This is a genomic window from Pollutimonas sp. M17, from assembly GCF_025836975.1.
Taxonomy (GTDB): Bacteria; Pseudomonadota; Gammaproteobacteria; order Burkholderiales; family Burkholderiaceae_B.
Map to the genome: position 1 here is coordinate 115,064 of NZ_CP107548.1, position 111,445 is coordinate 226,508.

110 protein-coding genes and 1 tRNA gene (1 of these 111 only partly in view) are annotated in these 111,445 nt (G+C 62.9%); 52 read left to right on the forward strand and 59 right to left on the reverse strand.

Translation table 11 applies throughout. From position 1 onward, the window contains the following. Positions 1-14 precede the first annotated feature (14 nt). Genes OEG81_RS00490 through OEG81_RS00500 form a run of 3 tightly spaced genes read left to right on the forward strand, consistent with a single transcriptional unit; the run spans position 15 to position 2,145 of the window. Positions 15-626: a LemA family protein gene (locus tag OEG81_RS00490; RefSeq protein ID WP_264130728.1), complete on the forward strand. Its 612-nt coding sequence runs from the start codon at positions 15-17 to the stop codon at positions 624-626. Between the two features lie 53 nt (positions 627-679). Further along, positions 680-1,591 carry a TPM domain-containing protein gene (locus OEG81_RS00495; protein ID WP_264130729.1) on the forward strand — a complete coding sequence of 304 codons (912 nt, stop codon included), beginning with the start codon at positions 680-682 and terminating at the stop codon, positions 1,589-1,591. Positions 1,592-1,638: 47 nt separating this feature from the next. Next, entirely contained in the window at positions 1,639-2,145 is a 507-nt protein-coding gene (locus OEG81_RS00500) for a TPM domain-containing protein (RefSeq protein ID WP_264130730.1), read from the forward strand. A 12-nt stretch (positions 2,146-2,157) separates the two neighbouring features. On the opposite strand, the gene OEG81_RS00505 is transcribed toward OEG81_RS00500, so the two are convergent. From OEG81_RS00505 to argE, 9 genes are all read right to left on the reverse strand, one after another. After that, positions 2,158-3,615 carry a GTPase/DUF3482 domain-containing protein gene (locus OEG81_RS00505; RefSeq protein WP_264130731.1) on the reverse strand — a complete coding sequence of 486 codons (1,458 nt, stop codon included), beginning with the start codon at positions 3,613-3,615 and terminating at the stop codon, positions 2,158-2,160. After that, positions 3,602-5,059 (reverse strand): DUF2868 domain-containing protein, encoded by a 1,458-nt coding sequence (locus tag OEG81_RS00510; protein WP_264130732.1) that lies wholly within the window; start codon positions 5,057-5,059, stop codon positions 3,602-3,604. The genes OEG81_RS00505 and OEG81_RS00510 overlap by 14 nt, the downstream gene beginning before the upstream one ends. Further along, positions 5,052-5,420, reverse strand: a complete 369-nt coding sequence (locus OEG81_RS00515) for a YkvA family protein (protein ID WP_264130733.1) — start codon at positions 5,418-5,420, stop codon at positions 5,052-5,054. The genes OEG81_RS00510 and OEG81_RS00515 overlap by 8 nt, the downstream gene beginning before the upstream one ends. 185 nt (positions 5,421-5,605) lie before the next feature. Next, entirely contained in the window at positions 5,606-5,854 is a 249-nt protein-coding gene (locus OEG81_RS00520) for a GlsB/YeaQ/YmgE family stress response membrane protein (protein ID WP_264130734.1), read from the reverse strand. A gap of 146 nt (positions 5,855-6,000) precedes the next feature. Then, on the reverse strand, positions 6,001-7,755 hold the full coding sequence (locus tag OEG81_RS00525) for a dipeptide ABC transporter ATP-binding protein (RefSeq protein WP_264130735.1): 1,755 nt from the start codon (positions 7,753-7,755) through the stop codon (positions 6,001-6,003). A 9-nt stretch (positions 7,756-7,764) separates the two neighbouring features. Beyond that, on the reverse strand, positions 7,765-8,682 hold the full coding sequence (locus OEG81_RS00530) for an ABC transporter permease (RefSeq protein ID WP_264130736.1): 918 nt from the start codon (positions 8,680-8,682) through the stop codon (positions 7,765-7,767). Positions 8,683-8,694: 12 nt separating this feature from the next. Then, the gene (locus tag OEG81_RS00535) at positions 8,695-9,666 is read right to left on the reverse strand and encodes an ABC transporter permease (protein WP_264130737.1); all 972 of its coding nucleotides are present in this window, start codon (positions 9,664-9,666) and stop codon (positions 8,695-8,697) included. A gap of 6 nt (positions 9,667-9,672) precedes the next feature. Continuing rightward, on the reverse strand, positions 9,673-11,277 hold the full coding sequence (locus tag OEG81_RS00540) for an ABC transporter substrate-binding protein (RefSeq protein ID WP_264130738.1): 1,605 nt from the start codon (positions 11,275-11,277) through the stop codon (positions 9,673-9,675). 94 nt (positions 11,278-11,371) lie between these two features. Further along, complete coding sequence (gene argE / locus OEG81_RS00545) at positions 11,372-12,520, reverse strand: acetylornithine deacetylase (protein WP_264130739.1); 1,149 nt, start codon at positions 12,518-12,520, stop codon at positions 11,372-11,374. 241 nt (positions 12,521-12,761) lie between these two features. Between argE and cobN the strand changes: the two genes are divergently transcribed. The 6 genes from cobN to OEG81_RS00575 all read left to right on the forward strand — a co-directional run bounded on the left by cobN (position 12,762) and on the right by OEG81_RS00575 (position 19,191). Further along, positions 12,762-16,748, forward strand: a complete 3,987-nt coding sequence (gene cobN, locus OEG81_RS00550) for a cobaltochelatase subunit CobN (RefSeq protein ID WP_264130740.1) — start codon at positions 12,762-12,764, stop codon at positions 16,746-16,748. Positions 16,749-16,785: 37 nt separating this feature from the next. Continuing rightward, the gene (locus tag OEG81_RS00555; protein ID WP_264130741.1) at positions 16,786-17,316 is read left to right on the forward strand and encodes a MotA/TolQ/ExbB proton channel family protein; all 531 of its coding nucleotides are present in this window, start codon (positions 16,786-16,788) and stop codon (positions 17,314-17,316) included. After that, positions 17,313-17,636, forward strand: a complete 324-nt coding sequence (locus OEG81_RS00560; RefSeq protein WP_264130742.1) for a DUF2149 domain-containing protein — start codon at positions 17,313-17,315, stop codon at positions 17,634-17,636. The genes OEG81_RS00555 and OEG81_RS00560 overlap by 4 nt, the downstream gene beginning before the upstream one ends. Before the next feature lie 49 nt (positions 17,637-17,685). Further along, a complete protein-coding gene (gene thpR, locus OEG81_RS00565; protein ID WP_264130743.1) occupies positions 17,686-18,276 on the forward strand; it encodes an RNA 2',3'-cyclic phosphodiesterase in 591 nt (196 codons plus the stop codon). A 70-nt stretch (positions 18,277-18,346) separates the two neighbouring features. Then, positions 18,347-18,835, forward strand: coding sequence for a GFA family protein (locus OEG81_RS00570; protein WP_264130744.1), 489 nt, complete (start codon positions 18,347-18,349; stop codon positions 18,833-18,835). Between the two features lie 41 nt (positions 18,836-18,876). Beyond that, complete coding sequence (locus OEG81_RS00575) at positions 18,877-19,191, forward strand: MatE family transporter (RefSeq protein WP_264130745.1); 315 nt, start codon at positions 18,877-18,879, stop codon at positions 19,189-19,191. A 116-nt stretch (positions 19,192-19,307) separates the two neighbouring features. On the opposite strand, the gene OEG81_RS00580 is transcribed toward OEG81_RS00575, so the two are convergent. The 4 genes from OEG81_RS00580 to OEG81_RS00595 all read right to left on the reverse strand — a co-directional run bounded on the left by OEG81_RS00580 (position 19,308) and on the right by OEG81_RS00595 (position 23,591). Then, a complete protein-coding gene (locus tag OEG81_RS00580; RefSeq protein ID WP_264130746.1) occupies positions 19,308-20,276 on the reverse strand; it encodes a Bug family tripartite tricarboxylate transporter substrate binding protein in 969 nt (322 codons plus the stop codon). 37 nt (positions 20,277-20,313) lie between these two features. Then, positions 20,314-21,321, reverse strand: a complete 1,008-nt coding sequence (locus OEG81_RS00585; protein ID WP_264130747.1) for a hydroxymethylglutaryl-CoA lyase — start codon at positions 21,319-21,321, stop codon at positions 20,314-20,316. Beyond that, positions 21,321-22,514, reverse strand: a complete 1,194-nt coding sequence (locus OEG81_RS00590; RefSeq protein ID WP_264130748.1) for a CaiB/BaiF CoA transferase family protein — start codon at positions 22,512-22,514, stop codon at positions 21,321-21,323. Before OEG81_RS00590 ends, OEG81_RS00585 begins: the two co-directional genes overlap by 1 nt. Positions 22,515-22,688: 174 nt before the next feature. Beyond that, entirely contained in the window at positions 22,689-23,591 is a 903-nt protein-coding gene (locus tag OEG81_RS00595; protein WP_264130749.1) for a LysR substrate-binding domain-containing protein, read from the reverse strand. A 63-nt stretch (positions 23,592-23,654) separates the two neighbouring features. On the opposite strand from OEG81_RS00595, the gene OEG81_RS00600 reads away from it, so the two are divergent. The 7 genes from OEG81_RS00600 to OEG81_RS00630 all read left to right on the forward strand — a co-directional run bounded on the left by OEG81_RS00600 (position 23,655) and on the right by OEG81_RS00630 (position 30,740). Next, a complete protein-coding gene (locus OEG81_RS00600) occupies positions 23,655-24,764 on the forward strand; it encodes a LysR family transcriptional regulator (RefSeq protein WP_264130750.1) in 1,110 nt (369 codons plus the stop codon). A 175-nt stretch (positions 24,765-24,939) separates the two neighbouring features. Beyond that, the gene (locus OEG81_RS00605) at positions 24,940-26,343 is read left to right on the forward strand and encodes an amidase (protein ID WP_264130751.1); all 1,404 of its coding nucleotides are present in this window, start codon (positions 24,940-24,942) and stop codon (positions 26,341-26,343) included. 68 nt (positions 26,344-26,411) lie between these two features. Next, complete coding sequence (locus tag OEG81_RS00610; RefSeq protein WP_264130752.1) at positions 26,412-27,287, forward strand: polysaccharide deacetylase family protein; 876 nt, start codon at positions 26,412-26,414, stop codon at positions 27,285-27,287. 81 nt (positions 27,288-27,368) lie between these two features. Further along, positions 27,369-28,355 carry a Bug family tripartite tricarboxylate transporter substrate binding protein gene (locus OEG81_RS00615; RefSeq protein ID WP_264130753.1) on the forward strand — a complete coding sequence of 329 codons (987 nt, stop codon included), beginning with the start codon at positions 27,369-27,371 and terminating at the stop codon, positions 28,353-28,355. 113 nt (positions 28,356-28,468) lie between these two features. After that, complete coding sequence (locus OEG81_RS00620; protein WP_264130754.1) at positions 28,469-28,654, forward strand: hypothetical protein; 186 nt, start codon at positions 28,469-28,471, stop codon at positions 28,652-28,654. 222 nt (positions 28,655-28,876) lie between these two features. Next, positions 28,877-29,635, forward strand: coding sequence for a VOC family protein (locus OEG81_RS00625; RefSeq protein ID WP_264130755.1), 759 nt, complete (start codon positions 28,877-28,879; stop codon positions 29,633-29,635). A gap of 115 nt (positions 29,636-29,750) precedes the next feature. Continuing rightward, positions 29,751-30,740, forward strand: a complete 990-nt coding sequence (locus OEG81_RS00630; RefSeq protein ID WP_412034092.1) for a Bug family tripartite tricarboxylate transporter substrate binding protein — start codon at positions 29,751-29,753, stop codon at positions 30,738-30,740. Positions 30,741-30,876: 136 nt separating this feature from the next. Here OEG81_RS00630 and OEG81_RS00635 read toward each other — a convergent pair. Further along, positions 30,877-30,952 (reverse strand) — tRNA-Thr (locus tag OEG81_RS00635). A 112-nt stretch (positions 30,953-31,064) separates the two neighbouring features. Between OEG81_RS00635 and OEG81_RS00640 the strand changes: the two genes are divergently transcribed. Together OEG81_RS00640 and OEG81_RS00645 are read left to right on the forward strand one after the other, a co-directional pair. Further along, positions 31,065-31,202 (forward strand): hypothetical protein, encoded by a 138-nt coding sequence (locus tag OEG81_RS00640; RefSeq protein WP_264130756.1) that lies wholly within the window; start codon positions 31,065-31,067, stop codon positions 31,200-31,202. A 46-nt stretch (positions 31,203-31,248) separates the two neighbouring features. After that, complete coding sequence (locus tag OEG81_RS00645; protein ID WP_264130757.1) at positions 31,249-32,013, forward strand: aldolase/citrate lyase family protein; 765 nt, start codon at positions 31,249-31,251, stop codon at positions 32,011-32,013. Between the two features lie 95 nt (positions 32,014-32,108). Here the strand turns inward: OEG81_RS00645 and OEG81_RS00650 are convergent, their stop codons facing one another. The 5 genes from OEG81_RS00650 to petA form a co-directional block, all read right to left on the reverse strand. Continuing rightward, entirely contained in the window at positions 32,109-32,552 is a 444-nt protein-coding gene (locus OEG81_RS00650) for a ClpXP protease specificity-enhancing factor (RefSeq protein WP_264130758.1), read from the reverse strand. A 6-nt stretch (positions 32,553-32,558) separates the two neighbouring features. Then, a complete protein-coding gene (locus tag OEG81_RS00655; RefSeq protein ID WP_264130759.1) occupies positions 32,559-33,167 on the reverse strand; it encodes a glutathione S-transferase N-terminal domain-containing protein in 609 nt (202 codons plus the stop codon). 143 nt (positions 33,168-33,310) lie between these two features. After that, positions 33,311-34,159 (reverse strand): cytochrome c1, encoded by an 849-nt coding sequence (locus tag OEG81_RS00660; protein WP_264130761.1) that lies wholly within the window; start codon positions 34,157-34,159, stop codon positions 33,311-33,313. 26 nt (positions 34,160-34,185) lie between these two features. Beyond that, the gene (locus OEG81_RS00665) at positions 34,186-35,574 is read right to left on the reverse strand and encodes a cytochrome b (RefSeq protein ID WP_264130762.1); all 1,389 of its coding nucleotides are present in this window, start codon (positions 35,572-35,574) and stop codon (positions 34,186-34,188) included. Between the two features lie 80 nt (positions 35,575-35,654). Further along, complete coding sequence (petA, locus tag OEG81_RS00670; protein ID WP_264130763.1) at positions 35,655-36,299, reverse strand: ubiquinol-cytochrome c reductase iron-sulfur subunit; 645 nt, start codon at positions 36,297-36,299, stop codon at positions 35,655-35,657. A 125-nt stretch (positions 36,300-36,424) separates the two neighbouring features. Between petA and mscL the strand changes: the two genes are divergently transcribed. Then, complete coding sequence (gene mscL, locus OEG81_RS00675) at positions 36,425-36,886, forward strand: large conductance mechanosensitive channel protein MscL (RefSeq protein WP_264130764.1); 462 nt, start codon at positions 36,425-36,427, stop codon at positions 36,884-36,886. 8 nt (positions 36,887-36,894) lie between these two features. Here mscL and OEG81_RS00680 read toward each other — a convergent pair whose 3' ends face one another. Continuing rightward, on the reverse strand, positions 36,895-37,671 hold the full coding sequence (locus tag OEG81_RS00680; RefSeq protein WP_264130765.1) for a Nif3-like dinuclear metal center hexameric protein: 777 nt from the start codon (positions 37,669-37,671) through the stop codon (positions 36,895-36,897). A 24-nt stretch (positions 37,672-37,695) separates the two neighbouring features. Here OEG81_RS00680 and OEG81_RS00685 point away from each other — a divergent pair, with 24 nt between their 5' ends. After that, a complete protein-coding gene (locus OEG81_RS00685; RefSeq protein ID WP_264130766.1) occupies positions 37,696-38,823 on the forward strand; it encodes a S1C family serine protease in 1,128 nt (375 codons plus the stop codon). A gap of 114 nt (positions 38,824-38,937) precedes the next feature. On the opposite strand, the gene tatC is transcribed toward OEG81_RS00685, so the two are convergent. From tatC to OEG81_RS00825, 28 genes are all read right to left on the reverse strand, one after another. After that, complete coding sequence (gene tatC, locus OEG81_RS00690) at positions 38,938-39,738, reverse strand: twin-arginine translocase subunit TatC (protein WP_264130767.1); 801 nt, start codon at positions 39,736-39,738, stop codon at positions 38,938-38,940. After that, the gene (tatB, locus tag OEG81_RS00695; protein WP_264130768.1) at positions 39,735-40,205 is read right to left on the reverse strand and encodes a Sec-independent protein translocase protein TatB; all 471 of its coding nucleotides are present in this window, start codon (positions 40,203-40,205) and stop codon (positions 39,735-39,737) included. The genes tatC and tatB overlap by 4 nt, the downstream gene beginning before the upstream one ends. A gap of 54 nt (positions 40,206-40,259) precedes the next feature. Then, positions 40,260-40,487 (reverse strand): Sec-independent protein translocase subunit TatA, encoded by a 228-nt coding sequence (tatA, locus tag OEG81_RS00700; protein ID WP_264130769.1) that lies wholly within the window; start codon positions 40,485-40,487, stop codon positions 40,260-40,262. A gap of 13 nt (positions 40,488-40,500) precedes the next feature. Next, positions 40,501-40,869 (reverse strand): histidine triad nucleotide-binding protein, encoded by a 369-nt coding sequence (locus OEG81_RS00705; RefSeq protein WP_264130770.1) that lies wholly within the window; start codon positions 40,867-40,869, stop codon positions 40,501-40,503. Between the two features lie 21 nt (positions 40,870-40,890). Further along, the gene (locus OEG81_RS00710) at positions 40,891-41,235 is read right to left on the reverse strand and encodes a phosphoribosyl-ATP diphosphatase (RefSeq protein WP_264130771.1); all 345 of its coding nucleotides are present in this window, start codon (positions 41,233-41,235) and stop codon (positions 40,891-40,893) included. Next, on the reverse strand, positions 41,232-41,636 hold the full coding sequence (hisI, locus tag OEG81_RS00715; RefSeq protein ID WP_264130772.1) for a phosphoribosyl-AMP cyclohydrolase: 405 nt from the start codon (positions 41,634-41,636) through the stop codon (positions 41,232-41,234). Before hisI ends, OEG81_RS00710 begins: the two co-directional genes overlap by 4 nt. Beyond that, positions 41,633-42,442 carry an imidazole glycerol phosphate synthase subunit HisF gene (gene hisF, locus OEG81_RS00720; protein WP_264130773.1) on the reverse strand — a complete coding sequence of 270 codons (810 nt, stop codon included), beginning with the start codon at positions 42,440-42,442 and terminating at the stop codon, positions 41,633-41,635. The genes hisI and hisF overlap by 4 nt, the downstream gene beginning before the upstream one ends. Further along, positions 42,439-43,182: a 1-(5-phosphoribosyl)-5-[(5-phosphoribosylamino)methylideneamino]imidazole-4-carboxamide isomerase gene (gene hisA, locus OEG81_RS00725; protein WP_264130774.1), complete on the reverse strand. Its 744-nt coding sequence runs from the start codon at positions 43,180-43,182 to the stop codon at positions 42,439-42,441. Before hisA ends, hisF begins: the two co-directional genes overlap by 4 nt. A 4-nt stretch (positions 43,183-43,186) precedes the next feature. After that, positions 43,187-43,843 carry an imidazole glycerol phosphate synthase subunit HisH gene (hisH, locus tag OEG81_RS00730; protein ID WP_264130775.1) on the reverse strand — a complete coding sequence of 219 codons (657 nt, stop codon included), beginning with the start codon at positions 43,841-43,843 and terminating at the stop codon, positions 43,187-43,189. A gap of 36 nt (positions 43,844-43,879) precedes the next feature. Next, positions 43,880-44,467, reverse strand: coding sequence for an imidazoleglycerol-phosphate dehydratase HisB (gene hisB, locus OEG81_RS00735; protein ID WP_264130776.1), 588 nt, complete (start codon positions 44,465-44,467; stop codon positions 43,880-43,882). Between the two features lie 2 nt (positions 44,468-44,469). Continuing rightward, a complete protein-coding gene (hisD, locus tag OEG81_RS00740; protein WP_264130777.1) occupies positions 44,470-45,786 on the reverse strand; it encodes a histidinol dehydrogenase in 1,317 nt (438 codons plus the stop codon). Positions 45,787-45,879: 93 nt separating this feature from the next. Further along, entirely contained in the window at positions 45,880-46,569 is a 690-nt protein-coding gene (gene hisG, locus OEG81_RS00745; protein WP_264130778.1) for an ATP phosphoribosyltransferase, read from the reverse strand. Then, positions 46,566-47,831, reverse strand: a complete 1,266-nt coding sequence (gene murA, locus OEG81_RS00750; protein WP_264130779.1) for a UDP-N-acetylglucosamine 1-carboxyvinyltransferase — start codon at positions 47,829-47,831, stop codon at positions 46,566-46,568. The genes hisG and murA overlap by 4 nt, the downstream gene beginning before the upstream one ends. After that, positions 47,824-48,072 carry a BolA family protein gene (locus OEG81_RS00755; protein WP_264130780.1) on the reverse strand — a complete coding sequence of 83 codons (249 nt, stop codon included), beginning with the start codon at positions 48,070-48,072 and terminating at the stop codon, positions 47,824-47,826. Before OEG81_RS00755 ends, murA begins: the two co-directional genes overlap by 8 nt. 5 nt (positions 48,073-48,077) lie before the next feature. Next, positions 48,078-48,872 carry an ABC transporter permease gene (locus tag OEG81_RS00760; RefSeq protein ID WP_264130781.1) on the reverse strand — a complete coding sequence of 265 codons (795 nt, stop codon included), beginning with the start codon at positions 48,870-48,872 and terminating at the stop codon, positions 48,078-48,080. Continuing rightward, the gene (locus OEG81_RS00765; RefSeq protein ID WP_264130782.1) at positions 48,869-49,660 is read right to left on the reverse strand and encodes an ABC transporter ATP-binding protein; all 792 of its coding nucleotides are present in this window, start codon (positions 49,658-49,660) and stop codon (positions 48,869-48,871) included. The genes OEG81_RS00760 and OEG81_RS00765 overlap by 4 nt, the downstream gene beginning before the upstream one ends. Before the next feature lie 94 nt (positions 49,661-49,754). Beyond that, positions 49,755-50,411, reverse strand: coding sequence for a phospholipid-binding protein MlaC (locus OEG81_RS00770; protein WP_264130783.1), 657 nt, complete (start codon positions 50,409-50,411; stop codon positions 49,755-49,757). 11 nt (positions 50,412-50,422) lie between these two features. Then, positions 50,423-51,271, reverse strand: a complete 849-nt coding sequence (locus OEG81_RS00775; protein ID WP_264130784.1) for a VacJ family lipoprotein — start codon at positions 51,269-51,271, stop codon at positions 50,423-50,425. 52 nt (positions 51,272-51,323) lie between these two features. Beyond that, positions 51,324-51,821: an outer membrane lipid asymmetry maintenance protein MlaD gene (gene mlaD / locus OEG81_RS00780; RefSeq protein ID WP_264130785.1), complete on the reverse strand. Its 498-nt coding sequence runs from the start codon at positions 51,819-51,821 to the stop codon at positions 51,324-51,326. A 19-nt stretch (positions 51,822-51,840) separates the two neighbouring features. Then, positions 51,841-52,629, reverse strand: coding sequence for a lipid asymmetry maintenance ABC transporter permease subunit MlaE (gene mlaE, locus OEG81_RS00785; protein ID WP_264130786.1), 789 nt, complete (start codon positions 52,627-52,629; stop codon positions 51,841-51,843). Next, a complete protein-coding gene (locus OEG81_RS00790; RefSeq protein ID WP_264130787.1) occupies positions 52,626-53,453 on the reverse strand; it encodes an ABC transporter ATP-binding protein in 828 nt (275 codons plus the stop codon). The genes mlaE and OEG81_RS00790 overlap by 4 nt, the downstream gene beginning before the upstream one ends. 103 nt (positions 53,454-53,556) lie before the next feature. Continuing rightward, positions 53,557-54,084: a chromate transporter gene (locus tag OEG81_RS00795; RefSeq protein ID WP_264130788.1), complete on the reverse strand. Its 528-nt coding sequence runs from the start codon at positions 54,082-54,084 to the stop codon at positions 53,557-53,559. A gap of 39 nt (positions 54,085-54,123) precedes the next feature. After that, a complete protein-coding gene (locus OEG81_RS00800) occupies positions 54,124-54,705 on the reverse strand; it encodes a chromate transporter (protein ID WP_264130789.1) in 582 nt (193 codons plus the stop codon). Positions 54,706-54,851: 146 nt separating this feature from the next. After that, entirely contained in the window at positions 54,852-55,670 is an 819-nt protein-coding gene (locus tag OEG81_RS00805) for an enoyl-CoA hydratase (protein ID WP_264130790.1), read from the reverse strand. 12 nt (positions 55,671-55,682) lie between these two features. After that, positions 55,683-57,182, reverse strand: coding sequence for an aldehyde dehydrogenase family protein (locus OEG81_RS00810; RefSeq protein WP_264130791.1), 1,500 nt, complete (start codon positions 57,180-57,182; stop codon positions 55,683-55,685). Continuing rightward, positions 57,104-57,874, reverse strand: a complete 771-nt coding sequence (locus OEG81_RS00815; RefSeq protein WP_264130792.1) for an enoyl-CoA hydratase/isomerase family protein — start codon at positions 57,872-57,874, stop codon at positions 57,104-57,106. The genes OEG81_RS00810 and OEG81_RS00815 overlap by 79 nt, the downstream gene beginning before the upstream one ends. Then, the gene (locus OEG81_RS00820) at positions 57,871-60,039 is read right to left on the reverse strand and encodes an acetate--CoA ligase family protein (RefSeq protein ID WP_264130793.1); all 2,169 of its coding nucleotides are present in this window, start codon (positions 60,037-60,039) and stop codon (positions 57,871-57,873) included. Before OEG81_RS00820 ends, OEG81_RS00815 begins: the two co-directional genes overlap by 4 nt. After that, positions 59,997-60,983 (reverse strand): Bug family tripartite tricarboxylate transporter substrate binding protein, encoded by a 987-nt coding sequence (locus tag OEG81_RS00825; RefSeq protein ID WP_264130794.1) that lies wholly within the window; start codon positions 60,981-60,983, stop codon positions 59,997-59,999. The genes OEG81_RS00820 and OEG81_RS00825 overlap by 43 nt, the downstream gene beginning before the upstream one ends. Positions 60,984-61,108: 125 nt before the next feature. Here OEG81_RS00825 and OEG81_RS00830 point away from each other — a divergent pair, with 125 nt between their 5' ends. Next, the gene (locus tag OEG81_RS00830; protein ID WP_264130795.1) at positions 61,109-62,011 is read left to right on the forward strand and encodes a LysR family transcriptional regulator; all 903 of its coding nucleotides are present in this window, start codon (positions 61,109-61,111) and stop codon (positions 62,009-62,011) included. Here OEG81_RS00830 and OEG81_RS00835 read toward each other — a convergent pair. From OEG81_RS00835 to OEG81_RS00845, 3 genes are all read right to left on the reverse strand, one after another. Continuing rightward, positions 62,008-63,471 carry a glutamate synthase subunit beta gene (locus OEG81_RS00835; protein WP_264130796.1) on the reverse strand — a complete coding sequence of 488 codons (1,464 nt, stop codon included), beginning with the start codon at positions 63,469-63,471 and terminating at the stop codon, positions 62,008-62,010. The two genes, OEG81_RS00830 and OEG81_RS00835, sit on opposite strands and share 4 nt — an antisense overlap. Before the next feature lie 9 nt (positions 63,472-63,480). Further along, complete coding sequence (locus OEG81_RS00840; RefSeq protein ID WP_264130797.1) at positions 63,481-68,229, reverse strand: glutamate synthase-related protein; 4,749 nt, start codon at positions 68,227-68,229, stop codon at positions 63,481-63,483. A 335-nt stretch (positions 68,230-68,564) separates the two neighbouring features. Next, positions 68,565-69,269: a hypothetical protein gene (locus tag OEG81_RS00845; RefSeq protein WP_264130798.1), complete on the reverse strand. Its 705-nt coding sequence runs from the start codon at positions 69,267-69,269 to the stop codon at positions 68,565-68,567. 109 nt (positions 69,270-69,378) lie between these two features. Between OEG81_RS00845 and OEG81_RS00850 the strand changes: the two genes are divergently transcribed. Together OEG81_RS00850 and OEG81_RS00855 are read left to right on the forward strand one after the other, a co-directional pair. Beyond that, positions 69,379-71,787, forward strand: a complete 2,409-nt coding sequence (locus OEG81_RS00850; protein WP_264130799.1) for a 3-hydroxyacyl-CoA dehydrogenase/enoyl-CoA hydratase family protein — start codon at positions 69,379-69,381, stop codon at positions 71,785-71,787. A gap of 17 nt (positions 71,788-71,804) precedes the next feature. Further along, positions 71,805-73,031 (forward strand): acetyl-CoA C-acyltransferase, encoded by a 1,227-nt coding sequence (locus OEG81_RS00855; protein WP_264130800.1) that lies wholly within the window; start codon positions 71,805-71,807, stop codon positions 73,029-73,031. A gap of 22 nt (positions 73,032-73,053) precedes the next feature. Here OEG81_RS00855 and OEG81_RS00860 read toward each other — a convergent pair whose 3' ends face one another. Further along, entirely contained in the window at positions 73,054-73,932 is an 879-nt protein-coding gene (locus OEG81_RS00860) for a DMT family transporter (RefSeq protein ID WP_264130801.1), read from the reverse strand. A 114-nt stretch (positions 73,933-74,046) separates the two neighbouring features. Between OEG81_RS00860 and rfbC the strand changes: the two genes are divergently transcribed. Next, positions 74,047-74,655: a dTDP-4-dehydrorhamnose 3,5-epimerase gene (rfbC, locus tag OEG81_RS00865; protein WP_264130802.1), complete on the forward strand. Its 609-nt coding sequence runs from the start codon at positions 74,047-74,049 to the stop codon at positions 74,653-74,655. A gap of 1 nt (position 74,656) precedes the next feature. Beyond that, positions 74,657-75,529, forward strand: a complete 873-nt coding sequence (rfbD, locus tag OEG81_RS00870) for a dTDP-4-dehydrorhamnose reductase (RefSeq protein WP_264130803.1) — start codon at positions 74,657-74,659, stop codon at positions 75,527-75,529. Here the strand turns inward: rfbD and pgi are convergent. Further along, a complete protein-coding gene (pgi, locus tag OEG81_RS00875; protein ID WP_412034154.1) occupies positions 75,522-77,102 on the reverse strand; it encodes a glucose-6-phosphate isomerase in 1,581 nt (526 codons plus the stop codon). The genes rfbD and pgi overlap by 8 nt on opposite strands. 142 nt (positions 77,103-77,244) lie before the next feature. Continuing rightward, positions 77,245-77,502 carry a translation initiation factor IF-1 gene (gene infA / locus OEG81_RS00880; RefSeq protein WP_264130804.1) on the reverse strand — a complete coding sequence of 86 codons (258 nt, stop codon included), beginning with the start codon at positions 77,500-77,502 and terminating at the stop codon, positions 77,245-77,247. Positions 77,503-78,023: 521 nt separating this feature from the next. Here infA and OEG81_RS00885 point away from each other — a divergent pair. From OEG81_RS00885 to galE, 11 genes are all read left to right on the forward strand, one after another. Next, positions 78,024-79,226 (forward strand): ABC transporter substrate-binding protein, encoded by a 1,203-nt coding sequence (locus tag OEG81_RS00885; RefSeq protein WP_264132662.1) that lies wholly within the window; start codon positions 78,024-78,026, stop codon positions 79,224-79,226. A 90-nt stretch (positions 79,227-79,316) separates the two neighbouring features. Continuing rightward, the gene (locus OEG81_RS00890; protein WP_264130805.1) at positions 79,317-79,832 is read left to right on the forward strand and encodes a thiamine pyrophosphate-binding protein; all 516 of its coding nucleotides are present in this window, start codon (positions 79,317-79,319) and stop codon (positions 79,830-79,832) included. 8 nt (positions 79,833-79,840) lie between these two features. After that, the gene (locus tag OEG81_RS00895) at positions 79,841-80,446 is read left to right on the forward strand and encodes a thiamine pyrophosphate-dependent enzyme (protein WP_264130806.1); all 606 of its coding nucleotides are present in this window, start codon (positions 79,841-79,843) and stop codon (positions 80,444-80,446) included. A 43-nt stretch (positions 80,447-80,489) separates the two neighbouring features. Then, entirely contained in the window at positions 80,490-81,923 is a 1,434-nt protein-coding gene (locus tag OEG81_RS00900; RefSeq protein WP_264130807.1) for an aldehyde dehydrogenase family protein, read from the forward strand. Between the two features lie 4 nt (positions 81,924-81,927). Further along, positions 81,928-82,884 carry an NAD(P)-dependent oxidoreductase gene (locus OEG81_RS00905; RefSeq protein ID WP_264132663.1) on the forward strand — a complete coding sequence of 319 codons (957 nt, stop codon included), beginning with the start codon at positions 81,928-81,930 and terminating at the stop codon, positions 82,882-82,884. A 77-nt stretch (positions 82,885-82,961) separates the two neighbouring features. Then, positions 82,962-84,440 carry an aldehyde dehydrogenase gene (locus tag OEG81_RS00910; protein ID WP_264130808.1) on the forward strand — a complete coding sequence of 493 codons (1,479 nt, stop codon included), beginning with the start codon at positions 82,962-82,964 and terminating at the stop codon, positions 84,438-84,440. Positions 84,441-84,666: 226 nt separating this feature from the next. Next, positions 84,667-85,440, forward strand: a complete 774-nt coding sequence (locus tag OEG81_RS00915; RefSeq protein WP_264130809.1) for an ABC transporter ATP-binding protein — start codon at positions 84,667-84,669, stop codon at positions 85,438-85,440. Next, positions 85,437-86,150, forward strand: coding sequence for an ABC transporter ATP-binding protein (locus tag OEG81_RS00920; RefSeq protein WP_264130810.1), 714 nt, complete (start codon positions 85,437-85,439; stop codon positions 86,148-86,150). The genes OEG81_RS00915 and OEG81_RS00920 overlap by 4 nt, the downstream gene beginning before the upstream one ends. Positions 86,151-86,245: 95 nt before the next feature. Next, positions 86,246-87,133 (forward strand): branched-chain amino acid ABC transporter permease, encoded by an 888-nt coding sequence (locus tag OEG81_RS00925; protein WP_264130812.1) that lies wholly within the window; start codon positions 86,246-86,248, stop codon positions 87,131-87,133. Continuing rightward, positions 87,130-88,095, forward strand: coding sequence for a branched-chain amino acid ABC transporter permease (locus OEG81_RS00930; RefSeq protein ID WP_264130813.1), 966 nt, complete (start codon positions 87,130-87,132; stop codon positions 88,093-88,095). Before OEG81_RS00925 ends, OEG81_RS00930 begins: the two co-directional genes overlap by 4 nt. A gap of 68 nt (positions 88,096-88,163) precedes the next feature. Next, complete coding sequence (gene galE, locus OEG81_RS00935) at positions 88,164-89,186, forward strand: UDP-glucose 4-epimerase GalE (RefSeq protein WP_264130814.1); 1,023 nt, start codon at positions 88,164-88,166, stop codon at positions 89,184-89,186. Positions 89,187-89,201: 15 nt separating this feature from the next. Here galE and OEG81_RS00940 read toward each other — a convergent pair whose 3' ends face one another. Next, on the reverse strand, positions 89,202-89,714 hold the full coding sequence (locus tag OEG81_RS00940; RefSeq protein WP_264130815.1) for an Lrp/AsnC family transcriptional regulator: 513 nt from the start codon (positions 89,712-89,714) through the stop codon (positions 89,202-89,204). Between the two features lie 134 nt (positions 89,715-89,848). Between OEG81_RS00940 and mdeB the strand changes: the two genes are divergently transcribed. The 7 genes from mdeB (at position 89,849) to nusG (ending at position 98,151) form a co-directional block, all read left to right on the forward strand. Beyond that, entirely contained in the window at positions 89,849-92,539 is a 2,691-nt protein-coding gene (gene mdeB / locus OEG81_RS00945) for an alpha-ketoglutarate dehydrogenase (protein ID WP_264130816.1), read from the forward strand. A 39-nt stretch (positions 92,540-92,578) separates the two neighbouring features. Next, positions 92,579-93,499, forward strand: coding sequence for a DMT family transporter (locus OEG81_RS00950; RefSeq protein ID WP_264130817.1), 921 nt, complete (start codon positions 92,579-92,581; stop codon positions 93,497-93,499). After that, positions 93,496-94,479: an isoaspartyl peptidase/L-asparaginase family protein gene (locus OEG81_RS00955; RefSeq protein WP_264130818.1), complete on the forward strand. Its 984-nt coding sequence runs from the start codon at positions 93,496-93,498 to the stop codon at positions 94,477-94,479. The genes OEG81_RS00950 and OEG81_RS00955 overlap by 4 nt, the downstream gene beginning before the upstream one ends. 199 nt (positions 94,480-94,678) lie before the next feature. Continuing rightward, on the forward strand, positions 94,679-95,740 hold the full coding sequence (gene rffG / locus OEG81_RS00960; RefSeq protein WP_264130819.1) for a dTDP-glucose 4,6-dehydratase: 1,062 nt from the start codon (positions 94,679-94,681) through the stop codon (positions 95,738-95,740). Between the two features lie 71 nt (positions 95,741-95,811). Continuing rightward, a complete protein-coding gene (locus OEG81_RS00965; RefSeq protein WP_264130820.1) occupies positions 95,812-96,405 on the forward strand; it encodes a hypothetical protein in 594 nt (197 codons plus the stop codon). A 4-nt stretch (positions 96,406-96,409) separates the two neighbouring features. Continuing rightward, positions 96,410-97,528 (forward strand): helix-turn-helix domain-containing protein, encoded by a 1,119-nt coding sequence (locus OEG81_RS00970; protein ID WP_264130821.1) that lies wholly within the window; start codon positions 96,410-96,412, stop codon positions 97,526-97,528. Between the two features lie 80 nt (positions 97,529-97,608). Then, the gene (gene nusG / locus OEG81_RS00975) at positions 97,609-98,151 is read left to right on the forward strand and encodes a transcription termination/antitermination protein NusG (RefSeq protein ID WP_264130822.1); all 543 of its coding nucleotides are present in this window, start codon (positions 97,609-97,611) and stop codon (positions 98,149-98,151) included. On the opposite strand, the gene OEG81_RS00980 is transcribed toward nusG, so the two are convergent. After that, positions 98,148-99,038 carry a LysR family transcriptional regulator gene (locus tag OEG81_RS00980; RefSeq protein ID WP_264130824.1) on the reverse strand — a complete coding sequence of 297 codons (891 nt, stop codon included), beginning with the start codon at positions 99,036-99,038 and terminating at the stop codon, positions 98,148-98,150. The genes nusG and OEG81_RS00980 overlap by 4 nt on opposite strands. 142 nt (positions 99,039-99,180) lie before the next feature. On the opposite strand from OEG81_RS00980, the gene OEG81_RS00985 reads away from it, so the two are divergent. The 3 genes from OEG81_RS00985 (at position 99,181) to OEG81_RS00995 (ending at position 102,527) form a co-directional block, all read left to right on the forward strand. Further along, positions 99,181-100,170: a Bug family tripartite tricarboxylate transporter substrate binding protein gene (locus tag OEG81_RS00985; protein ID WP_264130825.1), complete on the forward strand. Its 990-nt coding sequence runs from the start codon at positions 99,181-99,183 to the stop codon at positions 100,168-100,170. Further along, the gene (locus OEG81_RS00990) at positions 100,167-101,462 is read left to right on the forward strand and encodes an amidase (protein ID WP_264130826.1); all 1,296 of its coding nucleotides are present in this window, start codon (positions 100,167-100,169) and stop codon (positions 101,460-101,462) included. The genes OEG81_RS00985 and OEG81_RS00990 overlap by 4 nt, the downstream gene beginning before the upstream one ends. A 99-nt stretch (positions 101,463-101,561) precedes the next feature. Then, complete coding sequence (locus tag OEG81_RS00995) at positions 101,562-102,527, forward strand: Bug family tripartite tricarboxylate transporter substrate binding protein (RefSeq protein ID WP_264130827.1); 966 nt, start codon at positions 101,562-101,564, stop codon at positions 102,525-102,527. Between the two features lie 131 nt (positions 102,528-102,658). Here the strand turns inward: OEG81_RS00995 and OEG81_RS01000 are convergent, their stop codons facing one another. From OEG81_RS01000 to gcvA, 3 genes are all read right to left on the reverse strand, one after another. Next, a complete protein-coding gene (locus OEG81_RS01000) occupies positions 102,659-103,798 on the reverse strand; it encodes an alpha-hydroxy acid oxidase (protein ID WP_264130828.1) in 1,140 nt (379 codons plus the stop codon). Positions 103,799-103,832: 34 nt separating this feature from the next. Continuing rightward, positions 103,833-105,020, reverse strand: coding sequence for a fumarylacetoacetate hydrolase family protein (locus OEG81_RS01005; protein WP_264130829.1), 1,188 nt, complete (start codon positions 105,018-105,020; stop codon positions 103,833-103,835). 314 nt (positions 105,021-105,334) lie between these two features. Then, a complete protein-coding gene (gcvA, locus tag OEG81_RS01010) occupies positions 105,335-106,258 on the reverse strand; it encodes a transcriptional regulator GcvA (RefSeq protein WP_264130830.1) in 924 nt (307 codons plus the stop codon). Between the two features lie 226 nt (positions 106,259-106,484). Between gcvA and OEG81_RS01015 the strand changes: the two genes are divergently transcribed. From OEG81_RS01015 to OEG81_RS01040, 6 genes are all read left to right on the forward strand, one after another. Then, positions 106,485-106,751 (forward strand): BrnT family toxin, encoded by a 267-nt coding sequence (locus OEG81_RS01015; RefSeq protein WP_264130831.1) that lies wholly within the window; start codon positions 106,485-106,487, stop codon positions 106,749-106,751. Next, a complete protein-coding gene (locus OEG81_RS01020) occupies positions 106,738-107,076 on the forward strand; it encodes a BrnA antitoxin family protein (RefSeq protein ID WP_264130832.1) in 339 nt (112 codons plus the stop codon). The genes OEG81_RS01015 and OEG81_RS01020 overlap by 14 nt, the downstream gene beginning before the upstream one ends. A 265-nt stretch (positions 107,077-107,341) precedes the next feature. After that, entirely contained in the window at positions 107,342-108,631 is a 1,290-nt protein-coding gene (locus OEG81_RS01025; protein ID WP_264130833.1) for a hypothetical protein, read from the forward strand. A gap of 27 nt (positions 108,632-108,658) precedes the next feature. Beyond that, the gene (locus OEG81_RS01030; protein ID WP_264130835.1) at positions 108,659-109,582 is read left to right on the forward strand and encodes a hypothetical protein; all 924 of its coding nucleotides are present in this window, start codon (positions 108,659-108,661) and stop codon (positions 109,580-109,582) included. A gap of 267 nt (positions 109,583-109,849) precedes the next feature. Next, positions 109,850-110,815: a Bug family tripartite tricarboxylate transporter substrate binding protein gene (locus OEG81_RS01035; RefSeq protein WP_264130836.1), complete on the forward strand. Its 966-nt coding sequence runs from the start codon at positions 109,850-109,852 to the stop codon at positions 110,813-110,815. Between the two features lie 8 nt (positions 110,816-110,823). Beyond that, a protein-coding gene (locus OEG81_RS01040) for a GntR family transcriptional regulator (RefSeq protein ID WP_264130837.1) crosses the window boundary here: on the forward strand, positions 110,824-111,445 show its 5' portion. It continues 158 nt past the right edge of the window; only the first 622 of its 780 coding nucleotides appear in the window; its start codon is at positions 110,824-110,826; its stop codon lies off the right edge, out of view.

Genomic DNA, 111,445 nt, shown 5'->3' on the forward strand with positions numbered 1-111,445 from the left:
CCCGGAAAGCGCCAATGAAAAGACTCTTCCTGCTTGTAGTGCTGCCTTGCCTGTCGGTGCTGCTGGCCGGCTGCGGCTACAACGACATCCAGCGCCTGGACGAGCAGGTCAAGACGGCCTGGTCGCAAACCTTGAATCAATACGAGCGCCGCGCCGAACTGGTGCCCAAGCTGGTCAATTCGGTCAATGCCTATATGGTCAACGAGCGCGCGGTGCTGACGCAGGTCACCGAGGCCCGCGCCAAGGTGGGCTCGGTGCAGATCAGCGCGAACGACCTGGAGAATCCCGAACTGATGGCGCGCTTCGAGCAGGCGCAGGGCCAGTTGTCCTCGGCCCTGTCCCGGCTGATCGCCGTATCGGAAAACTACCCGCAGCTGAAAAGCGATGGCTTGTTCCGCGACCTGATGACCCAGCTGGAAGGCACTGAAAACCGCATCGCCACCGAGCGACGGCGCTATGTCCAGGCCGTGCAGGACTACAACCTGATCGTGCGGCAGTTCCCCACGCTGATCACCGCCAAGATTTTCGGCTACCAGGTCAAGGAGAACTACGGTGTTTCGAAGCAGGATGAAATCACCCGGGATCCCGAGGTCAAGTTCAGCCTGCCGGAGCCGGGCAAGCCCTAGCCCGGATGCCTGTCCTGGCTTCGGCGGATGCCGGAACAACCCAAGGAGATTGAATGATCGCCGTGCCGCGGAGCGTGCTGCCATTATTGCTGCTGTTGTTGTCGCTGGTCTGCTGGCCCGCCGCGCATGCGGCGCAAGTTCCTGTGCCCGAAATCAGCGCCTGGGTTACCGATCAGACCGGCACGCTCGATTCCAACACCAGAACGCATCTGAATACCGTGCTGGCCGATCTGGAAAAGCGCAAGGGCGCCCAGATTGCCGTCCTGCTGGTTCCCACCAGCGGCGAGGACACCATTGAAGACTATGCGCGCCGGGTTTTCGATAAATGGCGCATCGGCCGCGCCAAGGTCGACGACGGCATTCTTTTCGTGGTGGCCAAGGATGACCGCCGCTTGCGTATCGAAGTCGGCTATGGGCTGGAAGGCGCCGTCCCCGATCTGCTGGCCGGACGCATCATCCGGGAACAGGTCACGCCCCGATTCAAGCAGGGCGATTATTCAGGCGGCGTGGTAGCCGGCGTCGACAGCCTGGTGGCGCTGGTCGAGGGCGAGGCGCTGCCGCCGCCTGCCGCGACAGCCGGCGCTGCGGAACCGGATGACGAATCGCCCTTCGTCATGCTGGCGCCGCTGGCGGCAATGAGCTTTTTCATGCCGGCGGGGTTCGCGGCGTTCGCGGCCGGCATCTTCGTTTTCCTGATGTTCGAAAGCGTGCTCATGGGCGTGCTGGGCGCGCTTGCCGCATTCATCCTTAGCCGCATAGGACGCAAGTTCGGCGCCGGAGGCCGAGGCAGCTCGGCGCGCGCTTCGCGGCGCGGCGGCGTGGTGGGCGGGCTCGGCGGTTTCGGCGGTGGTTTTGGTGGCGGCTTTGGCGGCGGAGGCGGTTTCGGTGGCGGGGGAGGCTTCGGCGGCGGAGGTGGCGGCGGCGGGGGCGGCAGCGGTGGAGGCGGCGCCTCGGGCAGCTGGTAGCCGCGCCGGCCCGCATCCGGGCCGGATCAACTCACATGGGAGCAGCAGTGCATCAACGTTCCGGTAAATGGAAGGAAGCAACAGGCTGGGCCGCCCTGGAAGGACACTGGCTGCGCCGCAGGCATTTCACGTCCGAGGTGCTGGGGCGCATTGCGGAGCGCATCGCGGAAGGCGAACTGGACCATACCGGCGAACTCATGGTGGCCATAGAAGCGGTCAGCCCCGTGCATGAGCCCGATAGCCTCCAGAGGGCGCTCGAGGTGTTCGGCCGCCTGCGGGTATGGGATACCCCCTTGAATACCGGCGTCTTGCTGTACCTGGCGCTCGACAAGCACCGCATGCACATCATCGCCGATCGCGGCATTGCCGCGCCCGACGATCTCTGGCAACAGGTATGCGAACGTCTGCAGGGCCGTTTCCAGCAAAAAAATTACGTCGAAGGCATGCTTGCGGCGATCGATGAGATCGAGTCCATACTTCGCACGTGCAGCGCCGCGCTGCCCGATGGGGCGGGGCGCACCAACGATTTGCCTGATCGGCCGATACTGCTTTAGGATCCGTCGGCGCTAAAACGAAAGCCCGCCGGGGGGCGCGGCGCTCGAACCCATCGGGCCCGGACGGCCGACGGCCAGCTTGCGCGTCAACGCTTGCACGACATCGCGATGCCGGGCGCTGGCCTGATAGTTATCGGCCAAGGTCGACCACTGAGGCTGGCTGCGCGCCTCCAGCAGTTCGTCGGGCAGCTTCCCGCTGCGCCAGCCGTCGGGGTCCGCCTGCTCTTGCGGCGTCAGCGCGGGGCTGCCGGCTATCTCTATCGGCGCCTGCGCGGCATGCCCGCGCGCTTCGAGGGCTTCAAGAAGCGCCAGCTGGCGCAAGGCCAGCAAACGCAGCACGGCATCGTCCACGCTGACTTCCTGGTAGCCCTTCAGCTTGCCCAGCACGCGCTTGCCCAGCTTGTCGGCGCCTTGCCATAAGCCGCCCGCCGCCGCGCCCAGCAAGGTGGCGGCGCCCAGGCTCAAGCCCGCCGTGAACGCGTCCAGGGTCGCGCCCGCCATGGCGCCCGCGGCCATGCCTTTGCCCACATGTATGCCGACGTCTTTCAGCGCTTGCGGATGGAACAGATCCATGCCCCAGCGCTCGCCTTCCAGCGGCAGCGTATGAGCGGGAAAGTCATGGCTGCGAAAGTTGTAGCGCTTGAGCAGCGCCGCGACGCAAGCGGCCTCGCGCTCGCGTATGGACCGGCGCAGCGCTGCGGTGGCGGCTTGCACGGCATCGTGGTCGGGCGGACAGCTCAGGCGAAGCGCCGCGGCGTCGACCAGCAGTTCGGCGATCAGCCGCAAGGCATCGGCATGGCGGTCTGCGCGCTGCCGGATCACGTCGTTCTTCAGGGCCATCAGGGGCGCGGCATGCCTGTCCAGCAGCAGGGCCAGCTTATCGTAAAGCTGTGCCTCCCCATCCAGCGCGGGAGCAATGGTGTCGAACTCCACGATGGCATGCAGGCCAAGGCGACCCAGCGCTTCGCGCCAGGACGTCAGGCGCTGCTCGGGGCTGCGGGTGAAGTTCAGCACCGGCAGCAGCGGATGGCCGCAGCCGGCCAGTATGGCCAGCTCATCCTTGTGCTTGCCCAGCACCGGATCGCGGACGTCGACCACGTACAGCCCCGCGTCGCACTCCAGCAGCTTGTGCAGCACTCTGGCTTCCTGCTCGAAGCGGCGGCGGCTTTCGGGGCTGTCCAGGAAGCGGCGTATGCGCTCGGGGCCATCCGTGCGTGTCCCCGGCGCGGCGAGTTGGTCCAGGTAGTCCAGCAGGGCAATGCCGTCTTCCATGCCGGGGGTGTCGTAAAGCTCGACGGCGGCCTGGCCGTCCACCAGCAGGCGGGCGCCTTCGACGTGACGCGTGGTGCCGGGGTTGTCGTCCACCTGGCCGAACCGCGGGTTGCGGGTCAGCGTGCGCAGCAGGGACGTCTTGCCGGTGTTGGTGTGGCCGACGACGGCCAGCTTCAGTGCCTGCTTAGGGTCCGGCATGCGCATTCCTTGCCTCGCGGCCCTGGGCGGGCGTGCCGGCCAGCCAGTCCAGCGCGGGAGCCAGGTCCGTGTGGATCTGCTCGGGGGCGAAGCCGGCGGCCAGCAGCCTGTCTTGCCAGGTCGATGCCCGTGCCGCATTGGATGGGCCCAGGCCGAGCAGGGCCACATGGCCGCGTCCCGCCAGCCCCGCCAGATCGGCCAGCAGGGCGATTACGCCGCGGTCGGGCGTCTGCTGGGCATCGCAGGCCATCAGCATTCTTTCGGGAGGCCGCGCCTGAAGGTGGTCGAGCAGTCTCTTGCGTTGCGGGCGGCTGTCCACGACGCCCAGGTCGGCCACGGCCGCGGGCAGGTCCATGGGCGGCCACGGCCGGTCGGAAGGAAGTTCGATGCCCACGAGCAGGGGCTGGTCCCCCAGCGGAAAGGCATGTTCCGCTGGCTGGATGTGCGCCTGGAAAGCGGGCCCCGAAGGGGCGTCGATGCCGGCGTTTTCGCTGGCGGGCGACAGCCGGTCGCGCAATTCGGCATAGCCGGGCAGGCCGGGATCGAGTTCGATGGCGGCAAGCCTGCTTTTCACGATCAGCAGGCTGAGGATCGTACCGGCCAGGCGCGGCAGCAGTCCATAGACCACCACGCAGGCGATGAGCCAGCCGGACCACAGGGCCTGGGCCGATTCGGGCAACTGCTGCAGCCCGTCGCTGGCGCGTATGATGGCTTCGGACGGCATGGCGAACCCCAGTTTTGCGGGCAGCCAGCCCAGCGCCGTGGTGATCGTGACGAAGGCATCCGGCGAGAGCAGCGTGGTTTCCCAATTGAAGCTGTAGCGTCGGGCCGACAATATGCCCAACAGGGCCAGAACGAGGCTGCCCAAGGCAATGGACCAAAGGGCATGGCTGATCCCGCCCAGCAGCCAGCGCAGGGCGCCGGCCCGGCTAAGCACTTCCATGAGTGCGCGCGGCACCAGGGCGGCATCGGGGCCGCGGGCCAGCTTGCGGGTCAGCCAAAGCCAGCATGTGCCGAGCCAGGTGGCGCTGGCGGGAGTCCGTGCCGCAAAGCTCAGCAGCCAGAACAGGAAGGACAGGACGTTGAGGCCCAGCAGCGCCGCGAGAGCCAGCAACAGATTCACCGGCCGGCTGCCATCGCCCAGCGCGCCCAGCGCCGCGCCGGCCCCGGCCAGCAAGGCGATCAGGCACAGGCCGGTCAGGGCCAGACGCGAACCCTGCATCCATTGCTGAATAAGCTGATCCAGCTTCTCGCGCCGCCCCAGGTGACGGGCGCGCGCGAGCACGCGTTGCGCGAATTCCCCGCCTTCGGCGCGGGCGCGCCTGACTTCCATGGCGTCTTCCAGCGGTCCCCACAGCGCTTCGCGCAGCCTCAGGGTTTCCGCCATCCAGTAGGCGCGCAGGCTTGGCGAGCGCAGCGCCCCGGATGCGCCGGCGTCAGGCATCCGTATATGCGCCGGCGGCCGGATCGCCGAACCAGGTTCCCAGCTTTTGCCGCGCTTGAGCCTTGACTTCGGGGGTGATGTAAAGGGCCACGGTCGCCAGCGCGGCGGTCATGACGCTCAGGTCGTCGGTATAGCCGATGAGCGGCGCGAGATCGGGAATGGCGTCCAGGGGGAAAATAAAGTAGCCCAGCGCGCCATAGATGACGCGCTTGGCCCATTTCGGCGTGTGCTCATTCTGTACCGCATAGTACAGGTACAGCGCTTTTTCCAGCGCGCCCCGGCCGATGGACCGGGCGCGGGGGCCCAGCTTCTTCCAGAAGCGGCTTGTCGAATAAGCGCTCCGGTAGCGGAAAGTGTTCATAATGCCTCCAGAGGGCGCCAGGACCCATTGCGGGAACAGGCCGTGGCCGATTGCCTATTGTATCGGCCGCCACGCCTTTGCGTCGGCGCCGGCGGCAGGGAGCCCGCGTCAAAATGAAAGGCGCCCGGAATGCACCGGGCGCCCGCCGCGCCGTATTGCCCCCACTGCGGGGGCGGCTGAACGCCTCAGCTTTTCCTGGCGATCAGGCCGTAGATGAACAGAACGATGATGGCGCCCACGATGGAGCCTATCCAGCCCGCGCCTTCGCCGGGCTGGTAGATGCCCATCGCGCCGCCCAGGTAGCCGGCGACGACCGAGCCGATGATACCCAGGATGATGGTCAGGATGATGCCCAGCTTCTGGTCGCCCGGCATAATGGCCCGGGCAAGCAGGCCGACGATAAAGCCAACGATGATCATGCTGATAATACCCATGGCAATCCTTTGAAGTGGAAAACGGTTGGACAGCAACGCTACTGCCTGCCGCTTATCATAGAGACGCCAGGATTTCGAGTCCAGCGCGCCGGGCCCATTTTGGTATCCAGACGTTAAATCATTGAAGGAGAGCGCAGCCTGCGGCGCTACATGGCCTGCTGTGCCGCCGCGTCTTCCAGGTCCAGGCCCTCGCGCGACAGGAAATCAAGGCCCGGCATCAGGGAAAGCAGATGCTTGGTGTAGTCGTGCCTGGGATCGGAAAACAGCGTTTCGGTCTCGGCCACTTCCAGAAGTTCGCCGTGGCGCATGACGCCGACCCGGTCGCACATCTGCCGGATGACGGGCAGGTCGTGGCTGATGAACAGTATCGTCAGCCCCAGGCTTTCCTGCAGGTCTTTCAGCAGATTGAGGATCTGCGCCTGTATCGATACGTCCAGCGCCGAGGTGGGCTCGTCGCAGATCAGGAAGCGTGGCCGCGTCGCCAGCGCCCGCGCGATGCAGATGCGCTGGCGCTGGCCGCCCGAGAACTCGTGCGGGAAGCGCGCCAGCGCCTGGTCGCTCAGGCCGACATAATCGAGCAGCCCGCTGACGATCTGGCGGGTAAGCGCCTCGGTGTTGGCCAGCTTGTGAAAGCGTATGGGCTCGGCAACGATGTCCAGGATGCGCATGCGGGGGTTCAGCGACGAAAACGGATCCTGGAAAACCATCTGGATCTGGCGCCGGAAGGAATTGAGCATCTTCTTGTCGTCAAGCTGCGTGACATTGACGTTGTTGAAGTGCACGGAACCGTAGCTGGTCTGGTACAGGCCGGCAATCAGGCGGGCGATGGTCGACTTGCCCGACCCGGATTCGCCGACCAGGCCGAAGACCTCGCCCTCCTTGATGGAGAAGCTGACGCCCTTGACGGCGTCCAGCGTAATGCGGTTCTTCTTGAGAAATGAATTGCGCAGGACGAAGCGCATGCCCAGGTCCGATACCTGGACCAGGGGCTTGTCCGACTTGCCGCCGAAGTTTCGCTGCTGCCCCATCCAGCGCGTTGCGGTGGCCAGGTTGTCTTTCCTGACGTTTTCCTGGACGCCCTCGATATACGTCACCATGGGGAATCGGCGCAGCTTGATGTCCGAGCGCGGCACCGCCGAAATCAGGCTTTTTGTGTACAGGTGCTCGGGGCTGCCCAGTACCTGGCGCGTCGGCCCTTCCTCGACCAGCTTGCCGCGGTACAGCACGGCAACCCGGTCCGTGATCTCGGCAATGACGCCCATGTCGTGGGTGATGATGATCATGCCGACCTGCTTTTCCTTGCACAAGGCGCGCAGCAGGTCCAGTATCTGCGCCTGGATGGAGACGTCCAGCGCCGTGGTGGGTTCGTCGGCGATGATGACTTCGGGTTCGCAGCACAAGGCCAGGGCGATCACCACCCGCTGGCGCATGCCCCCCGAAAATTGATGCGGGTACTGGTCGAGCCGCAGCTCGGGCTGCTCGATGCCGACGCTGGTCAGAAGCTCGACGGCGCGCTTGCGGGCCTGGTGCTGGCCGATGCGCAGGTGAACTTGCATGCTTTCGATCAATTGATCGCCGACGGTCTGCAAGGGGTCCAGCGACGTCAGCGGATCCTGGAAGATCATGCCGATGCGTCGCCCGCGGACCTCGCGAAACGCATGAGGGGGAAGCTGGTCGATGCGCTGGCCGTTCAGCAGCACCGTGCCCCGGGTCATCTTTCCGGGCGGCTCCAGCAGCCCGATGACGGCATTGCCGATGGTGGACTTGCCGGCTCCGGACTCGCCCACCACACCCAGGATCTCGCCTTTCTCCAGCGACAGGCTGACGTCCTGAATGGCCACCACATTGCCGTGGCGGCTCGAAAATTCGATGTGCAGGTTCTCGATGTCCAGTAATGCCATGCGTACGACTCAGCGAAGCTTGGGATTGAGCGCGTCGCGCAGCCAATCGCCCAGCAAATTGACCGATAAGGCAAGCAGCACCAGCGCAATGCCCGGGAAGATGGAGATCCACCAGTCTCCGGAAAACAGATAGCTGTTTCCGATGCGTATCAGGGTGCCCAGCGAAGGGGTGGTCGGCGGGATGCCGACGCCGAGAAACGACAGGGTCGCCTCGGTGATGATGGCCACGGCCAGGTGTATGGTGGCGATGACAAGCACGGGTCCGAGCACGTTGGGCAGGATATGGCGCCGCAGGATGGTGAAGGGCCGCATGCCGATCAGGCGCGCGGCCTGCACGTACTCTTTGTTGCGCTCGACCATGGTGGCGCCGCGCACCGTGCGGGCATACTGAACCCAGCCCGAGATGCCGATGGCGAAAATAAGCACGTACAGCGAAAGGCTGTCATGCAGGTGGCGCGGCAGCAGGCCGCGGGCAATGCCGTCGATGAGCAGTGCGATAAGGATGGCGGGGAAGGACAGCTGCACGTCGGCGATGCGCATGATGACGCTGTCGACGCGGCCGCCGGCATAGCCGCTGATCAGGCCCAGCGAGACGCCGACCACCAGCGAGAACAGGACCGACGCCAGGCCCACCAGCAAGGAGATGCGCGATCCGTACAGGATGGCGGACAGCATGTCGCGCCCCTGATCGTCGGTGCCCAGCAGGAAGCGCGAATCGCCGTCGGCGGACCAGATGGGCGGAATATTGGCGTCCAGCAGGTCCAGGGTGGCCAGGTCGAAGGGGTTGTGCGGCGAAACCAGGGGTGCGAACAGGGCGCCCAGGCAGATCAGCAGCGCCACGACCGCCGAAACGATGGCCGTGGGCGAATGGCTGAAGCTGTAGAAAATGTCGCTGTTATAGGCGCGTGACAATACATTCCGGGTCATTGTTCTGGCCTTCTAGCTTTTTTGCACGCGCAGGCGCGGGTCGACGGCAAAGTACAGCAGGTCGACGATAAGATTGATGATCACGAAAAAGAAAGCGATCAGCAACAGATAGGCGGCCATGACAGGGATGTCGACCGAGCCGATGGACTGGATGAACAGCAGGCCCATGCCCGGCCACTGGAACACCGTTTCCGTGATGATGGAGAATGCAATGATGGAACCCAGCTGCAGGCCGGTGATGGTAATGACGGGAACCAGCGTGTTCTTCAGGGCATGGCGGAAATTGATCATGCGCTCGGGCAGGCCGCGGGCCCGGGCGAACTTGATGAAGTCCGTTTGCAGGACCTCGAGCATTTCGGCGCGCACCAGCCGCATGATCAGGGTCATCTGGAACAGCGCCAGCGTAAAGGCCGGCATGATCAGCGATTGCCAGCCGCTTTTCGTAAGAAAACCCGTGGACCACCAGCCCAGGTCGACGACGTCGCCCCGGCCGAAACTGGGCAGCCAGCGCAGCATCACCCCGAAGAACAAAATCATGAGTATGCCGATCAGGAAGGTCGGCAGCGAGATTCCGATCAGCGACAGGGTCATGAAGCTGCGCGACAGCACGCCGTCGCGCCGCAGCGCGGTGTAGATGCCCATGGGTATGCCCAGGAACAGCGCGATCACGGCCGACGCGAAGGACAATTCCAGCGTCGCCGGCATGCGGCTCTCGATGAGCTCGCTGACCGGCCGGCGCTGGCGGTAGGACATGCCGAAATCGCCCTGGGCCGCATTGCCGATGAAGCGGAAGTACTGGATCAGGAAGGGATCGTCCAGGCCCAGCTGCCTGCGCAGTTCGGCGCGCTGCTCCAGCGTGGTGTCTTGCCCGACCATGTTGTTGATCGGGTCACCCACGTAGCGGAACATGGCAAACGCAATGAAGCCGACGGCGAGCATCACGAAGATGGACTGGAATACCCGCCGTGCAATGAAGTTGAGCATCGGCGTTTACGGCATGACCACGTTGCGGATGTCGAGCACGTCGTCGGCACGCTGCGCCACCTTGATGCCCTTGCGCACGCCCCAGGACATGGGTTGCTGGTGCAGGGGCAGGTAGCCGTAATCGTTGTGGAGCATGGTGAATGCTTCCTTGATCATGGCGTTGCGCTTGGCCTGGTCGGTTTCGACGTCGATCTTGGCGATCAACGCGTCGATCTCTTTGTTGCAATAGCCGCCCAGGTTGAACTGCCCCGCCGCCGTCTTGGAATCGCGGCAGGCCACCAGGTTGGTCAGCGAATTGGCCGCGTCGATGGAGCTGGGCGTCCAGCCCAGCAGATACATGCTGGTGTTGTTGCCGGCCTGCAGCAGGACCTTGGCGAAGTACTTGGACTTGGTCTGCGCCAGCAGGTCGATCTTGATGCCTATGCGCGCCAGCATGCTTGCCACCGCCTGGCAGACCTTTTCGTCATTGACGTAGCGGTCGTTGGGGCAGTCCAGCTGAACGGTGAAGCCGTCGGGGTAGCCCGCGTCGGCCAGCAGCTTCTTGGCTTTTTCGATGTCGGTCTTGTACGGCGCGCCGAAGGATTCGTCGTAGCCGTTGATCTTGTCGGCGATGAGCGTGCCCAGCGGCTTGGCCGCGCCGCGCATGATCTTCTGGTTGATGACCTTGGTATCGACGGTCAGGTCTATGGCCTGGCGGACGCGCTTGTCCTTGAACGGGTTCTTGCCCTTTATATTGGAGAACAGCAGTTCGTCGCGGTGCTGGTCCATGCCGATGAAGATGGCGCGGGCTTCGGGTTCGTTCAGGACCTGCACGTTGGGTTCGCTTTCAAGGCGCGGCCAGTCTTGCACGGGAACCGGCATGACCAGATCCATCTCGCCCGAGATCAGCGCGGCCACGCGGGTGGATTCCTGCGAGATGGGCTGGAAGGTGATCTCGGTGACGTTGGTGGCGATATCCTTGTTCCAGTAGCCGTCGAAGCGCTTGAGCGTGGTTTTGACGTCGGGCTGGCGGTCCACGATCATGAAGGGGCCGGTGCCGTTCTCGTGCAGGTTGGCGTAGTTGCTTTCGCCGCCTTTCACGTTGGTGGCTTCGGTGGTCTTGTTCTTTTCGGCCCATGATTTGCTCATGATGTACAGGAAAGTCCAGTCACGGGGCAGGATGGGGTTGGGCGTGGGCGTGGTGACTTCCACCGTGTGGTCGTCGATCTTCTTGATGTCGGCGGCTTTCGCGCCATAGCCCTTCATGTCGGAGCCCTGGGTCAGGCTGCGCTTCCAGGAGAAAATGACGTCATCGGCCGTGAACGGGCTGCCGTCGTGGAACTTCACGCCCTTGCGCAAATGGAATATCCACTTGGTGGGCTCGGGGTTTTCCCACTTTTCGGCCAGTTGCGGAACCAGCTTCAGGTCTTTGTCGTAGGCGGCCAGGGTTTCATAGAACCAGCCCTGGAAGCCCAAGGTAAAGGTTTCGTTCAGCGACATGGGGTCCAGCGACATCATGTCGCCCTGGTAGGCCCAGCGCAGCGTCTTGGCATCGACCGATTGGCCAAGGCCTACGCTAAGCGCCAGCGTGGCGGCTATGGCGGTGTGCTTGAAAAATTTTGATAGCTTCATTCCTTGTCTCCTGCCCTTGATGATTTACTGTTGGGACACGTAAGTTGTAGCGGCAAGCTGAAGGCCGCCGCGGCGGCCTTCGGGACCGGACGAATCAGCTTGCCAGTTGATCCGTCAGTTTTTCCAGGAAATGCTCGCAAGCGGTCACTTGCGATACATCGATATATTCATTCGGCTGGTGGGCCTGGTCAATGGAGCCGGGCCCGCAAAGCACGACGGAAAACCCGCGCTCCTGGAACTGGCCGGCTTCGGCGGCGTAGGGCACGACGTCGCCGTGCGCATGGCCGCAAAGGCCGAACACCAGGTCCTGGGCGATGCCGCCCCGGTCTTGCAGCGGCGGCGCGTCGGCCAGGATTTCAGTGCTGATCGATGCGGCGGGGGCGATGGCCTTCATGGCCGGCAGCAGGCTGTCGGCATAGGCCTGGAAGCGCTCCAGGTAGCGGCGCCAATCGTCGCCCGGCAAGCTGCGGATGTCCCACGTGAATGTGCATTCGCGCGAAATGATGTTTAGCGCCGTGCCGCCATGCACCACGCCTACGTGCAAGGTGGTGTAGGGCGGCTCGAAGCGGCAGGCGGGATCGGTGGCGGCCTTGTTCTCGGCCATCATGCCGTCGATGAAGGCAATCAGCTTGGCCGCGGTCATGACGGCGCTGACGCCGCGCTGGACTTGGCTGGAATGGGCCTCGTGGCCGATGACGGTGGTGCGCAGGGCGGCGATGCCCTTGTGGGCCACGATGGGCCGCATGCTGGTGGGCTCGCCCACGATGACGGCGCTGGGTTTGGCGATATCGGTCAGCAGCCTGTCTATCATCGACGGGGCGCCGAAACAGCCGATTTCCTCGTCATAGCTGAGGGCGAAATGGATGGGGCGCCTCAAGCCTTTCTTGATCAGGTCCGGGACCATGGCCAGCGCAATGGCGGAAAAGGCCTTCATGTCGCAGGTGCCGCGGCCATACAGCCGCCCGTCTTTTTGCACCACGGTGAAGGGGTCGGTATCCCAGGGCTGGCCATCGACCGGAACCACGTCGGTGTGTCCGGAGAGGACGATGCCGCCTTCCACGTCGGGCCCCACCGTGGCGAACAGATTGGCTTTGGTCTGTTCGGCATTGGCCACCAGGTGGCTTTCCACGCCGTGCCCGGCAAGATAATCGCGAATGTAATGGATCAGTTCGAGATTGGAATTGCGCGACACGGTATCAAAACCGATAAGCGCGGTAATCATGTCGAGCGACTGGGGCTTCACAGCGCGTATTCTCCAGGTTCAGCGATTCAGGGGCAGCAGCCGACCGATGTTAGCGAAGTCATGCTTTAAACGTCAATGATTCGGAGCTTGGGGTATGCCCTCACATCGCCGCTTTTGCGCCGGCTGCCCGGCTGCCTTTACTTGAACTTCGAAATACATTTGATAATCATTCTCATTGTTATAAAATGCCGTGCCCGACTCGCTGGCGGCGGGCATCCCATAATAACGAGGCGTATTGGAAATGAAATCCGGATCAGGGCGCGGCTGGCTCGCGTTATTTATCTTCATGGCGGGCATGCTGGGCCTGCTGCCCGCCGCGCATGCCGCATCCGCCCTTTTCATTACGACCGGCAACGTTCCGCCGGGAAAGTTCAAGGCGCTGGAAAGCATTGCCTTGAAGCATGGTCTGCAAATCGATGTGCGCTATCTGGATGAGCTGCCCGCCGACGTGGATGCGGGCCTGTTCGAGGGGCGCGACATCGTATTTGTGGACACCTACCAGCAAGACGCCGTGCGGGCCAAGCTGGTGCGCGCCTTGCCCGGCCTGCGCATTCCCCTGGCCTGGGTGTACGACAAGGCGCCCGGCGGCATCAATATGCCCGACGACCTCGCGCGGCGGCTGGCGTCCTACTATTCGAATGGCGGGCAGGAGAACTTCTCCGGCTTCTTTGCGACCGCCGCCGCCTTCCTGGCGGGCAAGCCCGCCGTCGGCGTGGCGGATCCGGTGGAGTTTCCCGAGGCCGCCGTCTACCATCCGGACGCGCCGGGCACATTGTTTTCCGACCCCCTGGAATACATGAAATGGAAGGGGGTGGATCCGGCGGACCCTCAGCGCCCCCCGGTCATCGGCATCGCATTTCATCAGCAGTACGTGTCGGCCATGCAGACCCGCCTGATCGACGCGCTGATAGAGCGCGTGGAGAAAGCGGGCGCCGTGCCGCTGGCCTATTACCATTCCACCTCGGACGCCACGGCCAATCTGCGCATGCTGGCGCCGGGCGGATTGCGCCTGGCCGATGCAATGATCAACACCCGCATCATGCTGAGCACGGAAGGCCCGCGCAAGGAATTCGAACAGCTGGGCATTCCGGTCGTGCAGGCGACGCCCTACCGCCGAGGCGACGAAGCCCAGTGGCGCGCGGATCCCCAGGGCGTGCAACTGATGGATGTGCCGTTCTATCTGGCGCAGTCCGAGTTCACCGGCATCATCGATGCGCAGATCGCATCCGCCTTCGGGAAAGAGGAAGGGCAGCTTCTACCCATCGCCGGGCAGTTGCAGGCAGTGGTCGACAAGGCCCTGCGCCTGGTCGCGCTTCAGCGCAAGCGCAATGCCGACAAGGCCGTCACGGTCTTCTTCTGGAATTACCCGCCGGGCGAAAAAAACCTGTCGGCGTCCTTTCTGAACGTTCCGGAAAGCATGACGGGCGTCCTGCAGGCCATGAAAGAGGCCGGCTACGATACGGACGTGCCGCAAGAGTCGGAGCTGGTTGAAAAATTGCAGCGCCTGCTGGCGCCCCTATATCGCGATGCCAAGCTGCAGGACCTGCTGGACGACGGCTTGGCCGACCGGCTGCCAGTGGACGACTACCGGAAATGGCTGGAGAGCCAGCCGGATGACGTGCGCCGGGCCATGCTGGACCGATGGGGCGATCCGGCCGACTCGTCCATGGCGATACGCGAAGGCGGGCAGGCCTGGTTCGTGATTCCGCGGCTGCTGCTGGGCAAGGTGGCCATCATGCCGCAGCCGCCGCGCAGCGAGAAGTCGGAAGACCGGGAAAAGGCCCTGTATCACTCCACCACGGCGCTGCCCACCCACTTCTATCTGGCTGCCTATCTGTGGGCGCGCGAGCGGCGGCATTCGGATGCCTTCATCCATTTCGGCACGCATGGTTCTCAGGAATGGATGCCGGGCAAGGAGCGCGGCCTGTCCGTGCACGACTACCCCATGCTGGCGGTGGGCGACGTTCCGGTGGTGTACCCCTATATCGCCGACAACATCGGCGAAGCGCAGCAGGCTCGGCGCAGGGGGCGGGCGGTGATCGTCAGCCACCAGACGCCGCCGTTCCAGCCGGCCGGCATGCACGATGCGCTGACCGCCATGCACGATCTGCTGCACCAGTGGCTCGCCCAGGGCGAGGGCGCGGTAAAGGAGCAGATCAAGGCCGACCTGCTGGGCCGCGCGCGCACGGAGCGCATCATTCTGGACCTGGGCTGGACCGACGAGCGCGCCGCCGCCGAATTTCCGGCCTTCATCGACCTGCTGCACAGCCATCTACACGAACTCGCCCATTTGGCGCAGCCCCTGGGCCTGCATACGCTGGGCCAGGCGCCCCGGATCGATCACCGCCTGGCCACGGTGCTGCTGATGCTGGGCCAGCCGTTCTGGGATGCGGCCGCCAGCCATGCCGGCGTGGCGCAGGACCAGCTGGACGAGGTCCTGGCCGTCGATTACGAAAAACTGGACAGCTCCATTCCCTACGAACTGCTCAAGCGCGTGGTGGTGGATGGACAGGATCCGGGTCCGATGCCCGATGGATTGAAGTCCATGCTGGAGCAGGCGCGTGGCTGGTACGCCGACATCGGCGCGGAGCACGAACTGCCCGCCGTCCTGGATGCGCTGGCCGGACGCTATATACCGACTTCCTACGGCGGCGACCCCATCAAGAATCCCGACGCCTACCCCACGGGGCGGAATCTTTACGGCTTCGACCCGTCGCGGGTGCCCACGCAGCAGGCCTGGGCGGCGGGTAAGGAAGCCGCGGAGCAATTGCTGGCGGCGCACAAGGAACAGTCGGGCCAGACTCCCCGCAAGCTGGCTTTCTCGCTGTGGTCGGTCGAGACCATGAGGCACCAGGGCCTGCTGGAAGCCCAGGCGCTATGGCTGATGGGCGTGGAGCCCGTCTGGGACAAGGGAGGCCGCGTCGTCGATGTGAAGCGGGTGGAGCGCGAGGCGCTGGGCCGCCCCCGCGTGGACGTGGTGCTGTCCGCCACCGGACTGTACCGCGATCATTTCCCCAATGTGTTGAAGCAGCTGGCGCGCGCCGCCCAATTGGCCGCGCAGGCCGAGGAAGCCGACAATCCCGTCGCCGCCAACGCCCAGGCCATCGCCCAGCGTCTGCTCCAGCAGGGGGCCACCGCCCAAGAGGCGAATCTGGCGGGACAGACGCGCATCTTCTCATCCGCTTCGGGGCAGTACGGCACGGGGCTGGACGATGCCACGCTGGCGACCGACAGCTGGACGGGCAAGGAAGAGGGCGACAGGAAGCTGGCCGCACTGTACTTGTCGAAGATGCAGTTCGCCTATGGACCCGATGAGTCCAAATGGGGCTCCGCCGGCGCCGCGGGCGGCAGCGCCGTGAACCTGTATGCGGAGCAGTTGAAAGGTACGGAAGGGGCTGTGCTGTCGCGCACGTCCAATACCTACGGCATGCTGACCACCGACGATCCCTTCCAGTACCTGGGCGGCCTGAGCCTGGCCGTTCGGGCGCTGGACGGCAAGCCGCCCGAACTCTATATCTCCAACCTGCGGGGCGGCGGTTCGGGCAAGGTGGAGGGCGCGGCCGGTTTCCTGTCCAAGGAGCTGGCAACGCGCCAGTTCCATCCTGGCTATATCAAGGCGCTGATGGAAGAGGGCTATTCCGGCACGCTCAGCGTGCTGGACGCCACCAACAACCTGTGGGGCTGGACCGCCGTGGCCCGCGAGATCGTGCGCGACGACCAATGGGAGGAAATGGCCAACGTCTATGTGCGCGACAAGTACGAACTGGGCCTGGAGGAGTGGTTCGAGAAGGAAAACCCTCATGCCCTGGCACAGACGATAGAGCGGATGCTGGAAGCGGCGCGGCAGGAATACTGGAACGCCGATCCAGCCACGGTCAGCGAGCTGAAGGCCCGCTACCAGGACCTGGCCGCGCGCTTCGATGTCCATAGCGACAATCCGAAGTTCCTGGAGTATGTGGCCACCGGCACGCCGGCGGCACCCGTCGAACTGCCGCCGGCGCGGCAGGACGCCGCAGCCGAGCCGAGCGCCGCGCCGCCCAGCCAGGTTCCCGACGCGTCGACGCCGCCGGAGCAGGTCGAGCAGGTGACGGGCATGCAGCTGGAGAAAGTCGAGCCGGGCCAGGCGCCGGACGATTATTCGCTTCACCTGGTGCTGGCCCTGCTTCTGCTGGTGTTCGCATCGGGCGCCTTGCGCCAGGCCTGGCCGGCGCGGGCAAGGTATTCATAACGCAGTCAAACGAAAAAATTGAAAAGGTAAATCAAGCATGAGCCAGTTGTTGGAGCAATTGATGTATCAGGTCGGACAGGTCTTCCTGATTCCCACCCTGGTGGCGATCTCGGTCCTGTTTCTGTATTCGCTGTATGCGCTGGGGGCGTTCGCCGTCGCGTACTTCCAGCGCAGGGGGCATGTCATCGGCGCGCAGTCCCATGCCTTGCGCAGCTACGAACTGCTGCGCTGGGCGCGGGCCCATCCCGGTTCGTCGGACGACGATCTGGATGTCGCGGCCCATCGCCTGCTTGAAGTGCCCCGCGTGACGACCCGGGTCACGCCCATGCTGGGCCTGGTGGCGACGATGATCCCCATGGGGCCCGCGCTGAAGGCCTTGTCGGATGGCAATCTGGCGTCCGTTTCCGAAAACCTGGCCATTGCCTTCTCGGCCGTGATACTGGCCTTGATCGCCGCGTCCATCACCTATTGGATCGTATCCATCAAGCGCCGCTGGCTGGCCGAGGAACTGGCCTGGCTCCAGGCGGCCCAGGCCGCGGCCGCAGGCCCGGATGGGAAGCTGGCATGAAATTCCTGGACGAAACCGAGTCCGACGATCCCATTCTGTCCGTCGTCAATCTGATCGACATTTTTCTGGTGATCATTGCCGCGCTATTGATCACGATCGCGCAGAATCCGCTGCTGGACCCTTTCACCAAAAAAGACGTTACGATAATCACCGATCCCGGCCAGGACAGCATGGAGATGATCGTCAAGAAAGGCGAAAAGATCGAACGCTTCAAGGCCAACGGCCAAACCGGCCAGGGAGAAGGATCCAAGGCCGGCGTGGCCTATCGCATGAAAGACGGTACCGTGGTGTACGTGCCCGAGCCGGGGGCGGCCGACTAGTTCCGGCGCCGGCGCGGGCCCGCCTCGATGCCGCAGGCAAGGAGCCCATATGGAGCAAGCCCGGATGGCGGCGCCCCCGGACGCCGAGGCGGACGAGCGCGCGCCGCAGCGTATTTTTTTCGGCCTGTGGCCTTCCGCCGACGTGGCGGCGCGGATCATGGAATGGGCGCGCGAGGCCCACGCCGTGTGCGGCGGCCGCATCATGCGTCCCGAAAACCTGCATCTGACCCTGGCATTCCTGGGCGGCACCCCGGCCGGGCGGGTGGCCGAACTGGTCCGCGCCGCGCCGCACTGGCCGGTACGGACGGGAGCCGTGGGCTTGAGCCGCTTCGGGCGCTTTACGGGGCCGCGCATCGTGTGGGCCGGGCCCGACCGCGCGGACGTCCGGCCCGCGGATTGGCTGGACGCCCTGCACGACGACCTCTGGACCCGCCTGGAAGGCATGGGCTGGACACGCCCCGTCATGGCCTTCCGGCCTCATGTCTCCTTGCTGCGCAAGGCGGGCGCCGGCGATGTGCAAAGCCTGCGGCGCCCGCCCATCGTCTGGACGCCGGAACGCTGCGTCCTGGTGGCGTCTTCGCCCGGCCCGGAAGGCTCCAGCTACCGCGAGCTGGCGCGTTTGCCCATGCGCCCGGACTAGGCCGCCCGGGCCGCCGGCCCGCTAGGCATCAATATTGCTGACCGTCGGCTATTGCTCAGGAGGCCCAGTCATGCAGCTACAAGGATCTTGCCATTGCGGTGCCGTTCAGTTCACCGTATCCAGCGTCAACCCCTACCCTTATCAACGGTGTTACTGCTCCATCTGCCGCAAAACGCAAGGCGGAGGCGGTTACTCCATCAATCTTTCGGCCGATGCGCGGTCCATGAAGGTAAGCGGCGCCGACCAGATAACGGTGTATCACGCCATGTTGCCCGGCGCCGGCGACAGCCGCCACGCCAGTGCCGCCGAGCGCCATTTTTGCAGCCGCTGCGGCAGCGGCTTGTGGCTCTTCAGCCCCGAGTGGCCGGAGCTCATCCATCCCTTCGCCTCGGCCATCGACAGCAATCTTCCGATTCCTCCGGAGCATACGCATTTGTTTCTCGATTCGAAGGCGTCCTGGGTGGAGATGGAAATGCATCCCGGGGACAAGATGTTTGGCAGCTATCCAGAGGAATCGATAGCGGACTGGCATGAGCGGCTGGGCCTGGGCGCGGGCTGAGCGCCGGCCGGTACGCCCATTCATTGCACAAGGAGAAAATCATGGCATCGCGCAAAGACGATCCCGACACCCTGCCGTCGACCAGGGATAGAGAGTTTGAAGAAGAGGCCAGCCTGCTGAAAACCGGCAGGACCGAGCCGGCCCTGGGACCCAGCGATTCGTCGGATTCGGGCAACGACCTGCCGGCCAGCATGCCCGATACCGACAGCGACCGCCAGAATACGGGCGAGCGGCCTCAGGTGGAGAACACGGGAGAAGGGCCGCTGGAAGAAGATGTGGAGCCCGACAAGATCGTTCCCGCGGACGCTGCGGGATTGGCCACGTCGCCGCCGGATCCGGAGCGCAACGGAGGCTAGCCCCAGCGGGTTTCGGAAGGCATGAAAAAAGCCGGCGCCTGCAGAGGCAGGCGCCGGCCGCGTCGCGAAGGCCGATCGGCAAAGGCGGCTTGCCGCCTTTGCCGGCCCAGGCGAGCTTACTCGATCTTGATGCCGGCGTCGTCGACGACTTTCTGAATCGAAATCGTGTCTTCGCGGATCTGCTTGGCGAAGTCGGCGGGGGATCCGCCGCCTGCTTCGGCGCCCTTGTCGGCCAGGACTTTCTTGACCTCCGGAATCTGCAGGATCTGGTTGATGTTTTCATTCAGCTTCTGGGCGATCTCGGGCGGCATACCCTTGGGGCCCACGACACCGAACCATTGCCCCATGGTGACATCCGGATAGCCCGATTCTTTCATTGTGGGCACGTCGGGCAGCAGGGGAATGCGTTTGGGGCTGACGACGGCGATGCCCACCAGCTTGCCGGCCTTGATATTGGGCACCATCAGCGGCGGGGAGTCGACGTTCATGTCCACTTCACCCGAGAGCAGGTCGTTCAGTGCCTGGGCGCTGCCCTTGTAGGGAATATGCAGCAGCTCGATGTTGGCGGCCTTGCCGAATTGCGCGGCGGCCAGGTGCTGAGAGCTGCCGACGCCCGACGATGCATAACGCAAGCTTTTCTTCTTGGCCAATGTCATGAACTCGTCCATGTTCTTCACGCCCAGCTTGGGCGTGACCGTCAGGATCAGGGGCGTGCTGGCGACCATGGCCACCGGCGTGAAGTCCTTGTTCACGTCGTAGGGCAGGTCTTTGTACAGGGCCGGCGCGGTGGCATTCGAATTGGAGTGCGCCAACAGCAGGGTATAGCCGTCGGGTGCCGACTTGGCGACCATGTTCGCGGCAATGGTACCCGCGGCGCCCGGTTTGTTCTCGACCACGAAAGTCTGGCCCAGGCGCTGTTCCAGGTGCCGGGAAAGCAGGCGCGCAACCACGTCGGTGAAGCCGCCGGGGCTGAAGCCCACGATCACGGTGACGGGTTTGTCCGGATAGGCGGCTGCCTGGGCGGTGGCGCCCACTGTTGCCATCAGGGCAACGGCAAGTGCGCCGGCAATACGATTTTTGATCATGTCTTCTCCTTATGTTTTTGAACTACGGGTAATGAAACTATAAGTCAGTGCGGGCCAGCGCGCGCTCACGGGTTTGGTCCAGGTCGGGCGGCGGCGGGAATCGCCGGTCCCACTTGCCTGCCTTCATGACCTGGCCGGGCACGTCGTGCCCCACCATGTCCGCCATCTGGCGGGCGCAGGCGATAAGCCTGTCCAGGTCGGTTCCGGTATTCAGGCCCATGCTGTGCAGCATGTGGACCAGGTCTTCAGTGCTGATGTTGCCGGTCGCGCCGGGCGCATACGGACAGCCGCCCAGGCCCGCCAGCGAGCTGTCGTAGCGGTCTATGCCGGTGGCCAGGCCCGCCAGCACATTGGCCAGGCCCATGCCGCGCGTATTGTGAAAATGCAGTGTCAGTTCCAGCATGCTCCAGCGCTGCGCCAACCCTCGGCACAGCGATTCGACCTGCGCGGGATTGGCCATGCCGGTCGTGTCGCAGATGGTGATGCCCTGCGCACCGCGCTCGGCGAAGAAGTCGCCCAGGCGCAGGACTTCGTCGGCCGGAACATCGCCCTCCATGGGACAGCCGAAGGCCGTGGAGATGGAGATGTTGACGTCGACCTGGCCCGACATCTCGTCGATGATCTGCGCCAGCACCGCCGCCGACTGCTTGCGCGTCATGCGGGTATTGGCAAGGTTGTGGGTCTCGCTGGCGGACATGACCAGGTTGATTTCATCGACGCCGCATTCCAGCGCCCGCTGCGCGCCGCGCATATTGGGCGCGAGGCATACATACTTGACCCCGGCCGTGCGCTCTATGCCTTGCATCACCAGTTCGGCATCGCGCAGCGCGGGGATCGCCTTGGGCGACGTGAAGGAAGTGGCCTCGATCTTGGACACTCCGCTGCGGCTGATCGCATTGAGCATCGCGATCTTTTCTTCCGTGGGAACGAAGACCGGCTCGATCTGAAGGCCGTCGCGCATCGATACGTCATGGATGTGGATGCGGCGTGGCGCGTTTTCCAGGATGGACGCGCCGTTCTGAGCGTTGGCGTGCAGCGTCGTCATCAGATGACCTCCAATTGCTTGAGTTGCGCGATCTGGTCTTCGCTGAAGCCCGATTCCCGCAGCACCTGTTCGGTGTGCTGGCCGAGCTGGGGTCCGCCCCCTTCGAATCGGCCCGGCGTGGCGCTCAATTTCGGCACGACGCCCGGTACCTTCAGGGCCGAGCCGTCGTCCAGCGTCACCTCGCGGATCATTTCGCGGGCCAGGTAGTGCTCGTCTTCGACGATATCCTTGATGGTGAATATCCGGCCCGCGGGAACACCGGCCCTGGCCAGGTCGTCGAGCGCCTCGTCGATGCTTCGCTGGCTGCTCCATTGCCCGATGGCCTCGTCGATCCGGGCCATGTTGGCCACCCGTCCGGGGTTCCGGGCCAGGGCGGGTTCCTTGGCCAGGTCTTCACGCCCGATCAAGTCCATGAGCCTGGGGAAGATGCTGTCGCCGTTGCCGGCGATAAGGAAATAGCTGCCGTCCTTGCTGGGGTAGGCGTTGGTGGGGGCGATGCCCTGCAGGGCGCTGCCGGCCGGCTCGCGCGTGACGCCCAGCCGGTCGTATTCGGGCACGGCGCCCTCCATCATGTTGAAAACCGATTCATACAGGGCCACGTCGATGACCTGGCCCTTGCCGGAATTGGCCAGGCGGTTGTACAGCGCCATCATGATGCCGATGACCCCATGCAGCGCCGAGAGCGAATCGCCGATGCTGATGCCCGGACGCACCGGCCGCTGGCCCGGCTCGCCCGTGATGTAGCGGAATCCGCCCATGGCTTCGGCGACGACGCCGTAGCCGGTGCGGTCGCGCAAGGGGCCGGTCTGGCCGTAGCCCGAGATGCGCAGCATGATCAGGCCGGGGTTCTCGCGGGAAAGCGACTCGTAGCCCAGGCCCCATTTCTCCATGGTGCCCGGCCGGAAGTTTTCGATGACGACGTCGGCTTCCAGGATCAGTTTGCGGACGATTTCCTGGCCTTCCTTCTGGCGCAGGTCGATCGCCACGGATTTCTTGTTCCGGGCCTGCACATGCCACCACATCGAGGTCTTGCCGTCCTCGGTGCGCCATGAGCGCAAGGGATCGCCCTGGCGGGGCGGCTCTATCTTGATGACGTCGGCGCCGAAGTCGCCCAGTGTTTTTCCCGCAAAAGGGCCGGCAATGAGGCTCCCCATTTCGATGACGCGTATGCCATCCAGAGGTCGTTGATTCATGCTGTGTGTTCCGCAAACTTGATGGATCTGGTGAAGAGGGATGCGTCCCATCATAAGAAGCGCCGCCCGCCCTGTGAAGCGATACTTTATCAAGTCAGCCATCTCTTGTGGAGATGGCTAAAGCATTCTTCCAGAGGGAAGCAGGCTGGCGGGCCGGCATGCAAGGCGATCAGATTAGGGTTTTCCGCGATGGCTGGCGCCGGCCAGATGCTCGCGCAGCAGGCGGGCCAGCAAGGGCAGGAACTCGACCGGTTTGCTGATCAGCGTCAGGCGTCGGCGCGCCCAGGGCTCGGCCAACGGGCGGGCCACCAGCCCTTCGGTGTGCAGAAAGGGATCCACGCTGCCTTTGGGCAGTATGCCGATACCCAGGTTTTGCGCCACCATGCGGCGCAGGCCGTCGAAGCTGGTCGCCTGTATGCGCAGGCGCAAGGGCATGTCCGACTGCTTTGCCGAAGCGACCAGCGTTTCGCACAGGGACGAGCCGCGCGGCAAGGCCACGTGGTCGTACTCCAGGGTTTCCGAAAACCGTACGCTGTCCTTGAGCGCCAGCGGGTGGCCCGGGGGCATGATGAGCATGAGCTCATCGATGCGATACAGGCAGGTGTCCAGTCCTTCCAGCGGGCGCTGCGGGACGAGGATGCCCAGGTCCGCCTCGCCGCCGGCCACCAGTTTGTGGACGGTCTCGCTGGTGTGTTCTTCCAGGTCTATCTTGACGGTGGGGTGCATCTTCAGGAAATCGGACAGGTCCTGGGGAAGGAACTGGACGATGGTCGACGTATTGGCCACCAGCCTGACCTGGCCCTTGACGCCGTTTGAATAATTGCTCATGGCGCTGTCCATGGCGCTCAGGTCCGCCAGCACGCGGCTGGCATGCTGCAACAGCTCCACCCCCGCCTGGGTCAGCTTCACCCCGCGGCGGTGGCGATAGAACAGGTCGGCGCCTATGGATTTTTCCAGTTCCGATATCCGTTTGCTGATGGCCGATGCCACGGTGTGCTCCTTCGCCGCCGCCTTGGCGATGGATCCCTCCTGGGAAACCGTCACGAATACCTTGAGCGTCTGGATGTCGTATTTCATAGGGCGGAAGGGGGCGGCAGGGATGGCGCTGTTTTGGGTTGGCTGGTTGCGGCCGGAAGGCCGGTGAGCGGTGGCAACAGCCGATTTTACCGGCCATTGCGGTTCTGGCCGGCAGAGGCGGCGCGCGTTCGCCGGAAATCCGTTTTCAACAAAATACGATTTCTGTTAGATTGGCTCGTTTGCCATAGACATGCATTGGGCGCGGCCCGGGGCGCGAAGCCTTGGGCGCCGACATGCAGTCAGCGCTGGAGCCCCGTTTTGGACATAAAGGAACTAAAAAGTTTTTGCATGGTGGTCAAGCTGGGAAGCTTCTCGAAAGCATCCAAAGCCCTGGTCCTTGGGCAGCCGGCGGTTTCCAAGCACATCCAGCGGCTCGAGGCCGAACTGGGCCGGCCGCTGCTGGAAAGGGGCGCGCGGCCCCTCAAGCTGACCGCGGCGGGCAGCAATCTGTACCGGATGGCCGAACCGTTCGTGGAAGGCCTTGCCACCCTGGACAGCCGCTCGCCGCTGGCCATGTCCTCGCCCATTACCGTTGCCGTGCCGCATGGCTTCATTGGCTATGTATTGCCGGAGGCGGCCCGCGATTTGCGCGATACGGTCCCGTCGGCCAGGATACGCGTCCTGTCCGGCACCAAGGAAGAGGTCTTTGAGCTGGTGCAGACCGGCGGCGCCGACTTTGCCGTCGCTCCGGACCCGGGCGCATCGCGACGCTTTGACTTTACGCCGCTGTACCCTTCCGAACGCGTACTCATCACGCCGGGCGATCATCCTCTTCTTGCGCAGCGGCCCACCTCTTTGAAGGACGTCGCCAAGTATCCGCTCATTCTGCCCCGTTTCCAGACGCAGACCCGGGCCTTGCTCGAAAGCGAATTCCGCAGGCTCCGGATTTCCTACGATATTGCCGTGGAATTGGACAGCATCGAGCTGCTCGAACGCTACGTGGAGCTGGGATTGGGTCTGGGAGTCGGCTTGCGCGGCGCGGCCGGCATGGAGTCCTGGGTCCGCCTGGGCATCGTCAGCCTCGCTCCCTTTCTGCCCTCCGAGATGATAGGCGTGGTGCGCAGCCGGGCGTTGCCGCTTTCGCAGCCCGCCACCGCGCTGATTGCCCGGATCCAGGACCTGGCCCGCGCCATGCCGGCCGCCACCCCGGCGTCTCGAGGGCGCCGCCGCTAGATCGCCCGCCGATCGGCCTGAAGGCCTTGCAAGCCGGCGGGCGCCGCCGGGGGATGGGCCGCGCCTGTAATCCTCCCTTATCATGCCGGGCGGTTTTGGATTGGAATATTTGTTGACATTTAATTCCAGTATGGAATAGGATGGGCTTGCTTCCACTTCCAAGTCGAGTCTTGCAATGGCTGACCTCTCCGGTCTCTCGCTAGCGTGCGCCGCGATGCTGCTGCGGACGAAAAAACTGTCGCCGCTCGAGTACGCCGCTGCTTGCCTGGACCGCATCCACCGATACGATGCGGGCCTGAATGCGTTTATCGGCACCGACGATGAAGGCGCGTTGCAGGCGGCGCGGGAAGCCGAGAGCGAGATCGCCCGGGGAAACTGGCGCGGCCCGCTGCACGGCATTCCTGTTGCGCTGAAGGACTTGTTCGACGTGGCCGGGCAGCGCACTTCGGCGCACTCCAGGCTGCGCATGGACCATGTCGCGAGCGCCGACGCCTCGGTGGTGGCCCGGCTACGCGCCGCGGGCGCCATCATCATCGGCAAGACGGCCCTGCATGAATTCGCGACGGGCGGGCCTTCCTTCGACCTGCCATGGCCGCCTGCGCGCAACCCCTGGAAGCGCACGCATCATCCCGGGGGATCCTCGAGCGGTTCCGGCGTGGCGGTTGCGGCGGGGTTTGTTCCCGTGGCGATCGGCACCGATACGGGCGGATCGGTGCGCAATCCCGCCACAGCCTGCGGCATAAGCGGAATGAAGCCCACCTATGGCGCCGTAAGCCGGACTGGCGTCTTCCCTTTGGCGTTCTCGCTCGATCATGTGGGTGTGCTGTCCCGCAATGTCCGGGACAACGCCCTTGTGCTGGAGGCGCTGCTGGGACGCGACCCAGGCGATCCTTCCAGCGTCGAACACCCGGCGCCCAAGGTTGGTGCCTCGCTGGACGGCGGCGTCAAGGGATTGCGTATCGGCGTCATCGACGAGTTCTGCGCCAACGCCAATAAAGAGATCCTGGACGCCTTTGCGCAAGCATGCCGGGTGCTCGAGCAACTGGGCGCCGAGCTGGTGCCGCTGCGTCTTTCGCCGCTCGCTGATTATGTGGACTGCGGCCGCCTGATTCTTCAGGCCGAGGCATTCGCCGTGCATGAGGCCTGGCTCCGGACGCGGATCGGCGATTACAGCCAGCGCGGGCGGACCCGCCTTTTGCCCGGCGCGTTCCTGAGTGCCGGCGACTATATCCGCGCCCAGCAGCTGCGCACCGTCCTCGTCCGGGAATACGCCGCGGCCATGGCGACTGTCGATGCGGCCGTGTGCGTTTCCAGCCTGGAACTGCCCTGCGCCATCGATGACGAAGCCGAGGTCGATCGAACCTACGATCGCCAGGCACGCACACCCTTCAACCTGACCGGAACGCCGGCCATTTCGGTGCCAATGGGGTTTGCGCAAAACGGGCTCCCCATCGGCCTCCAGGTGCTGGGCAAGGGATTCGACGAGGCCATGGTTTATCGGGTCGCCCAATCGTATGAGGCGGCCACCGATTGGCATTTGCGCCGTCCCGACCTGGACGCCGCGGCGCCGGCCGCATGAGTCCGGCGGGCTCCGCGCACCGGATGCGCCGATCCCAAAGTTTTATTGCTTCATAAAGAGAGTTCCCCATGCACCCACGTCAACGTATCGAATACAGCTCCCCCTTTAACAGGCCATCACTGAAGACAGATGATGGAACCAGGCTGATCATCTGGCCAGTGGTCAATATCGAGGAATGGGAAATCGAACGGCCCATGCCGCGCCATGCTTCACCCCCGCCCGGTGGCATTTCTTCCGACGTTCCCGACATGCCCAATTGGACATGGCACGAGTACGGCATGCGCGTCGGCTTCTGGCGCTTGCTGGAGGCTTTCCAGCAACGGGGGATACGGCCGACGATGTCGATCAATGCCAAGGTGTGCGAGACCAGCCCCGAGGTGGCCATGGCGGCGCGCGACGCGCAATGGGAGTTCATGGCGCATTGCTACGTGCAGATGTCCATACACAAGGTCCAGGACCAGGCAGCCATGATCGGCCAGTCGCTCGACGCGCTGGAGAAATTTCTTGGCCATCGGCCGCGCGGCTGGCTCGGACCCGGACGAACGCAGAAGCTCGATACGCTGGACCATATAGCGGCCGCGGGTTGCGACTGGTTCGGAGACTGGATACTGGACGATCAGCCGCTTTGGGTGAAGACCCAGTCGCGGCCTCTGGTCTCCATTCCCTACACCGTCGAAATCAACGACATCACCGTCATGGTCAGCGGCCAGCACGAGTCCGATGCCTTGCTGCGCCGGGCCAGCGACGCGTTTGAGCGTCTTTATGCCGAAAGCGAGGATTCCGTCCGCATCATGGCCTTTGGCGTGCATCCCTACGTCTCGGGCGCCGCGCACCGGATCCGCTACTTTGAAGAAATGCTGGATCTCTTTGCCGGGCGTGAAGGCGTTGCTTTCTGGAACGGCAACCAGATTTGCGACTGGTTCAAGGCGCAACAGCCGCTTTGAGGCGCTGGCTTGAGCTCAGGCCGGCATCCAAGCGTTTAGAAATCACTGATGTTTCGCTCACCCACCTCAAGGATACACACCATGAAAGAATACCTGCACACCATCCTGAAGGGCGCTTGCGCTTTTTCCATTTCCGTCCTTGCCGTCGGCGCCGCATATGCCCAGGAATATCCCAATCGTCCGATAAACATGATCGTGCCCTTCCCCGCCGGAAGCGCCACAGACACCGTCGCCCGCCTGATCGGGGGCAAGATGGCCGACAGCCTGAAGCAGACCGTGGTGATGGAGAACATCCCGGGCGCCAGCGGCACCATTGCGGCCGCTCGTGCGGCCCGTGCGAAGCCCGACGGCTACACCATCATGATCCATACCACCATCGCGCTATCGGCCTCGCTCTACAAGAACCTGTCCTACGATACGGCGACGGCCTTCGAGCCGATAGGCCTGGTGAATTCGGGACCCTATGTGATTGCGGCGAATGCGGACTATCCCGTCAAGGACGCCAAAGAGCTGATCGCCACGCTCAAGAAGGACGGCGATAAAGTCACAGTGTCCAACGCGGGCGTGGGCACCGGCTCCCACTTGTGCGCCATCATGTTGTCGCAAGCGCTTGACGTCAAGCCGACACTGGTCCCATACAAGAGCACCAACCTGGCTCTGCAGGATGTGATGGCCGGCCACGTCGACCTGCTGTGCGATCAGACCACCAACGCGTTCCCGCATCTGAACGGTGGCAAGATCAAGGCCTATGCCATTACCTCGCCGCAGCGCCATGAAAGCATCCCCGACATACCGACCACGCGTGAATTGGGCATCCCGGAGGTGGATATCTCGGTCTGGCACGGCGTCTATGCGCCCAAGGGTACGCCTGCTGAAATCGTCGACAAGCTGAACGCCGCGCTGCAAGTCGCGCTAGGCGACGCAGAGGTGCAAAAGCGGCTGGACTCCATGGGAACCTATCTGTTTCCCGCCGACCAGCGCAGCCCCCAGGCACATGGCAAACACTTGGCCAACGAACTCGATCGCTTCGGCAAGCTGGTCAAAGACGCGGATCTCCAATTGAATTGATGAGGAATCGCGCCGCGGATAGCCGGATCCCGCGGCGCGGCCGCCACAGGCGCCAAGCTGGCAATGCCGGCAAGGCGCCCGTTTGATCCGGCCCGGAATCAGGAGGTACGGCCATGACATCGGAATCCACAAACGAGGATATGGAAGCCAAGTTGCGGCAATTGGGCATTGCCGTTGTCCGGGAAGACATCCCATTCTTGCAGCGCTCATTCCTGCGGCAGCGGGAGCTTCTGCGCCGCCATGCAGAGCGGCTCAGCCCTGAAACAGAGCCCGCGCATGTCTTCAGGCCTTCGCCCTGAGGGTGGCCGGGCCATCCAGTGGCGCTCTTGGCATGCTGATGTATACGGTTTGATCTGCTGCGGCAGTGCAAGCCGGTTGGGTTGCGATGCATCCTTGGCGGCACCCCTCCTTTCGCAATACACTTTCCCCTATCCAAAGTCATTTTTCGACGCGCTGAGCGTCCGACCCGGCGCCGGCCGGGCGTCGCGCATGCCGACGCCGCCGAATATCCTGGAGTGCCGATGAACGCCTCGCTGCCGTTTGATCACCTGGTTCTGATGCTGCGCGATCGGCTGGTGGAGCAAGCGCCCGCCTTCGAAGCCGACGGCTATACGCTGACTGAATTATCCGTGCACAACCTTGGCTCGATGAATCGTCTGATAACGCTCGATAGCGCTTACATCGAATTGCTTGGCTGGCCGGCAGGGCAGCCGCCCGCCCGCAAGGAAATCGCCGACTCTCCAATGGGTCCCGAAGCGCTTGTGTTCCGGACGCCGGATGCACACGCAACGCATCGCCGGCTTCAGGAACTGGGCTTCAAGGTGAATCCGGTCGTCAGCCTCCAGCGGCCCATCAACGTCAACGGGCAGGCTCATACCGCTCGCTTCGAAACCGTCCGCTTTGCCGAACAGCCGATTGAAGGGTTTCGAGTATATTTTTGCCAGCACCTGACACCTGAACTGGTCTGGAATCCGGAATCGACCCGGCACGCGAACGGCGCCGTGGCGCTCGACAGGATCGTGCTGTGTTCCGCTCATGCCGGCCAGGCAGCGGGAGTCCTGGCTCGACTGGTCGACGCACCGCTGTCCGGAGCCGGGCCGGCTGCGTTCAAGATCACTTTGGATAATGTGGTTTTGGAAGTACGGCAACGCGTCGGCGCCACGGTGGCCACCATAGAGAGTGTTGCCCTGCGGCGACATGATGGCGAGGTCTGCGCTTTCGAAACCCATGTGCGGCCGCCTGAATCGGTGCTTGAATCGGTGAAAACGGCCCCGCTGTAGTCCCTCCCGCCCTTCATCCGATCAGGCGGCCGCATTTGCTTATGAAAAATATTTATTAAGTGCTTTCCGCTTATTAAATAAACTTTAAGCAACAATCGATATAAGGGAAACAGAAATGCGCAAATTTCATAATAAGTGGCTCTCTGCATTGGGCGCGGTCTGCGCCGCCGGCATGGTCGCTTTGTCCATGGGCGGCACCGCAGCCGCGGCAGACGACCATCCGCTGCGCCTGGTGCTTCCTTTCCCGCCTGGCGGCAGTACCGATATCGCGTCACGCATCATTCAGCCGAAACTGGCCGAGATTCTGGGGCTAACGGTTATTGTCGATAACCGGCCCGGCGCGGCCAGCCAGGTAGCGACGCAGCATGTTGCACGTTCGCGGCCCGATGGCAACACCTTGTTGATCAGTTTTGACAACCACTCCATCAATCCGATCATCAAGAAAGAGCTGCCCTACGATACCTTCAAGGACTTCCGGGGAATCACGTTCGCGCTTCGCTTCCCGCTCGTGATCGTGGCTTCCAAGAAAACCCCCGGCGACAACCTGAAGGAATTCATCTCCGCGGTCAAGAAAGACCCGCAGAAGTACAGTTATGCCTCGACCGGCTTGGGGTCATTGAACCACCTGGCGCCTGAAGACTTGAAGCGCAGGGCGGGCATCGAGAGCTTGCTCCACGTCCCGTATAGCGGCGGTGGACCGGCCGTTCAGTCATTGCTCAGCGAAATCAGCAGCGTGACCTTCCTTAGCTACGCCGCGCTGAAGTCGCACATCGCGGCCGGCACCTTGAAGGCGTTGGCCGTCACGGGCGAGAAGCGCCTGCCCGAGCTGCCCAATACGCCGACAGTCGCGGAATCGGGTTTCCCCGGCTTTGAGGCCTATTCCTGGATCGGCGTCTTCGCGCCCGCCGGAACGCCCGACGACGTGGCGAACAAATTGACCGACGCATTTCAAAAAGCGCTGAACGATCCGGGCGTCAAGAAGCAGCTGACCGGCCTGGGTTTCGAGGTCATGGCCACCGATGGTCCCACCGTTGAAAAATACGCGGTACAACAATACGAGCGGTGGGCGCAATTTGTGAAAGAGACCGGTCTGAAGCTGGAGTAAGAGGCCTGGCCCGTGGCCGATTGAAGCGGCTCTGTGTAGCGGGCTTGATGAATGCAGCATCCCCCGAAATGGGGGACTGCAAAAAAAATGGCCTCCGATGCAGGAGGCCATTTTTGCGGAAGTCCGCAGGAAAATCTGGTGCCGGTTAGAAGAGTCGAACTCCTGACCTTCGCATTACAAGTGCGCTGCTCTACCAACTGAGCTAAACCGGCGAACGCATAATTCTACAGGAATTTCATCGCGGCGTTTTCATTTCAGATCGAGGCCGGGGCGCCGGCCAGGGCGCGACGGAAGCGGCCGCTGTGCGTGGCCCCCGAAATGGGCTTGGCCCGCAACGAGGCCGGCCGCGCGATCTTCGTGGCCGATGGTAAGATCGTCGGGCAGGCGCCGCCCGAGCAATCTTTCAGCAAACCACGGCAAGAAAAAACCCGCAACCTCATGGGCCGGATTCCAGCGTCCTGAACCGGCTCCGATGGGCGCGGGGCCGTCTCTACAGGAAAACAGATCTATGAAGGTTCCCGTCAATCGCTTCAAGCAGGCCATCCGCGCGGGGCAGCACCAGCTGGGCCTATGGGTGTCGCTGGCGCATCCCTACAGCGCCGAGGTGGTCGCCGGCGCCGGATTCGACTGGCTGGTGTTCGACACCGAGCATTCGCCCAACGACGTGCAGACGGTGCTGGGGCAGTTGCAGGCCGCGGCGCCTTATCCCGTTTCCACCATGGTGCGGCCCAGCTGGAACGATCCCATTCAGCAGAAGCGCTATCTGGACATCGGCGCGCAGACCTTGCTGCTTCCCTACGTGCAAAATGCCCAGGAGGCCGAGCAGGCGGTGGCCGGCATGCGCTACCCCCCAGGGGGAATGCGGGGCGTGGGCGGTACCATGCGTGCCAGCGCATTCGGACGCAACGCCGATTACGTCCGCGAATGCCATGACGAACTCTGTCTTCTCGTGCAGGTCGAGACACAAGAAGGCCTGGACAATCTGGAAGCCATCGCTTCGGTCGACGGGGTGGATGGCGTGTTCATCGGCCCGGCCGATTTGTCGGCCAGCATGGGCTACCCCGGCGAACTGGCCCATCCCGAAGTGAAATCGGCGATCGAAGACGCCATACGCCGCGTCAGAGCCTGCGGCAAAGCGCCGGGCGTGCTGACCATCGACGAGGCCCTGGCGCGGCGCTATATGGATGCGGGCTCGCTGTTCACCGCGGTGGGCATGGATTTGTCCATACTTGCGCGCGAGGCGGACAAGCTGGCCGCCCGCTTCAGAACCTGACGCGGCTTGCGGCCAAAGCAAAAATCCCGTTGCGATGGCAACGGGATTTTTGCGTGGCAATGCCGGCTGGCTTGCCTACTGACGGCAGGAGCCCTCTATTTGACGATGGTCAGCCGCGGCGGTTTGGGATCGCCGGGCGCCGGGCCCGGTTTGCCTTCTGTGGCCTCGCTGTCGACAACCGCCTTGGGCGCGGCGCCGGATGGCTCTCCCGCCGGATGCGGCTGCGATTCCACGACGTCGAACCCCATGCCCGCACCGGTTTCGCGCGCATAGATGGCGGACACGGCGGCCACGGGCACATAGATCTGTTCGGTGACGCCGCCGAAGCGGGTCTGGAACTCGATGTAGTCATTGCCCAGCGTCAGGCGGTTGGTGGCCAGAGTGCCGATATTCAGCGTGATCTGGCCATCGTGGATATGCGCCGGGGGCACGACGGTATTGGCGTCGACCGTAACGACGATGTGAGGGGTGTAGCCGTTATCGGTGCACCACTCGTGCAGCGCGCGTATCAGGTAGGGCTTGGTAGAGGACTCTTGCATGGCTTGTCAGCGGCGCATGACCTTTTCGGAAGGCGTCAGCGCTTCAATATAGGCCGGGCGCGAGAAGATACGCTCGGCGTACTTCTGGATGGGGGCCGCGTTCTTGGGCAGTTCGATGCCGTAGTGGTCCAGGCGCCAAAGCAAAGGCGCGACGGCCACGTCCAGCATGGAAAATTCCTCGCCCAGCATGTACTTGTTTTTTAACAGCAGCGGAGCCAGTTGCGCAAGACGGTCGCGGATGTTCTGGCGGGCGACGTCCTGGGCGCGGGTGTCGGTGGAGCTGCGGTCTTCGAGCACGGAAACGTGTACGAACAGCTCTTTCTCGAAGTTGTACAGGAACAGGCGGGTGCGGGCGCGCATGACCGGATCGGCCGGCATGAGCTGCGGGTGCGGGAAGCGCTCGTCGATGTACTCGTTGATGATGTTGGACTCGTACAGGACCAGGTCGCGCTCGACCAGGATGGGCACCTGGCCGTAGGGATTCATGACCGCGATGTCTTCGGGCTTGTTGTACAGGTCGATGTCGCGGATTTCAAAATCCATGCCTTTTTCAAACAGCACAAAGCGGCAGCGTTGGGAGAACGGGCAAGTCGTTCCGGAATAGAGCACCATCATGTCGCGGATTCCAATCGTAGAAATAAGAACAAGAGCACGCACCGGAATGCGGCTCCGAAAAGGGAAATAGGCGTATCAAACTACGCCTATTTCTTGACCGGTAGCTGACACGCGGCGCCTGCCGGCGCTACCGGCTGTCAGCTTTACTTGACGTTCTTCCAGTAGGCGGCGTTCAGGCGCCAGGCCACCAGCAGGAAGAAGGACAGGAACAACAGGATCCAGACACCCATTTGCTTGCGTTGCAGCTGCATGGGTTCGGCCATCCAGCCCAGGAAGTTGCTGAGGTCGGCCACATTATTGTCGAAGGCGGCGATCTGCTTGGGGTCGGGCGAGGACAGCACCGCCTTGTCGACGCTCGAGCCTTCGTAATCCTTCAGGACTTCGGTCTTGATTTCGGAAAAACCCTGGGCATCGTACTTGGCGGTGTGGCGTTCCCATTGCGAGCTGCCATCGGCCTGGGCGACGTCATGGACGGTGACGTGTTCCAGCGAACGGGGGCCCTGCAGCTGCCACAGCACATTGGGCATGCCCACGCTGGGGAAGACCAGATTGTTCCAGCCCGTGGCCTTGGAGGTATCGCGGTAGAAGGTGCGCAGGAAGGTGTAGACGTAGTCGACGCCCGAGGGGCCCATGGTGGTGGACTTGGCGCGTGCAATGACCGACAGGTCGGGGGGGGCGGCGCCGAACCACTTCTTGGCGTCTTGGGGCGTCATGGCGATATGCATCAGGTCGCCCACCTTTTCGCCGGTGAACAGCAGGTTCTTCTTGATCTGTTCGTCGGTCAGGCCGATTTCGGCAAGCTTGTTGTAGCGCATGGACGAGGCGCTATGGCAGCCCAGGCAATAGTTGACGAACAGCTTGGCGCCGTTCTGCAGCGACGCCATGTCGTTGATGCGATCCGGCGCGTGATCGAGCTTGTAACCACCCCCTGCGGCGACCGAGACCCCGCAGACCAGTGATAACGCGATGGTACCTAGCAGCTTTTTAATCATGATTGTTCCGTAACGTATTGGTGGCCTTAGTGAGCATGAAACGTGACGCGGTCGGGTACTTGCTTGAAGGTACCCAGACGGCTCCAGATGGGCATCAGGAAGAAGAAGCCCAGGTAGATCACGGTTCCGATTTGGCTCATGAGGTTGAAGGTTGGATTAGGCGCTTGCGTGCCCAAATAACCCAACACCAGGAAGTTGACGATGAAAATAGCGTACAGGTACTTGTGCCAGGTGGGACGATAGCGGATCGACTTGACAGGCGAGTGGTCCAGCCATGGCAGGAAGAACAGGATGACCACGGCGCCGCCCATGGCGACCACGCCCCAGAACTTGGCGTCGATGGCGCGCAGCAGCACGGCGACCAGCAGCAGGACGACGGGCACCGCAATGCGCATGATGCCCTTCAGGTTGCCCTTCAGGAACAGCGCGATGGCCGCGATGACGGCGCCGGCGACCAGCACCCAGGTGAAGTCGGCCGTGGTGGCGCGCAGCATGGAATAGAAGGGCGTGAAGTACCAGACCGGCGCGATGTGCGGAGGCGTCTTCAGCGGATCGGCGGGAATGAAGTTGTTGTACTCCAGGAAGTATCCGCCCATTTCGGGGCCGAAGAAGATGATGGCGGCAAAGACGATGAGGAAGCCGGCCACGCCCATGATGTCATGCACCGAATAGTAGGGGTGGAACGGAATGCCGTCCACGGGATGGCCGTTGCGATCTTTGGGGCCTTGCTTGATTTCGACGCCGTCGGGGTTGTTGGAGCCCACTTCATGCAATGCAATGATGTGCGCGACCACCAGGCCGATGAGAACCAGCGGGATGGCGATGACGTGGAAGGCGAAGAAGCGGTTCAGCGTGGCATCGGATACCACGTAGTCGCCGCGGATCCAGATGGCCAGTTCGGGGCCGATGAACGGAATGGCCGAGAACAGGTTCACGATGACCTGGGCGCCCCAGTAGGACATCTGGCCCCAGGGCAGCAGGTAGCCGAAGAAGGCTTCGCCCATGAGACAGAGGAAGATGGCGACGCCGAAGATCCAGACCAGTTCGCGAGGCTTGCGGTACGAGCCGTAGAACAGGCCGCGCAGCATGTGCAGGTAGACGACCACGAAGAACATGGAGGCGCCGGTGGAGTGCATGTAGCGTATCAGCCAGCCCCATGGCACTTCGCGCATGATGTACTCGACCGATTCGAACGCCAGCTTGGCATCGGGCTTGTAGTTCATGACCAGGAAAATGCCGGTCACGATCTGGATGACCAGCACCAGCATTGCCAGCGACCCAAAGAAATACCAGAAATTGAAATTCTTGGGCGCATAGTATTCCGACATATGGTCTTTGAACAGACTGGTAAGCGGAAAACGCCTATCTATCCAGCCTAAAAGTCCTGTCGTCTCGACGGTTTTCTCGCCAGCCATGAAACGGCTCCTTATCTTATCTTACGGCGTATAACGGATTTCGGTTCGCGGGGCGCCCGGCAGGCGCCCGGTTCGGTGCATCAGGCCTTGTTGTTCTCGTCGACACCGATGGTGATATGGGTGCCATCGGCCGAGAACGTGTAGGGCGGCACTTCGAGGTTGTCGGGTGCGGGCTTGTTGCTGAACACCCGGCCGGCCAGGTCGAAGGTGGAGCCGTGGCAAGGGCAGTTGAAGCCGCCTTCCCAGTTGGCGGGAAGGCCTGGCTGGGGGCCGGGGGTGAAAGCCGGCGAGGGCGAGCAGCCCAGGTGCGTGCAGATGCCCACGCAGACGAAGAGCTCGGGCTTGCGCGAACGATACTCGTTTTTGGCGTATTCGGGAGTGAAGCCGGGGCGGTCGGAATTGGGATCGGCCAGTTCGGGGTCGTTGTCTTTCAGGTGCTCGAGCTGGCTGGGAGTGCGGTGCATGATCCAGACCGGCTTGCCCCGCCATTCGACCGTGATCATCTGGCCGGGTGCAATATTGGACACATCGACTTCGACCGGCGCTCCGGCGGCGCGCGCCTTCTCGGACGGCGCAAAGGAGCCCACGAAGGGAACGGCGGTGGCAACACCGGCCACACCGCCCACGGCACAGGCCGAAGCCACCCAGAAACGGCGTGAAGGATCGGGTGGAAGGTTGGGATCAACCGCGGCGGAATCGTCGAGCTGTGTCGTAATCTGGCTCATTCTAGTATCCTTATTCATGCCCGGGCGGGGCATACCAATTCACTGTTTTTTGGCTATGTACTATCTTATCAACCGCGTATTATAGCGTTAGCCCGCAGCCGGGTGTAACGGGAAAGGAAGAAGACATGAGCAAAGCACGGGGTTTCCTGCAAGAATTCCAAGAGTTCGCCGTCAGGGGCAACATGATCGATCTGGCTGTCGGCGTCATAATCGGCGCGGCATTCGGGAAAATCATCGATTCGCTGGTCAAAGACATCATCATGCCGCTCGTTGCCTTCATCGTGGGCGGCGAGGTCGATTTCACCAATCAGTTCTGGATATTGCGCGCGCCCGAAAACTATTCCGGTCCTGAAACCTACGATGCATTGACCAAGGCGGGGGCCGTCGTGCTGTCGTGGGGCAATTTCCTGACCATTTTCATCAATTTCATCTTGCTGGCCTTCGTGGTGTTCTGCCTGGTCAAGCTGGTGAATGCCGCGCGCAAGCGGGTGGCGCATCAGGAAGAGGCCGCCGTCGAAGCCGCTCCCGCTCCGCCTCCCGAAGATGTCGCGCTGCTGCGCGAGATCCGCGACCTGCTTAAAAAATAGCCGTCCGTTCAGATCGGGTTGTCGATGTCCACGAATTCCACCTTGATGCCGAACTCGTCGGCAACGGCCTGGCCAAGCGCCTGCACGCCATAGCGTTCGGTCGCATGGTGGCCCGCCCCGATGAAGGCCGTGCCCGTTTCCCGGGCAAGGTGGAAAGTGGGCTCGGAGGCCTCGCCGGTCAGATAGGCGTCGGCGCCCGCGTCCACCGCGGCTTGCATCATGCTTTGCGCGCCGCCCGTGCACCAGGCGATGCGGCGTATGGCCTGTTGTGTATTTCCCACAAGCAAGGGCCGGCGTTGTAAGGCATTGCAAATGCTGTTTCCAAGTTCATCCAGCGTCTTCGCCGGTTCGCAGCGGCCCAGCCACACCAGGCCGTCGGGTCCGCAGGTCACGGGATTTCCGTGTTCGTCGCGCTCGGGCTGAAAGCCCAGAACGCGCGCCAGCTGTGCGTTATTGCCCAGTACGGGGTGGGCATCCAGGGGCAGGTGGTAGGCGAAAATGTTCAGGTCGTGGCGCAGCGCAAGCGACAGCCGCTTGCGCTTGGGACCGCGCACACAAGGGTCCTCGTTCTTCCAAAACCAGCCGTGATGCACCAGGATCGCATCCGCCCCGCGCTCGATCGCGGTTTCCAGTAACGCCTGCGTAGCCGTAACTCCGGTGATAATGTGACGGACGGCGGACTTGCCTTCGACCTGCAATCCATTGGGGCAGTAATCCCTGAAACGCTGGGCTTGCAGGGTGGCATCGAGCCAGTCGGCCAATTGTTGCGTAGATACCTGATTCATCGCTGTCTTTTCCCTTATTGCCTTATGCGTCGATTGTGGTTGCTATTCGCCCAAACGGTAACAGTATGCCTGGGTATTTTATTCATCGTTGCAACCTTGCGCCCGGACTGGCTGCATTCGTCGCCGCCCGCGCCCCCGGCGGCTGTCGCGCCTCCATTGCAGGCGTCGTTCGCGGCCGCGGTGGCGCAGGCTACCCCGTCGGTGGTGAACGTCTATACCAGCAAGCATATCAATGTGCCGCTGGTGCCGTTGCCTTCCGACCCCGAGCTTGAACGCCTGTTCCGCGACATCCCCGGCTTCAGCCGGCGCAAGGAATCCACCAACCTGGGTTCGGGCGTCATTGTGCGCGCCGACGGCTATATATTGACCAACTACCACGTCATCGAAGCGGCCGACGCCATCGAGGTGGCGCTGAGCGACGGACGTCAGACGCGCGCCGAGCTGGTGGGCGCGGATCCCGAAAGCGACCTTGCCGTGCTGAAGATCGACCTTCCCGACCTGCGGGCCATCGGATTCAACGGCGAACATCAGGTCCGCACGGGCGACGTGGTGCTGGCCATCGGCAACCCCTTCGGGGTCGGGCAGACCACCACCATGGGCATCGTGTCGGCGCTGGGACGCAATCGCCTGGGCATCAATATCTACGAGAACTTCATCCAGACGGATGCCGCCATCAATCCCGGCAACTCGGGGGGAGCCCTGATCGACACCACGGGCCGGCTGGTGGGCATCAACACGGCGATCTATTCCGAAACCGGCGGATCGCTGGGCATAGGATTCGCCATCCCGGCGCGGGCCGCGCACAACATCATGGACCAGATCATCAAGACGGGCACGGTGACCCGCGGCTGGCTGGGCATAGAGCCCCAGGACATCACGCCGGATCTGGCCAGGGCCTTCAACCTGAAGCAGAGCGACGGCGTGATCATCGCCAGCGTCCTGCGCAACGGTCCCGCCTGGCGCGCCGGCATCCGGGTGGGCGACATCGTGCTGAAGCTGAACGACCAGACGGTCTACGATTCCATCGGATTCCTGAATCAGATCGCGCCGCTGCCCCCGCGCCAGACGATTACGCTGACCATCGTGCGCGAGGGCAAGAAACGGGATCTGGACGTTCAGGTCGGCATGCGGCCGCGCATCCGCAAGCCCTGACGGGGTACGGGCAGCGCGGAACCCGGCATCGAGCCGGTTCCAAAAAACGGCAAGGCCCCGGGGTAAGCGGGGCCTTGCCGTTTTTGGCCGGACCGGAAGGTTCCGGGCCAGGCGTCAGTCGTTGCGCGGCGCGATTTCGTCGGTATCCAGGTCTTCGTCGGATTCGTCGTCGTCCCGCGCCTGTGCTTCCTGCTTCTTGAGGCTGCTGGCCACCAGCACGCCCAGCTCGAACAGCAGGCACAGGGGCACGGCCAGCATGAACTGGCTGACCACGTCGGGCGGCGTCACGACCGCGGCGATGATGAAGGCGCCGACGATGACGTAGCCGCGCGCGGACCGCAGCTTCTGCACGGTGACGATGCCGCTTTTCACCAGCAGGATGACCGCGATGGGCACTTCGAAGGTCACGCCGAAGGCAATGAACATGGTCATGACGAAGCTGAGATAGGCTTCGATGTCCGGCGCGGGGGTAATCGATTCGGGCGCGAAGTTGGCAATGAAGTGAAAGACCGTGCCGAACACCACGAAATAGCAGAACGCCATGCCCATCAGGAAGAGCAGCGTGCTGGATGCGATCAGCGGCAGCGCCAGCCTTTGCTCGTGCCGGTACAGGCCGGGCGCGACGAAGGCCCAGGCCTGGTACAGGACCACGGGCAGCGCCAGCACGAAGGATGCCAGCAGGGTGACCTTGACGGGCACCATGAACGGGGTGATCACGCCGGTGGCGATCATGCGCGTGCCCTCGGGAAGCGAGGCCAGCATGGGCTGGGCCAGCATGTCGTAGATGGCGGACGGCCCGGGGTAGATGAACAGGACCACGAAAACGGCCAGCACGGCCACCACGGCCCGCAGCAGGCGGGTGCGCAGTTCGACAAGGTGGGAAATGAACGTGTCTTGGGAAGCGTCTTGTGTCACGTGGGCGCCCCTGGTTTGGTCTTGCCGGTGTCGGTGCTGTCGGTGTTTTCGGTGAAGCCGGGCAGGGGAAGCGACGTAGCCGCCTCGTCCCGCGGCTGGTCGGCGCCGGCGGGCGCGGGCGCCTGGTCCGTTTCCGCCTTGGCGGTGTCGACCAGGGTTTCGACCGACGCCGAGGCGTCCTTGAGCGCCTGCTGGGCTTCGTCCAGCGGCTTGCGCAGGCTGTCGGTGGCGTCGCGCATGGAAGACTTGACCGAATTGGCGGCTTCTTCCATCTGGCCCTTCAGGTTGTTCAGCTCGTCCAGATCCATTTCGCGCTGGATGTCGGTCTTGACGTCGCTGACGTAGCGCTGGGCGCGCCCGACCAGGTGCCCGATGGTGCGGGCGACCTTGGGCAGGCGCTGGGGCCCGATGACGATCAGCGCGATGACGCCGATCAGCATAAGCTCACTAAAGCTGACGTCGAACATGAGTAAGGAATCCGATTAAAGAGAAGAGGTCATGGGGAAATGCAGCCCTCTTTCTCAGACGTCGGTCTTCTCTTTGGCCTGGACGTCGATTGTTTCGTCGTCTTGAACGCGCTGGGTGACGGATTCGGGCTTCTTTTCCTCGGATGCGTCGCGCATGCCTTTCTTGAAGCCCTTCACGGCGCCGCCCAGGTCTTCACCCATGTTGCGGATTTTCTTGGTGCCGAACACCAAAGCGACAATGACCAGGACGATAAGCCAGTGCCAAATGCTGAAACTACCCATGATACGGTCTCCGTTAGGCGGCGGGTGCCGCGCGTTTGTCCCAGGGGCGCGGGCCCCCGATAATATGAAAATGCAGGTGGGCGATTTCCTGCCCGCCTTCGACGCCTGTATTGACGACTAGCCTGAAACCGCCATCCGGCCCCGGTGTGCAGCCATTATCGTGCGCCAATTTGGGTGCCAGGGCCATCATTCTACCCAACCATTGGGCATCTTGCGGGCCAATATCCTGCATGGATACAACATGGCGTTTCGGTATCAATAGCAAGTGTACGGGAGCGGCGGGGTTTATGTCGTGAAAAGCGAAGAAATCCTCGTCTTCGTACACTTTCTTCGAGGGTATCTCGCCCTTGGCTATTTTGCAGAACAGGCAGTTGTCGCTCATGAAAGCCTCGTCAATGGTGTTTCAGGATTCGGACCGGCTGGCTTTCTCGGCCAGGCCGGACACGCCTTCGCGGCGCGCCAGTTCCGCCAGCACCTGCTCGGGCCGCAGCCCGTAATGGGCCAGCGCCACCATGCAGTGGAACCAGAGATCGGCGGTTTCCGCCACGATGCGCTCGGGCGTGTTGTCCTTGGCGGCCATGACCAGTTCCGTGGCCTCTTCGCCGATCTTCTTCAGGAAGGCGTCGGGGCCGCGCGCCAGCAGCTTGGCGGTGTATGAACCTGCAGGGTCGCCGCCGTTCGCCGGCAGGCGCGATTCCAGCGTATCGGCCAGCCGGGCCAGGATGGTGCACGTGTCTTGCGGATTCATTTGTATATCAGCTCGGGGTCTTTCAGGACGGGGTCGACGGCCGTCCATACGGCCTCCCCGGCCGCCCCGTCCAGGCGCCGGAAGAAGCAGCTTGCGCGGCCGGTATGGCAGGCGATGCCGCCCTCTTGCCTGACCTTGAGCAGGATGACGTCGCCGTCGCAGTCCAGGCGTATTTCATGCACCACCTGCACATGGCCGGACTCTTCGCCCTTGCGCCACAGGCGCCCGCGCGAACGCGACCAGTACACGGCGCGCCCGGTGGCGATGGTCTCTTCCAGCGACTCGGCGTTCATCCAGGCCACCATGAGGATGTTGCCCGTATCGTAGTCCTGGGCGATGGCCGGCAGCAGGCCGCTTTCGTCGAAATGGATGGCGTCCAGCCAGGTGGTTTCTTGCGTCATGCCGTCAATCGTACCTTAATGCCCTGGCCCGCCATGAATTCCTTGGCCTGCCGGACCGTGTACTCGCCGTAATGGAAGATGCTGGCCGCCAGGACCGCGCTGGCGCGGCCGGTCGTGACGCCGTCGGCCAGGTGCTGAAGATTGCCCACGCCGCCCGAGGCGATGACAGGAACCGCGACGGCGTCGGACACCGCGCGCGTCAGCTCAAGGTCGAAGCCCGACTTGGTGCCGTCGCGGTCCATGCTGGTCAGCAGCAGTTCGCCGGCGCCGTATTCGGCCATCCTGCGGGCCCATTCCACGGCGTCGATGCCGGTGGCCTTGCGCCCGCCATGGGTGAAGATCTCCCACCGGGCGGGTTCGCCCGCTACGGACACGCGGCGCGCGTCGATGGCCACGACGATGCATTGCGAACCGTGGTAGTCGGCTGCCTGGCGAACCAGATCGGGGTTGGCCACGGCCGCGCTGTTCATGGAAACCTTGTCGGCGCCGGCGTTGAGCAGGCGCTGCACGTCGGATACCTGGCGCACGCCTCCGCCCACGGTCAGCGGGATGAAGACCTGCCTGGCCACCGATTCGATGATGGGCAGGATCAGGTCGCGCTCGTCGCTGGTGGCCGTGATGTCCAGAAAGGTGAGCTCGTCGGCGCCTTGTTCGTTGTAGCGCTGGGCGATCTCGACCGGATCGCCGGCATCGACCAGGTCGACGAAGTTGATGCCCTTGACCACACGGCCGGCCGTGACATCCAGGCAGGGGATGATGCGGCGCGTCAGTTCGGTGTCGGCCAGTGCCGCGGGGTTTTGCGTCATGTCGTTCCGAGCTCGTCGGCCATGTCTTGCGCGGCGGCGAAGTCCAGGGTGCCTTCATACAGGCTGCGGCCCAGGATGGCGCCTTCAACGCCTTCGTCCTCGACGGCGCACAGCGCTTCGATGTCGCGCAGGTCGGTCACGCCGCCCGAGGCGATGATGGGGATGTTGACGTGCTGCGCCAGCTTGACGGTGGCTTCTATGTTGACGCCGGACAGCATGCCGTCGCGGCCGATGTCGGTATAGACGATGGCTTCGCAGCCGTAATCCTCGAATTTGCGGGCCAGGTCCAGCACATCGTGGCGCGTGAGTTTGCTCCAGCCGTCGGTGGCGACCTTGCCGTCGCGCGCGTCCAGGCCGACGATGATGTTGCCGGGAAAGGCGCTGCAGGCGTCGCGCAGGAAACCGGGATCCTTGACCGCCGCCGTGCCGATGATGACATAGGATATGCCTGCGTCCAGATAGCGTTCGATGGTGTCCAGATCGCGTATGCCGCCGCCTATCTGTACCGGGATGTCGTCGGCCACCGCCTTGATGATGGACTTGATGGCCGCTTCGTTCTTGGGTTTGCCGGCTACGGCGCCATTCAGGTCGACCAGGTGCAGGCGCCGGGCTCCCTGTTCGAGCCACTGCGTGGCCATGGCCGCGGGGTCGTCGGAAAAAATGGTGGCGTCGTCCAGATCGCCCTGGCGCAGGCGCACGCAACGCCCGTCTTTGAGATCGATGGCGGGGATGAGTAGCATGATGTTATGGATTCCAATCAACAAAATTCCGATACAGTCGCAAACCATGGTCGGCGCTTTTCTCGGGATGGAACTGTACTGCGAAAATGTTAGCCGCTGCCACGGCACAGGTAAAGCTCGCTCCGTAGTGGCTTACCCCAACAGTGAGCGCCGGATCGGCCGGTTCGGCATAGTAGCTGTGCACAAAGTAGAAATGCGCCTGATCGGGTATGCCTTGCCATAATGCGTGGCTGCGCGTCTGTTGCACGCGGTTCCAGCCCATGTGGGGAACCTTCAGCCGCTCCTGTCCGGCGATGTCCTGCGCGGCGCTGCCCGCATACTGCGGGCCCGCGAAGCGCTTCACGCGGCCGGGGAAGATGTCCAGGCAGGGCACATGGCCTTCTTCGCTTTCGGTAAACAGCATCTGTTCGCCCACGCAAACGCCCAGCAGGGGCTTGTTGCGGGCGGCACGGACAACGGCTTCGCGCAGTCCCGACTTGTTCAGCGTGCGCATGCAGTCGGGCATGGCGCCCTGCCCGGGAAACACCACGCGCGAGGCGCGGTCGACGTCTTGCGCCTCGCGGCAGATTCGGATGTCGGCGTCGGGCGCGGCCGCTTGCAGCGCGCGCGCCACGGAATGGAAATTGCCCATGCCGTAGTCAACGATGGCGATAGTATTCACGGTAATCAGCCGTTGAGGGTTGTGTGGATATGCGGTTTAAAGCACGCCTTTGGTCGATGGCACGACGCCGGCATTGCGCGGATCGTGTTCGGTGGCCATGCGCAGCGCTCGGCCGAAGGCCTTGAAGACGGTCTCGCACTGGTGGTGCGAGTTCTCGCCGCGCAGGTTGTCGATGTGCAGCGTGACCAGGGCATGGTTGACGAAGCCCTGGAAAAACTCGCGCGCCAGGTCGACGTCGAAGCGGCCGATGTGCGAGCGCGTGAAGGGAATGTGATAGTACAGCCCCGGGCGCCCTGAGAAATCGACGACGACGCGCGACAGCGCTTCGTCCAGCGGCACGTAGGAATGGCCGTAGCGGCGCAGGCCGGCCTTGTCGCCCACGGCGGCGGCAAAGGCCTGGCCCAGGGTTATGCCCACGTCTTCGACGGTGTGGTGGTCATCGATGTGCGTGTCGCCATCGCACTGGATGTCCAGGTCGATCAGGCCGTGGCGCGCAATCTGGTCCAGCATGTGGTCCAGGAACGGCACGCCGGTGTTGATGGACTGGCGGCCCGTGCCGTCCAGATTGATGGAAACGCGCACGCGGGTTTCGTTGGTGTTTCGGGTGATGTCGGCAGTACGCATGATCAGGACTTGGAATCGGTAGGGTTCAGTCGGTATTCGGCGCTGGCGGCATGGGCCTGCAGGCCTTCGCCGTAGGCCAGCTTGGCTGCAATGCGCCCCAGGAATTGCGCCCCTTCTTGCGAAACCTGGATGAGGCTGGAACGCTTCTGGAAATCATACACGCCCAGGGGCGAGGAAAACCGCGCGGTGCGCGAGGTGGGCAATACATGATTGGGTCCGGCGCAGTAATCGCCCAGGGCTTCGGAGCTGTAGCGGCCCAGGAAGATGGCGCCGGCATGGCGGATCTTATCGGCCCACGACTGCGGGTTCTCGGTGGAAATCTCGAGATGTTCGGGCGCGATGTCGTTGGCGATGGCGCAGGCCTCGTCCAGGTCGGCCACCTGGATCAACGCGCCGCGCTGGCCCAGGCTGGCGCGGATGATGTCGGCGCGCGGCATGGCGGGCAGCAGGCGCTCGATGGCGGCTTCGACCTGGTCCAGGTAGGCGGCGTCGGGACAGAGCAGGATGGCCTGGGCGAGTTCGTCGTGCTCGGCCTGCGAGAACAGGTCCATGGCGATCCAGTCGGCCGGCGTGCTGCCGTCGCCGATGATGAGGATCTCGCTGGGCCCGGCGATCATGTCGATGCCGACGGTGCCGAACACGCGGCGCTTGGCGGCCGCCACGTAGGCGTTGCCCGGCCCGACGATCTTGTCGACCGCGGCAATGGTTTGCGTGCCGTAGGCCAGCGCGCCCACAGCCTGGGCGCCGCCCATGCCCCAGACGCGGTCCACGCCGCCCAGGGCGGCCGCGGCCAGCACGATGGGGTTGCGCGCGCCGTCGGGCGTGGGCGTCACCATGACGACTTCGGGCACGCCGGCCACCTTGGCCGGGATGGCATTCATCAGCACCGATGAGGGATAGGCGGCCTTGCCGCCGGGCACGTAAAGGCCCACGCGGTCCAGCGGGGTGACCTTCTGGCCCAGCACCGTGCCGTCGGCCTCGGTGTAGGTCCAGGTCTGGGACCGCTGGTGCTCGTGGTAGCGCCGCACCCGATCGGCGGCCGATTCCAGCGCGGCGCGCTGATCCGCCGGAAGCGCGTCCAGCGCGGACAGCCATTCGCGGCGTTCGATCTCCAGCGCCGCGACCGAGGCGGCGGGATGGCGGTCGAATTGCCGCGTGTAATCCAGCACGGCGCTGTCGCCGTGTTCCCGGACGTTCTTGAGGATCTCGGCCGCCGCGCGTTCGATGGATTCATCCTGGGACGCATCGAAGGCCAGCAGGGTGCGCAGGCTTTTCCCGAACTGGTCGGACTGGGTGCTAAGGCGTTTGATCAATGACATGATGGAAGGGACAGCAATGGCGGTATACACCAATGAGTGTATACCGTAACCGGATATTGATTCAGGCGCGGCGCCGGGCGGCTGGGCAAAGGGTCAGCGGGCTCCTCCGCCATCTTGCGCCGAGGCCCGGGCAAAGGCGTCGATCAGTGGCTGCAGCTTGGCCGATCGGGTCTTCAACGAGGCCTGGTTGACGATCAGGCGCGATGAAATCTGGGCGACTTCCTCGACGGCGACCAGATTGTTGGCCTTCAGTGTTCCGCCCGTGGAGACCAGGTCGACGATGGCGTCGGCCAGGCCCACCAGGGGGGCGAGCTCCATGGAGCCGTACAGCTTGATCAGGTCCACGTAGACCCCCTTGCCGGCAAAGTGCTCGCGGGCGGCCTGCACGTATTTGGTGGCCACGCGCAGGCGCGATCCCTGGCGCACGGCGGCCTCGTAGTCGAAGCCCTGTCGCACGGCCACGCACAGGCGGCATCGGGCGATGTTCAGGTCGATGGGCTGGTACAGGCCGCCCGGATGGGTGGCGGCATGCTCATACAGCACGTCCTTGCCGGCAATGCCGAAGTCGGCGGCGCCGTACTGCACATAGGTGGGCACGTCGGAGGCGCGCACGATGATCAATTGCAGATCGGGGCTGCTGGTGGGCAGGATCAGCTTGCGCGAGGTTTCGGGATTCTCGCCGACCTGCACGCCCGCCGCCGCGAGCAGCGGCATGGTTTCATCGAAAATGCGCCCTTTGGACAGGGCGAGCGTCAGGGGTTTATCAAGGCTGGCAGGGCTCATGCGGCTTCCCGTTTCACGCGTTGAATATGGGCGCCGACCGAGCGCAGCTTCTCTTCCATGCGCTCATAGCCGCGGTCCAGGTGGTAGATGCGTTCGACGGTGGTTTCGCCAAAGGCGGCCAGGCCGGCGATGACCAGGCTGGCCGAGGCGCGCAGGTCGGTGGCCATGACGGTGGCGCCCGACAGCTGGGGCACGCCCGTGACGACGGCGGTGTGTCCGTCGATGTCGATCTGGGCGCCCATGCGGCCCAGCTCCTGGACGTGCATGTAGCGGTTCTCGAAGATGTTTTCCACGATGACGGCCGTGCCGTCGGCGATGGTGTTCAGCGCCATCAGCTGGGCCTGCATGTCGGTGGGGAAGCCGGGGTACTCGCGCGTGCGGAAACCAGTGGCGCGCGGGCGCTTGTTCATGGAGCAGCGTATCCAGTCGTCGCCGCATTCGATGGACAACCCCGCTTCCTGGAGCTTGTCCAGGGTGGCGCCCATGGTGCCCGGAGCCGCCTGGCGCAGCACGATCTCGCCGCCCGCGGCGCCTACCGCGCACAGAAAGGTGCCCGCTTCGATGCGGTCCGCCACCACGCGGTGGCGGGCGCCATGCAGGCTGTCCACGCCGTCGATCACGATGCGGTCGCCGCCGTGGCCCTGGATGCGCGCGCCCATCTTGATCAGCAGCTCGGCCAGATCCACGATTTCGGGTTCGCGCGCGGCGTTCTCCAGCGTGGTGCGCCCTTCGGCCAGCACGGCGGCCATCATCAGGTTCTCGGTGCCGGTCACGGTGACCATGTCGGTGCGTATCGACGCGCCCTTCAGGCGTTTGGCCTTGGCGACCACGAAGCCGTGCTCGATCCTGATTTCGGCGCCCATGGCCTCCAGGCCCTTGATGTGCTGGTCGACGGGGCGCTGGCCGATGGCGCAGCCGCCGGGCAGGCTGACGCGGGCCTCGCCGAAGCGCGACAGCAGCGGACCCAGCACCAGTATGGACGCGCGCATGGTCTTGACCAGTTCGTAGGGGGCTTCCAGGCTGTGGATCTGCGCGGCGCTCAGCTGCACGGCGCCGTCGCGGCTGCGCTCGGAGCGGACGCCCATGCGGTCGAGCAGCTTCAGTGTCGTCCCGATGTCGTTCAGGTCGGGCACGTTTTCCAGCAGGATGCTGTCGGCCGTGAGCAGGCTGGCGCACAGGATGGGCAGCGCCGCATTCTTGGCGCCCGACACGGTGATTTCGCCGCTCAGGCGGTTGCCGCCGACGATCTGGAGTTTATCCATTCGGGTTCGCCTTGTACTCGGCCGGCGTCAGGGTGCGCATGGACAGTGCGTGGATCTCGGCCTTCATGCGCTCGCCCAGCGCGCTGTACACCAGCTGGTGGCGGGCGATAAGGCGCTTGCCCTCGAAGGCGGGGCTGACGATCAGTGCTTCGAAGTGGGAGCCGTCGCCCTGAACCTCAAGATGCTCGCAGGCAAGATGGTCGGCGATGTACTGGCGTACTTGTTCGGGGGTGGGCAGCATAAGGATCAGTTCCGAAGTTTATAGCCGCTGGCCAGCAGGCGCAGGGCGAAAAGACAAAGCGCGGCGAACACGGCCGCCACGACGGCCAGGCTTTGCCACGGCGATACGTCCGATACCGAGAAGAAGCCGTAGCGGAATCCGTCTATGGTGTAGAAGACCGGGTTCCAGCGCGAAACGGCCTGCCAGAACGGCGGCAGGCTGTGTATGGAGTAGAACACGCCGGACAGGAAGGTGGCGGGCATGATCAGGAAGTTCTGGAAGGCGGCCAGCTGGTCGAACTTTTCGGACCACAGGCCGGCGACGATGCCCAATGTGCCCATGATGCCGCAGGAAAGCACGGCGAAGGCCAGCACCCACAGCGCATTGCTGACGGGCAGCGGCACGAAGAACAGCGCCACTAGCCAAACACAGGCGCCCACGCATAGGCCGCGGGCGATGGAGGCCAGTATGTAGGCGCTGAAGATTTCCCGGTGCGACAGCGGCGGCAGCAGGATGAACACCAGGTTGCCGGTGATGCGGCTCTGGATGAGCGACGACGAGGGGTTGGCAAAGGAGTTCTGCAGCATGCTCATCATCATGAGCCCCGGGATCAGGAAGGAGGTATAGGGCACGGTGCCGTACACCTGTACCCGGCCTTCCAGCACATGGGCGAAGATCAGCAGATAGAGCAGGGCGGTCAGGACCGGGGCGGCGATGGTCTGGAAGGCGACCTTCCAGAAACGCAGCAGCTCCTTGCGCAGCAGGGTCGGGAAACCGGAGCCCAGGTCGTCGCGCGGCGTGATCAGCGGTGTGGAGCTCATGCCGTTACCCCCAGGAACTCATCGTTGTGCATGATGCGCACGAAGGCGTCCTCCAGGTCGGTGCCGCCAACCCGCGCCAGCAGCGCCTGCGTGGTGTCCAGGGCGACCACCTGGCCGCTTTTCAGCATGGCGATGCGGCCGCACAGGGCCTCGGCCTCTTCCAGATAGTGGGTCGTCAGCAATATGGTGTGGCCCGCCTTGTTGAGCCGCGCGATGAAATCCCACAGCGTGCGGCGCAGGTCGACGTCGACCCCCGCGGTGGGTTCGTCCAGGATGATGACCGGGGGGCGGTGCACCAGCGCCTGGGCCACCAGCACCCGGCGCTTCATGCCGCCGGACAAGGCGCGCATATTGGTGTCGGCCTTGTCCGCCAGGCCCAGGTTGCTCAGGACCTCGTCTATCCAGTCGTCATTGTTGCGCAGGCCGAAATAGCCCGACTGCAGGCGCAGGGTCTCGCGCACGGTGAAGAAGGGGTCGTACACGATTTCCTGGGGCACCACACCCAGCATGCGGCGCGATTGCTTGAAATCGGCGACCACGTCGTGGCCGCAGACGCGGGCCGTGCCCGAGGAGGCCCGGGCCAGGCCGGCCAGTATGGAAATCAACGTGGTCTTGCCCGCGCCGTTGGGTCCCAGCAAGCCGAAGAACTCGCCGTACTCGACGGTGAGGCTGACGTTGTTCAGCGCCTGAAAGCCTTGTGCGGCGGGCGAGGACGAAAGCCAGCGTTTCCAGCCGCCGCCGGGCGGCGCGTATATTTTCGAGACGTTTTCTAGAATAAGGGCGGACATGAGGCAATAAAAAAAGCTCGGCCCGAATGAGCCAAGCTTTGCATTATAGTAGGTCGGCGCAGGCCCGGGACGGCCGTGCGCCGCGCGAGCCGGGTCAGCGATTGTTCTGGTTCAGGGCGGCGATAAGGCCGTCGATGCCGTTTTGCGTTATTTGCTGCGCAAATTGATTGCGGTAGTTCTGGATCAGCCAGATTCCTTCCACGTTCAGGTCGTATATCTTCCAGCCTTGCGCGGTTTTTTCCAGGCGGTAATCGATGCCGACCGACGGCCCGTTGCCCTGGGAAAGCGTGGAGCGCACGACGACGTCGTCCGCCTTGGCATCGCCCCGGAAAGGCAGCATGGTGAAGGCCGACTTCTGATCCACGCGGGTAAAGGCGCCGCTATAGGTGCGGATGAGCGTGCCCTTGAACGCCTCGACCAGGTCGCGCTGCTGCTGCGGCGTGGCCTGGCGCCAGTAGCGGCCGGCCGCCAGGCGCGTGGTCTTCTCGAAGTTCACATAAGGCAGCACGTACTCGTTGATGACCTTGTTGATGCTGGCCATGTCGCCGGATTTCACGGCCCGGTCCTTCTTGACGGCTTCCAGGGCGTTGTCGGCGACGGCCTGGACGAAATCGTTGGGCGCGCTGCTGGCGTCGACCCGGCTTTCAGCCAGCGCCGCGCCGCTTGCCAGCCAGGACAGGCTCAGGAAGCCGGCCGCGGCAAGACGCAAGATGCCGGACAATGGAAATACGGAACGGATGAAACTGTACATAAAGACTCCTGTTACTGGGCCGCCTTGCTTGCACCCGCGTCAGGCGAGGCGCCTGTATCGGCGGCATCGACGTCGTCCGAGTAGTCGGGCAGGCTGCCGTCATCGGAGTAGTCGGGTGGGGCGGCGCCGTCGCGTCGGCTGTTCACCTGAGCGTTGCGCCGCTGTATGTAAGCGTCGCGAATAAAGCTGTAGCGGTCAAGCGCCACCTCGTTAACAAGTTTATCGGCATCGAGCAGGCTTGCACGGGTATCGACCGCATACAGGCCGATGATGGAATTGCGCAGGGGCACGTTGTCGATTTCAAACACGGGGGTGACCGGCGACACGCCGGCGGCGAAGGTGCCCAGCGTGGCGGTGCCGTCGCGCACCGAACTGGATCCGAGGATGGGCAGCACGACATAAGGGCCGGAATCGAAGCCCCAGACACCCAGCGTGACGCCGAAGTCGTTGGGGATGCGCTTGGCGCCATTCATGGATGCGACGTCGATGCAGCCGCCCAGGCCCATGGTGGAATTGAACAGCACCCGGCCCAGGGTATTGAAGAAGTCATGCCCCCGGCCTTGCAGGAAGCTGTTGATGGCCGACCAGACATCGCCCAGGTTGCTGAAAACGTTGTGGATACAGGTTTGCGCCGGGTCGGGCATGAGCTGGTCGTAGCCCATGGCGATGGGCTTCAGCAGGGCGCGGTCGACGGTGTCGTTGAACGCGAACATGCTGCGGTTGTAGCTTTCCCAGGGATCGTCCGGGTTGGGATGGGCAACGGTTGCGCAGCCGGTGGCGAGCACCGTTGCGCCCAGCAGGCTGCCCAGGCGGACGAGCCGCTTTGCGTTGGAAAGGGACGGAGTATCGGGTATCTTCATTTTTGTATTCGCGAGGCAACGGACTGGGAATTGTAAACCGCTGTTTCAGATTTCAAGGTTTGGATGCCGGGGAGGCGTTTGAATCGGCGCCGCCTTCCTTGCTTGCCGAACTGTACAGGAATTTGCTGATCAACTCTTCCAGCACGACCGCGCTTTGCGTGTACTGGATTTCGCTGTCCTGCTTCAGCATCTTTTCTTCGCCCCCCGGAGTGATGCCGATGTACTGTTCGCCCAGCAGGCCCGACGTCAGGATGGAGGCCGACGAATCGCTGGGAAATTCGTACTGCTGCTCCAGATCCAGCGTGGCGACGGCCTGGTAGCGCTGATTGTCGAAGCCTATGCTGGCCACCCGTCCCACCACGACGCCGCTGCTTTTCACCGGCGCGCGCACCTTGAGGCCGCCCAGATTGTCGAAATGGGCCTGCACCTGATAGGTGGGGGCGAACGAGAACGAGCTCATGTTGCCGGCCCGCAAGGCCAGGAATACCAGGGCGATGGCGCCCAGCAGTACGAACAGGCCAACCCAGAAATCGGTTTTTTCACGCGTCATGATTAATCCATGTATGTCGTTAATTGCTGAACATCAGCGCGGTCAGTACAAAATCCAGCCCCAGCACCAGCAGCGAACCGGTGACGACGGTGCGCGTGGTGGCGCGCGACACCCCTTCGGGCGTGGGCTTGGCCGTCCAGCCGGCGTGCAGGGCGACCAGCGTGACCGCTATGCCGAACACCACGCTCTTGATCACGCCGTTCAGGATGTCGTTGAAGATGTCCACGCCGTTCTGCATTTGCGACCAGAAAGCGCCGGGATCGATGCCGATGAGCAGCACGCCCACGATCCATCCGCCGATGATGCCCACCATGGAAAACACGGCGGCCAGCACCGGCATGGCGATGACGCCGCCCCAGAAGCGAGGCGCCAGCACCCGCCGTATCGGGTCCACGGCCATGACTTCCATGGCGGCAATCTGCTCGCCGGCTTTCATCAGGCCGATCTCCGCGGTCAGCGAAGTGCCGGCGCGGCCGGCAAACAGCAGCGCCGTCACCACCGGCCCCAATTCGCGCGTCAGCGAAAGCGCCACCAGCAGGCCCAGGGCTTCCTCGGAGCCGTAGCGATTCAGCGTGTAATAGCCTTGCAGGCCCAGCACGAAGCCTACGAATAGGCCCGATACCGCAATGATGAGCAGGGAATAGTTGCCGATGAAATGGATTTGTTGCGTGACCAGCCCGGGGCGCCGGAGCGCCACGCCGCTGCGAATCAGGATGGCGCCGGTCAGCCGCATGAAGGCGCCCAGCCCGGTGATGCCCCGGCGCACCCGACCGCCTAGCGTCGCAATGGATTGGACGGGAGATATCATGGACGTCCTGTGTGTTGGCCCAGCCACTTCGTGAACGCGGGCGTGGCGGGGTAATGAAAGGCGATGGGCCCGTCGGGCTCGCCGTTCAGGAACTGGCGCACATAAGGATCCTGCGAGCCGGAAAGCGCTTGCGGCGTTCCGCTGGCGATCAGCTTGCCCTGGCCCACCATATACACCTGGTCGGCGATGGCGAAGGATTCGGCCACGTCATGGGTGATCAGGATGGAGGCGCAGTGCAGGCGGTCGGTCAGGCTGCGTATCAGCTGCGCGGTAATGCCCAGCGAGATCGGGTCCAGTCCGGCAAAGGGCTCGTCGTACAGAACCAGCTCGGGTTCCAGGACCACGGCGCGGGCCAGCGCCACGCGCCGGGCCATGCCGCCGGAGATCTCCGAGATATTGAGATGGGCCGCGGCGCGCAGGCCGACCGCATCCAGCTTGTCGAGCACGCGCTCGACGATCTGGCTTTCCGACACCTGGGTGTGCTCGCGCAGGGGGAAGGCCACATTCTCGAATACGTTCAGGTCGGTGAACAGGGCGCCTTGCTGGAACAGCACCCCCATGCGCTGCCGCACTTCGCGCAGGCCTTCGCCCGTCAGCGCGGCGATGTCCTGGCCGAATACCCGTATGGATCCCTTTTGCGCCGTGATCTGGCCAGTGGCCGCGCGCAGCAGCGTGGTCTTGCCCGAGCCCGAGCCGCCCATCATGGCCACGACCTGTCCGCGCCGGACCTCCAGGCCGATGCCCTGCAGCACCGTGAAGTCGCCATAGCCCAGCGACACATCGGTGAACGTTACGAGAGGGTCAGAGACGGTTTGCGAATTCATGGGCGTTTGCCTGATGATAAGCCCTGCATTGTATCCTTTTACCGTGTTTTGCCTTGTTTGCGGATATTTCTGTTTCACCCGTGCTATATACGGCCATGCATCGTCAGGCCGGCTGCACCAGCACAAACAGCAGCCCGCCCAATCCCAATAGAAGAAAAGGGCTGACGCGGGTGTAAAGCAGCGCCACCGTCGACGCCGCTGCGACGCCCCAGGCCCAGATGCCGCCCTCCGCTGCCTGAAGAATGGTCCCGGTGGCAGCCAGGATCATGCCGGCTGCCACCGGAACCAGGCCGCGCTCGATGGCGATGATCATGGGGCGGCCCTCATAGCGCGCCCACAGCTTGGCCAGGTAATACACCAGCACGGCTGATGGCACGAAGATGGCGAAGGAGGCGACCAGCGCCCCGGCCAGGCCGGCCGCCTGCCATCCCACCAGTGTGACCAGCAGAGTTTTAGGCCCGGGCGCCAGGCGGGACAAGGCGAACATATCCAGGAATTCAGTATTCGTGATCCATTGATGCACGACCACCGACTGCTGGTGTATGGCCGGAATGATGCTTTGCCCGCCGCCTATGGTCAGGAAAGACAGGGGGGCAAAAACGCGTACGAATTGAATCAGTATTTCGGCCATGGGGAGGATCTGGAAATCGAAAGAATTGAGCGGGACGGTTTACAGAGGCTTGCCCGGGCGGTGTCGCCGCCGAATTCTCAGCCAGGCCACGGCGACAGAGCAGGGCGCCGCGATGGCGATGACGCCGACCAGGTTGAGCCGGAAGACGAATATGGCGGCAAAAGTGCCCGCCATGATCATGATGGGGGCCAGTCCATCCATCGCGTGCTTGGCGGTGCGCAGTCCCATTTCCAAGGATAGGCCGATTGCGGCGGCGGCGATGCCGGCCAGGGCCAGATGGGCGGTCTTTGAGTGCGCGACCTGGGAAAATGCCACGGCCATGAGAATAGCGACGCCCATGGCGGGTACGACCATGCCCAGCGCGGCGACCAGCGCGCCTTGGCCGCCCCGCAGGCGGTAGCCGATCCAGATGGCCAGGTTGACGACGTTGATGCCGGGAAAGGCTTGCGAGAGCGCCAGTCCGCTGACGAATTCCTTTTCCGAAATCCATTTTCGGCTGTGCACGAACTCGCGCATGATCCAGCCGCTAAGACCGCCTCCGAAGCTGGTAACGCCCAGGCGCGAGAAGGCCAGGAACAGGGTGATCAAAGAGGGCGGGGAATGTAGCGGCGGCGTCTTCATAATGCGTGTATTGGAACCTCCGAACAAGTCGCCGCGTGGCACGCATCTGCCTGCCTACCGCTTGACCTTTTCGGAAATCCCCTGCTTGCGGGCACCCATTTTCGCGTGATATGGGCGCCGCCACAAGCGCCGCGAGGCCGGACGCCTTACTGTCCGCTGAATCGGGCCGGCCGACGCTCCATGAAGTGCGCTACGCCTTCCTTGAAATCCTCGCTTTGTATGCTTTGGAACATCTCCTGGTTCGCCAGGGAGACCGCTTCGGAAAGCGTCTGGAATGGCGCTTCGGTCAGCTGCCGCTTCATGATCTTGATGGAGCGCGGCGATGCCTGCGTTGCCAGAGCGTCGGCATAGGAGATCGTCTCCTCAATCAGTCTGTCGGCCGGTACCACTCGGTCGACCAATCGCATCTGCTGCGCTTCCTCTATGCCTATCTTGCGGGCTGAAAACAGCAAATCCGCTGCGTGGCCCGGACCGACAACGCGAGGCAATATCCAGGCTATGCCGTGCTCGGCGATGAGGCCGCGCTTGGCGAAGGCGGTTGCGAACACCGCCTTATCGCTGGCAAAGCGCATGTCGCTGTACAGTGCGAACACCAATCCCAAGCCTGCGGCTGCCCCATTAATGGCACAAATTATCGGCTTGCGTATCGCGGGAAAATAAGCGTAGCGGGCCTGGTAATCGGGCCTGCGGCTCATGTCGTACGGGCGCATCCATTCCGCCGCCCGGATGTCCTCCGGAGGCAGGACTTCGAGCTCATTCATGTCCATGCCTGCGCAGAATGCGCGTCCTTTTCCGGTCAGGACAATGACCCGCACATTGTCGTCGGCATCCAGCTGCTCGAACACCTTGCGCAGTTCCGATTCCATGACCTTGGTCAGGGCATTCATTTGGTCGGGCCGTGACAGGGTAACGATAGCGACGTGCCCGTCAGTGCCCGCATATTCCAGTTCTACTTGAGTAAACATACTTCCTCTTTGTCAGGATTTCGTTGTCGGTGGTGTCTGGATGGCGCGGAGTTCCGTGAATTCGGCGATGCCATGGATACCGCCTTCACGTCCCATGCCGGATGCGCCGAATCCTCCGAAAGGCGCCAGCGGATTGAATGGGGCTCCGTTGACGTCCACTTGGCCCGCCCGCATTCGCTGTGCGATGGCCATTGCCCGGCTCTCGTCGCCCCATACCGCAGCGGCCAGCCCGTATTCGGTATCGTTGGCAATACGCAGCGCCTCGTCTTCGCTGGTGTAGGTCAGCACGGCGAGCGCGGGTCCGAAGACCTCTTCCCTGGCGATCCGGGCGTGCACGGGGACTCGGCCGAATATGGTCGGCGCAACAAAATAGCCCAGGCCAGGCACGGGAGCGTCGGGGCCGCCGCTGATCAGGTCCAGGCCCGAGGCGGCCGCTTCGGACAGGAACGACCGAACGCGTTCGCGGTGCTCATGGGACACCAGAGGACCCATGCGGGTTGTTTCATCGCGCGGATCGCCCAGCGTCATTTTCTCTGCTGCAACTTTCAAGAGATCGCGATACTGCTCGTATTGATCTTCGGGGACCAGCAGCCGTGTGATGGCATTGCAGGTCTGGCCCGAATTCAGGAAGCATGAACCAACGGCATGCCGGGCAACCAGTGTCGGATCGGCTTCGGGCAAGGCGATGCTGGCGGATTTTCCTCCAAGTTCCAGCGCCACCCGCTTCAAGGCATGGCCGGCAACGCTCGCGATATGCCGGCCCACTGATGTGGAGCCCGTGAACGACACCATATCGACCTGAGGATGGGTAATCAAGGATTCGCCGGTTGAGCCGTCTCCGAAAACGATATTCACCACGCCGCTGGGTAAGGCGGCTTCTTCGATGGCGAGGCCTAGAACATGTGCCGCAGTCGGCGCCAGTTCCGACGGCTTCAATACAACGGTGCATCCCGCCATCAGCGCAGCGGCAAGCTTGCCGGTGATTTGATGCAAGGGGTAATTCCATGGCGTGATCGCAGCGACCACACCCACAGGAACCCGCGCAATGCAGGAGTGGCCTGTTTGCGTTTCTGCCAGGGCTCTTGCGGCTGCATCGGCGGTACTCCGCCATGCCGAGATCGGCGCCTGAACCTGAATGCGGCGGACGAGCTTGATTGGCATTCCTGTTTCGGCGCTGATCCCGGAGCTAAGTGTTTCAGCATGGCTTTCCAGGCGATCAGCGATGGCCCTGACGTATGCCGCCCGTGCTTCCAGCGGTAATTGCGACCAGCCGGCGTAGGCTGACCTTGCTGCTGCCACGGCCGTGTCGACCTCCGGCTCCGTTGCATGCACCACCTTGCCGATCGCCTGCTCGGTCGCAGAGTCGTGCACTGTGGTTTCGTTCCAGCCCAGGGCTTCCGCCCATGCCCCATTGATGAAATGTTGTCGGTGAATCACGTCGTTGTTCCTTTTTTCTGGCGCGCTTGCAGGAAGGCATTCATGGCCGATTGAGGATCGCCATTGGCGTAGCATTCGAGCTGCGCCCGTATGCCGGCAGTGCATGCTTCGTCGAAGCCTGCTTGCGTCATATCGCGCAAGCGCTGCTTGCTAAGGCGGACCGCCGTCGAGGGAAGCAGGGCGAGACGCCGTGCCGTTGCCAGGGCAACCGCCAGTGCATCGTCCGCCAGTTGATTGACCAGCCCTATTTCATAAGCGCGCCGGTTTTCGATCAAGTCGCCCTGCAGCGAAAGCTGGGCGTTATGCCCCATGCCGATATGCAAGGTCATCAGGTATGAGCCCACTATGCTGGCCAGGCCGGCCTTGACCTCGGGCTGGCCCAGCCTGGATTCCGGGTGGGCGACGCGTATGTCCGCACAAAGTGCAATCTGGAAGCCGGCTCCCGCGGCGACGCCATTCAGGGCGGCAATGCAGGGCTTGTCCAGGTTTCTGACGGCCTGGTACATATCGCGCTGCGCCTGCAGCCACGGTACAAGGTCTTGCCAGGTGGCCCTGGATGCCTCCTCCAGATCCTGGCCGGCACAGAATGCACGATCTCCGGAGCCCGTGATGACAACGGCGCGGACGGTTGGATCCCCGTTCAGCCGATTCAGGGTCTGTATGAATGCTTGGCGCAACTCGCTGTTAACGGCGTTCATGGCATGCGGACGGTTCAGGGTTACCGTCGCAACGCCATCCTGGCTTTGTGTCAGTACAGTCTCGTTCATACCTCTTCCTTGAATTCGATGACGGCGTCCACGACGCTAACGCCATGCCCCTCTTGCAAGACCATGACGGGATTCAGGTCGGCGGATTGCAATACGTTCCGGTGGGCGATGGCAAAGCGGCCGAGCGCCACCGCAGCCCTGGCCAAAGCCCTGGCGTCCAAAGGAGGCGCATGGCGGTAACCTCGCAGGATCGGTGCTATACGCAGTTTCATGATGGCGCTCAGCGCCTCTTCTTCGCTGAAGGGAGCCAGGATCGACACGACATCCCTACGGATCTCCACCAGGATTCCACCTTCGCCTATCGTTACGGCCGGGCCGAATAACGGGTCCACGGTTACGCCCAGCATGAATTCATGCTGGGCTTTGACCATGCGCGCGACCAGCACCCTGGGCTCTTCAATGCCCAGCGCGCTGAGTTTGTCCAGGCAGTCCTGGGCAGCGACTCGCGCCTGCTCTTCGCCTGACACGTGCAAATGGACCAAGCTGTGTTCGGTTTTATGCGGAACCTGCGCAGCACATCCCTTGACGACCAGCGGGCCGCCCCATCGGCTGGCGGCGCGGCTGGCGGTCTCTGCATCGCCGCAAACGACATGGTCGACCACCGGTAGCCCATACTTCGCCAGCCGATCCAGGCTCTCGGCTTCATCGAGCAGGCCTTGGCCGTGACCTGCGTCTGGATCCGCTTGGGAAGACGTTGCGGGCTTCCAATTCGCCTGTAGCCGGCTATGCCGGAAGTACTGGCTCAAGGCTTGAACCGCATCGGTCTCGCTTGCAAAGGTGGGGATGCCGCGCTCCTGAAACTCCTTCCTGACCGATAACTGCGGAGCGGTCACGGCGACGGGTTTGCGACGTTGCAAGGCGAACGCAGCCGTGGCATCTGCCAGCGCCGGTATGTCGTAACCAGGTCCCGCTACGGGAATGCCGATGAGCAACATATCTGCTTCCCGGCAGCTTCCCAGCCCTTCCAGTACTCGAGGAAACATATCATCGTTACCGAGCAGCGCGGCCGTCAGGTCCAAGGGGTTGGCTGCCGTCGCGAACCCTGGCAATAGATTCCGCAGCGTGTCCCGGGTTGCGGCATCAAGCTCTGTCAGCGGCAGACCGGCTCGCTCCGCCGCGTCCGCGCAGAGCACCCCCACGGCTCCGCTGTGGCTCATGACCACGGTACGGCCTGATTGAGACGGAAAGCCGTCGAGGTACAGGGCGGCAGCATTGACCAGCCCGTGAACGTCTTGTGCCCGCCATATTCCGTTCTGTGCCAAGAAGGCGTCCAGCGCCCCGTCCTGGCCTACCAATGCTCCGGTGTGGGATGCAGCGGCGGCGGCACCCTTCTGGCTGCTCCCGCCTTTCAACAGGATGATGCGGATTCCTCGCTGGAAGGCGAGATGTGCCGCTTCGGCCAACAGGTCCGGACGAGTGATCGCTTCCACGTAGATCAGAATGAGGCGTATATCGGGGTCGCAGGTAACGCTGCGCACCAGTTCAGACACGCCAAGGTCCGCGTCGTTGCCGGTGGAGGCCAGATAGCGCACCCCGAGCCCCTTTTCGCGCAGCAGGGCGTAAGGCATGACGCTGGCGGCTCCGCTCTGGCTTATGATCGCGATCGGCCCGTCTTGCGGCGCGACTTCCGTAAACATCGTGCTGAAGTTCAGGATCGCGCCGCTGGCGAAATTGGCGATGCCCTGAGCGTTGGGCCCCACCAGGCGCATTCCATGTTCCTGAGCTCCGGCAAGCAGCTCTTCCTGCAATTTTCGGCCTGCCGCGCCGATCTCCGCGAAGCCTGAAGACATCACCACCGCGGTCGATACGCCGCGCTTGGCGCAGCGGTGTACCGCTTCGACCGCGTCCTCGCCCGATACAGCGATAATCGCCGCGTCAGGCACTTCTTCGCCTATGTCTTCCAGGCTTGCGTAGCACGCCATCCCCTGTATGGTCTGCCTTGCAGGGTTGACCGGAAAGATGCGGCCGCAGTACCCGAATTTGCGCATGTAGTGGATAGCGCGCCCACCCACCTTGTTGGGGTTGTCCGAGGCGCCGATGATCGCAACGGATGTGGGGTTGAATACGCTGGCAACGCTCATCATGCGATCTTCAAACGTAGCTTGTGGCAGGGGCTTCACGTTCAGTTCACCTTCATGCCGGACGTCTTGATCAGCCTGCTCCACTTTGCCTCGTCCTGGTTCATCTGGCTTGCGAAGACTTCGGGCGAGCCCGGTGTGGGTGTCGCGCCGAATGATTGCAGTTTGGCCTGAACATCGGACTCGGCAAGGATCTTGTTCAGTGATGCATTGAGGGTCTTGATCGCGTCGGATGGTGTTCCATGGGGAGCGACCAAGCCGAACCAGATGCTTACCTGGAAGCCCGGCAGTCCGGCATCGGCGATAGTGGGGACCGCTGGCAGCGCCGGCGACTTGGCCGTTCCCGTCACGCCCAGCGGAACGACTTTACCTGCCTGGATATTGGGCAGCGCATTCGATATGGTGTCGAACATCATGGAAATCCGTCCGCCAAGAAGATCAGTCAGCGCGGCGGCCGATCCTTTGTAGGGTACGTGCAGGATATCTATGCCGGCCATGTCCTTGAGCAGCTCTCCCGACAAGTGATTGGAGCTTCCCACGCCGGCCGAGCCGAAGGTAAAGGTACCGGGTTCGCTCTTGGCCTGCGCGACAAGATCTTGCACCGTATCGATCTTCAGCGAAGGTGCGACGACCAGGACATTCTCGGTGCTGGCCACCATGCCAATGGGATCGAAGGCCTTGAGCGGTTTGACTCCCATGCTGGGATAGATGCTCGGGTTGATTGTCATGGTGCCGGTGGTGGCAAAGAATAGCGTGTAGCCGTTGGCTGCACTGGCTGCCGCCGCTTCCGTGGCTATGACGCCGCCTGCGCCGCCGCGGTTTTCGACAATGACGGTCTGCCCCAGGGATTGAGTCATTTTTTCGCTGACGATGCGCGCCATGGCGTCGGTAGGTCCTCCTGCGGGGAAGGGCACAATCAGCTTTATGGGCTTCTCGGGATAGGCGGCGTGTGCAACGCCGGCGTGGCCGCCGGCAAGCAGCGCAGCCATCATCAATACCGGGGCCATTCCGGCCAGGCGGGAAGTTCTCATGGTGTCTCCTCTATATATGTTTGGATTCTTTCTTGTGTGGAAAGAGGCTTTCAAGTCTAGGCACGCCGTTGGGTATCCACAAGAGTAATATGCTATATATCAGATTTCCATTTTTGCGATACCTTATGAACCTGAAGCAGCTGGAGACCTTTGCGCTCATTGCCGAACTCGGTTCGCTCTCCCGGGTTGCTACGGCGACCGGCACGGCACAGTCGCTCATCAGTCGACAACTGGCCCTCCTGGAATCAGAGTGGGGTGATCGGCTGTTCGAACGAACAGGCCGTGGCATGGCGCTCTCGGAGTTCGGGAGGCGTGTGCGTCCAGAGGTTGAGCTCGTGCTGAATCAGCTCGTCAGGCTTGAGAGCACGGTGAAGGATGCATCAGGGATGCTTACGGGTACGGTGCATTTTGGAGTGCTCCCCTCCATGAGCCGCGAGTTGCTGCCCATGCTCTTTTCCGACCTTCGTGTCCTGGCCCCAATGGTGCGCCTGCACGTCACGGAAGGTTTTAGCGGCGACCTGGACGAACAGCTTGGCTCGGGCCGCCTGGATATGATCATCGTCAACCGTTATGGGGCTTCGGCGGGCCGGGGCGAAGATGTACTCGGCAAATTGGATACTTACCTGATAGGAAAGCCGCAAGCCATGTCCGCCCTGGGGTTGGGGCCGGCTGTGGCCTTTCGCGGATTGGTCGATTTGCCGCTGGTGCTTCCGTCCGCACCGAATGGGCTGCGCAGCACCCTCGACATGCTCCAGCGGCAGCGCAATGTCAGTCTCGATATTGTCATGGAGGTCGATACGCTGACGGCCATGAAAGACGTTGCAATGAGCGGGCATGCGTTTACCCTGCTGCCCATGCAGGCGATCAAGGAAGAAGTCGAGTCGGGCCGCCTTGCGGCCGCGCGACTCGAAAAGCCGGTGATCCGGCGGACGGTGGCACTTAGCTTCACACGCCAGAGGCCGCTGTCCCGGGCCGCCAGACTGGTGGGATCCCGGGCACGGGAGCTGGTGTCGGAGTTGCTGGCCTAGCGCGGCAGCGTGCTCGACCCCATCAAGAACTGATCCACCGAACGGGCGCACTGCCGGCCCTCGCGTATGGCCCAGACCACCAGCGACTGCCCGCGCCGCATGTCGCCGGCGGCGAAGACTTTATCGACGCTGGTGACATAGTCGTCGGTGCCGGCACGCGCGTTGCCGCGCGCGTCCTGGTCCACGCCGAAGGCGTCCAGCACATTCTTGACCGGCGCCGTGAAGCCCATGGCAAGCAGCACCAGGTCCGCTGGCAGCTCGAACTGCGAGCCCTCCACTTCGCGCATTTTCATTTGTCCGGTGGCCTTGTCCCTGAACCATTCAAGGCGGGCGGCGATCAGCTTCTCGATCTTGCCGTTCTTGCCTTCGAACGATTTGGTGGCCACGGCCCAATCGCGCTCGCAGCCCTCTTCATGCGAAGAGGACGTACGCAGCTTGAGGGGCCAATACGGCCAGGTGAGCGCCTTGTCTTCCACGTCGGGCGCCTTGGGCATCAGTTCGAACTGCGTGACCGAGGCCGCGCCCTGGCGGTTGCTGGTGCCGACGCAATCCGAGCCGGTGTCGCCGCCGCCGATGACGATGACATGCTTGCCCTTGGCGGAGATCTGCTTGCTCAGGCGATCGCCGTTGGTGGCCTTGTTCTGCTGGCGCAGGAAATCCATGGCGAAATGCACGCCGCGCAACTCGCGCCCCGGCACGGGCAGATCGCGTGGGGTTTCCGAGCCGCCGGTCAGTACGACCGCGTCGAATTCCTCTTTCAGCGATTCGGGCGTGCGCACGTTCAGGCCGTCTTCGGCATGCTCCTGCGCGCCCACATAGGTGGACGGGCAGAACTCGACGCCCTCGGCTTCCATCTGGGCCAGGCGGCGGTCGATATGCGTCTTCTCAAGCTTGAAGTCGGGAATGCCATAACGCAGCAGCCCGCCGATGCGATTGCTTTTCTCGAACACGGTCACGGAATGCCCCGCGCGCGCGAGCTGCTGCGCGCAGGCCAGACCCGCGGGGCCGGAGCCGACCACGGCGACCTTCTTGCCGGTCTTTCTGTCGGGAGGCTGGGGCACGACCCAGCCTTCCGACCAGCCCTTGTCGATGATGGCATGTTCGATCGACTTGATGCCGACGGGATCGTTGTTGATGTTCAGTGTACAGGCGGCTTCGCAGGGCGCCGGGCAGACGCGGCCGGTGAACTCGGGAAAGTTGTTGGTCGAGTGCAGCACGTCCAGCGCGCGGCGCCAGTCCTGTCTGTACACCAGGTCGTTCCAGTCGGGAATGATGTTGTTGACGGGGCAGCCGCTGGTGCAGAACGGTATGCCGCAATCCATGCAGCGCGCGCCCTGCTGCTTGGCTTCGTCGTCGGTCAGGGTGTCGACGAACTCGCTCCAGTGCTTCAGGCGCACGAGCGGCGCTTCATAGGTTTCTTTGACGCGTTGAAATTCAAGAAAGCCGGTGATCTTGCCCATTCTTCTTCCTCAGGCAGCAATTTGTTGTGGGTTGACCGCGCGCCAGAGTTCGCCCAAGGCGCGGCGGTACTCGACGGGCATGACCTTGACGAAGGCCTTGCGCGACTGCTCCCAGTCGTCCAGCACGTCGCGCGAACGGAAGCTGCCGGTGTAGCGGTAGTGGTTCTCGATCAGGCGCCGCAGAATGGCCTCGTCGGTTTCCCGTTCGCCGCCGCGCATCGCGCTGTGCCAGGTGTCGACCTGGTTCAGCTCGCTTTGCTCGGCATGCGGCGCCACGCGCTCCAGCTCCACCATGGACAGATTGCAGCGTTGGCGGAAGGTGTTTTCCGGATCCCAGACATACGCCACGCCGCCCGACATGCCGGCGGCGAAGTTGCGCCCGGTGGACCCCAGCACCACGACGGTGCCGCCGGTCATGTATTCGCAGCCATGGTCTCCGGTGCCTTCGACGACGGTCGCCGCGCCCGAGTTGCGCACGGCGAATCGCTCTCCGGCCACGCCGTTGAAATAGGCCTCGCCCGAAAGCGCGCCATAAAGCACGGTGTTGCCCGCAATGATGTGGTCCGGACCGAAGCCGCGGAAGTCGTTGGGCGAGCGCACGACGATGCGGCCGCCCGACAGGCCCTTGCCGACGTAGTCGTTGGCTTCGCCGACCAGGTCCAGGGTAATGCCGTGGGCCAGGAAGGCGCCGAAGCTCTGTCCGGCCGAACCGTTGCACTGGATGTGTATGGTGTCGTCGGGCAGGCCGTCATGCCCATGGCGCGCGGCCACGACGCCCGACAGCATGGCGCCTATGGTGCGGTTGCGGTTGCGCACGGGCGTGATGAACGAAACCTTTTCGCTGCGCTCGATGGCCGCCTTGCTGCGTTCGATCAGTTGATGGTCCAGCGCATGATCCAGCGCATGGTCCTGATCTTCGGTCTGATGCAGCGGGGTCGAAACCGGCACGGCGTGGAAGACCCGGCTGAAGTCCAGGCCCTGCGCCTTCCAGTGTTCGACACCCGGGCGCATGTTGAGCAGTTCCACGCGGCCTATCATCTCGTCGAAGCGGCGTATGCCCAGTTGCGCCATGATCTCCCGGACTTCCTCGGCGACGAAGAAGAAGTAGTTCACCACATGCTCGGGCTTGCCCTGGAATTTCTTGCGCAGGACGGGATCCTGCGTGGCGACGCCGACCGGACAGGTATTCAGGTGGCACTTGCGCATCATGATGCAGCCTTCCACGACCAGCGGGGCGGTGGCGAAGCCGAACTCGTCGGCGCCCAGCAGGGCGCCTATGGCGACGTCGCGTCCCGTCTTCATCTGGCCGTCGGCCTGGACGCGGATGCGGTTGCGCAGATTGTTCAGCAGCAGCGTCTGCTGGGTTTCGGCCAGACCCAGTTCCCACGGCGTGCCGGCATGCTTGATGGACGACACGGGCGAGGCGCCGGTGCCGCCGTCATGGCCGGCGATCACGACGTGATCGGCCTTGGCCTTGGCCACGCCGGTCGCGACCGTGCCCACGCCCACTTCGGACACCAGCTTGACCGAGATCGAGGCGCGCGGGTTCACGTTCTTCAAATCGTGTATCAGTTGCGCCAGGTCTTCGATGGAATAGATGTCATGGTGCGGAGGGGGCGAAATGAGGCCCACGCCGGGCACCGAATAGCGCAGCTTGGCGATGTATTCCGACACCTTGTGGCCGGGCAGCTGGCCGCCTTCGCCGGGCTTGGCGCCCTGCGCCATCTTGATCTGGATCTGATCGGCGCTGGACAGGTATTCGGCCGAGACCCCGAAGCGGCCCGAAGCCACCTGCTTGATGCGCGAACGCAGCGAGTCGCCGGCGGCCAGATGTACATCGGCTTCGATGCGGTCGGACCCCAGGAAGGACGCCAGTGTGTCGCCTTTCCTGACCGTGGGCTTGCCTGCGCGCATTTCGGCGCGGTAGCGCAATTCGTCTTCGCCGCCTTCGCCGGTGTTGGACTTGCCGCCGATGCGGTTCATGGCCACGGCCAGCGTCGCATGCGCTTCGGTCGAAATCGAGCCCAGCGACATGGCGCCGGTGGCGAAGCGCTTGACGATTTCCTTGGCCGGCTCGACCTCGCTCAGGGGAATGGCGCGGGCCGGATCGACCTTGAATTCGAACAGGCCGCGCAGCGTCATGTGGCGGCGCGACTGGTCGTTGATGAGCTGGGCGTATTCCTTGTAGGTGCTGTAGTTGTTGGCGCGCGCCGCATGCTGCAGCTTGGCGATGGAATCGGGCGTCCACATGTGGTCTTCGCCCCGGACGCGCCAGGCGTAGTCGCCGCCGGCATCCAGCGCATTGGCCAGCACGGGATCGTTGCTGAACGCGGCGCGGTGCGCGCGCAGCGCTTCCTCGGCCACTTCGAAGATGCCTATGCCTTCGATATTGCTGGGGGTGCCGGTGAAATACTTTTCGATGAGGCTGGAATTCAGGCCGACGGCCTCGAAGATCTGCGCGCCGGTGTACGACATATAGGTCGAGATGCCCATCTTGGACATGACCTTGTTCAGGCCCTTGCCGATGGCCTTGATGTAGTTCTTGACCGCGACTTCGGGCTGCGGAAGCGTTCCCAGCGATTCCAGCGCCAGGTAGGGGTGTATGGCCTCGGCGCCGTAGCCGCCCAGCAGCGCGAAATGGTGAACCTCGCGGGCCGAGCCCGTTTCCACCACCAGGCCGGTATTGGTGCGCAGGCCCGCGCGTATCAGGTGCAGGTGTATGGCCGACGTCGCCAGCAGGGCCGGGATGGCCACGTGTTCGCCATCGACCTTGCGGTCGGTGATCAGCAGGATGTTGTAGCCGCTGAGCACCGCATCGGCCGCATTCGAGCACAAGGCGGCGATACAGGCCTCGATGCCGTCCGGGCCCCAGGCGACCGGGTAGGTGATGTCCAGTTCGAAACTGCGGAACTTGTTGGAGGTGATGTGCGCGATATTGCGGATCTGCGCCATCGCGGCGCCGTCCAGCACCGGCTGCGAGACTTCCAGGCGCAGCGGTGGGTTCACGTTGTTGATGTCCAGCAGGTTCGGCTTGGGGCCGATGAAGGACACCAGCGACATCACCAGCTGTTCGCGTATGGGATCGATGGGCGGATTCGTGACCTGCGCGAAAAGCTGGCGGAAGTAATTGTAGAAAGGCTTGGAGCGGTTCGACAGCACGGCCAGCGGGGCGTCGTTGCCCATCGAGCCCGTGGCTTCCTCGCCATTGGCGGCCATGGGCTGCAGGACGAACTTGAAGTCCTCCTGGGTCCAGCCGAAGGCCTGCTGGCGATCCAGCAGCGACGCGGCCTTGCCGGGCGTGTCGTCCAGCTTCTGGGCGGGCAGCGATTCCAGCTTCAGGCGCAGGCGCTCGATCCACTGGCGGTATGGCCGCATGTTGGCCAGCTGCGACTTGATTTCGGAGTCATCGATAATGCGGCCTTGCTGCAGATCGATCAGGAACATCTTGCCCGGCTGCAGGCGCCATTTCTTGATGATGCGGTGTTCCGGAATGGACAGGGTGCCGGCCTCGGAGGCCATGATCACCATGTCGTCGTCCGTGACCAGGTAGCGTGCCGGGCGCAGGCCGTTGCGGTCCAGCGTGGCGCCGATCTGGCGGCCGTCCGTGAAGGCGACGGCGGCGGGGCCGTCCCACGGCTCCATCATGGCGGCATGGTATTCATAGAAGGCGCGCCGGTTCTCATCCATGTCGGTGTGCTGCTCCCAGGCTTCCGGGATCATCATCATCATGGCATGCGCCAGCGAGTAGCCGGACATCACCAGCAGCTCCAGGCAGTTGTCGAAGGTGGCCGTGTCGGACTGGCCTTCGTAGACGATGGGGTAGAGTTTGGGCAGGTCGGCGCCCAGCACCGCCGATTGCATCATGCCTTCGCGCGCCCGCAGCCAGTTGAAATTGCCCTTCACCGTATTGATTTCGCCGTTGTGGGCGATCATGCGGTAGGGGTGGGCCAAAGGCCAGGCGGGGAAGGTGTTGGTGGAAAAGCGCTGGTGCACCATGGCCAGGGCCGAGACGGCGCGGGTGTCGGCCAGGTCGCGGTAATAGCTGCCCACCTGGTTGGCCAGCAGCAGGCCCTTGTAGACCACCGTGCGCACGGAGATCGACGGCACGAAATATTCCTGTCCATGGGCCAGCCGCATGTGCTGGATGGCGTGGCTGGCCGTCTTGCGTATCACGTACAGCTTGCGCTCCAGCGCGTCGGGCACCATGATGTCGGCCCCGCGCCCGATGAACAATTGCCGGATCACCGGTTCGCAGGCGCGCACCGTCGGCGACATGGGCATGTCGGAATCGATGGGCACATCGCGCCAGCCCAGCACCACCTGGCCTTCGTCGCGCACGGCGCGCTCCAGTTCCTGCTGACAGGCCAGCCGCGAGGCGGTTTCCTTGGGCAGGAAAACCATGGCTACGCCGTACTCATCGGGGGGCGGCAACTCGATGCCCTGGGCCGCCAGATCCGCGCGGTACAGGGCGTCGGGAATCTGTATGAGTATCCCCGCGCCGTCGCCCATGAGCTCGTCGGCGCCGACCGCGCCGCGATGATCCAGGTTTTCCAGGATCTTCAGCCCTTGCTGGATGATGGCGTGGCTTTTGCGCCCCTTGATATGGGCGACGAAGCCCACGCCACAGGCGTCGTGCTCGTTATGGGGGCTGTACAGGCCTTGCGCCAGCGGAGCGCTGCCGCGGATTTCAGGGCCGGCGTGGCCGGGGGACGATGCGTCGATCGCGACCGTCGAGGCGGAGGAGGGCAATAAGGACATGGTGGACTCACGAAATGCTGCGGTGCAAGAAAACAACAATACCGCCAACATGGCCTGTGCGCAATAAAAATAATATAGGGTGCGTCCCTAATTTAACAAGCGCTAAATATCTGATCATTAAATAAGGGACGCACCTACTTAACTGAAAATAAAACAATTTATCGAATTAAAAATGGCGAGGAAAGCCATTGATACGGCTGCGCAGGATTTTTCCGCATGAAAAAATGTCCGAAAAAAGTATCGGGGAAGCCACGTTACAGAGCTGCGGAAGCGGCGGCCAGGCTGCGGGAAGCGCGATGGGCTGCGGCCGTCGAACGAAGATTCGATATGGGGAGTCAGGACGGATGGGCGGGCGCCGGCTTGCGGGGGCGGCCCCGAGGCGCGGGAGCGATGCGCCGCGACGCGCGGCTTTCGATCTGGGCGAGGAAGTCGGGCTCGCCCAGCACCCACTGCCCGAACAAGGCCTCGTGTATGCGGCGGCTTTGCTGGGCGGACAGGCCTTGGGCCACGCGCTGGCCATAGCGAGCCTGGCGGGCAAAAGGCGTGTTGCCATCCTGCCAGTAGTCGGGGTGGTCGGTCAGCAGCGCGTCGTGCCGCGAGCCGACACCCATGTGGCCGGCGGCCGAAGACCAGGGCCAGCGCTGCGCCGCATCGACGTAGTGCAGCTGCACCGGCAGCGATTCCAGCCAGATCAGCGCGGGCAGCACCCAATGGCCGGGTTGAACCAGGGCGCTGCGATACCTGCCTGAAAACACACGTCCGTGCCGCATGCCGGCCGCCATGCGGCGCCCCAGCGCCTGGATCAGGCGGGATGTGCCATGCGCATCGGACGGTGTGCACAGCAGGGCGATGCGGTCGTTCAGCAGCAGCCAGCCGTGCACGGCCACCTTGTATTCGCGGGCGTCGCGCTGCAGCCATTCCAGTAAGCGATCCAATTGCGCGGCGGGCGTGGGATCCTGGGCGGCGGCCAGCGGCTGAACGAACTGCGCCTGTACCAGCTGGGGAATCTGCGGTGCATAAAGGCGTGGCAATCGAGCCATTTAGGGCGTGTTCTGAAACGTTCTGAAGCTGAATATTCTAACGCGTGCACGCCCCATAATAATGAACTAACCTAATGAACAGGCCTATTGTTCATTGGGGGATACGCTCATGCAGTCCAATCGTTTTCATATACGCAAGGTCGCCGTTTGCGGCGCGGGCGTGATGGGCGCGCAAATCGCCGCGCACTGCGTGAACGCCGGTGTTCCGGTGGTGCTGTTCGATCTGGCTGCGAAAGAGGGCGATAAGAACGCCATCGCCAAACAGGCTATCGCGCAGCTGAAGAAACTGAACCCCGCGCCGCTGGGCACGCCTGAGTTGGCCGATCTCATCGTGCCCGCCAATTACGACGACGATCTGCACCGGCTGTCCGAGTGCGATCTGGTCATCGAAGCGATCGCCGAGCGCATGGATTGGAAGACGGATCTCTACCACAGGCTCGCGCCGGCCATAAAGCCCGATGCCATCATCGCCAGCAACACGTCGGGGCTGTCGATCACCCGGCTTTCGCAGGCCCTGCCCGAGGCGCTGCGTCGGCGCTTCTGCGGCGTGCATTTCTTCAACCCGCCGCGCTACATGACCCTGGTCGAGCTGATTCCCACGGCCGACACCGAACCGGGCCTGCTCGACGTGCTGGAGACATTCCTGGTGTCGCAGCTGGGCAAGGGCGTGCTCCGGGCCAAGGATACGCCCAATTTCATCGGCAACCGCATCGGCGTTTTCGGCATATTGTCGGTATTCGCGCAGGCGCAGAAATTCGGCCTGTCCTACGAGCAGGTCGACGAATTGACGGGCACGCGCCTGGGCCGGGCCAAATCGGGCACCTATCGCACGGCCGATGTCGTCGGCCTGGATACGCTGGCCCATGTCATCCGCACCATGCAGGAGCAATTGCCCGACGATCCCTTCCATGCCCATTTCGGCGTGCCGCCCGTGCTGGCCGGCCTGATCGAGCAGGGCGCCCTGGGCCAGAAGACCGGCGCCGGCTTTTATCGCAAGCAGGGCAAGGCGATCTTGCGGCTGGACCCCGCCAAAAAGGAATACGTGCCGGCCGACGCCGTCATCGATCCGGCCGTGGCCGAAATCCTGGCATTGCGCGACCCGGCCAGGAAGCTGAAAGCCCTGCATGACTCCGACCATCCGCAGGCGCAATTCCTGTGGGCCATACTGCGCGACAGCTTCCACTACAGCGCGGTCCACCTGGCCGATATCGCCGACACGGCGCGCCAGCTGGACCTGGCCATGAAGTGGGGGTTCGGCCATGCGCAAGGCCCCTTCGAGATATGGCAGGCGGCCGGCTGGCACGATGTCGCCAACTGGATCACCAAAGACATCAATGCCGGCAAGACCCTGTCCAGCACGCCCTTGCCCGAATGGGCCACGTGCGGGCCGGTATGGGAGGCCAAGGGCGTGCATACGCAGGCGGGGTCATGGAATCCGCGCCAGAAGCGCTACGAAGGGCGCAGCACCCTGCCGGTGTACGAACGCCAGGTGGGGGCGCCGCGCCTGGTGGGCGAGGCCTCCGCCCTGGAGCCGGTCATCGTCCACGAAGACGAAGCCGTGCGCTGCTGGACCTTGCCGGCGCCCCATCCGCGCGACGTGCTGATCGTATCGTTCAAGACCAAGATGCACACGCTCAGCCCGGGCGTGGTGCGCGGCATCGTGCATGCGGTCGATCTGGCCGAGTCCTCCTTCCGGGCGCTGGTCATCGGCCAACTGGACGATCCGTTTTCCGCGGGCGCCGACCTGAAGGCCATGCTGCCCGCTTTCGAGCAGGGCGGCGCCCAGGCGGTCGAGCCCATACAGCGCGAAATGCAGGATATGGTCCGGCGATTGCGCTATGCGCAGGTTCCCGTCGTGGCGGCCCTGGCCGGAATGGCGCTGGGAGGCGGCTGCGAACTCTCCGTGCATTGCGCCAAGCGGGTGGCGCATTTCGAAACCTACATCGGCCTGGTCGAGGCCGGGATCGGCCTGGTTCCCGGCGCAGGGGGGCTGAGCTATTGCGCCCGGCGCGCGGCCGAGCAGCAGGCGCAGGATGCGCCCGACGCTCCCTTGCTGGCTTTCGTTAAGAAGTTCGCGCTGTCGGTGGCGACCGCCCAGGTATCGAAGTCGGCGCTGGATGCCCGCAAGATAGGCTACCTGCTGCCGTCCGACACCATCGTCATGAATCGCCACGAGCTTCTGTATGTGGCGCTGCGCGAAGCCCTGGCCATGGCGGAATCGGGCTGGCGGGCGCCGCTGCCCGCGCTTTTCCCGGTAGCCGGGCGCGACGGCGCCGCCACCCTCGAGGCCCAGCTGGTCAACATGAAGGTTGGCGGTTTCATTTCCGATTACGACTTCACGGTAGCCAAAAAGGTGGCGCAGGCGATATGCGGGGGCGACGTGGATCCGGGATCCATGGTCGACGAGGCCTGGATGCTCAGGCAGGAACGCAAGGCTTTTCTTCACCTGCTGGTCCAGCCACAGACCCAGGAACGCATCGCCGGCCTGCTCAAGACCGGCAAGCCGGTACGCAACTGATCAATACGGGAGTCACCATGGCCACATTGCAACAGGCATACATTGCCGCCGCCACCCGCAGCTCCATCGGCAAGGCGCCGCGCGGCGTCTTTTCGCACACCCGTCCCGACGACCTGCTGGCGACCGTCATACGGGGCTTGCTGGCCCAGGTTCCCAGCCTGGACCCCGCCGCTGTCGAAGACGCCATCGTCGGCTGCGCGATTCCAGAAGGCCCGCAGGGGCTGAACGTGGCGCGCATCGGCGCGCTGCTCTCTGGCCTGCCCACATCGGTCGCGGGCGTGACGGTCAACCGCTTCTGCGCGTCGGGCCTGACCGCCGTCGCCATGGCGGCCGACCGCATACGCGTGGGCGAGGCCGATGTGATCATTGCCGGCGGCACCGAGTCCATGAGCCTGGTGCCGACCATGGGCGTCAGCACCTCGTTCAGTCCGGAGATCTTCCAGCGCGACGAGAACCTGGGCATCGCCTACGGCATGGGGCTGACGGCCGAGCAAGTGGCCGCGCGATGGAAGGTGTCGCGCGAAGACCAGGATGCCTTCGCCCTGCGTTCGCACCAGCGCGCCCTGGCGGCCCAGAAGGCGGGCGAATTCGCCGATGAAATCCTGCCCATCGATGTCGTGCGCCGCAAGCCGGATCTGCAAGCCAGCGGCGGCGTGCTGGATGGTTCGGCGGACGACGACGTCATCGTCAGCCATAAGACGGTGTCGCTGGACGAGGGCCCGCGCCCCGACACCAGCCTGGAGGCCCTGGCCCGGCTGCGGCCCGCGTTTGCGGCGCGCGGCAGCGTAACGGCGGGCAACAGTTCGCAGGTGTCCGATGGCGCCGGCGCGCTGCTGGTGGTGTCCGAGCGCGCGCTCAAGACGCATGGACTGACGCCCATCGCCCGCTTCGTTTCCTTCGCCGTCAAAGGCGTGCCGCCCGAAATCATGGGCATAGGCCCTAAAGAGGCCATCCCGCATGCACTGAAGCTGGCCGGCCTGAGCCTCGACCAGATCGGCTGGATAGAATTGAACGAAGCCTTTGCCGCGCAATCGCTGGCGGTCATCCGCGACCTGGGTTTGAATCCGGACATCGTCAATCCCATGGGCGGCGCCATTGCCCTGGGCCACCCATTGGGCGCCACCGGCGCGATACGGGCGGCCACCGTCATCCATGGCCTGCGCCGGCGCAAGCTGGACTATGGCATGCTGACCATGTGCGTGGGCACCGGGATGGGCGCCGCAGGCATATTCCAACGGGTGTGAATCATGCCGGGCGGGCGGCGCCTCAGCTGCGGGCGGCCTTGCCGCCGATGAAGCCCGTGGCCAGCAAGGTGCCGACCAGCACGATGGCCGCGCCCAGGATCACATTGATCGTCAAGGGCTCGTCCAGCAGCAGCACGCCCCAGAACACGCCAAAGGGCGGTGCCAGGAAGGTCACGGTGATGGACTTCGAGGCGCCCACCCTGGCCACCAGCCGATAGAAGATCAGGTAGGCGATGCCGGTGCATAAAATGGCCAGGCAGGTCACCGAGGCCCAGGACAGGGCCGCAATCGGCGTATCCGGCCAGGTCAGCAGCGACAGGGGAAGCAGCACGATGGATGCCGCGATCATGCTGCCCGTGGCGCAGGCGATGGGCGCCACGCCATGCAGGTATTTGCTGAGATGGCAGGCGCCCAGGCCGTAGAAGAAGGGGCCGCCCAGGGCGATGACGACCACCCATCCTTCGCCTCCCGGGACGAACGACAATTTGTCCAGCATCAGCACCACGATGCCCGCAAAGCCGATGGCAAGCCCCAGCACGCGCGCCCAGGACAGCCGTTCGCGCAGCCAGGCCCAGGCGATGATGCCGCCGAACAAGGGCACCATGGCATTGACGATGGACAAGGTGCCCGCCATCATGGTCTGCACGGCATAGCTCAGGCACAGGAATGGCATCGCCACATTCAGCACGCCGGCCACAGCCATGGCCTTCCAGTGGGCGATGATCGCCGCGCCGTTATGCGTGACTACGGTCACCCCCAGCAGGAACAGCGCGCTGATGCCCACGCGCATGGCGATCAGGGGTATGGGACCGAAATCCTCGATGGCCACCCGCATGAACATGAACGAGCTGCCCCACAGGGAGGCCAGCAGGAAGAGATTGCGCAGATCGGTGGCTTGCATGGTCGGATGGAGCCTGGATGAGGCCGGATGGGCAAGTTCGGAATTGTAGGCCCTTTACCGGTAAAATCACGCTCACCGGCGGCCCCCGGCTGCCAGCTTCATAGGGAATGCGCCATGAAGGTGCTCGATACCAGGCTGCCAGGCGTGAAGCGCATCGAACCCGCCGTGCATACCGACGATCGAGGCCACTTCCTGGAAAGCTACCAGGCCCGGCGCTATGCCCAACTGCTGGGCGCCCCTGTCAATTTCGTGCAGGACAACTGCAGCCATTCCCGCAAAGGGGTGCTGCGCGGCCTGCATTACCAAGTGCGGCATCCGCAAGGCAAGCTGATACGCGTATCGCAGGGTGCCGTCTTCGACGTGGCGGTGGACTTGCGCCCCGATTCGCCCACATTCGGCCAATGGGAAGGCCTGGTCCTGGAGGCGGAGCCGTACGCGCCCCGGGCCGGCTACGCCGCGGCGCCGTCCCAGTTGTGGGTACCGCCCGGCTTCGCCCATGGCTTCCTGGTGTTGTCCGAGAGCGCGACGGTGGACTACAAATGCACCGATTACTACCATCCCGAAGACGAAGCCTGCCTGCGATGGGACGATCCCGATCTGGCCATAGCATGGCCGCAAGCGGATCCCATCCTGTCTGACCGCGATCGGCAGGGCGATACCCTGAAGGCTTTGCAGCGGGCGGGCCGGTTGCCTGTGACGGGAACCAGCCTGGCGGACGCCTGACTTGAACGTCGTATTGACCGGCGCAAGCGGGCAGCTGGGACGCTGCCTGCATGATCGGCTTCCGGCCGATTGGGATCTGGCCGGCCTGACACGCGCCGAGTTGGATATCACCGACGGCCGCGCCGTTGCCCGGGTGCTGGCCCGCCTCCGGCCGGATTGCATCGTCAACGCCGCCGCCTATACCGCGGTGGACCAGGCCGAGCGCGAACCCGATGCGGCCATGGCGGTCAACGAGCAGGGCGCCCGCCACCTGGCGCGGGCCGCCTGCGATATCGGGGCGCGCCTGATCCATATCTCAACCGATTACGTCTTCGATGGGCACGCGTCGCGGCCATATGCCGAGCTCGATTCCGGCAATCCGCTGAATGCCTACGGACGCAGCAAGCTGCTGGGCGAACGCGCCCTGCGGCAGGCATGTCCGTCCAGCCTGGTCTTGCGCACATCATGGCTATATAGCGAATACGGCGGCAATTTCGTCAAGACCATGCTGCGCATGGCAAGGGCCGCCGGCACCGATGCGCCGGCCATCCGCGTGGTGAACGACCAGTTCGGCTGTCCCACCTACGCGGGCGACCTGGCCGATGCCGTGATCAGGCTGGCGGGGTCGGACCCGGCCGCCTCGGGCATTTACCATTATTGCGGCGCCGACGTCATGTCGTGGCATGGATTCGCGCAGGAGGTGTTCGATTGCGCAGGCCGGCGGGATGCGGCCTTTCCGGTACCGAGACTGGTGGGCATCGCCGGCAGCGACTACCCCAGCCTGGCCAGGCGGCCGGCTTATTCCGCTTTGTCGTGCGAGAAAATCGAAGCGCTGGGCATGCGCCGCGCGAGCTTGCGCGACGCCTTGCCCAAAGTGCTTGCCCGCCTTATTTGAATGAAGCGCCGAAAGTCTGCACCCAATGCGCGGTGGAGGCATCGTGCCTGGGGTCGATATCCTTGCCCGCAAGTTCGCCCATGATGCCCTTGGCCAGCACCTTGCCGTACTCCACGCCCCATTGATCAAAGGGGTTGATGCCCCAGACCACGGCTTGCACGAAGACCTTGTGCTCGTAAAGGGCCAGCAGGGCGCCCAGCGTGTAGGGCGACAGGCGGGGCAGCACGATCAGGTTGGACGGGCGTCCTCCGGCATGCACGCGGTGGTGGGCCAGCCACTGGGCCTTCGCTTTCGGCATGCCGGCATCCAGGCATTCTTTCAGGGCCTCTTCATAGGTCTTGCCCTTGAGTAGCGCTTCGCGCTGCGCCAGGCAGTTGGCCAGAAGGCTTTTGTGATGCTCGGGCCAGCCGTGGTCGGCGTGCTGGCAGACGATGAAGTCCACCGGCGCGCCATCGCTGCCCTGGTGCAGCCACTGGAAAAAAGTATGTTGCGCATCGGTGCCGGGCATGCCCCACACGGCGGGGCCGGTGCGCACACCCGCCGGCTGGCCCGACAGGTTCACCGACTTGCCTAGCGATTCCATTTCAAGCTGCTGGATATAAGGCACCAGATTGGACAGGCGGAAGTCGTAAGGCGCGATATTCAGCGAGCCATAGTCCAGCACGCTGCGATTGACGATGCCCGACAGGGCCATCTGCACCGGCGCATTCTGGTCCAAAGGCGCTTCGGCGAAGTGGGCGTCCATGGCGGCGGCGCCGGCCTGCATGCCGGCGACCACGTCGGCATTGACCGCCAGCGCGGTGGTCAGGCTTACGGCCGACCAGAGCGAAAAGCGCCCACCCACCCAGTCCCAGAAGGTAAAGATATGCGGCTCGGGCACGCCCCAGGCCTTGGCGACATCCGGCCTTGCGGTAATGGCGACGATCTGCTCGTAGGGGTTTTCAACGCCCGAGGCCTTCAGCCATTCCAGCGCGCGCTGGCCATTTTGCAGCGTTTCGGCCGTCGTGAACGATTTGGACGCCAGCACGATCAGCGTATCGTGCGGATCGAGCCCCGACAGCCCGCCTTGTATGGCGTGGCCGTCGATGTTGGCCACGAAATGAACCTGCCGCCAGGTGCCGGCGTAGCCGAAGGCGCTGACCGCGAGCCGCACGCCCCAGTCGCTGCCGCCGATGCCGATATGCACGATGCTGCGCCACCGCCGTTCGGAGTCGGCCAGACGCACGAACTCGTTCAGCCGCTGCCTTTCGGCGGCCACTTCATCGATGGGGGCGGGGGCGCGCAGGGCGGTGTGCCAGGCTGCGCGCTCTTCGGTTGCATTGGCGACGCCGCCCGAAAGCAGGCGTTCGCGCATCTGCGGGAAACCGCGAGCCGCCAGCAGGGCCTCGCCGGCCTGCGTGAGCGCGGGCGAACTGCTTTGCCCGCTGATGTCCAGGTCTATGCCTGCGGCATTCAGCACGCGCAGGCTGTGGACATGGATACGGGATTCGGCGGCCGCTTTCTCGAATGCCGACCATTCGGGCATGTCGTTCAAACGGGGGAACTCGGACGCGGTGGGCAAAGCACCGGGCATGGACGGGTCGCTGGCCACTGGGGCTCCTTATAGAGCAAAAACAATCGTTCAACGATTGTATGCCTATAACCCAAGGCTATGCGATTCCGGCTTGTTCAAGAGGGCTGCCCCCAGGCGCTTGAAGGCGCCAGGTCGCGGGGCGTCAGCGGCGGCGCTGGCTGGCGGCGCCCGGTGCGCGACCGGCGATGTGGCGGAAAGTGATGCGGCCTTTGCTGAGATCGTAAGGGGACATTTCCAGCGAAACCTTGTCGCCGGCGAGGATGCGGATATGGTGTTTGCGCATCTTGCCGCCCGTATAGGCGACGACGGGATGCCCATTGTCCAGCGTGACACGAAAGCGGGAGTCGGGAAGGACCTCGGTGACGAGACCACCCATTTCAATCAATTCTTCTTTGGCCATAGATTAGTTCCTGTGAACGTGAATAAAAAAGTACCCGTGGCCGGACTCGCTATGCGTGGCATCCGGCAAACCGCGTGTTGCAGTTGAAAGTGGACAGGTGCTTCGTGACGCCTATCGTGGCGTGGGTGCTGCGGCGCGGATGGAGCCGAACCGTGTATTGGAAAATATCAGCGCGGATGGCAAAACCAGGGACATGTCTTGTCCGGCTTGTGCCTGGAGCTTGCGTCAAAGCAAAGATGCCGACGTTAAATGCGCAGGCGAAATCTAGCGATGCCTGCCAAATTGAAGATGTTTTCAGCTTCCCAATGATATCACACATGGCGTGAATGGTCTTTCAGGCTGGCCGCGCAGGCCGCCACGGATGTGCGCGGCCGTGTCCGGCAGGCCGCGCGCAAGCCCTTTCCAAAGGCGAAGTGCCGCTTTTGCAATGCGAAAGCCGGCGCCAAATGAATTGCTATAAGATGCTTTTCAACTACTAGAACAGCTTCATCAACAAAGCAACGGAGACAAGAAACATGGGCATCAAATTCAAGAATGCGGCATTGGCCTTGGCGCTGGGCGCGCTCTTCATTCCTGTGCAAAGCCAGGCGCAAAGCGATTCGGTAAAGATCGCGTTCATCACCGACATGTCGGGCCTGTATTCGGATTTCGACGGCCCCGGCGGCCTGGATGCGGTCAGGATGGCTGTCAGCGACTTCGGCGGCAAGGTGCTGGGCAAGCCGGTCGAGGTGCTCTTTGCCGATCACCAGAACAAGGCCGACATCGCGGCCAACCGGGCGCGCCAATGGTGGGACCAGGACAACGTCGATCTGGTGATCGGCGGTTCCAACTCGTCGGCCTCACTGGCGATCAGCAATATTTCCAAGGAAAAGCAGAAAGTCTTCATCAGCGCGGGCGCCGGCGCCGACAGCCTGACCGAGGAGGCATGCCAGCCCTACATGGTCCGCTATACCTATTCGACTTCGGCGCACGCCATCGGCACGGCAACGGCCATGGTGCGCGACGGCGGAAAGAAATGGTACTTCGTCACGGCCGACTACGCTTTCGGCCATTCGCTTGAAAAGGCCAGCGCCAACGTGGTCAAGGCCCAGGGCGGCGAGGTTCTTGGCGCCGTCCGCCATCCCCTGAGCACGGCTGATTTCTCGTCCTTCCTGATGCAGGCCCAAGCCTCCGGCGCCGATGTCGTGGGCCTGGCCAACGGTGGGGGAGACCTCATCAATTCCATCAAGACGGCCAAGGAATTCGGCATCGCAAAAACCATGCGCCTGGCGGGCCTGATGGTTTTCATTACCGACGTGCACAGCCTGGGGCTGGAGACCACCGCGGGCATGTACCTGACCGACGGCTGGTATTGGGACAAGGACGACGCGTCGCGCGAGTTCTCCAAGCGCTTCTATGAGAAGCACCAGAAGATGCCCACCACCTTCCAGGCGGGCGACTACTCGGCCACCCTGACCTACCTGAAAGCGGTCAAGGCCGCCGGCACCACCGAGGCCGATGCGGTCATGAAAGAACTCAAGTCCATGAAGATCGACGACATGTTCGCCAAGGGCTATGTGCGCGCCGACGGCACGATGGTGCACGACATGTACCTGATGCAGGTCAAGACTCCGGCCGAATCGAAAGCGCCGTGGGACTACTACAAGACGGTGGCCACGATTCCGGGCGACGAAGCCTACGTGCCGACCAAGACAGGCGTGTGCCCGCTGATGCCGAAAAGCTGATCGAATTCAAGCCAACGAACGCGCTGCCGCCTTGCCTGATGCAAGCGGCAACGCGTCGACATTTTCAATGAAGGAAAAGGTGGTTTTCAAATGAGCAAGGAATGGGTTACAGACGTGTACGGCACGATCAAGGCCATAGGCGTGCGGCAGGTCGCTTATGTGCCCGATGCGGGCCACACGCAATTGATCAAGCTGTGCGATGCCGACCCCGACATCCATTCGGTGTCCCTGACGACTGAAGAGGAAGGCGTGGCGATGCTGGGTGGCGCATGGCTGGGCGGCCAGAAAGGCATGATGCTAATCCAGTCCAGCGGCGTCGGCAATTGCATCAACATGCTTGCATTGATCCAGGAATGCCGCATGCCATTCCTGACCCTGGTCACCATGCGCGGCGAATGGGGCGAGTTCAATCCCTGGCAGTGTCCAATGGGGCAATCGACCCAGGCCGTGCTTGAAAGCGCGGGCGTGTTCGTCGTGCGTGCGGACAACGAAAAAGAAATACCCGAAACGGTTCGCGCCGCCGCCTTGCTGGCATTCAATTCGAACCGCGCGGTAGCCGTATTGATCAGCCAGAAGGTTCTGGGCATCAAAGACTTTAACAAGTGAGCAACGTGATGAGCCTTACAACAGCGACCACATTGAACCGACGCAAAAGCGTTGCGCAAATACTGGCCAACCGGGGCGAAGCCCTGCTGGTGGCCAGCCTGGGCAACCCCACCTACGACACCTCCGCCGCCGGCGACGATCCACGCAATTTCTATGTGTGGGGAGCGATGGGCGGTACCTGCATGGTGGGCCTGGGCCTGGCGCTGGCCCAGCCCGACCGGCAGGTCCTGGCCTTTGTCGGCGATGGCGAAATGCTGATGGGCATCGGGTCGTTCGCCACGATCGCCGTGAAGCAGCCCAAGAACCTGAAGATCATCGTCATCGACAACGAGCATTATGGCGAGACCGGCATGCAGCCCGCGCACTCGGGGCGCGGCGTGGACATTGCGGGAATCGCAAGCGCTTGCGGCTTCCCGACTGCCTATACGGTAAGCACACAGGCCGAACTGGACAAGACGGCGGAAAGCATCTGCAGCCGGCCCGGACTGGAATGCGTGGTGGTGAAAGTCATGGCTTCGGTCGAGCCCAGTTCGCTGCCGTCGCGGGACGGCCCCTACTTGCGCAGCCGCTTCCGCGAGGCGGTGCTTGGGCAAGGCAAAGGCGGGCATAATTAATAATTGGGCTTCTGGCGCGCAATTATCAGAAAGGAAGTGGATCATGAGCAAGCAGTTCGGCAATTTCATTGATGGCGCCTGGGTCGATGGGGACCAGGTCATCGAAAACATCAACCCCTCCGATACGCGCGACGTCATCGGGCGCTACGCCAGCGCCTCGGCGGAGCAGATGAAGGCGGCGGTGGCGGCGGCCCGCCGGGCCTTGCCGGAATGGTCCGCCACGACCACCCAGTTCAGAAGCGATATCCTGGCCCGCGTCTCGGCGGAAATGACCGCCCGCAAAGAAGAGCTGGGCGAGCTGGTTTCCCGCGAAGCGGGCAAGACCCGTGCGGAGGGCCAGGGCGAGGTCCTGCGCGCCGCCCAGATCTTCCATTTCTTCTCGGGCGAGGCCGTGCGCTACGGCGGCGAAAACCTGCCGTCGACGCGGCCCAATATCGGCATACAGATCAGCCGGGACCCGGTGGGCGTGGTCGCGGCCATCACTCCCTGGAATTTCCCCATCGCCATACCGGCCTGGAAGCTGGCGCCGGCGCTGGCCTTTGGCAATACCGCGGTCCTGAAGCCGTCGGAGTTCACGCCGGCCATCGGCGTGGAATTGATGAAGATATTCGAGCGCTCCGGATTGCCCGCCGGCGTCGTCAACCTGGTGAACGGCACGGGCGGCGCCGCGGCGCAGGGCCTGTTGCAAGGCATCGATGCCGTCAGCTTTACAGGCAGCGTCGCGACCGGCCGCAAGGTGGCGCAGGCGGCCGTCGGCGGCATGATACGCGTCCAGCTGGAAATGGGGGGCAAGAATCCCCTGGTGGTTCTGGACGACGCCGACCTTGACGTGGCGGTGGAATGCGCGCTGAACGGCGCTTTCTATTCGGCGGGGCAGCGCTGCACGGCATCCAGCCGCCTGATCGTGGCCGAGAACATCCACGACCGTTTTGTCGATGCCCTGCACAAGCGCATGCAGGCCGTGAAGGTCGGGCCGGCGCTGGCTGCGGACACCACCATCGGCCCCGTCATCAACCAGTCGCAGCTCGACAAGATCCTGGAATACGTCGAGGTAGGCAAAAAAGAAGGCGGAAACCTGCTTCAGGGCGGCACGCAGCTGGAAGCCGCCACGCCCGGCTACTACATGGCGCCCACCTTGTTTACGGAGACGGCCAACTCCATGCGCATCAACCGCGAAGAGGTCTTCGGGCCCTTCGCATCGGTGATACGCGTGCGCGACTACGAAGAGGCCTTGTCCGTGGCCAACGATACCGATTTCGGCCTGTCGTCGGGCATCTGCACGACCTCGCTCAAGCATGCCAACCATTTCCGCCTGAATATCCGCAGCGGCCTGACCATGGTCAACCTGCCCACGGCCGGCCTGGACTATCACGTGCCGTTCGGGGGGGTCAAAGGGTCCAGCTACGGCCAGCGCGAGCAAGGCCAGTACGCCGTCGACTTCTACACCAACACGAAAACGGCCTACGTGGGGTACTGAGACCATCCGGTCCAGCCTTAAGAAAACGAATAAAGGAGCAGTCAATATGGAAAAAATCGGATTTATCGGCCTGGGCCGGATGGGCCTTGGAATGGCCTCCAACCTGCAGAAGAAAGGCTTCGACCTGCTGGTCCTGGACCTGAACCAGAAAGCGGTCGATACGCTGGTGTCGCTGGGCGCAACGGCCGCCAAAAGCGTGGCCGACATCGCCCGCGAGTGCAAGATCGTCATCACCATGCTTCCCACTTCCGTCGAAGTGGAGAAGGTGGCATTGGGCGCCGATGGCATTTTCGACAATGCCCAAGAGGGAACCATCCTGATGGACATGAGCACCATCGACCCCCTGGCAACCGACCGTCTTCAGCAGGAAGCGCTCAAGCACAGGATGTCGGTGGTCGACGCGCCGGTGGGACGCCTGGCCGAGCATGCCGATCGCGGCGAATCCCTGTTCATGGTCGGCGCCAGCGATGCGGATTTCAAGCGGGTGTCGCCGCTGCTCGATGCCATGGGCACCACCACCTACCATTGCGGTCCCGTGGGCACCGGCGGCCGGACCAAGCTGGTCAACAACTATGTGGCCATTACCCTGTGCCAGGTCAACGGCGAAGCGCTCGCGCTGTCGCAAAAGTTCGGCCTGGACATCACCAAGACCATGCAGGTGCTGCTGGGCACGTCGGCCAACAACGGCCAGCTGCGCATGAACTTCCCGAACAAGGTGCTGGCCGGCGATACGTCGCCCGGCTTCACCATAGACCTGGCCCACAAAGACCTTTCGCTGGTGGTGACGGCCGCGCATGCGGCCAAGGTGCCGATGCCGGTGGCGGCGTCCGTGCACGAATCCTTCAGCCTGGCCCGCGCCGCGCAATTCGGCGCCACGGATTTCTCCGGCATCGCCGATGCGCTGTGCGAACTGGCCAACATCGACAAGCCGCGTCTTCCCTCGGGCTGGAAGCCAAGCTGAGGCGCCGTCCACCGTGCCAGGAAAGGGCGACGCCGTGATCGCCCGGTTTATGTATCGAGCAGCTAAAGGATGTGGGTATGCAGCGCTATCAAATGTATATAGACGGCCGCTATGCCGATTCGGCTTCCGGACAGTTCTTCGTGTCGGAGAACCCCTATACCGGCCAGCCGTGGGCGGAAATGCCGCGCGGCAATCAAGCCGACGTGGAGGCCGCCGTCCAGGCTGCCCATAAAGCCTATGCGCAGGGTGACTGGTCCAGGCTGACGCCCACGCAGCGCGGAGCGCTGCTGCGCAAGCTGGGCGACCTGGTGGCCCGCGACGCCGAGAAGCTGGCCGCCACCGAGGTGCGCGACAACGGCAAGCTGCTGGCCGAAATGCGGGGACAGCTGAACTATATTCCTCAATGGTTCTATTACTACGGCGGCCTGGCCGACAAGATCCAGGGCACGGTGATTCCGCTGGACAAGCCGGGCTACTTCAACTTTACGCGCAACGAGCCTTTGGGCGTCGTCGCCGTGATCACGCCGTGGAACTCGCCGCTAATGCTGACGGCCTGGAAGATCGCACCGGCCCTGGCCGCCGGCTGCACGGTGGTCATCAAGCCGTCGGAGTTCACGTCGGCGTCCATGCTTGAATTTGCCAGCCTCTTTGAAGAAGCGGGCTTCCCGGCGGGGGTGGTGAACGTCGTCACCGGCTTCGGCAATGAAGTCGGCGGCCCTCTTATAGAGCATCCCCTGGTCAGGAAGATATCGTTCACCGGGTCTGACAAGACGGGCAAGGCCATCAATGTCGCGGCCGCCGGTCATTTCAAGCACGTCAGCCTGGAACTGGGCGGAAAATCGCCCAACATCGTTTTCGAGGATGCCAATATCGACGACGCCGTGAACGGCGCGATCTCGGGAATCTTCTCGGCCACGGGCCAGACCTGCATTGCGGGTTCGCGGCTGCTGCTGCAAGAGAGCATCCATGACGCCTTCATGGAAAAGCTGCTGGCCCTGGCCAAAACGGCGCGCATGGGCGACCCCATGGCGTCCGACACGCAGGTCGGGCCCATCACCACCCGCCCGCAATATGACAAGGTGTTGTCCTACATCGACATCGCCCGGCAGGACGGCGCCCGGCTCGCCCTGGGCGGCAAGCCGGGAAACAGGCCCGAATGCGGCGATGGCTGGTTCGTGGAGCCCACGATCTTTACCGATGTGAAGAACGACATGCGCATCGCCCAGGAGGAAGTCTTCGGGCCCGTGCTGGCCGTCATCAAGTTCAAGGACGAGGCCGATGCGGTGTCCATCGCCAACGACAGCTGCTACGGCCTTGGGGCCGGGGTCTGGACCAGCGATATCGGCCGCGCGCTGCGCATGTCGGAAAAAATCCAGTCGGGCACCGTATGGGTCAATACCTACCGGGCGGTCAGTGTGATGTCGCCTTTCGGGGGGTACAAGCATTCGGGCCTTGGGCGCGAAAACGGGATCGATGCCATCCGCGAATATCTGCAAACGAAAAGCGTATGGATCAACAGCGGAGCGCCCAACGGCAATCCGTTCGTCATGAAATAGCAGGCCGGCAAGGCTTGCGGTCAAGGAAACAAAGCCGCGGATACAGCGAAATCGGCGAAGCGAGCCTTCGCCGGCGGGGAGCGTTTGGTCCGATGCGGCATGAAAAGAGGCAGGACATGGAGACAAGCAGAAGCAGGGGGGAGCGGACACGCCGAACGCGCGCGGCCGCGGATGCGTGGCCGGGGCGCATGCCCGGTTTTCAACACCATGGCGGGAAGCGGCCGTCATGAGCGACTACATCCTGGAAACCAGACACCTCTTCAAAGAGTTCCGCGGGTTCGTGGCGGTGAGCGACGTGAACCTGCAGGTTCGGCGCGGCAGCATCCATGCGCTGATCGGGCCGAACGGGGCAGGCAAGACCACGTGCTTCAACCTGCTGACCAAGTTCCTGACGCCCACCTCGGGCTCGATCCACTTTTCGGGCCACGAGATCACGCACGAGAAGCCGGCGCAGATCGCGCGGCGCGGCATCATCCGCTCGTTCCAGATCTCGGCGGTGTTCCCGCAGCTGACGGTGCTCGAGAACGTGCGCATCGGGCTGCAGCGGGCCACGGGCCAGTCCTACCACTTCTGGCGCAGCGACACGGCGCTGGCGCACCTGGACCAGGCGGCCTACGGGCTGCTCGAACAGGTGGACCTGGCCGAGTTCGCGGGCGAACTCACGGTGAACCTGCCCTACGGGCGCAAGCGGGCGCTGGAGATCGCCACGACGCTGGCCATGGAGCCCGAGCTGATGCTGCTCGATGAGCCCACGCAAGGCATGGGCCACGAGGACGTGAGCCGGGTCACGGCGCTGATCAAGAAGGTCAGCGCCGGGCGCACCATCCTGATGGTCGAGCACAACATGAACGTGGTCTCGCAGATTGCCGACACGATCACCGTGCTGGCCCGCGGCGCGGTCCTGGCCGAGGGCGACTACCAGGCCGTCTCACGCAACGCCGAGGTCATGCAGGCCTACATGGGCACGACCAGCGGCGAACTGGAAGGAGCCCACGCATGAGCACGACCGCATTGGAACTGAGCGATGTGCACGCCTGGTACGGCGAATCGCACGTCTTGCACGGGGTGAACCTGAACGTGGCCAAGGGCGAGGTGGTCACGCTGCTCGGGCGCAACGGCTCGGGGCGCACGACCACGCTGCGCGCGATCCTGGGGCTGACCGGCACGCGCAAGGGCTCGATCCGGATCCAGGGCACCGAGTCGATCGGGCTGCCCACGTACCGCATTGCGCACCTGGGGATCGGCTACTGCCCCGAAGAGCGGGGCATCTTCGCCGGGCTGTCCTGCGAGGAGAACCTGCTGCTGCCGCCGGTGGTGGGCGAGACGCTGGGCGGGGGGATGTCGCTGGCCGAGATCTACGACATGTTCCCGAACCTGCACGAGCGGCGGCACTCGCCGGGCACGCGCCTGTCGGGGGGCGAGCAGCAGATGCTGGCGGTGGCGCGCATTTTGCGCACGGGGGCGAACCTGCTGCTGCTCGATGAGATCTCCGAGGGGCTGGCGCCGGTGATCGTGCAGGCGCTGGGGCGGATGATCACCGCGCTCAAGGCCAAGGGCTACACCATTGTGATGGTCGAGCAGAACTTTCACTTTGCCGCGCCGCTGGCCGACCGGTTCTACGTGATGGAGCATGGCCAGATCGTGGAGCAGTTCGCCGCAGCCGAGCTGGCCGCCAAGCAGGACACCCTGAACACGCTGCTGGGCGTGTGACTGTGGGGCTATGCTTGCCCGGCCCTGGCTCACTCAAAGGAAATCCAGACCGATGAAACTGCCCGACTCATCTCTCGCTATTGGTGCAAATCGTTATGACTGAACTTCTTGGCATACCCATCCAGGCCCTGTTAGGGCAACTGCTGCTGGGCCTGGTGAACGGCTCGTTTTATGCTGTGCTTTCACTGGGCCTGGCGGTCATATTCGGACTGCTGAACATCATCAACTTCGCGCACGGCGCGCTGTACATGCTGGGCGCTTTCATCGCCTGGATGGGCCTGCAGTACCTGGGCCTGAACTACTGGCTGATGCTGATCATCGCCCCGCTGGTGGTGGGCGCCTTCGGCATCCTGACCGAGCGCGCGCTGATCCGCCACCTGTACAAGCTGGATCACTTGTACGGGCTGCTGCTCACCTTCGGGCTGACCCTGCTCATCGAGGGGCTGTTTCGCAGCCTGTACGGCGTCTCGGGCCAGCCCTACCCCACGCCCGAGCTTCTGAAGGGCGGGGTGAACCTGGGCTTCATGTACCTGCCCATCTACCGGGCCTGGGTGGTGGTGGCCTCCATCCTGGTGTGCCTGGCCACCTGGTTCGTCATCGAGAAGACCCGCCTGGGCGCGCTGCTGCGCGCGGGCACCGAGAACCCCAAGCTGGTCGAGGCCTTCGGGGTCAATGTGCCGCTGGTGGTGACCCTGACCTACGGGTTCGGCGTGGCGCTGGCCGGCTTTGCCGGGGTGCTGGCCGCGCCCATCATGCAGGTCTCGCCGCTGATGGGCTCGAACCTGATCATCGTGGTGTTCGCGGTGGTGGTGATCGGGGGCATGGGCTCGATCATGGGCTCGATCGTCACGGGCCTGGGCCTGGGGGTGATCGAGGGGCTGACCAAGGTGTTCTGGCCCGAGGCGTCCAACACCGTGGTCTTCATCATTATGGTCATCGTGCTGCTGCTGCGTCCGGCCGGTCTGTTTGGGAAGGAAAAATGAACCGTCAAGTCATCGGCTCTCTTGTGGCGGTGCTCGTGCTGGCGCTGCTGCCGGCGCTGGGCGCCTATCCGATCTTCGTGATGAAGGTCATGTGCTACGCGCTGTTCGCCTGCGCGTTCAACCTGCTGCTGGGCTACACGGGGCTGCTGTCCTTCGGGCATGCGGCCTTTCTGGGCGGGGCGGCGTACGCGGCCGGGCACGCGATGGCGGTGTGGGGCTGGTCCACGGCGCTCGGACTGCTCTTTGGCACGGCGGTGGCCGCGCTGATGGGCCTGGTCATGGGGGCGCTGGCCATCCGGCGCAGCGGCATCTACTTTGCGATGATCACGCTGGCCATGGCGCAGATGGTGTTCTTCTTCTTTTTGCAGGCGCCGTTCACGCATGGCGAGGACGGGCTGCAGGGCATTCCGCGCGGCACGCTGCTGGGGCTGGACCTGTCGCAGGACATCAACCTGTACTACGTGGTGATGGCGATCTTCGTGTTCGGCTACGCGGTGTGCTGGCGCACGGTCAATTCGCCCTTCGGGCAGGTGCTCAAGGCGCTGCGCGAGAACGAGCCGCGCACGATCTCGCTGGGCTACAACGTGGACAACTTCAAGCTGCTGGCCTTCGTGATCTCGGCGGCGCTGGCCGGGCTGGCCGGGGCGACCAAGGCGCTGGTGTTCGTGTCGGCGACCTTGACCGACGCCGCCTGGCAAATGTCCGGCACCGTGGTGCTCATGACCCTGGTGGGCGGCCTGGGCACGTTTACGGGCCCGGTGCTGGGTGCCTTCATCATTGTCATGCTGGAGAACAAGGTGGGTGAGCTTGGCCGCTTCCTCAGCCAGGCGACGGGGGTGCAATGGTTTCAGGTGCTGGGCGAGTCGGTGACGATCGTGATTGGACTGATCTTCATCATCTGCGTGATGGCCTTCCGGCGCGGCATCGTCGGCGAACTGGTCCATCGATATAAAAAGACCTAGCGGCGGGCGGGTATCGGCCATAATAGATGCTTCGATCATTCAGCTGAAATACTCGCCAGCCTTGCAACATGTCTGAAACCATACTCGTCACCGGTGGCACCGGCTTCATCGGCAGCCATGCCACCGTCGTCCTGCAGCAGGCGGGCTATCGCGTGCTCATCCTGGACAACCTGTGCAACAGCGCCGCGCCGGTTCTGGATTCCATCGCCGAAATCACCGGACAGCGCCCCGATTTCGTCCAGGGCGACGTGCGCGATGCGCACGCGCTGGATGCCCTCTTCCGCAGCCATCGGATATCCGCCGTGCTGCATTTCGCGGGCCTGAAAGCGGTGGGCGAGTCCACGCAGAAGCCGCTGGACTATTACGACAACAACGTGCATGGCAGCACGGCATTGCTGGCAGCCATGCGCAGGGCCGATGTCAAGACCTTTGTGTTCTCGTCGTCGGCCACGGTGTACGGCGATCCGCAAAAACTGCCCCTGACGGAAGACCACCCGCGCTCGGCCACCAATCCCTACGGCCACACCAAGCTGGTGGTCGAGGACATGCTTGAAAGCCTGTACCGCAGCGAACCGGGCTGGCGCATAGCCCGCTTGCGTTATTTCAACCCGGTCGGCGCGCATCCCAGCGGGCTGATCGGCGAGGCGCCGCAAGGCGTGCCCAACAACCTGATGCCTTATGTGGCCCAAGTGGCCACCGGGCGGCGCGAGCGCCTACAGGTATTCGGCAAGGACTACGACACGCCGGACGGCACCGGCGTGCGCGACTACATCCATGTCATGGACCTGGCGCTGGGGCACGTGGCGGCCCTGCGCCATTGCCGGCAGGCCGCGCAGGACTTGCTGACGGTCAACCTGGGCACGGGCGTGGGGTATTCGGTGCTGGACATGGTGCGGGCTTTCGAACAGGCCAGCGGCAAGACGGTGGCCTACGACATTGCGCCGCGCCGTCCCGGCGACATCGCCGCCTGCTGGGCCGATACCGACCTGGCATTCCAGAAGCTGGGTTGGCGCGCCACTCGCGGCATACAGGAAATGTGCGAAGACGCCTGGCGCTGGGAAACGGCGCAGGCGGCCCGCGCGGCGGGCTAGCCCGGGCAGGCCCGGCTATTTTCCTGTTCGGGCCGTCTGCTTGACGGCAGGGCCGGCTCCCAGGCTTGCCGACAGGGGCAGCGCCGTCTTGTAAGACACCTGCTTCAATGCAAAGCTCGACCGGATCTTGTCGATGCCGGGTATGGGCGTCAATTGCTCCAGTATGAACTGCTCCAGCGCTCCGATATCGGCCACGGCCACGCGTATCAGATAGTCCGAATCGCCTGTCATCAGGTAGCATTCCATGACTTCGTCATGCTCGGCGATGCGCCGCTCGAAATTGGCCAGGGCTTCCTTGTCCTGCGATTTCAGGCTGATGGAGATGAATACATTCAGGCCCAGTCCCAGGGCGGCGGCATTGGCCAGGGCCACATAGCGGACGATGATGCCCGCGGACTCCAGCGCCTTGACCCTGGCCAGACAAGGCGAAGGCGACAGGTGGACGCGCCTGGCCAGCTCCACATTGCTCAGCGAACCGTCGCGTTGCAGTTCATCCAGAATGCGCAAGTCCGTGGCGTCCAGATTCATATGCCGTAGCTCCAATCCAAAACGGCATTTTATGCTGAAAAATCGTCGGCTTGGCCCTGTCATCGACATCACATGCCGGCGAAAGCGGTGGAGAATAAGGACGTTGTCCAATCTTTCCGCATGCGTGAACCGATATGAATTCACCCTTTCCCCCGCAGCACCTGGCCGACGTCGATCCCCAGGAAACCGCCGAGTGGCATGAAGCCTTCCAGTCGCTCATCGCCGCGCATGGCCCGCAGCGCGCCGCCTTCATGCTGGACGAGTTGTGCAACATGGCCGCCACCGAAGACATTCCCTGGAAGCCGCGCATCGGCACGCCCTATGTCAACACCATCCCGCTGACGCGGCAGCCGGCGTTTCCCGGCGATCTGGCGCTGGAGCAGAAGCTGGGCGCCATCATGCGCTGGAATGCCCTGGCCATGGTGGTGCGCGCCAACGCCGCCTACGGCGAGCTGGGCGGCCATATCGCCAGCTATGCCAGCGCGGCCGACCTGTTCGAAGTGGGCTTCAATCATTTCTTTCGCGCCCGTCGCGACAACGGCGGGCATGGCGGCGACCTGGTTTTCCTGCAGCCGCACAGCGCGCCGGGCGTCTATGCGCGCGCCTACCTGGAAGGGCGGCTGACTGAAGACGACTTGCGCCATTACCGGCAGGAACTGCGTGGGCCCCTGAACGGGGCGCGGGGCTTGCCCAGCTACCCCCATCCCTACTTGATGCCGGATTTCTGGCAGTTTCCGACCGGATCCATGGGCATCGGCCCCATCAGTTCGATCTACCAGGCGCGCTTCATGCACTACCTGACGGATCGCGGCCTGCTCGATTGCACCGGTCGGAGAGTCTGGGGCGTATTCGGCGACGGTGAAATGGACGAGCCCGAGTCCATGAGCGCACTGACCCTGGCCGCGCGCGAGCGCCTGGACAACCTGGTGTGGGTGGTCAATTGCAATCTGCAGCGGCTGGACGGTCCGGTGCGGGGCAATGCCCGCGTCATCGACGAGCTGGAAAAACTGTTCTCCGGCGCCGGGTGGAATGTCATCAAGGTGCTGTGGGGCAGCGACTGGGACGGCCTGTTCGCCCGCGATCACAGCGGCGCGTTGCTGCGCGCCCTGTCCGATACCGTGGACGGCCAGATGCAGACCTTCGCGGCCAATGACGGCCAATACAACCGCCATCATTTCTTCGGCCAGAACCCGCAGCTGGCCCGCCTGGTGGAAGGCATGAGCGACGAGCAGATCGACGGCCTGCGGCGCGGCGGCCACGATCTGGTCAAGATCCATGCGGCCTACGCCGCCGCGGCCGGCACGCAGGGCCGGCCCACGGTCATCCTGGCCCATACCAAGAAGGGCTACGGCATGGGCAGCGCGGGCCAGGGCCGCATGACCACACACTCGCAGAAAAAATTCGAGGACGCCGACCTGCTGGGCTTCCGCGACCGCTTCAAGCTGCCGCTCAGCGACGAACAAGCGCTAAGGCTGGATTTCTACAAGCCCGAACCCGACAGCCCCGAGCTGCGCTACCTGCGCGCCCGGCGCGCAGCCTTGGGCGGGCCGCTGCCGGCCAGGCAGGAAAGCGCCCTGCCCCTGGCGGTGCCGGATATCTCCGGCTACGCGCGTTTTGCCTTGCAGGGCGGCGGCCGCGAGATGTCGACCACCATGGCTTTCGTGCGCATGCTCGGCGCCTTGCTTAAAGACGGCGGCCTGGGTCCGCGCATCGTTCCCATCGTGGCCGACGAAGCGCGCACCTTCGGCATGGCCAATCTGTTCAAGCAGGTGGGCATCTATTCCAGCGTCGGCCAGAAGTACGAGCCCGAGGACATCGGCTCGATACTCAGCTATCGCGAAGCCAAGGATGGCCAGATCCTGGAAGAGGGCATCAGCGAAGCCGGCGCCATTTCCAGCTGGGTGGCCGCGGCCACCAGCTACAGCGTGCATGGCATGGCCATGCTGCCCTTCTATATCTATTACTCTATGTTCGGGTTCCAGCGCGTGGGCGACCTGATCTGGGCGGCCGCCGACCAGCGCCCGCGCGGCTTTCTGATCGGGGCCACGTCGGGCCGGACCACCCTGGCCGGCGAGGGGCTGCAGCACCAGGACGGCACCAGCCACTTATGGGCCGCCGCCGTCCCCAATTGCAAGGCCTACGACCCGGCGTTCGCCGGCGAACTGGCGGTCATCCTGGACCACGGCATGCGGGAAATGGCGGTCGAGCAGCGCGACGTGTTCTATTACATCACTGTCATGAACGCAAACTACGCCCAGCCCGATCTGCCCGATGGCGTTGAAGACGATATTGTCCGCGGCGGCTACCGCTATGCCGGCTACGAAGCCAAGGCGGGTACGGATCCGGCTGGCCTCCGGGTGGCACTGCTGGGATCGGGAGCCATCCTGGCCGAAGTCATCAAGGCGGCGGAGCTGCTGGCCGAGCAGGGCGTTGCCAGCGACGTCTACAGCATAAGCAGCTGGAGCGAACTGGCGCGCGATGGGCAGCGTTGCGAGGCGCAGCAAGCGCATGACAGCCATGATCAGGCCGGGCAGGCCGTCCAGGGACAAGATGGCCGGAGCGGCGCTGCCTTCCAGCCCCACATTGCCCGGCTTTTGCAGGCCTCCGAAGGGCCCATCGTGGCCGCCACCGACTACGTAAGGCTGGTGCCCGAGTCCGTCCGCGCCTATCTGCCTGAAGGGCGGCGCTACATCACCCTGGGAACCGACGGCTTCGGCCGCAGCGATACGCGGGCCGAGCTGCGGCGCTACTTCCAGGTCGACGCGCAGGCCATCGCGCAGGCTGCTTTGCGCGGACTTTCATTACACAAGCCGGCGGCGAACTGATATCCTTGCGGGAAACCCGAAACACCCGCAAGCCCTTAAATGAATTCTGTCAGAATGCAGTTCCTGCTGGTTGGCACCATGGCCATTTGGGGCTTGAACATCTCGGCCATCAAAGTACTTACCGTGTACTTCGACCCGATGATCATTGCCTGCTTCCGCATGGCGATTGCCGCCGTGATCATCAACTTCACCCTGATCGGGTCGCGGCAACCCATACCGTTGCTGCGTATATCGCGGGGCCAATGGCTGCGCTTCGTGCTATGCGCCAGCTTCATGATCTACGGCAATCAAATCTTCTTCACCACCGGCATGCGCGATGCCAGCGCCGCCAACTCATCGCTGATCATGGCGCTAAGCCCGCTGGTGGCCTCCATCCTGGCCGCCGCGGTGTTCCGCGAAGCGATCACCGGCCTGCGCCTGCTGGGCATCGCCCTGGGCTTTGGCGGCGTGTTCGCCGTGGTGCTCAGCAGCCACGGCACGTCGATGTCCGGCCCGGGCTGGGGCGACCTGCGGGTGTTCCTGTCCATGTTCAGCTTCGTGGTGGGCGGCATGATCATCCAGGACCTGGCGCGGCAATTCAATTCCATCTTCATCAGCAGCATCGTCTACTCGCTGGGCGCCATTCTGCTCTGCCTGCACACGCTGGCGGCCGGCACAGTGGATCTCAGCGCGGGGGCGCTGCTGGCGCCGGGCCTGTGGCCCTGGCTGCTGATGGTGTTCACGGGCATCGTCGCCACCGCCATCTGCAATATGTTCTGGAACCGGGCCATCGCCGAGTTGGGCGTGGCGCGCACCTCGCTGTACCAGTACTGGATCCCCGTGTTCGGCGTGGGCTTCGCCATGCTGACCTTGGGCGAACCGTTCACGCTTTGGCATGTCGTGGGCTTGCTGGGCATCTTGCTTGGCACCTACCTGGGAACCCGGCGCCCGGCCCCCACGCTGGCGGAGGCCGCCAAATGACACAGGCCGTGCTGGTCATTCATGGCGGGGCGGGCGCGATATCGCGCGCCAAAGCCACCCCGGCCGTCACCCACGAATACCAGTCCGCCCTGCGGGAAACCCTGGAGCGCGGCTCGCGCATTCTGGAAGAGGGGGGATCGGCGCTGGACGCCGTCGCCGAAGCCGTGCGGCTGCTCGAGGAATGCGCACTGTTCAATGCCGGCCACGGCGCGGTCTTTACCAGCGAAGGCCGGCACGAACTGGACGCCTCCATCATGGATGGCAAAACGCTGCGCAGCGGGGCCGTCGCCAACGTCACCCTGCTGCGCAATCCTGTGCTGGCCGCCAGGGCGGTCATGGAGCGCAGCCCGCATGCCTTCTTCGCGGGGCCGGGCGCCGATGCCTTCGGACGTGACGCCGGCCTGGAATGCGTGAACCCCTCATTCTTTTCCACAGACGCCCGGCGCAGCCAGCTGTTGCGCGTGCAGGCCACAGGCGAAGCGACCATCGTTCTGGACCACGACGGCCAGTCGCTGGCGGAAAATCCGGGCACGGCGGCGAGCCCGCTGGATGAAGGCCGCAAGCTGGGCACCGTGGGCGCCGTTGCGCTGGACCTGCACGGCAATCTGGCGGCCGCCACCTCGACCGGCGGCCTCACCAACAAGCGGCCCGGCCGGGTCGGCGACACCCCCCTGATCGGCGCAGGCTGCTATGCTAACAACGCCACCTGCGCGGTATCGGCCACCGGCACGGGCGAGGCCTTCATGCGCCTGGTGGCCGCCTACGACGTCTCGGCCCGCATGGCCTATCAAGGGCGCTCGCTGGACGAGGCCGCCGGCTGTGTGGTCTTCGAGAAATTGCCGGCCATCGGCGGCGCGGGCGGCCTGATCGCCGTCGACGCCCGGGGCAACATCAGCTTGCCGTTCAATACCGAAGGCATGTACCGGGGCTATCGGCGCTTGGGGCAGCCGGCTTGCGTAGCCATCCATCGCGACCGATGATGGCTTCTTTGCCTGGCGCATGCCGGGCAGGCCGGACCAGGCAGCCAGGCGGCTGTATTCCATAGGCCATTGGCCGTACTTTCTTTCCTGTCCACGGCCTCGCTATCATGGCAGTCGATAGTAAACTGACGCTCCTGTGTAATCTGTAGCCAGTTGTACATATGGCTGCTGCTTTGGCTTTGTTTTCCGAGGCTTGTTCATGAAAATTCTTATTACCGGCGGAGCCGGATTCATTGGCTCGGCCCTGGTGCGCCACATCATCGGCCATACCCTTGACGCCGTCGTGAACGTGGACAAGCTTACCTATGCCGGAAACCTGGAGTCCCTGGCCGATGCCGCCCGAAGCGAGCGCTATGCTTTCGAGCAGGTCGACATCTGCGACCGCGCCGCGCTCGATCGCGTTTTCCAGCAACACAGGCCGCAGGCCGTCATGCATCTGGCGGCGGAATCGCATGTCGACCGCTCCATCGACGGGCCGGCCGCTTTCATCGAAACCAATATCGTCGGCACCTACACGCTGCTTGAAGCGGCGCGCCAGTACTGGGCGGGGTTGAACGAAGAAGACAAGGCGGCTTTTCGTTTCCATCATATCTCCACCGACGAGGTCTACGGCGACCTGGAGGGTCCCGACGACCTGTTCACCGAAACCACGCCGTACGCCCCCAGCTCGCCGTACTCGGCCAGCAAGGCCAGTTCCGATCATCTGGTCCGCGCGTGGCGCCGCACCTACGGCCTGCCCACGTTGCTGACCAACTGCTCGAATAACTACGGCCCTTACCATTTCCCCGAAAAGCTGATCCCGCTGATGATTCTAAATGCCCTGGAAGGCAAGCCGCTACCGGTATATGGCCAGGGCAGGCAGGTGCGCGACTGGCTGTATGTGGAGGATCACGCACGCGCCTTGTACAAGGTAGTCAGAAATGGCAAAGTGGGCGAAACCTACAACATCGGCGGCCACAACGAGAAGCGGAACATCGACGTCGTGCATACCATCTGCGATCTGCTGGAAGAGCTGGCGCCGGCCAAGCCGGCCGGCGTTGCCCGGTACCGCGACCTGGTTACCTATGTAAAGGACCGTCCGGGTCACGACATGCGCTACGCCATCGATGCCCGCAAGATCCAGCGCGAGCTGGACTGGGCTCCGCGGGAAACCTTCGAATCGGGTATCCGCAAGACGGTGCAATGGTATCTGGACAACCTGGAATGGTGCCGCCACGTGCAGGACGGCAGCTATCAGCGCGAAAGACTGGGGATGGCTTAAATCAGGTTGACAAAAAACGGTTTTTGCCAGATTATTCGGGTTGACAAATCCTGGATTTTGCCCGGAGGCATATGACCTATCCACATCCTTCCTCCTATTACCCGGAATTGACTGATGAACGGTTAACTGTCATCGCCGAAGCCTTGCTCGATATCCGCTACAACACGTATCGTCAAATGGATTCCCCATTCGACGATACCTACACACGGGAAACAGCCGTGTTCGGAAGATCACGAAACATGCTGATCGTTTTGGCGCTAGGGGGCAAGTACGATTGGCTATCGTTGATAAATCCAGGGATGGACATTACGTTTGGTATTGGAAGCGTCCCATGCCGTTTTTTTCGCGATGATCCGCAAGCACCCGAGAAACCTGGCTTTTTCAAGCGCAATGCGGTCGATTGCTTGTTTGCAACCGATGAGAATGATCCGGTGATGTGGCGTTTTGTTGTAGAAAAAGCATCATCCGAAGAAGATGAGGATCATGCATTTTTCATAGGCTATAACGTTTATCAAGAAAAGGTTTCTCAGTGGTCATATGCTTCGTCGGCATCCGTGCTACATGTGGCAGGTGATGAGATCCCCGCAGGAAAGCAGTTGTCCGCACCGGAAATAGATGCACGAGAAGATGGTTCTGATCGCAATTCGAAGGCTCAAAACGAGTGAGTAAATGAACCTTGTTTTTGATGGCGCGTCACTAAGGCTGGCACGCGTTTTTAGCGGCCTGGCGCTTGACGAGGTGGCATCGCGCGTTGGAAAAACGCGCCAATATCTACATAAGCTTGAAACAGGCCAGGGAACACCCACGGCCCAGTTGGCCCAAGACCTTGCCGACGCCTTACAGGTGGAGGTTGGCTTTTTTGCGCCTAAAGCAAGGCATCTCCACGAAGAGCAGTTTCATTTCAGGAAGCTTTTAACAACCAAGGCAACCATCAGGCAAGTTGCCATTGCGCGGGGCGAAATGGTTGACATACTGATCAAGTATCTCGATCAAGAGCTTCACCTGCCTGAAATCAATATCCCCAATATTCCGCAGCCACGCACCTACGAGGATCTGGAGCGAACAGCGGAATACTGCCGAAAAGAGTGGGAACTTGGGTTGGGCCCCATCGATAATATGACCCGCCTGGCCGAAAACCTGGGCACAGTCGTCACCACGTTCAACGGTATATCCAAAGAGATAGATGCGTTATCGGTTTCGGTGGAACGACCGTTTATCGTACGTAATATTGCAAAGGAAAGCGCGTGTCGGCATCGTTTTGATATTGCACACGAGCTTGGCCATCTGGTTATGCATGAAGGGCTGGTTACCGGAGACCGTGTGACTGAAAGCCAAGCAAATAGATTCGCCAGTGCATTGCTTATGCCTCGCTCCATGATGGCAAAATTATTTCCACGTCCGAATGGAACTCGGTTGGATTGGAAGGGAATGAAGGAATTCAAGCTTACTTGGAAAGTGAGCAAAGCGGCTATTTTGTTCAGGGCGCGGCAACTTGAGCTGATTACAGAAGGCCAGTACAAAACGGGTGTTATTACGTTAAGGAAGTATGGTGAATCCAATGGTGAAAAAGATGATTACCTGATTCCACATGAGCCACCGGAAACAATGGCAAAAGCCTTGCTTGTATTAGCCACGAAGAAAGGCATACATTCAGACGATATAGCCAAGGCGTTGCATATTAAGCCCGCCCTTCTGTATGAATTGACAGGGGTGGACAATGCTCCACAGATATCCAATGCCAAAGATCCCAGCGAGACCCGACCCAGACACCTGCGACTCGTTAAATAGTGGTTTTAGATGCTTGGGGGAAAGCAGGATGTATGTCACCCAGACCATTAAGTGGGCGGTCGCGGGCTTAAAATAGCGCCATGACAGCAAACGCCGCCACGCAGACCGCCTGGCATGTGGCCTACACCAAGCCCCGCCAGGAAGGCATCGCCAAAATCAACCTCGAACGCCAGGACTTCGAGGTCTACCTGCCTTTGTTCAAGACATTCAAGAAGCCGCGCAAAACCGCCGGCGGCACCGCGCAGTCGGAGGCGCTGCTTGCCCACGAGCCCATGTTCCCGCGCTATGTGTTCTTCAAACCGAAAAGCGCAACGCAGTCGCTGGGCACCTTGCGGTCCACGCGCGGCGTGGCGTCCGTGGTCATGTTCGGCACGAAATTCGCTCAGGTTCCCATCGAGCTGCTGCAATCCATACGCGCGGCCGAGCAATTGCGCAACGAGGCGGGCCTTGACCAGGTCAGCCCTTATCAGCCGGGCAGCCGCGTGCGCTTGTCCGATCCGGCGCTGGCGGGACTGGAAGGCCTGGTGCAAGAGGTCTCCGCCAAGCGTGTCGTGCTTCTGCTGGAGATACTGGGCCGGCAAAAGACGCTGAAAGTGGATTTCGACCAGATCGAGGCGGTTTAAACCGACCGCAATATCTCCCGCGCGACGTCCACCGCCGGGTTCTCCTCCACGCGCCGCTGCGCGCAATACAGATCGATGGCGGCCACGTTTTCATCGTCGTCCAGGGGGCGGAAGCACACGCCCTTCGGCCGCAGGCACGATGCCGAGCCCGGCACCAGCGCTATTCCCATACCCGCTTCAACCAGTGCCAGCAGTGTCGGCATGACGCTTTCGTGGACGATGGCGGGCTGTATCTGGAAGTGGGCGAATATGCTTTGTATCCGCTCCCGGAAGTACAGGGCCGCTTCCGCGTTGAATCCGATAAAGGGCACTCCGTGCAACTGCTGGGGGTCGATGCGTTCCTGGCCGGCGTAAGGATGGCCGAGTGGCAAAGCCACGCACATGTTCTCGCGGCTGACACGGGTGAAGACCAGGGAATCGTGCCCCGTGGCGGCGGGTCGGCGCAGCAGGGCGATATCTATTTTCTCTTCGGCCAGCATCTCGATCAGGTGAGTGGACAAGTCTTCCCTCAGGCTTAGCTGGATGTCGGGCCGGCGGCCATGGCAGCCGGCCAGCAGCTTGGGCAGCAACTGATAGGCCGCCGTGCTGGTAAAGCCTACGGAAAGATGGCCGGAGCCGCCCGCCGCGGCTCGTTGCGCCGCATGGATGGCGGCCTGCCCGTCCGCCACCAATTGCCTGGCCTTCCTTAGCAGGACGGCGCCAGCCGGCGTCAGCTTGACTGAACGCGTGCTGCGGACGAACAGGCTCGCGCCCACTTGTGCTTCGAAGCGCCGGATCTGCTGGCTAAGCGGCGGCTGGCTGACATGCAGGCGCCTGGCGGCATGGCCGAAATGCAGCTCTTCGGCCACGGCGATGAAGGCGTCGAGCGCACGCGAATGAAGCATCATGGTTTATGTCCCGTAAAAGACTTAATCAATAGATCAATATGTATTAGACATCTTAATCGACAGACTTTAATCTGATTCGGCTTTTTCAGTGCTGGACCCTGACCAGCGATCCGTATCAATTATTACTACAGGACCCGGAGCGATGACATCCATTTCACCTAAATTTCGTCTGATGGCGGCCGCACTGGCCACCGCCGCATTGGCAGTTGTTCCCCTCGCCGCACAGGCGCAGGCGGCTTCCTATCCCGCCAAACCCATCAACCTGATCGTGCCATTCGGCCCGGGCAGCGTCACCGACCTGCTGGCGCGCATCGTCGCCAAGGGGCTGGGCGATTCCCTGGGCCAGTCCGTGATCGTGCAGAACAAAGCCGGCGCGGCCGGCAACATCGGGGCGGCCGAAGTCGCCGCCGCCCCCGCCGACGGCTACACGCTGCTGCTGGGCCCGACCAGCACCAACGCTGTGAATTCCAGCCTGTACAAAGACCTGAAGTACCAGCCCCTGCGCGACTTCGCGGCCATTACCGATGTGGCCACCGTGGCCAACGTGCTGGTGGTCAACCCGCAGGTGCCCGCCAAGAACGTCAAGGAACTGATCGCCTTGCTGCCCACCAAGGAATATTCCTATGCGTCCACCGGCAACGGCGGCAGCATGCATTTGTCAGGCGAACTGTTCAAGTCCATTACCAGGACGCCTATGCTGCATGTCCCCTACAAGGGCGGCGGCGCGGCGCTGGCCGACCTGCTGCCCGGGCGCGTCGAGGTCATGTTCTGCAATCTGCCCCTTTGCCTGCCGCATATCCAGTCCGGCAAGCTGCGGGCCCTGGCCATCACCTCGTCCAAGCGGTCCGCTTTGCTGCCCGATGTGCCCACCATGGCCGAAGCCGGCCTGCCGGATTACGAAGTCAACGGATGGTTCGGCCTGTTCGCCCCGGCCAAGGTGGATCCGGCCATCGTGCAGAAGCTGAATGCCGAAATGAAGAAGATCCTGGACAAGCCGGAAATCAAGAAGCAGCTGCTTGCGCAGGGCGCCGAGCCGGACTGGAGCACATCCGAACAATTCACCCAATTCGTGACCGCGGAACACGACAAGTGGGCCAAGGTCATCAAAGAAGCAGGAATCAGCGTGGAATGAGCCGTACCAAGAACTTGAACCGATTAGGCGTGGTCGAAGCCGCCCGCGCCATCGAATCCAACGAGATACGCTGCGTCGATCTGGCACAGGCCTGCCTGGACCGGATCGACGAGCGGAACAGCCAGGTCGAAGCCTTCGTCTCCTACGATGCCGGCAAGACCTTGGCCGTGGCACGCCGCCTGGACGCGGCGCCCAGCGGGCATGTCCTGCGCGGCATACCCTTCGCCGTGAAAGACGTCATCGACACGTCGGACTATCCCACCCAATATGGTTCGGCCATCTACAAGGATTTCCAGCCCGCGCTGGATGCCGCCTGCGTGGTCATGGCCAAGAACCATGGGGCGGTCCCATTGGGCAAAGTGGCCACCGGCGAATTTGCCACCCAGACCCCCAGCCGCGCGCGCAATCCCTTGCGGCTGACGCATACGCCGGGTGGGTCGTCCAGCGGTTCGGCCGCCGCCGTGGCCGACTTCATGGCGCCGGCGGCATTCGCCACGCAGACCACCGGCTCCATCGTCCGTCCGGCCATCTATTGCGGGGTGGTGGGCTACAAGCCCAGCTTCGGAATGATCGCCACCGCCGGCCTGAAGGCGCTCAGCCCTTCGCAAGACACCATAGGCGTCATCACCCGCAAGGTCGAGGACGCCGCATTTTTCACCCTGGGCCTGCACGGCGCCAAAACGGTCAACAGCGTGGTGGCCAGGCCCCGCATCGCCTTGTGCCTGTCGCGGCAATGGGACTACGCCAGGCCCGAAACCCTGCGCGCCCTGGAAGGTCTGGTGCACAAGCTGGAACTGGCCGGCTGCGCCATGAGCCGCATGTGGCTGCCCGAAGACCTGGAGCGCCTGATCGCCATCCAGCCGCGCCTGTTCAAGTACGAGGCCCGTCAGACCCTGGCCAACGAGCGGCTGCTGCACAAGGAGTCCCTGAGCCCGCGCTTGCGCGCCCGCCTGCAAGGCGGCGATGAACTGGGCTTCGATGAGTACGTGTCCATGCGCCAGCAGGTGCGCGAAGCGCATGGGGCGGTGGAGGAACTGTTCCGCGACGTGGACGCCGTCCTGTATCCGGCGGCGGCGGGCGAAGCCGAAGCGGGCCTGGAGTCGGCCGGCGATCCGCGCTTCGGCGCCTTGTGGACGCTGCTGCATCTGCCGTCGATTTCCTTCCCCACGGACCTGGGGCCCTCGGGCCTGCCGCTGGGCGCGCAACTGATCGGCGGCTTCGGCCAGGACACGCGTCTGCTGGCCGTGGCCAACGCGGTGACGCGGATGATAGAGCCTGTGCAGGCGGCATGAAGATTTCTTGACCACATCCGCAATAATTCTCGGTTGCCGCTATAGCGGATACTCCCTAGACTGAATCGGCTTTCATATTCTGATACTTGGGAGACTTCCTTGAAGAGACGTACCTTTCTAACCGCAATGGCCGGAATGGCCGTTGCGCCGCTGGTCAAGGCCCAGGCGCTGCCCGCCGGGCCGGTGAAACTGATCGTGGGCTTTTCGCCCGGGGGCGGCACCGACACCATGGCGCGCGTCATTGCGCAGCATCTGGGCGCCTTGTGGGGCATACCGGTGGTGGTCGAGAACAAGGCGGGCGCGTCCGGCGTCATCGCCGCCACCTATGTGGCGCAGCAGCCCAACGACGGCACCACGCTGCTCATGACCAACTTCAGCAACCATGCGATCGCACCGGTCCTGATGCCCAAGATCGGCTACGACGTGAAGCGCGATTTCTCGCCCATCATGCTGGTGGGAATAACGCCGACGGTGCTGATCGGCAACCAGGATCAGAAGGCAAACACGGTCGCCGAGCTGGTCGAGCTGTGCCGCAAGAATCCCGGCCAGATCTCCTTCGGATCGGCCGGCGTGGGCGCCGCCCAGCACATGGCCCTGGAAATGTTCAAGCTGCGCGCGAAGATCGACGCGCTGCACGTGCCTTATCGCGGATCGGGCGCCATGGCCACCGATCTCCTGGGCGGCCAGATCAACTACAGCTTCGAAACCATGACGTCGGCCACGCCGCTGGTGAGCAGCGGCAAGGTCAAGGCCCTGGCCCAGACCGGCGCCCAACGCGCCAAGAGCTTTCCCGACATACCCACCATGGCCGAGCAGGGCTTTCCGGGCTTCGAGGCCGGCACCTGGTACGGTATCGTGGGGCCGGGCGGCATGAATCCGGCCCTGGTCCAGCGCATGAACGAGGACTTCAATCGCGTCGTCGCCATGCCCGAAGTGGCCGAGAAGCTGCAAGGCTTCGGCGCCGAAGACGGCGGCGGCTCGGTCGACAAATTCTCGGCCTTCATCGATGCCGAACTGAAGAAGTGGGCCGAGGTCGTGAAGGAAGCCAACGTCCAACCGGTCTGATGGCGCATCGCGTCCGGCCTCCGTGCCGGTCGCGGCGACAAAATAAAAAGCATGAAGCTGGTGGCTTCATGCTTTTTTCATGCCTGGCCACGGTGGCGGGCTGCGCCGGAACCGGCGCGCCCGAAGCCGCTTCAGGTGATGTCGGAAATGATCCGCCGGTCGACGTCGGCCAGGCGGGTGACGCCGCAAAATGCCATGGTCAGATCCAATTCCTTGTGGATGATCTCAAGCGCCCGCGTCACGCCGGCCTCGCCGCCCGCGCCCAATCCATACAGCATGGCGCGCCCGATATAGGTGCCCTTGGCGCCCAGGGCGATGGCTTTGAGCACGTCTTGCCCCGACCGGATGCCGCCGTCCATATGGACTTCAATCTGCGATCCGACCGCGTCCACGATGGCGGGCAGCGCCTTGATCGACGAGGGGGCGCCGTCCAGCTGGCGGCCGCCGTGGTTGGACACGATAATGGCATCGGCTCCCGTGCCGACCGCCATCCGCGCATCGTCGACGTCCTGTATCCCTTTCAGTATCAGCTTGCCGCCCCACTTTTGACGTATCCAGCGCACGTCTTCCCAGCTCAGGCAGGGATCGAACTGCCTGGCCGTCCATTCGGCCAGCGATCCCAATTCCTCGACGCCTTCCACGTGGCCGAAGATATTGCCCAGGGTGCGGCGCCGTGTGCCGGCCATGCCCAGCAGCCAGCGCGGCTTGCTGGCCAGATTCAGGGCATTGCGGAACGTGATCTTGGGCGGCGCGGCCAGGCCGTTCTTCAGGTCTTTGTGGCGCTGCCCGCTGATCTGCAGATCCAGTGTCAGCACCAGGGCGGAGCAGCCGGCGGCCTTGGCCCGGTCTATCAGCCGCTCCACGAAGGCCCGGTCGCGCATCACATACAGCTGGAACCAGAAGGGATGCCCGTCGGTGCCTTCGGCAATGTCCTCGATGGAGCAAATGCTCATCGTGGACAAGGTGAATGGGATGCCGAAGCGCTTCGCCGCGCGGGCCGCCAGGATTTCTCCGTCGGCGTGCTGCATGCCGGTCAGGCCGGTGGGCGCGATGGCCACCGGCATGGCGACGTCTTGGCCCACCATTTGCGACTTGATGCTGCGGTCGGAAAGGTTCACGGCAACGCGCTGGCGCAGCAGCAGCTTCTGGAAGTCGCCCTGATTGGCGCGGTAGGTGGATTCCGTCCAGGAGCCGGAGTCGGCATAGTCATAGAACATGCGCGGCACGCGCTTCTTTGCCAGAATACGAAGGTCTTCGATATCGGTGATCATGGTTGCCCAAGGGGGATGGATAGAGGTTTGAATGTCATGCGGGCCGGCCCAGCAGACCGCGCGCGGCCAGGCTGGCGAAAAGGGCGGAGATGCCGAACTCCCAGGGCGGCAGCGTGTCGCTGCGGCCCACGCGGTTCGCCAGGCAACCCAGCTTCCCGGTGGATATGTACACGTCGTCATCCAGGTGATGCGTAAAGCCGGCGCCCTCGGTGCCGCGGTCCTGGGTCGGCGCGAACATGGTGCCGCAGAACAGCATCATGCCGTCCGGATATTGGTGGTTGCCGCCCATGGCGTTCGCCACCAGCTCCAGCGGGTCGCGGCTGATCTGCGACATCGAGCTGAATCCTTCAAGGACGAAGCCGTCACGGCCCTCGACACGCAGGTGTATCGTTGCCGACCGCACATCGTCCAGCGTGAAATGCGCATCGAACAGCCGGATGAAGGGGCCTATGGAGCAGGCGGCGTTGTTGTCCTTGGCCTTGCCCAGCAGCAGCGCGCTGCGCCCCTCGAAGTCGCGCAGATTGACGTCGTTGCCCAGGCTGGCGCCCACCACTTCGGCGCGCGATGAAACCGCCAGCACGATCTCGGGCTCGGGGTTGTTCCAGGACGAAGCGGGGTGCAGGCCCACGCCGGCGCCCGTCCCCACCGACGACATCGGCGCCGCCTTGGTGAAGATCTCGGCATCCGGGCCTATGCCCACTTCCAGGTATTGGGACCACATCTTCTTTTCAAGCAGCACGGCCTTCAGGCGCTCGGCATCTTCCGAACCCGGCTTGATGGCGCTCAGGTCGGAGCCGATGACCGCCACCACCTCGCGCCGTATGGCGTCGGCCGCGGCGGCGTCGCCGCGCGCCTGTTCCTCGATGACCCGCTCCACCATGCTTTGCGCGAACGTGACGCCGGCCGCCTTCACGACCTGCAGGTCGTTGGGCGCCAGCAAATGGCGGTGGGCGGGATCGGGGCCGTGCTCCAGGGTCGAGGCCAGCCAGTCGTCAAGGCTGCCCAGCGAGGGGCCGCTTGCCTGCCGAAGCGTGTCGGCCGGATCGGCGCTTTCCAGCAGATGAGAAACCGTGGGCGCAGTCGAGGTAATGTCGATCAGTTCGCCCTTGCGCACGGCAACGACGGCGGGACCCCCGCCTTCGCCCGGCAGCCATGCGCGTCCTACGAGCAGGGCGCGATCCGCGTCTTCGGGCAGTGTCGCTGAAGTGGTGATGTGTGTCATGAAAGCTCCTGAAATTCTGCGCGCCGGCCCGCCCGCGCGTCTTCGGCAAGCGACGCGCGGGCGGGGCGGAATGCTGGAAGTCTAAAAGTCCCGGGCATGCCCGGCAAGCCATATTTACTTGAAGACCGGACAAGAAAAATTCACAGCCCCAGACCTGGATTTTCCAGGGCTGGCTCTGCGGCTTTATGTCCAGCAACGTGCCAGTTGTACAGAAATGCCGGAAATCATTCAAGCATCCGCATCCATCCGCAGGCCATTCGGGATGGCGCGGCGCGCGCATCTGCGAGGCCCAGCGCCCGCCGTGGGACAACCGCCTAGTCTTGGGCGAGCGTTTCCTGGTCCTGAGCGACTTCGCTGCGCACCCAGTCGACGAAGCTGCGGATGCGAGGGTCGTCGTCGCGCTCTTCGGGATAGGCGATGAAGTAGGAGAATTCCACGGGGATGCTGGCCTCGAACGGCCGGATCAGCTTGCCCTGCGCGAGCTCATCGCGCACCCAGTGCTTCTTGGCCAGGGCCACCCCCAGGCCGTCGACCGCCGCGTTGATGACCAGATGGCTGGGCCAGAATGACGGCCCGCGCGTCGCATCGACGTCGGTCACGCCCACATGATTCAGCCACATGGCCCAGTTGGGGTTGCTGGCGTCGGTATAGGTGCTGTCGTCGTGCAGCAATGTATGGAAACGCAGGTCGCCGGGTTCGCGCAGCGGATGCGGACCCTCCATCAAGGCGGGGCTGCATACCGGAAAAACCTCGACCGGCAGGCATTCGACCGTGCGCAGGCCCGGCTGGCCGCCGCGGCCATAGTGTATGGCCAGGTCGATGTCTTCCCGCGAGAAGTCCACCATGGGCGCCGACGTCGATACTTTCAGGTCGATGGTAGGGTGGGCCGCCATGAACCGGGCCATGCGGGGAATTAGCCACTTCACCGCGAAGGTGGGCGGCGTATTGATCTTGAGCACCGACAGATTGTGCGAGTGCAGGCGCTGCGTGGCGGCGGCGATATGCTGGAAAGCGCGCTGGACCTCGGGCAGATAGGCCTGCCCGGCCGTGGTCAGCACCAGCGACTTGGCCTGGCGTATGAACAGCGCCACGCCCAGGCTGTCTTCCAATACCTTGATCTGATGGCTGACCGCCGAGGGCGTTACAAAAAGCTCTTCCCCGGCCTTGGTGAAGCTGAGCAGCCTGGCTGCAACCTCGAAGGCTCGCAAGGGGTTCAGCGGTGGTATCTGGCGGGCCATTGAAAGAGTCTCCTGCTGCGTCCGTTCAGTTCTGCGGCGTCGGTTTTTCCTTGTGGAAGTGCGTAGCTATTGTACGTCATGGGACAAGGCGGCATGGGCGCAAGGGAAGAGGGACAAACAGGTCTTGCCGGTCAGGAAAAGCGACTGGACCTTGATTAGTATGAGCCGACGGTAGCGTTTAAACATCTCTTTATGTGCATACATTATATGTATTTATGCTAAGATCATGAATATTGAATTCGATCCCGCAAAGAACTCCATTAATGAAGCCAAGCACGGCATTTCATTGGCAGCGGCTGAAGGCCTGGAGTGGGAAACGACTGTTGTAGTTCGTGATTGTCGTTTTGGCTATAGCGAAAGCCGTTTGATCGGTACAGGATATATTGGCAAGCGGCTGCACGTGGTGGTATTCGTGGATCGTGGTGATGTTCGCCGCATTATCAGCCTCCGTAGGGCGAACGATAGAGAGGTCAAGCGCTATGCCGAAACTTAAATCAGGCCACATTTCGCCTACACCGGTAGAGAACGCCAAGATCAATGATGCGATCTCGACTGACCCTGATACCCGCGAGATGACGGACGAGGATTTTGCCCATGCCACGGTTGGCGCAGCAAGGCACGGTGAGGGCAAGACTCGCATTACCATTTGGGTGGATTGCAGTACGGTAGCTGCGTTCAAGTCCCGTGCGGCAGAGCAGGGCAAGGGCTATCAGACCTTAATGAACGAGACATTACGAGCGGCGGCCTCTAAGGATGGAGGGGCCCTCACTGAAGATGTGCTGCGTCGCATTCTGCGAGAGGAATTGCACCAAGTTTAGAAGGACTGCATGATAGGCTAGTGATCTGGTAGGCTCGCCCGATAGGTGTACTCCCGTCCCCTTCAAATATATCATCCTTAACCGGTGGTTCTCGAAGCAATAATCATGTTAAGCCACTTTGTTCTAGAGCTTCATAATCGAGCACCTGTTTGAGCAGACATATTATTGTTGAGTAACTGTTTGTTAATATTCAAACAAGATGAAAATAATGTCGGGGCCTAATATCTTCGAGCGTAATGGATGTTGCTTTACAAAGGAAATCTACATGACTTCATCACTAGTCGATCTGGATGAGCTGATACTTCGATGCCGTGACGAGAAAGCAAAAACATACATTACCGAAGCCGTTGCCAGCTATCGGGCGGGTGCATATAGATCAGCAATCGTCGGTTCGTGGATCGCGGTTTGCTTCGATATCATAGAGAAGCTACGCGAATTGGCGCTAGCTGGTGACAAAGAGGCCGAGAAACAGATTGCAGATCTTGAAACCACACGAAGATTGGGTGATATAACTCGAGCACTAAAGTTTGAGCGCGAATTATTGGAGCTCGCGCGCGATAAATTTGAACTGATATCCCATCTAGAGTATGTTGATCTGGAGCGTCTTCAGATTGATCGGAACAGATGCGCGCATCCGTCATTAGCGTCCGACGAGCAAGCCTATACGCCGTCTGCCGAACTAGCTAGAGTGCATCTGCACTCTGCGGTCACGCACCTGTTGCAACACCCGCCCGCGCAGGGCAAATACGCACTCGATCGTCTGGTTAAAGAAATCAGTTCGGAATATTTTCCAGCTGAAAAAAGCAGTGCCAAGATTTTTTTGGCATCCGGGCCATTGCGAAGACCACGTGAATCCTTAGTGCGGAATCTTATTGTCGTCCTCGTGAAAGGGCTTCTGAACGACAGCTCCGAGTTTCCGTTGCGCAGGCGATATGCGGTTGCCTTAGATGTATTGGCGGAGCTTCATCCTAACAATCATGGGCAGACTCTTGCAGAGAAATTGCCTCCCATATTGCGTACCGTCGAGGATAAGAGACTCTTCAAAATCATCGATTTTATGAGCAGCGTGAAGGACTGTTGGCAGTACTTTCCGGTAGACGTGCAGCAACGTCTACATAATTTCGTAAAGGCGATGCCGGCCGATAAAATCGACGAGATGGACTGGTTGCTGGACCTCGAACCATTACGTCAGGCGGCTGAGTATCGCATTGCTCACGCAACTAGGAAAGAGCTGACAAATGCCGATTTTTTTCTCGGTATGCCAAAGCCCGTAGTCGACAGGTTGATTACCATTTACTTAGAGTCACGTTCGTTCGATGAGGCGAACGAGTGTGCTAAACAACTTTCCTTTAATGCCAGCGGTTTCTCGGCAGAGCATGTCGGGCGGATTATTGCAGAGGCTTGCAAGAACAGCCAGGTGCTGAACAGCTTTGAACTCGGGCCGTTAATTAATCAGCTTCGTGCGCGCAAGATAATCCCTGACAATGAATTCGAGAGCCTTTTGAATCAGTCTGGTCTGAGCCAATACTCCTCTGTTATTCCACATCAATCTTAATATGACGATTAGGGAAGAGTATTAAGCATGAAGCTGGAAAAGGCCTACTCTGAAGAGCTTAATAAGAACATTACAGCCGAAGAGGCGGATTACCGTTACTCCATTGGCGATATAACCTCTAAATATGCGTTCAGTTGTCCCGATGATTCATGCACGGCGCCCGTAACCTGCGCCAATCTTGACAAGCCGAAGGCCAAGCGTAAGCGTGATCCTTATTACAAAATTGTAGGTGAACATCATCCGGATTGTTTGATTAAAAAGGATATTAATCTTTCTGATAAACGCCCGGCCACCAGCGACAGCCTGTATTCAGGTCATGACGAATATATAGATGGTGCCGTTAGGCTGAACTTGAATCCACCAAGTGCCAAACGCTTCGGTGGTGAAGCAATACGCTTGGATAAAGAGAGGATGGCGCTAGTGGGGCTACGTCAATACGTGGTTGAGGAAGGTAAGCGTAGAATTCGCCCATCGAAAACACTCTCTTCGATGATAGATGCCTTCCTAAACCATGAAGACATCGCTGTGCAATTGCCTAGGGCGGGAACTCTACCTATTAAAGACTTATTTGTCGAACTAGATGCCCAAGAAATTAGCAATTTTGAAGATGAGTATCGTATCTACTACGGTAAGGCCTGGATCAACAAAAATGACAAAGGTTATGTGATCCGGTTCGTGAACACCTTGAAGTATGGTGAGTTAGAAACAAGGCCTACATTTTTTGTGCCGCAAGATATGATCGAACAAACTTCTTATACAAAGTTTCGTTCTTCCGTGTTGGATAAGCTTACCGACAAGCTTCCTAAAAACCTCTTTATTCTGAGCGAGACAGGCCCCTATTTCAAAGATCGGTACATTAATTTTTGGCTCGAGGGTTTGGAGTACATGGATTACCGGGATTTGCAACCAAGGCCAAGTAAGCGCCATCAATCAGTACGGCTGCAGTCATAGACTAACGACCTCATTAGCCAAAAGAAAAGCCCAGAGGTTCGGCGACCACGTGATGAGTGTGGTGCTTACTGCTAAGGGCTGGATGGGCCAAATATACTTAGAAATCGCACACGAGTCTAACGAAGCGGTGATCTATTTACCTGCCAGTCTTCCAAGAACGGCAAGCCACATAAGAACTCTCACATGCCATCTTGTACTGTTGATAATACAAGTTTATGATTACGCGTGGATAAGAACACAGCACACCTCATACCTCAGGAGATCACCATGCATCTATCCGGATTCCGCCGCTGCGTAATCGCCGCGGCCCTGGCCGTCCTGCCTTTAAGCGCCGGCCTGGCGCAGGCCAATAAACCCATCACCTTGATCGTCGGAGCCTCGCCCGGCGGCACCACCGACCGGGTGGCCCGCGGTATTGCTCAAGAGATGAGCGGCCTGCTCAAGCAAACCGTCATCGTCGAAAACAAGCCTGGCGCGGGCGGCAACATTGCCGCCGACACCGTGGCCCGGTCCAGCAAGGACGGCGACACGCTGCTGGTCAGCTTTACCAGCTTCTCGGTCAATGCCAGCCTGTACAAGAAGCTGCCTTTCGATCCGAAGAAGGATTTCACGCCCATCAGCCTGCTGGCGGAAGTGCCCAGCGTGCTGGTGGCCCGCAAGGATTTCCCCGCCAACAACGTGGCGGAACTGATCGCGCAGGCCAAGAAGAAGCCGGGCGAGTTCAGCTTTGCGGTGGGCGGCATCGGATCGTCGCTGCACATGGCCACGGCCAGCTTCCAGATGGACGCCGGCATCAAGGGCCTGACCGTGCCGTATAAAGGCACGGCCCCCGCGGTGCAGGACCTGATCGGCGGCCAGGTGGACCTGATGTTCGCCAGCGTGGAAAACGTCCTGCCCCTGCTGGGCACCGGCCGCATCAAATTCCTGGGCGTGACCAGCACCCAGCCCATGAAGCAATTCGCGGGCGTGCCGCCTATTTCCAATACCCTGCCCGGCTTCACGTCCAAGGCCTGGTTCGGCATGTTCGGCCCCGCTGGCATGGCGCCTGAAAGGGTCAAGCAACTGAACGAGGCCGTGGTCGCAGGCGCGAAGCACGCCACCTTCATCGACCTGATGACGCATGGCGGCGGCGAAGTGGTCACCAACACGCCGCAGGAGTTCGCCGACTATGTCGCCAAAGACATCGATCATTACGCAAAAGTCGTAGAATTCACGGGCGCAACCGTGAACTAAGAGACTTGATGATCGCCAACCCCACGCCTCGTTACTATCGTATCTATCGCTTGCTGAAGCAGGCGATAGAAAGCCATCAGTTCGCCAGTAACGAGGCCCTGCCCAGCGAAAACGCGCTGGCGCAGGAATACCAGGTGTCGCGCCTGACGATACGGCGTTCGTTGGAACTGCTGCAGCACGACGGCCTAATCGAGCGCCGACAGGGCCGGGGCACCTTCCCCAGGCCGGGCAACGCCAAGACCGCGCCGCTGCCGGCGGACATCAACAAGCTGCTGGCCCGGCTGTCGGAAATGGGCAGCAGCACCCAGGCCAGCCTGCTGTCCTTCGGTTATGAAACGGCCAGCCCCGACGTATGCACCAGGCTGGAGCTGCCGCAAGGCGCCAAAGTGCAAAAGGCGGTCCGCGTGCGCTATCACGACGACCAGCCCTTTTCCTACCTGATCACCTACGTGCCCGAGCACATCGGCCGCCAGTACAGCGAAGACGACCTGGAGCGCCTTCCCATCCAGTCCATCTTCAAGAAACTGGGCATGAAGCTGGCATCGGCCGATCAGGGCATCAGTGCCATACTGGCCGACATGCAGCATGCCGAGGCCTTGCGGGTGGACGTGGGGTCGGCGCTGCTGCGCA

What these genes read in the sequence shown, in the direction of transcription:
- OEG81_RS00815 (WP_264130792.1), bottom strand. Translation starts at nt 57,874, where the DNA reads ATGAACGAGACTGTACTGACACAAAGCCAGGATGGCGTTGCGACGGTA.
- OEG81_RS00510 (WP_264130732.1), bottom strand. Translation starts at nt 5,059, where the DNA reads ATGCCTGACGCCGGCGCATCCGGGGCGCTGCGCTCGCCAAGCCTGCGC.
- OEG81_RS00955 (WP_264130818.1), top strand. Translation starts at nt 93,496, where the DNA reads ATGACACAGGCCGTGCTGGTCATTCATGGCGGGGCGGGCGCGATATCG.
- OEG81_RS00965 (WP_264130820.1), top strand. Translation starts at nt 95,812, where the DNA reads ATGACCTATCCACATCCTTCCTCCTATTACCCGGAATTGACTGATGAA.
- OEG81_RS00585 (WP_264130747.1), bottom strand. Translation starts at nt 21,321, where the DNA reads ATGACGACGCTGCACGCCAACGCTCAGAACGGCGCGTCCATCCTGGAA.
- OEG81_RS00680 (WP_264130765.1), bottom strand. Translation starts at nt 37,671, where the DNA reads ATGAATCAGGTATCTACGCAACAATTGGCCGACTGGCTCGATGCCACC.
- OEG81_RS00985 (WP_264130825.1), top strand. Translation starts at nt 99,181, where the DNA reads ATGACATCCATTTCACCTAAATTTCGTCTGATGGCGGCCGCACTGGCC.
- OEG81_RS00710 (WP_264130771.1), bottom strand. Translation starts at nt 41,235, where the DNA reads ATGAATCCGCAAGACACGTGCACCATCCTGGCCCGGCTGGCCGATACG.
- OEG81_RS00990 (WP_264130826.1), top strand. Translation starts at nt 100,167, where the DNA reads ATGAGCCGTACCAAGAACTTGAACCGATTAGGCGTGGTCGAAGCCGCC.
- OEG81_RS00495 (WP_264130729.1), top strand. Translation starts at nt 680, where the DNA reads ATGATCGCCGTGCCGCGGAGCGTGCTGCCATTATTGCTGCTGTTGTTG.
- OEG81_RS00515 (WP_264130733.1), bottom strand. Translation starts at nt 5,420, where the DNA reads ATGAACACTTTCCGCTACCGGAGCGCTTATTCGACAAGCCGCTTCTGG.
- OEG81_RS00505 (WP_264130731.1), bottom strand. Translation starts at nt 3,615, where the DNA reads ATGCCGGACCCTAAGCAGGCACTGAAGCTGGCCGTCGTCGGCCACACC.
- OEG81_RS00760 (WP_264130781.1), bottom strand. Translation starts at nt 48,872, where the DNA reads ATGAGCTCCACACCGCTGATCACGCCGCGCGACGACCTGGGCTCCGGT.
- hisA (WP_264130774.1), bottom strand. Translation starts at nt 43,182, where the DNA reads ATGCTACTCATCCCCGCCATCGATCTCAAAGACGGGCGTTGCGTGCGC.
- OEG81_RS00845 (WP_264130798.1), bottom strand. Translation starts at nt 69,269, where the DNA reads ATGGCTCGATTGCCACGCCTTTATGCACCGCAGATTCCCCAGCTGGTA.
- mlaD (WP_264130785.1), bottom strand. Translation starts at nt 51,821, where the DNA reads ATGACGCGTGAAAAAACCGATTTCTGGGTTGGCCTGTTCGTACTGCTG.
- OEG81_RS00900 (WP_264130807.1), top strand. Translation starts at nt 80,490, where the DNA reads ATGAGCAAGCAGTTCGGCAATTTCATTGATGGCGCCTGGGTCGATGGG.
- OEG81_RS00755 (WP_264130780.1), bottom strand. Translation starts at nt 48,072, where the DNA reads ATGCTGCCCACCCCCGAACAAGTACGCCAGTACATCGCCGACCATCTT.
- mscL (WP_264130764.1), top strand. Translation starts at nt 36,425, where the DNA reads ATGAGCAAAGCACGGGGTTTCCTGCAAGAATTCCAAGAGTTCGCCGTC.
- OEG81_RS00825 (WP_264130794.1), bottom strand. Translation starts at nt 60,983, where the DNA reads ATGAGAACTTCCCGCCTGGCCGGAATGGCCCCGGTATTGATGATGGCT.
- OEG81_RS00970 (WP_264130821.1), top strand. Translation starts at nt 96,410, where the DNA reads ATGAACCTTGTTTTTGATGGCGCGTCACTAAGGCTGGCACGCGTTTTT.
- OEG81_RS00805 (WP_264130790.1), bottom strand. Translation starts at nt 55,670, where the DNA reads ATGTTTACTCAAGTAGAACTGGAATATGCGGGCACTGACGGGCACGTC.
- hisB (WP_264130776.1), bottom strand. Translation starts at nt 44,467, where the DNA reads ATGCGTACTGCCGACATCACCCGAAACACCAACGAAACCCGCGTGCGC.
- OEG81_RS00915 (WP_264130809.1), top strand. Translation starts at nt 84,667, where the DNA reads ATGAGCGACTACATCCTGGAAACCAGACACCTCTTCAAAGAGTTCCGC.
- OEG81_RS00655 (WP_264130759.1), bottom strand. Translation starts at nt 33,167, where the DNA reads ATGATGGTGCTCTATTCCGGAACGACTTGCCCGTTCTCCCAACGCTGC.
- OEG81_RS00795 (WP_264130788.1), bottom strand. Translation starts at nt 54,084, where the DNA reads ATGGCCGAAATACTGATTCAATTCGTACGCGTTTTTGCCCCCCTGTCT.
- thpR (WP_264130743.1), top strand. Translation starts at nt 17,686, where the DNA reads ATGGAGCAAGCCCGGATGGCGGCGCCCCCGGACGCCGAGGCGGACGAG.
- OEG81_RS00850 (WP_264130799.1), top strand. Translation starts at nt 69,379, where the DNA reads ATGCAGTCCAATCGTTTTCATATACGCAAGGTCGCCGTTTGCGGCGCG.
- OEG81_RS00595 (WP_264130749.1), bottom strand. Translation starts at nt 23,591, where the DNA reads ATGAAATACGACATCCAGACGCTCAAGGTATTCGTGACGGTTTCCCAG.
- mlaE (WP_264130786.1), bottom strand. Translation starts at nt 52,629, where the DNA reads ATGATATCTCCCGTCCAATCCATTGCGACGCTAGGCGGTCGGGTGCGC.
- OEG81_RS00800 (WP_264130789.1), bottom strand. Translation starts at nt 54,705, where the DNA reads ATGAAGACGCCGCCGCTACATTCCCCGCCCTCTTTGATCACCCTGTTC.
- cobN (WP_264130740.1), top strand. Translation starts at nt 12,762, where the DNA reads ATGAAATCCGGATCAGGGCGCGGCTGGCTCGCGTTATTTATCTTCATG.
- gcvA (WP_264130830.1), bottom strand. Translation starts at nt 106,258, where the DNA reads ATGGCCCGCCAGATACCACCGCTGAACCCCTTGCGAGCCTTCGAGGTT.
- OEG81_RS00555 (WP_264130741.1), top strand. Translation starts at nt 16,786, where the DNA reads ATGAGCCAGTTGTTGGAGCAATTGATGTATCAGGTCGGACAGGTCTTC.
- tatB (WP_264130768.1), bottom strand. Translation starts at nt 40,205, where the DNA reads ATGTTCGACGTCAGCTTTAGTGAGCTTATGCTGATCGGCGTCATCGCG.
- OEG81_RS00490 (WP_264130728.1), top strand. Translation starts at nt 15, where the DNA reads ATGAAAAGACTCTTCCTGCTTGTAGTGCTGCCTTGCCTGTCGGTGCTG.
- rffG (WP_264130819.1), top strand. Translation starts at nt 94,679, where the DNA reads ATGAAAATTCTTATTACCGGCGGAGCCGGATTCATTGGCTCGGCCCTG.
- OEG81_RS00810 (WP_264130791.1), bottom strand. Translation starts at nt 57,182, where the DNA reads ATGCTACGCCAATGGCGATCCTCAATCGGCCATGAATGCCTTCCTGCA.
- OEG81_RS00930 (WP_264130813.1), top strand. Translation starts at nt 87,130, where the DNA reads ATGAACCGTCAAGTCATCGGCTCTCTTGTGGCGGTGCTCGTGCTGGCG.
- OEG81_RS00620 (WP_264130754.1), top strand. Translation starts at nt 28,469, where the DNA reads ATGACATCGGAATCCACAAACGAGGATATGGAAGCCAAGTTGCGGCAA.
- OEG81_RS00660 (WP_264130761.1), bottom strand. Translation starts at nt 34,159, where the DNA reads ATGATTAAAAAGCTGCTAGGTACCATCGCGTTATCACTGGTCTGCGGG.
- OEG81_RS00530 (WP_264130736.1), bottom strand. Translation starts at nt 8,682, where the DNA reads ATGACCCGGAATGTATTGTCACGCGCCTATAACAGCGACATTTTCTAC.
- OEG81_RS00940 (WP_264130815.1), bottom strand. Translation starts at nt 89,714, where the DNA reads ATGAATCTGGACGCCACGGACTTGCGCATTCTGGATGAACTGCAACGC.
- OEG81_RS01015 (WP_264130831.1), top strand. Translation starts at nt 106,485, where the DNA reads ATGAATATTGAATTCGATCCCGCAAAGAACTCCATTAATGAAGCCAAG.
- OEG81_RS00980 (WP_264130824.1), bottom strand. Translation starts at nt 99,038, where the DNA reads ATGATGCTTCATTCGCGTGCGCTCGACGCCTTCATCGCCGTGGCCGAA.
- OEG81_RS00765 (WP_264130782.1), bottom strand. Translation starts at nt 49,660, where the DNA reads ATGTCCGCCCTTATTCTAGAAAACGTCTCGAAAATATACGCGCCGCCC.
- OEG81_RS00535 (WP_264130737.1), bottom strand. Translation starts at nt 9,666, where the DNA reads ATGCTCAACTTCATTGCACGGCGGGTATTCCAGTCCATCTTCGTGATG.
- OEG81_RS00650 (WP_264130758.1), bottom strand. Translation starts at nt 32,552, where the DNA reads ATGCAAGAGTCCTCTACCAAGCCCTACCTGATACGCGCGCTGCACGAG.
- hisD (WP_264130777.1), bottom strand. Translation starts at nt 45,786, where the DNA reads ATGTCATTGATCAAACGCCTTAGCACCCAGTCCGACCAGTTCGGGAAA.
- OEG81_RS00855 (WP_264130800.1), top strand. Translation starts at nt 71,805, where the DNA reads ATGGCCACATTGCAACAGGCATACATTGCCGCCGCCACCCGCAGCTCC.
- OEG81_RS00615 (WP_264130753.1), top strand. Translation starts at nt 27,369, where the DNA reads ATGAAAGAATACCTGCACACCATCCTGAAGGGCGCTTGCGCTTTTTCC.
- OEG81_RS00525 (WP_264130735.1), bottom strand. Translation starts at nt 7,755, where the DNA reads ATGGCATTACTGGACATCGAGAACCTGCACATCGAATTTTCGAGCCGC.
- galE (WP_264130814.1), top strand. Translation starts at nt 88,164, where the DNA reads ATGTCTGAAACCATACTCGTCACCGGTGGCACCGGCTTCATCGGCAGC.
- OEG81_RS00630 (WP_412034092.1), top strand. Translation starts at nt 29,751, where the DNA reads ATGCGCAAATTTCATAATAAGTGGCTCTCTGCATTGGGCGCGGTCTGC.
- OEG81_RS00540 (WP_264130738.1), bottom strand. Translation starts at nt 11,277, where the DNA reads ATGAAGCTATCAAAATTTTTCAAGCACACCGCCATAGCCGCCACGCTG.
- OEG81_RS00610 (WP_264130752.1), top strand. Translation starts at nt 26,412, where the DNA reads ATGCACCCACGTCAACGTATCGAATACAGCTCCCCCTTTAACAGGCCA.
- OEG81_RS00895 (WP_264130806.1), top strand. Translation starts at nt 79,841, where the DNA reads ATGAGCCTTACAACAGCGACCACATTGAACCGACGCAAAAGCGTTGCG.
- OEG81_RS00835 (WP_264130796.1), bottom strand. Translation starts at nt 63,471, where the DNA reads ATGGGCAAGATCACCGGCTTTCTTGAATTTCAACGCGTCAAAGAAACC.
- OEG81_RS00645 (WP_264130757.1), top strand. Translation starts at nt 31,249, where the DNA reads ATGAAGGTTCCCGTCAATCGCTTCAAGCAGGCCATCCGCGCGGGGCAG.
- OEG81_RS00950 (WP_264130817.1), top strand. Translation starts at nt 92,579, where the DNA reads ATGAATTCTGTCAGAATGCAGTTCCTGCTGGTTGGCACCATGGCCATT.
- OEG81_RS00605 (WP_264130751.1), top strand. Translation starts at nt 24,940, where the DNA reads ATGGCTGACCTCTCCGGTCTCTCGCTAGCGTGCGCCGCGATGCTGCTG.
- OEG81_RS00705 (WP_264130770.1), bottom strand. Translation starts at nt 40,869, where the DNA reads ATGAGCGACAACTGCCTGTTCTGCAAAATAGCCAAGGGCGAGATACCC.
- OEG81_RS00770 (WP_264130783.1), bottom strand. Translation starts at nt 50,411, where the DNA reads ATGTACAGTTTCATCCGTTCCGTATTTCCATTGTCCGGCATCTTGCGT.
- OEG81_RS01030 (WP_264130835.1), top strand. Translation starts at nt 108,659, where the DNA reads ATGAAGCTGGAAAAGGCCTACTCTGAAGAGCTTAATAAGAACATTACA.
- OEG81_RS00775 (WP_264130784.1), bottom strand. Translation starts at nt 51,271, where the DNA reads ATGAAGATACCCGATACTCCGTCCCTTTCCAACGCAAAGCGGCTCGTC.
- hisI (WP_264130772.1), bottom strand. Translation starts at nt 41,636, where the DNA reads ATGACGCAAGAAACCACCTGGCTGGACGCCATCCATTTCGACGAAAGC.
- OEG81_RS00790 (WP_264130787.1), bottom strand. Translation starts at nt 53,453, where the DNA reads ATGAATTCGCAAACCGTCTCTGACCCTCTCGTAACGTTCACCGATGTG.
- OEG81_RS01025 (WP_264130833.1), top strand. Translation starts at nt 107,342, where the DNA reads ATGACTTCATCACTAGTCGATCTGGATGAGCTGATACTTCGATGCCGT.
- rfbC (WP_264130802.1), top strand. Translation starts at nt 74,047, where the DNA reads ATGAAGGTGCTCGATACCAGGCTGCCAGGCGTGAAGCGCATCGAACCC.
- OEG81_RS00925 (WP_264130812.1), top strand. Translation starts at nt 86,246, where the DNA reads ATGACTGAACTTCTTGGCATACCCATCCAGGCCCTGTTAGGGCAACTG.
- OEG81_RS00570 (WP_264130744.1), top strand. Translation starts at nt 18,347, where the DNA reads ATGCAGCTACAAGGATCTTGCCATTGCGGTGCCGTTCAGTTCACCGTA.
- mdeB (WP_264130816.1), top strand. Translation starts at nt 89,849, where the DNA reads ATGAATTCACCCTTTCCCCCGCAGCACCTGGCCGACGTCGATCCCCAG.
- OEG81_RS01000 (WP_264130828.1), bottom strand. Translation starts at nt 103,798, where the DNA reads ATGATCACCGATATCGAAGACCTTCGTATTCTGGCAAAGAAGCGCGTG.
- OEG81_RS00520 (WP_264130734.1), bottom strand. Translation starts at nt 5,854, where the DNA reads ATGGGTATTATCAGCATGATCATCGTTGGCTTTATCGTCGGCCTGCTT.
- OEG81_RS01035 (WP_264130836.1), top strand. Translation starts at nt 109,850, where the DNA reads ATGCATCTATCCGGATTCCGCCGCTGCGTAATCGCCGCGGCCCTGGCC.
- OEG81_RS01005 (WP_264130829.1), bottom strand. Translation starts at nt 105,020, where the DNA reads ATGACACACATCACCACTTCAGCGACACTGCCCGAAGACGCGGATCGC.
- OEG81_RS00830 (WP_264130795.1), top strand. Translation starts at nt 61,109, where the DNA reads ATGAACCTGAAGCAGCTGGAGACCTTTGCGCTCATTGCCGAACTCGGT.
- OEG81_RS00625 (WP_264130755.1), top strand. Translation starts at nt 28,877, where the DNA reads ATGAACGCCTCGCTGCCGTTTGATCACCTGGTTCTGATGCTGCGCGAT.
- pgi (WP_412034154.1), bottom strand. Translation starts at nt 77,102, where the DNA reads ATGCCCGGTGCTTTGCCCACCGCGTCCGAGTTCCCCCGTTTGAACGAC.
- OEG81_RS00580 (WP_264130746.1), bottom strand. Translation starts at nt 20,276, where the DNA reads ATGATCAAAAATCGTATTGCCGGCGCACTTGCCGTTGCCCTGATGGCA.
- hisG (WP_264130778.1), bottom strand. Translation starts at nt 46,569, where the DNA reads ATGAGCCCTGCCAGCCTTGATAAACCCCTGACGCTCGCCCTGTCCAAA.
- OEG81_RS00920 (WP_264130810.1), top strand. Translation starts at nt 85,437, where the DNA reads ATGAGCACGACCGCATTGGAACTGAGCGATGTGCACGCCTGGTACGGC.
- OEG81_RS00910 (WP_264130808.1), top strand. Translation starts at nt 82,962, where the DNA reads ATGCAGCGCTATCAAATGTATATAGACGGCCGCTATGCCGATTCGGCT.
- tatA (WP_264130769.1), bottom strand. Translation starts at nt 40,487, where the DNA reads ATGGGTAGTTTCAGCATTTGGCACTGGCTTATCGTCCTGGTCATTGTC.
- OEG81_RS00840 (WP_264130797.1), bottom strand. Translation starts at nt 68,229, where the DNA reads ATGTCCTTATTGCCCTCCTCCGCCTCGACGGTCGCGATCGACGCATCG.
- infA (WP_264130804.1), bottom strand. Translation starts at nt 77,502, where the DNA reads ATGGCCAAAGAAGAATTGATTGAAATGGGTGGTCTCGTCACCGAGGTC.
- OEG81_RS00860 (WP_264130801.1), bottom strand. Translation starts at nt 73,932, where the DNA reads ATGCAAGCCACCGATCTGCGCAATCTCTTCCTGCTGGCCTCCCTGTGG.
- hisF (WP_264130773.1), bottom strand. Translation starts at nt 42,442, where the DNA reads ATGACGCAAAACCCCGCGGCACTGGCCGACACCGAACTGACGCGCCGC.
- murA (WP_264130779.1), bottom strand. Translation starts at nt 47,831, where the DNA reads ATGGATAAACTCCAGATCGTCGGCGGCAACCGCCTGAGCGGCGAAATC.
- petA (WP_264130763.1), bottom strand. Translation starts at nt 36,299, where the DNA reads ATGAGCCAGATTACGACACAGCTCGACGATTCCGCCGCGGTTGATCCC.
- OEG81_RS00575 (WP_264130745.1), top strand. Translation starts at nt 18,877, where the DNA reads ATGGCATCGCGCAAAGACGATCCCGACACCCTGCCGTCGACCAGGGAT.
- nusG (WP_264130822.1), top strand. Translation starts at nt 97,609, where the DNA reads ATGACAGCAAACGCCGCCACGCAGACCGCCTGGCATGTGGCCTACACC.
- OEG81_RS00890 (WP_264130805.1), top strand. Translation starts at nt 79,317, where the DNA reads ATGAGCAAGGAATGGGTTACAGACGTGTACGGCACGATCAAGGCCATA.
- OEG81_RS01020 (WP_264130832.1), top strand. Translation starts at nt 106,738, where the DNA reads ATGCCGAAACTTAAATCAGGCCACATTTCGCCTACACCGGTAGAGAAC.
- OEG81_RS00665 (WP_264130762.1), bottom strand. Translation starts at nt 35,574, where the DNA reads ATGGCTGGCGAGAAAACCGTCGAGACGACAGGACTTTTAGGCTGGATA.
- OEG81_RS00590 (WP_264130748.1), bottom strand. Translation starts at nt 22,514, where the DNA reads ATGAATCAACGACCTCTGGATGGCATACGCGTCATCGAAATGGGGAGC.
- OEG81_RS00560 (WP_264130742.1), top strand. Translation starts at nt 17,313, where the DNA reads ATGAAATTCCTGGACGAAACCGAGTCCGACGATCCCATTCTGTCCGTC.
- OEG81_RS00685 (WP_264130766.1), top strand. Translation starts at nt 37,696, where the DNA reads ATGCGTCGATTGTGGTTGCTATTCGCCCAAACGGTAACAGTATGCCTG.